The following is a 109,665-nucleotide window of genomic DNA, read 5'->3' on the forward strand; positions in this document are numbered from 1 at the left end:
GCGCGCAGACATCTTCCTGTCTGCAATCTTGCTCGCAGCCGCAATCTCATGGTGGGCTAAATGAGTCCGGACCCTAGTACGCGCGCACCGCGCTCGCCACCCCGCGGTTCAGCCGCCGCCGTGCGCCGACGAAAAACCTTCGCCGCTGGTGCGGATGCGGTTGCGGCCGAGAACATAGATCGCGGTCGTGACGATCAGAAGTGCGAGGCCGAGCAGGATCGAGACCAGGCCGATCGGGATCAGGGCCAGCGTCAGATTGCGCTCGGGGTTGATGAGCCAGTGATGGATCGAGGTCAGCACGAAGGCGAGCCCGAGAAAGCCGACGCCGCCACCGGCAAGCAGCAGCGCCCACATCCGGCGGAGCTGGCTGAGGCGCTCCCGTGCGACGTCGGTTCGGGGTGCGTGATGGCGCGCGACGCGCCGCACCAGGCGGATGGCGAAGGCGATCGAGCTGAAGCCGATCAGCAGGCTCGCGCCGCCCAACCACATCCGCAGCGTCGGATCGAGATCCGGCATGCGCTGGAGTGTGAGCAGGGGGAAGTCGAAGGCCGAATGCAGGGCGAGCGGGCCTGCGAAGATCAGCAGGCGGCTGGAGAGACGGGCCCAGTCGCGATGATGGCGGTTCGCACCCAGCGCCGTGCCGGCGCGCGCGATGGTCAGATACGCGCCGGCGATAATGCCGAGCGCGCCGTGGAACGGCACGGTGAGCACGCTGCGCAAGGCGGCCAGCGAGCGCCACATCTCGGCGTGCTGGACCAGATAGGCGAGGTTCTCGTAGGCGGCGAAGCCCAGGCCGACCGCGGCGCCATAGACCACGGTGTCCATCGGATTGGCGAAGGTCCGCCGCTTGGTCGAGGCGACCAGCACGATGGCGATCACCTTGACCGCTTCCTCCGGCAGCGCGACGCCGAAGATCGAATGCATGGCCAGCGCCGCCCACGGGTTGTCCGGGGCCGCGACCATTTTGGCGAAAGGGGCGCGGGCCAGGCCCAGCAGCGAAATGCTGGCCGCGCCGAGCAGGAACGCGGTCCAGACCTGGGCCGGCGGTCCCGGGCGTTCCTCGGCGGCGATGACAAGCCACAGCATCAGCAGCGCCGGGGCAATGGCGGCCGTTCCGATGACGGTGGGTAACGCTTCAATCAGGTACATCGGCGCCGAAAATAGGTTCCCTTGATCCGCTTATCCACATCGTCCGATGCGACCTTGTGTCATGCGCTTGCTCGCGTCTCTTAACAAGCGTGACAGCCTACGTTCATCAGGACGGTCGCCGAGGGGTAGAATATGGAGTGCAATCAATCGCATGACAGAACCACCTCGTCATCCCTGACAACGGTCGCGCGCCTGTCATCGGATCGCGATTGGTAAGTCAGATCAAGGCAATGTGGAGGTTTCTTCGATTCACGATGAACGTGTCGCCGCGGCAAGTCCACAGCCGGGGTAGCCCCCTCCGGGCGAGGCATGGCTTGGCAAGCCGGCCTAGTCACGCTTCGTCGCGCGAGAGGGTGACGAGATCCGGCGTGTCCGGATCTGCTCCAGCTCCCAAAAGGCGCGTATGAGGCACGTGCCGAGACAGAGCACGATGAGCAACAGCAGGAAGGCCTGGTCGACGGCGGGGATGTGAGTGGGGATGGGAGTCATGGCAATGATAAAGCAACGCCCGTGCCACGCGTTCCCGCCGCGGCCTCTGCTATCTGCAAGGGCCGCCGCTCCCAAGCCCGCTTTGACTGTCTCAATGCGTGGTGAATGGCGGCGGTGCGTCGGGCGCGACGTCGAAGGCGCCGAGATGGAATTCCTCGCCGATGGACGCGTCCGGTTCGGAATGCTGCGCCATCAGCGTGAACGCGGCCTGCGGGTATTGCTTCCAGATGTCGAGATCGCCGGCGGTGATGGTGAGCCAGCCGAAGGTGTACATGTAGCGTCCGGGCTCGGTGACCCGGCCGACCCTGTCCCAGGTAATCTTATCGACCCTGATCTTATCGACTGTAATTTTCTCGACTGCCATTCGGTCCCCCGATCGCGAGTCTGCAGATGATCCACGGCACAAGACGCGGACCTTCAAAAGCTTATCTCGAAATAGGGCTGCGATAGGGCGGCGCGGCCGGAGGATCAGGCCGATTGCAGCATGGGCGAGCGGACGATCAGCCGGACGACGTCATCCCGCGACTGCTTTTCGGCGAATTTGACCGCAAAGCCGTGTTCGAATTTGCGGATCACGCGCCCGACGCAAGCGCCGACCGCAAGCGGAGTTCCCACCGGCGGATCGTATTCGCAGGATATCGCGACACCGGCCGTGGAGACGTCGATGATGAAGCAGGCATGGGTGCTGCCGTCGGCGAGCGTCAGGAAGGTGTGCGCGACCTGCGGCACGAAGCGCGCGTCATTCCGCAGTTCCTGGACGCTGGCGTCCTTCTGCTTCTTCTCGAGCCAGGTCAGCTTTTCCGACATCCAGGCGCGCCGGGCCCGCGTCATGTCGAGCTCCATCAGGAAGCCCGATTTCAGCGTCGCGCTGATGGTGCACTGGAATTCCCCAAAGTCCTGGAAGTAGGAGGTCACGCGCTCGCCGACCTTCCCGACCACGGGAACGTCGACCATCATGCGGAACGGTGAAACGCGGCTGGTGCGGCAGGCGAAGGTACGGAGCTTGCCCTCGCAATCGTACCAACGCGGCAGCGAGTAGCTGCCACTCACGGTGACTTGTACGGCACGCTGTCTGAGGAACTCTGCGACGGACATGGGCGCCAATCGTGTTTCGGAGGTTTTCCGTAATTCCACGGTAGCAATCAAATTCTAAGCAAATGATACCGGCACTCACGAGCAGGGGTAAATTTTTGGTAAATGCGCCGACCGGGACGGGCGGCATAGCGCCGCGATTATCGGGCCCGCGACCTCACGATCGCGTCATCCGAGCAGCACCAGCAGGGCCAGCACGCCAAGGGCCATGACGAGCTTGATCGTCGCGCAGGCCAGGCTGCTGGGTCTCCTCTCAAATCCGAACCACGGCAATGCATGCTGCATCGCGCGCGTTGCGAATGCTTCGACGATGACGAGCAGAAGGGCGATGCCGGCGAGGAAGGACCACGATGCGTCCGGCAGCATCCATGCCGCCAGCCACGCGGGGACGGACGCTTTCAACGACGCCAGCAGCGCGAACCATCCGAACAGGGATACGAAGCCCTTGATGATGTCGGGCCCGACCGTGCCGGGCTCGAGACGGATGCCGATCTTTCCAAGAGCGAGTTCGATGCGCTCGCCATCGCTGAAAAAGAGAAAGGCGCCAAGATAGAGCGGAACGCGCGACTGAAACAGCAGCGCGATGATGCCGAACAAAACGGCGTAGCCGAAAGCGTCAGCGACGACGGTCGTGCCGGCCGCCTGCGACCGCGCCGGTGCAGCAGTGGCCCGAGGCAGCGATCTGGCGCGCACCATGTGTTCCAGCATTCTGGCGCGCCGCTCCGGCGCGTAGGTTGCCGTGCGGTGGATCCATGGCGGCGGCGCCGGCGAGGCAATCCCGGCCTGGTCGTCCGAGGGGGATTTGCGCTGCGTCATGGGCCTGCATCCGGTTCCATCAGGACATTGGTCGGAGGCGAGGGGCAGGCAGGTTCATGCGGAGCGGCAGATTTCGCGGGTTCATCCAAACGCCCGGATGATGGCGCTCCCTAGCGGAATCGAACCGCTCTCTCCACCGTGAAAGGGTGGCGTCCTAACCGATAGACGAAGGGAGCAAACCCAGGGCCCCGCCGCTTTTCGCGGCACGGCCGCTGGCCGCCCGAGTCATGCCCGGCGGCTGCGCGGGCGAACCTATAATGGCCTTTGGCGCCCTGGGCAAGCCGTTCGGGAACGGTCTTTTGGCACCGGTGGATAGCATCCCGGCCCAGGATCAGTCGGGGCGAATTCAACGGTTTCTTAGGTTCCCTGAGCTAGCGCTGGACTGGGAGAATTTGAGCCGATGCCACCGCCCAAGAAGCGCGCAGCCCGCAAGTCGCTGTCGCAGCATGCCTGGATCACGCTCGAGGGCGGATTCGCGGCGCGGCAATGCCTGGTCCAGGACATCTCCGCCACGGGCGCCAAGATCACGCTGGACGAGGATGCGAGCCAGCTTCCGGGCGTGATCCGGATGGCGTTCGCGCGCGATGCGCGGACCGGGCGGAGCTGCCAGGTGGTGTGGCGCCGCGGCAAATCGGCCGGCATCAAGTTCATCTGACCCCGGGCAAAGTGACCCCGATGGCGCAAGGCGCCGGTCCGGGCTAGAACGGCCCGCATGCGTGCGCCGCTCCTCATCCTGATCTCGTTGCTGACCATGTCCGCGGCCGCGGCGGATGCCTTGCGTCTGCCGCCTGCGGAGCGTCCACAGGCCGGCAAGGCCTTGCCGCTCAAGGGTGTCGGCGGGAGCGCGAAAGCGGGCTCCTGCGCCGCCTATGGCCGCGGCTTCCATATGGTCGAGAGCACCGGCACCTGCGTCAAGATCGGCGGCTCGATCAGCGTCGAGACCACGATCAGGCGCTGACGCCCCATGCCACCTGATATCATGCGGCCCGAAATCATCGTCCCGTTCGTGATGTATTGCGCGTTGCTGTGGTGGGTCGGCCGCGGCCTGACCTGGACCGCGCGGCTCGCCACCGCGGCCGTGACGCTCGTGCTGATTTTCTGCGTGCTGCTGTTCGAGCGCGGCTGGCCCTAAACAAAAAAACGCGAAAACAACCTCATGCACAGTAGCCGCCAGCTCCCGGCGGCACGCGACGAAGTGCCGATTCATCGTGCTCTCAACGAGGTTTAAGCCGCGTCACCGCTCACGACATCGGCGGTGCCACAAATTGCGCAAAACCGGGCCGTTTGCCGAGCTCGGCGAGCCAGCGCGTCAGATGCGGCTGGGCGGGCCGGGTGATGCCCTCGACGCCGAGCCAGCGCCGCGCATAGGCGCCGATGGCGATGTCGGCGAGGGTGAACGCATCGCCGTCCATGAACGGACGCGTGGAGAGCAGGCGGTCGGCGATGGCCCAGACCTCGGCGGCAGCATCCGCATCCTTCTGCAGCTGGATCATGTCGCGCTCGGCAAGCGGCGTGCGCACGAGGCCCCAGAACACCGGGCGGTCGACCGGCTGCACCATCGACAGTGCCCAGTCGAGCCAGCGGTCGACGCTGGCGCGCAGCTTCGGCGCCTCGGGATAAATGGGCGTGCCGCGCCCGTGCGCGAGGCAGAGATAGCGCATGATCGAATTGGATTCCCACAGCGTGAAGTCGCCCTCGACCAGCGTCGGGATCCGCGCATTGGGGTTCATCGCGAGGTAGTCGGCCTCGCGGGTCTTGCCGAACGCCATGCCGGCGTCGATGCGCTCGTAAGCCAGGCCGAGCTCGGCGAGGCACCACAGCACTTTCTGCACGTTGACCGAATTGGCGCGGCCCCAGATCGTCAGCTTTTGGTCCGGCAAATCATCCTCCCCAGGCGTTTCTTTCGGCGCGGGTAATAGCGGAATTCACTGCGGCGAGCGACGCGCGATTGCGCCGATCCTCTCATGCAAAAAGCTCCGCCTGAGGCGGAGCTTTCATTGCAAGGCAAAGCCTGGTCAGGCGATCAGCGGCCGAAGAACAGCCACAGCAGAATGATCACCGGAATCGGCACACCCAACATCCACAACAAAATTCCGCGTCCCATCGCGTCCTCCTCCAATTGCATTGTCGGGGAGAGAACGCCGCAGGTACGGGCTGGTTCCCGCAAAAAGGCTCTACCAATGGCCGATGTTGGGCATCGACGACCACGGCTCCTGCGGTGGCTTCGGATCGCCCTTCTGCAAGATCTCGATCGAGTGCAGATCGGGCGAGCGGACGAAGGCCATGTTGCCGTCGCGCGGCGGCCGGTTGATGGTGACGCCCACCTTCATCAGCTTCTCGCAGGTGGCGTAGATGTCGTCGACCTCATAGGCGAGATGCCCGAAGAAGCGGTCCTCGCCATACTTCTCCTCGTCCCAATTCCAGGTGAGCTCGACCAGCGGCGCGCCGCGCGTCTGCGGCTGCTTCTTCAGCGCTTCGAGATCGTCCGACGAGCACAGGAACACCAGCGTGAAACGCCCCTTGTCGTTCTCGATCCGCCGCACCTCCTTCAGTCCCAGCGCATCCTGGTAAAACTTCAGCGCAACATCGAGATTGCGCACGCGCAGCATGGTGTGGAGGTATCGCATGGTTGTTGCTCCCTTGGTGGATGGAGGGTTTTTGGTTTGGGCGGAGGCGATGAATAGCAGCAAATTGCGACAAAGGGCAGGGGGCGAGGGCCGTACTCCATACGGAGCCCGCTGCTGTGGACTTGCTGTCTTGTGAGGCAGCCTGAACCAGGCTCTACCCTGCACCTGAATCATGCGCCGACTTCGGAATCTCGTCTATCAATTTGAATGGGTCTGGAGTCGTATGAGTTGCTGTCCGGGCCCGTGGGTTGCCACTCGGCGGAACGCCTCGGCGTTTCCAGAAGGCGAGGCGAATGAAGCCTACGACAACGACCAATGTCTCAATGCCCTTTAGCCACTCGAGGGGGCCCTCCTGGGTCGCTGGGTCACGGCCCCAAGGACAATAGTTGTCGTCGCCCCGGTCTGTTGGAGAGCCCGGATGTCGAGACCCGGTGATCGGGTGAGTTGGGTTCCTCAATAGCGCCGGAGGCGGGCGGGTGGGGACTCCAATGGCAGCACCAAAAATAAGGGTGCTTAAACAGCGCGCCTTATGGCAAGCCACGTCACCTGTAGGAAGGTGAATGCAGCCGGTACAGCGACGAGTGTTAGACCTGTCGCGTACATGGCATAGATTAAACACCTTAGGCCTCGGTGCCACATGTCCGTATTATCCATTGCACCAGACACATGTTCGCAAGATGCGCGATAGGATCGGCGCGGTCGTAAAGATTGCCGTCTAGATTTATGCTGTTGAGGTCGAAGTAGGGAAGCATCCACTTCGGCATGGTGTCCCACAGCCGCTTCAACCTGTCTCGAACTACCTCTGCCTGCTTGAGGTTGATTTGATGCTTCGCCTCGGTTTCCGCCATGTCGAACGCGCTGACATAATTCTTCACTTCGGGTGGACAGTAGATGCTGTAAAGGATCGTAGCCAGAGCGACAAAGAAGCTGCCGTAGAACAAAAACCAAATGCGCCAGACGTTGGGGAGATAATTGAGCAGCCAACCATCGTATTTAATCGTCAGGTACTGGTGCACGTTTTCATTGAGCAACAGCATGTAGCCGAATGCGGGCATAAGAACGGAAGCCCGTACGATATTGGAACTGCCCAATAGTTTTAGTTGGCGCCATCTCGAATGCTCTTCGAGCTGTTCAAAAAAGTAAATGTGCAGATATTGCCATTGCCGCAATAGCCACATCGGGTACCACTCCTAGCTTCCTCGGAACCTAATCACCCCTGCCGGTCAGCAAACGGCTGGGGGCCATCGGCGGTAACACAATCGTAGCGGCTGGACTCTATGTACCCTTTTTCTTCTCGTGGGCCATCTTCAAATCGTGGGGCGGGATATACCGGACATCAACTTCATCCGAGCGAGATCGAGCGCATGCGGACTCAGGTCGGGCGCCAGCGGAAGGAGATCCTGCAGCTTCAACGAGGCGGTATCGGGACAGCCTCCGCTGAAGCCTTGCTGGGCAGGATGTTGGTCAAGAGGTGAGCAGACGTTCAACCGCGTTCAAGGCAAAGCCTATCGCGAAGAGCGTGCGATGTTGGAGCAGGACGAACAGCACAAGAAGAATGTGAGGGAGAGCTGGAGGTTCTCAGGACCTTCCGCGAGTACATGCAGCGAAGACGCCCCACCACTACGACCCTGGGGTAAAGGTAACAGTGCACTCAATTGGCGCTCTCCGCTAAGCGTAGATAGAAGTGGCAAAGTCATCAGGGAAGCGACGGCGAACGAATTGAATGCACTGTCACCGCAATTCTGGCGAGTGCCCTTCGCGCTGAGTGGCAGTGACACCGATTGCTGCGAACATCAGCTGCACAAGACCGAGATCGGAACCGGGCGGTACTCACGACTGAGATGGCCGAGAAGCTGCAACCCCTGAAAGGAAGCTGGTGGCGGGCGCTCGCACCTACTTTAACCGTTTGACAAACCGATTGACGGCATCGGCTTCTTGATCGATCCACCGGACCATCTCCTGCGCAAAATTCTGAGGTGCTCTCATGAAATCGTGCAGTGGTTTAAACGAAATCACGGCCACGGAACGACCAAACTCCGCATATGTCCATGGGTCTTCGGGCTCATGCTTGAGGGTGCGAATGGCCTGCGTGGCGCGTTTCTCGTCTGTTCCAACACAGATGAACGCGGAGTCTGTCCGTGGGATCCCCGCTTGGGTAGGAATACCTCCAGCTGTGAAGATGGACTGCGGATCAAGCGCGATTCCGTAACCAAAGAAGATAGACTGGTGAACTTGGTGCAGAAGATAAGCCCAGCCCCAGATGAGCATATAGGGAGTGTCGAATAAGAGGCTATACTCGTTTTTGTTCTCGTTTCTTTGGAAACAGCCTTCTCTCGATTTGATGTGCTCGAAAATCGTTCCGAACGTATGATCCATTCGAGACCCGGCGCGCAAATACACGAGCGCGGCAGCGAAATCGTCGCGTCCTGCGTATTCGGTGCTCATATTATTCTCCTCCAAAAATCGTCTGAGTTCGCGAGCTAGCAGTTTGATGTCGTTGCGGCCCTCCGCACCTTGCGCAAGCTCCCAAAGTATAGCGGCAACAGCTGGCCACCTGACGAGATGCGGGGTCGCATCACCGCTAGCCTCGCCGCCTCTCATGAATTCGGGAGGTGGTGGTGTCAGATGGGTCAGTAGACATATCACGGCTAAGCGGCGTGACCGCGCAGCAGACTTTATCCAACGACCGTACAGCGCGAGTTGATCGTCTTGAATCTTGGCTGCAATCTTGTTCTCGATCGCTACAATGGGAGCATCATCGGCCAGGAGGACAAGATCGATGCGGCCGGATGCAATCTGGCGCTGGGTCTCGAGGCTGAGGGAGGTCGCCTCCGTGAGGATGGCGTCGAACGTCGTCCGCAAGGTCTCTGGCAAGAATACTCGAGAGACAAATTGAGATTGGAGTGATAGCGGCAAGCGGTTGAAGAAGTCGGCCAAGCACTCGCTGAGGTAATCTTCGCGAGGAGATCGCAGTTCGCTTTCTCTGTACTTAAAAAGATTGCCATAGAGTGATGACATGGCGAATAAGCTCTCGAAATGGCTATCCTGAATGAATGACATCACTTACAATTATTGATTGCAGAATATAAAGACGCGTCTCTGTGGCTGTCAACCTCGTCAGTATGGTGACCGCGGGTGAATTGAGTCCAGTCCAGGACTGTTACAGCGATCGCTAGCCCGCGGGAGTAGGAGATAGCCGGAAAATCCTGGAGGGCCGGCGCACGAGTACGTGAGGGCGAAACCGGCTGATGAAGCAAGTCAGCCGGCGAATTGCACGCACTTTCACCGCGAATCCAGCGCCGCACACGCGCCATTGGCAACATTGCGGGCCGATCTGCTGCCATCGCCCTATCGCGGTGCGAGGCGCTTTCCGGCGTCCTCGGTCGGCGGCATGAAGAGCGATACTGCGGTGCCTTCGGGGTCACGAAACTGGAACGTCTTGTTGCCCCAAGGCATCGTCTTCAACTCATGCACCAGCGTGACCTTGTCTTTCAGGCGCTGATAATCCGCATCGATGTCTTCGACTTGAAACTCGATCACGGCGGTGCGGTTGGCGCCGGGCTCGGCACTGTTTTCTTTCCAGAGCGCGACGGTCTCGGCTGCGCCGATCGCCAGGTTGGCGCCCGGCGTCACGATCTTGGCGAACACCGGCGCGAGCCATTCGGCGGAAACTCCGGTGATCATTTCGTAGAACGAAACCATGATTTTGATGTCGGTGGCGATCAGGCGAGTGGAAGCGAACTTCATGGCATGTCCTTTGTTGACCGCAGATTTGAGCGGCATCGCGGGGCTCGTCGCACATCGCTGCTGCCACCCTGATGTCAGCAGTCACGATGCCGCGCCGAGCGCCTGAACTAAGGGCATGAATTGCGATGACAATGCTCAAGCGCTAGACGACGAGCCCCTTCACGCGAAGCACCCCCACAGCGCTAACCGGGCCGCAGAACGATGATGTAAACCGCAGAATTGGGCACCTCACTCACGGGTGGACAAGGTTGTCTAGCCGCTCGGCAGATGAACTCCCCGCGGAGATGACGCGACTAACCGCCATGGCCAATATTCTCGGCGAGCTTCTGTTCGCACTGATCCGCTCGATTGTTGCTGGATGGGCGTATGCGTTCTGGGTCAAACTGGCGACATGGCTCGAGCCGAAAATCCAACGGCGTTGGGTGAAAATTGCCGTGGGAGGCCTCCTCGGCCTGGCAGCCTTTTTTATGATTCCGATACTGATGGGGCTGTTGGGCCTTTGAAGACGATGAAATCGGTTCTCATCATCGCACTGGCAATCGGGGCGCTCGTCTCGACGGTGCTGCTCGTCATGGAGCAGCTCACCGACTACTCCATCACTGTGATGGCATGGGAGATGCCGGGCATATCTGCAGCTTACCTTTTCTGGGGAGCGGTCGGCAGTTCCGTTTTCCTGGGCGTCGCCATCACTTGGGCCGTGAATGCCATCGTTTACGGGGCCCCCGCCTTCGTTGTCCTCACAGTCATCAAGCTGGCAATCCGCGATCTACCGAAGTGACAGGATTGAGCTCGGCGGCGGAGCCGTTGCTCAGCGTGTGCAAGAAAATGAGCGGCAGCAGGTCATGCAAGGCGCAGGACGCGCCTGCGTGATCGTCTGAAATTTCGCCTGCCTTTGAGCCGGACGGCCGACATCATGAACCACGACGGTGTTCGAGGCGACGAATGCCCGTAAACGAAGGTCTCTCGTCGTGAAATGGTTTAGACGATACGCAGTTGGCTGCCTGATCGCGGTGCTCCTTTTCGCGGGCCGGGACAGTTATAAACGGCCGGGCGAAGACATGCGCTACGGGGCCATCCTTATGGTAGCCGCCGGTTGGCCTGTTGTTGCCGCGATGGTCGTGGGAAGCACCATCGGTGACATCGTCCATGACGTGAAGCAAGGCAAAGCGGGATGAGTGCCCGGCTGGCAAAGCGGACAGGCCGCGATCCCGGCATTGAAGTTGTGGAATCGACATTGCGGGATCGTGAGCTCAATTGAAGCCGGCTGTGCCCAACGAAATGCAGCGCGCTTAACGTTTGTGAATGCAGCGTTAGCCGAACGCCTGCAATTCTCCAGTATTGGCGGCACTTCAGATCATCGGTGGAGTCAGGCTCTCCCGTCTCGCGGGACGGAGTGCATGCCTCGATAGGCGTCCGCCCGCCAACACGACTAGCCGTATTCATTATGAGATTGAGGACAGGTGATGTTGCTTCTGGAGGAGTTCAACGAACGAACGCTGTCGCACATGAATAGGGCGCTGGAGCGCGTCAGCGAGATGATACCTGAGGGGATGGAAGCCTACACCGCGCGCCGGTATGTCGCCGAACGGATCATCCACTGCGCCAAGCACGAGACACGCGAGATCGACGGCCTCGTCGCGGCCGGCCGGCGTGCGGTCGCTGAGCTGGCTGTGAGGGTCGTCGAAAGCGATTAGCTCCCTGGTCGCGAACCTGCCGCGGAGGACCGCGCTCGCCGGCGATGATTGGTCCAAATTGGCGCTTCGCGAAAAGCGGAGATCGGCGGCCTTCCTGTCGCCCGCCGCCCATCTCTCGTGTTTCGAAATGCTGAAGCCGTCTATTTCTCGAGCCCGGCCTTCTGCCGCATCGTGTCGATCAGCTCTGACGCCTCTGCCTTGGTCAGATCCTCCTTGGGGAGGGGCTTGTGGGCCTGCTCGGCGAGGGTCTTGAGGTAGGATTCCTGGGCGCCGGTCATCGGGTCGTCGCCGGAGACCCAATCTTTCGGATCCTTCTGGGTGTTGCCCGCGGTGTTATCAGCCATCTTGTTGTCAGTCACGGCGATCTCTCCTTTTCAGGTTTAATGCCGGCTGATGCATTTTGTTCCTTATTTGTTCGTAGTTGGCCCATGACGCAGCAAGGGCCGCACTTGCCCGGATTCAGCGTCGGGAGATGATCACGGAACGGCCGGCAGCGATCGGCGTCTGCGCATCAGACTTAGCTTGCGCCCCCAATCGAGGATCGGTGCCTCAATGGCCACGTGCAAGGCGGCGGCGAGACCGATGGAGAGCAGGATGCCGGCGATGATTGTCCCGGCGGTCGACAGAAGCCACAGTCCGTCAAAGCTGGCGATCCATTTCACCACCGGATAATGGACGATATACAGCGCGTACGAAATCTTGCCGAGCCATTGCAGGACTGGTGAGAAGGATCGCCCTTCGATCTCGACAGCGACCACAGCATGGATCAGCAATCCCGCGCCGACGCCATAGGTCAGGACGCGCGCGAATTGCGGGTCGGCCGCGCCGCGCACGAAAATCCAGTACCAGCCGGCCACGAACAGGCCCGCGGAAACGGCCGGGATATGGTGCAAAAAGTGCAATCGTCCGCTTTTCTGGAGATAGGCGATGACAACGCCGGCACCGAATTCCAGCACCAGCGGATGCAAGTAGATCCCGAGCTCCAGGCCGAACACGAGAGCCAGAATGACCAGGCCGAATCCAGCGAACAAGATCTCGAACAGCCGGTCCGGCTTGATCGCCAGGATGACCGCGACGGCGACATAGAAGTGCAGTTCGAAAGCCAGCGACCACGCTGGCGCAAGGTACCAGTTCGGATAGGTCCATGCGAAGATGGTTCCGAGGTCGAGGGCGGGGCGGTCGCCCGGCGCCAACGAGATCCAGGACGAACTGACAAACGCCGCCAGCAACACCAGCCAATAGAGCGGAAAAATTCGGAGGGCTCGCCTGAAAGCGAATTCCAGCGGGTTGTGTTGTGACGCCGCCGTGGTCGCGATGATGAAGCCGGAGATCACGAAGAAGATGTCGACGCCGCTCGCGAGAATCGTCAGCGCGCCCTCGGCAAGCTCCGGTCCGACCCTATCGGGGCGCGCACTGATTGCGTGTCCGCAGACCACCGACAGCGCAGCGACCCCGCGCATCGCCTGTACACCCGCGAAGATCCGCACCAAGCCCCGCCACGTTTATTCCAAGCCATCGCAATCTAGGCGGGAAATTCATTAAGGAATGGTTGCGCGGATGCGATAGAGTGCCCGCAACTGCGCGGGGTGCACTCATCAGTTGCCGAGCGGAAATCTATCACGATTGAACCCGGGCGAAGCCCGCCGCGACCAACCGCCATGCTGCAAAGCCTGCCCGGCATCGGAATTGGCTTCGCGGCCTATGTGCCAAGACACTAAAGAGGAATGTCGTGAAGGCGATCACGCTGCTCGCGGTGGCGGCCATGCTGCTGGTGGAAGTCTTCGGGTCGAAGGCGAGCGTCGGCGGCTCGATGAGCTTCATGCTGATCTTCGTGCTCGTGATGCTGGCTGTCGCGATCTTCGAGGCGTGGTCGAACAAGCGCGGCGCGATGGGATGGATCGTCAATTTGTTCGCTTCGGTGGTTGGCGGGCTGGTTGCGGTTGCCCTGATCGGAATGGCCATGGAGGCGATGCTGCCTTACCTTCATCTCGAAGGTTCGCTCGCGTCCTCGCAACATCCCCTGAAATACGTCCTGGTCGCAGCCATTGCGATCTGCATGGTGCTGGGATCGTGGCTGCCGCTATGGGCCGTCAACCGGCTTCGTCACTGAAGGGCATCCAGCGTCGCGCTCCCTAGCGCTTTGCTTCCTGCTTGCCACGCCTGATATCCTCAGCTTCGTCCACGAGCTTCAAGGTTGTGCCGCCGTAGGTCAGCTTCAGCCCACGGCCGACGGTCCATATCCATCCTTCCCGAGCGTCCCTGGTTGGCTGGGCATTGAACTGGTCGGATATCGATTTGACTGCAGCGTCTTTGGAAGCAGCGTCCTGGGCACCCGGATTGTTCAACTCCGCAATGACGCGCCAGATGGGATGTTTGGGGTCCGGATTCTTGGGGTCGACGTCGTCGGCAAAGATCGTGACCTTCGCGCCGTCGACTGCGCATTCGAGGACGTAGGAATCGCGAAGCTGACGGCAGCGGTAGCGACGTTGCGTGATGAGTTTGTTGGTCTCGTCGAATGTCATGCCGGGCGAAAAGCCGAGGATGTCGGACTTCATCACGAGTGCCAGAGACGAAGGCTTCAGAAAGCCGGGCTGTACCGACACGAGAACGGCAGCAGCAACAACGATCAAGCCGGCGATAACAATGGCAATCTTCATCAGCCCCTCATAAGAAATGTCCGACCATACAACAGCCTGAGCGTTCTAGCAGCCCTTGCGCTGCATGGTTCGAGCCGCCCGCTGTCTTTGTAGGACCGCAGCTTCGGAAGATCGCATGGGCACGTATCGGCTGGTCATGAACGTAGAAAACCGCCCCTGACATGACCAGGGGCGGCTCTCATCAAACGGGGTTTCGAACGCGATCTAGTGACCGGTACCCGGCTTCGTCGTCTTCGGCGGCTTGCCGTCTTCGATCCGGCCTTCGTTGCGCAGGTCTCGACCTTCCTGAGCCTTCTTCTGGCTCTCGGGGGACTTGCCGTGTTCGTTCATCTCTTCTTTGATGAACCCGGCGCCTTCCTTCACTTTGCCTTCAACGCTCATGACGATCTCCCTTGCTGGAGATGGGGCAACTCGCGGCGAGAGCTGACCGTTCCGGTGCGCGCACGATTGTGAGGCGTGCATTCGCGACAGGTTCCAAAGACCCTTGTCATGAAAGACCCTTGTCATGAAATGGCCGCGCCGCCTTGTGGGAAGCGACGCGGCCGGGAGCAGCCGTACAGGAAACCGGCTTACTTCATGTTGCTGCGGGTCCTGGTGCCGCCCTGGTCGCTGCCGGGGCCGGAGCCACCTTGGCCGGAGGCGTCGGGCCTTACCGTTCCGCCCTTGCTCACGCCGTCATGGCTCATGCCGGTCGTGCCGCTGCTCATCGTGCCCTTGTCCGTGTTGGTCATGCCGGGCTTCTGCATGTTGTCGGACTGCGGGGCAGGGCCCGTCTGGTTCTGCGCAAAGGCGGAACCGCACATGAGGCCGAGGGCGGCGGTCGCAATGATGAGCTTCTTCATCTCAAACTCCTGGTTGGTTGCGTGGGCCAACGGGAGCGCAGAAGCCGTGTTCCTAAAACTGGGCGTTCCGGAGTGCAAAAATTCTCGTCTGCGCGCGAACCGCTATCGACTTCGCTTGAAAACGCTCTAAGCCGCAATGCGCTGGTCGGCCGGGCCCGTCAGGTGCTTGAGCACTTCCGCATGCTCCAGGTCGGGAACCGCGATGGCGGTGTGGCTGTAGCTCGCATGGGTTCGTGATTTTGCAATCTGGTCCAGGATCTCGCCGCCCTTGATGACGTGGAGGCCCATGCCCTCTCCGGATGGGAAGATCGCGAGCACCACGTCATAGGCGGTGATGACGGCGCGAAGCGCTTCGGCCTTGTCTTCGGCAATTTCGACGAACACGCGAACATCGGCTGCGAGTTCACGCAGCTCGTTAAAATCCAGCACTTTGAGTTACTCCAACGCAACGATACTGAGAGGAGCTTGGAGGCGTTAGGTTACCGAAGTCTCAACGGCGCATGCCCGGTCACAGGTTTGTCGACCAGGCGCCCCCGCGAGGCGATAGACAAGCGGGCGTCGCCGCCTGCTCGACAAACGCCGGCACGGGAAGTGCATCTGTAGCGGGGAGGGACGAAGCGCGCCTCACACCCCTAAGGGCGTCACACGATGCGCGCGTGACTTATGCGCGCTTTACTTGGCGTATCCCTGGGAGCGGAGCCACGCGATCTTGCGGTCGCCGTTGATCCAGTCGTCGGCATCTGCCTTGCTGGTGAAGCCCTTGATTTCGCGCTGTTCGCTGTCCGGGTAATCCGCCAGGATTTTCCAGTCGTTGTCTGCAATGCGGACGGTTTTGAAGGTCACTTTTGTTTTTGCCATGCCGCATTATGCAGGAGATGGCCGGAAAAGAGAACCTGCCTTGTGACGGTCACCCGCGCGGCCCCCGGTGCAGACCTGGGGGGCCAGCCTGATCGGCATTGCGCGGCCGGGTCCCCGGAAAAGGCGAAAGCCCCGCCTGGGGGAAGCGGGGCTCTCTGATGGGGTGAAGCTTGGGGACTTCAAAGAGTTAGACGCTTCAGGGCGAAAATGGTTCAAGGCGGAAACGGCGCAAGCTGCGGCATCTTTGCCGCGGCGTCCGCCCCTCCCGCCGAACCCCCTGCTTGCGTTTTGGGCGTCGATGGGTTCTAAGCCCCGTCACTTCATGAAAGTTGGCATGAATCAGAAGCGCGTTGCGCGGTTGGACCGCGTCCTGAGCAAAGCCTGCTCGCGCGCACAGAAGGAAATTCAGACATGGCGAAGATGACGAAGACTCAGTTGATTGATGCAATTGCCGAGGGTACGCAGCTGTCGAAGAACGACGTGAAGTCGGTCATCGAGTACATGGCAACCGTCGGCTACAAGGAGCTCAACGAGTCCGGCGAGTTCGTCATTCCCGGCTTCGTGAAGATGTCGGTGGTGAACAAGCCGGCGACCGAAGCCCGCATGGGCGTCAATCCCTTCACCAAGGAGCCGATGCAGTTCGCCGCGAAGCCGGCGAGCAAGTCGGTCAAGGCCTCGCCGCTGAAGGTGGCCAAGGACTCCGTCTAAGAGTTCGCCAAGGGCTCGCGTTTTCGTTGCGGCGGCTTCTTTTCGTGGAGTGCTGCAATGACTCCTTGCTTGTGCTGGACCAATAAGGAACTCTCTTAGGGAACTCTCGGGCGTCGTCAGGCTTTGCTTCCGAAAGGGAGAAATCACATGACTGGTCTCAGCGAAGTAGAGATTCGAAACCGCGCCTATCACCTCTGGAAGGAGGCCGGCGAGCCCGCGGGCACGATGGACACCTTCTGGTACGAGGCCGAAAAGGAGCTTCTCGCCGAGCGGACCAAGCAAAGCGAAGTCCCGCCCGGGATGACCGACAATCTGCCGGTCTGACTTTGCTGGTCTAAGAGGCGGACAGAGGCGAGCGTCGACAGTTCTCAAAGCAGCCACCCGGCGTAACGCCCGGGTGGCTGCTTTGCTGTTCGGGCCATCGCTTGGATGGCGGCCGCCTCAAAGAAAAACCCCGGGCTTAGGGACCGGGGCTCTTCAAGCTGGTCGGCCGCGTCGCGACATGCCGCCAGCACCACTGAATTCGGCTTGACAACGCGAGACGAAAAAATTCGTTCCGGCCGCTACTCCGCCGCCACGGACACGTCGATGATCGCCGGCGTGTCGACCTGGCGCTCGCGCCAGACGACGAGATCGCATTTGGGATTGAGCCACTGATACTCGGAGCCGCGCGCTTTCAGATGCGCAAGCGCTGCATCATGTGCGGCGGTCTGGTCCGGCGCCTCGACCATGATTTCCACGGTCTCCTCGATCTGACGCACCACCTCGACGGCGTAGTATTTTCTGGTCACGGTCCCTCGCTCCGGAATGACTAACGGGGAGGGCGATGGCGCGTTCCCCAAAAGAAAAACCCCGCGCTTTCGCACGGGGCCTTCCTGGCTGGCTGCGATGGGATTTCAGCGCCGCGCCGCCGGCCGCGTTCCCGAACTTAAGGTTGAAAACCCAAAAAGCAACCGCGCCGCCGCGCGGAAGGCTCAAGGCGATGTGGCGAGCGAATTTCGCGGAGGGGGCTGGACTTTTTGTTCTTAGTTTGTTCTAGTGGGCATCTCTTTGGCGGTGACCAATGTCTTTTGGGAGGGTGCCCATGACTGTCGAGAAACAACGCGAAGTGATCAGGCTCTGGAATCAGCTCAGGAAGCTCGAAGGTCCGGCCGCGGAAGAACTCCGCATCCAGATCCTCGAATGCTTTTCGGAGAAGGATCTGTCGGGGAAGGAGACGGTGAAGCGAGCGGCGTGATGAGCGTCGCGCTGCGTCGATGACAACAGGCCATCGCGCCTGCCTTCACCGATCGTTAGGAATCGTTTTGCGCTGATTCCTCGACTCCGATTCGTTCTTTGCGAACGAAATGGAGTCGGATGCAGAACAAGCCGTGGCTTCTGTGTCGATGCGGGACATGCCTGTCCTGACCAAGCCGGCGTGATGTTTCGCACGGTCCCGTTCGCCTGTCCTCGCTACGAGATCAGGCGAGGGAGACGCGACATGGATGCGTGCTGGTTTCTCGAGATGTTTGCCGAGATCGCAAAAGTGTTTTGGTACGACCGGCACCCGCGCTTGCGCAAAGGCAGGCCGTCGGTGCCGCAGGTGCCACCGCGATCGAAATCCGAAGACGCGATGTGAGCGCGCGATCGTCGGCGATGATGCGATCGTTTGCGCACAAACGAAGCGTTAAGACCTGCTTCGCGCCGATTTCTGCGATTCCGATTCGTTCTTCGAGAACGAAAGGCAGGTGAAGCTGGAACAAAGCCGGACGGCGGATCACCAGAAGCTTCGGCTTCGAGCTTGAAGCGGCTCGCCGAGTTCTGGAGACGCTTCGCGAACTCCTAACGGAAGATTGCCGCGAAGCCGATAACCCTATTCGGTTAGGTTAAAAGCCCAATCGCGTTGCGCTTGCCGCTGCTTGGGATAGGTGTGTCTGGATACGTCTGGAAACGACTTTGCCAACAAGCGACTTTGGCCAACAAGCAATTTTGCCAAGAACGAATTCATGACACCTTTTTCAGAACCGAGTTTTTATCAGGGCGACCGCCACACCTACCGGCGCGTCGCCATCGTCGGCACGCTCTTTTGTCTGGCTTTCGTGGTGATCAGCGTCTCGCTGCGGCCACAGCTCGAGGACACGCGTGTCGCGGTCAAGGCCGACAGGCTGATGCGCACGGCGGGCCAGCCACCGCACACGAATTAACGGTCGTCGCCGGAGATCTGATGGTCGGCGCAATTCCCTGGGCACGCGGTGCCATGTGAGGCGAGCGCCACGAAACCGGCGTAACCGGACAGGTTGAGCAGGACTTCGAGCCAAACGGGCATGTCGGCCTCTTTTCTCCTTGAAGGCTACGGCAACGTGCGCGCGAAGCGCATGTTCCCGGACAAGACGGACTGGCCTCAAAGCGGGGTGGTGGGGTCGAGCCGCCGGCCGAGGGCGCCTACGGACTCGCTCGACGGCTGTTCCTTAAGGAACTCGGCAATGGCCCGCGCCAACTCGCCGTCGCTCATCGGCGTCGGCGGCGGACGCAGCGTGCCGACACCGAAACTGCGGACGATCTCGTCGTAATGCTGATCGCCGGATCTGGGAACCAGCCTGCGGATACGAGCCAGCAATTTGGATATCGGCACTTTATCCTCCTAGCCGCTCCCCGCTGGCAGCAATTGGGCTGCGTTGCCAATTTGCTGTCCGTGAAACTGAAAACCCCGCCAGCATTGGTGACGCTGACGGGGTCTTCGTGCTGTTGCCTCAACCAGATGGCGGAGGCGTCCGCACTTAAACAAACAATTCGCGGAACGCGCGCCTGTTCCATGCGGGGCGGATTTAATCCGAGCTCGGTTCCACAGCCTTGCGCGCAACCATCGCAACGCGCCGGCGTTGTCTATGCGAGATACGAAGGAGGAGATTCATGATGAGGAAGACACTGGCAGTTCTGGCTACCGTTGCGGCCGTCGGCGTAACCGCGGTCGCGGCGCCTGCGCCCGCCGAGGCGCGCGGCCGCGGCATCGGTCCGGGCCTCGCATTCGGCCTCGCCGCCGGCGCCATCACCGCGGGCGCCGTCGCCGCGTCCCATCCTTATGGCTACGGCTATGGCCCGGGGTATGGCTACTATGGCGGCCCCGCCTATGCCTACGGCCCCGGTCCGTACGCCTATTACGGTGATGGACCGTACTACCGCCGCCACCATTATTACCGTCACTGGTAACGGCTGACCAAATGAAAAGCCCGGAGCAACGCTCCGGGCTTTTTTCATGCTCGGTGATCAGGTGTCGTTACGGCCAGAGCGAGGGCCGCTCCACCTTGCGCGCGTTGTCGAGCGTCGACACGAAATACTCGTCACGCTCGCGTTTGAATTTTTCCTGGGTGGCACGGAAGGCGGCGACACGGGCGGCGATCTCTTCGCGTTCGCGGATTTTACGTTGTTCGTCCTCGGTCATTTCAAATCCCCTCTGCACGTGAGTATGTGTCCTACTGAACTCAAGCACTGCCGCCGCAATCACGTTGAGTCGCGTCAACACATGCATTGGCGCTTCTGATTGGGGCGTCAATGGGGAGGAGGCATTGCAGGATTGTGATAAGCGAGGGTCGGAAAAAATTGCCGACCACGTCGTGCGCCGCAGTGGATAACCGCGTCAACAATCTTGTCGCTTGCGCATGTTGCAGCTAGCGCAAAAACAAATCAGCAGAACCGATCGGCCAAGCCAATCGGCAAAGCAAAACGGGAGGCCGCGTTGATTGCATCGGATCTTCGCAGCGGCGTCGAGCGTCTCGGCGACATGATCGCCGAAGCCAAACGGATCGTGCCGTTCACCGGCGCCGGCATCTCGACCGAGTGCGGCATCCCCGACTTCCGCTCGCCGGGCGGAATTTGGACGCGCAATCGCCCGATCCCATTCGACGAGTTCGTCGCCAGCCAGGAGGCGCGCGACGAATCCTGGCGCCGGCGCTTCGCGATGGAGGAGGTCTTTGCGGCGGCCAGGCCCGGCCGCGGCCATCGCGCGCTCGCCTCGCTCTACCGTGCGGGCAAGGTTCCCGCGATCATCACCCAGAACATCGACAATCTGCACCAGGCCTCCGGCGTCGCGAGCGACCACGTCATCGAACTTCACGGCAACACCACGTATGCGCGCTGCATCGGATGCGCTCAGGCCTATCCGCTTGATTGGGTGAAGCGCCGCTTCGACGAGGAGGGCGCCGCGCCCAACTGTACCGTGTGCGACGAACCGGTGAAGACCGCCACGATCTCCTTCGGCCAGATGATGCCCGAGGACGAGATGCAGCGCGCGACCGCACTGTCGCAAGCCTGCGACCTCTTCATTGCGATCGGTTCCTCGCTGGTGGTATGGCCGGCCGCGGGCTTTCCGATGATGGCGAAGGAAGCAGGTGCACGTCTGGTGATCGTCAATCGCGAGCCCACCGAGCAGGACGATATCGCCGACCTTGTGATCCGCCACGACATCGGCGAAACGCTCGGGCCCTTTGTCGGTAATTGAGGCAGCAATTTGATTCGCAGCTGTGCAAGCTGTTCATAGGTTCCGCCGAATCTCTTTTTTGTCTATGCGTCGCAACCGGGAGTGTTATCTTTTGAGTCGAAAGATTCGCGTCGCGTCGAGTTGAGAAGATTCTCTAAAGACGCGTGATTCGGCGCCGCCATTCAGGCGGGTTGCATGGCATGTGTGGGGTCCGGGGTTATGGGGTCGTCGGACGGATTTGAGTCCAAGAAGGTCGGAGTTCCCGCGGTGGGCGAACACGGCGGTGGCGGTCGCGACAGCGCACTCAGTCCGTTCACCGGACTTGGTGAGAGCAGCGCCAACCTCGTCGAGGTTCACGGCGTCATCAAATGGTTCGACGCATCAAAGGGCTACGGCTTCATCGTTCCCGACAATGGCTGGCCCGACGTGCTCCTGCACGTTACCGTGCTTAGGCGCGACGGCTTCCAGACCGCCTACGAGGGCGCCCGTATCGTCGTCGAGTGCATCCAGCGCGCCAAGGGCTACCAGGCGTTCCGCGTCGTCTCGATGGACGAGTCGACTGCGATCCATCCGGCGCAGATGCTGCCGCCGCGCACCCATGTCACGGTCACGGCGACCAGCGGGCTGGAACGGGCCCAGGTCAAATGGTTCAACCGGCTCCGCGGTTTCGGCTTCCTGACCTGCGGCGAGGGCACGCCCGACATCTTCGTGCACATGGAGACGCTGCGCCGCTTCGGCATGACCGAGTTGCGGCCCGGCCAGTATGTCCTGGTCCGCTTCGGGCCCGGCTCCAAGGGCATGATGGCGGCCGAGATCCATCCCGAGACGGGATCGCCGGTCTCGTCCCACTAATTCCATTCCCGCGATCGTGAGCAGAGGCGCGCTGGCTGGCCGGCGCGCCTCTGGCTTTTCCGGCGACCGCCACGTAAGGACTGGTCCAGTCCCACGCCTCGAGAGCCATCCATGAATTTCGATCGAAAGGCCGTCTTCGCCGTTGCGAAGGGCTGGCTTGCCGCCATCCTCGTCATCGCCAGCTTTGCCGTTGCGAGCGCGCCCGTCCGCGCCGCCAGCTTCCAGCCTCTCGAGATCGTCACCAGGAACGGCGTGCAGGTGTTCTTGGTGGAAATGGCGACCACCGAGGAGGAGAAGCATACCGGCCTGATGTACCGCAAGGAATTGGCGGACGGCAAAGGCATGCTGTTCGACTTCAATCCCGAGCAGGAGGTGTCGATGTGGATGGAGAACACCTACGTCTCGCTCGACATGATCTTCATCCGTGCCGACGGTCGCATCCTGCGCATCGCCGAGAACACCAAGCCGCTGTCGACCAGGATCATCTCGTCCCAGGGGCCAGCGCGGGCTGTTCTGGAGGTGGTGGCGGGAACGGCGCAGAAATACGGCATCCGCCCCGGCGACCGTGTTGGCCACCCGCTGTTCGGCAGCAAGTAGGCGGAAGGGGCTTATTGCCCCGCCCTGGCGGTCTTTTGGGAAGCTTGCTGGTACCTTTGGAAGGCTTGCTGGCGCTTTGGGAAGCGTGTATCGACGGGGCTCGCCGGACATTCGGGGTATAGCGCAGCCTGGTAGCGCGGCAGTTTTGGGTACTGCAGGTCGTTGGTTCGAATCCAGCTGCCCCGACCATTTCTAGGTTTCCGTAATGAAATCAACCAATTACGACGATGCAACCGATCGAAAATGGTGCAATTCGTAACAGTCGTTTGGGTGCCTAAGTCGGGGCACTTTAGGCGCCTATACCATGCCAAGGACGGCCTGCTTCCTCCAGTTTTGCGATGATCTTGCGATGGCTTTCGGCGCGCCTCTTGGTCATCGATTTGTCGGGATGCATCTTGGCAACTTTGGCGTCCGACGCCTTGGCGCCGTATCGCTTCCGGGCGCATTGCTGCACAACCCAGGCGTCTGTTAGCTCAAGCTCCCGGCCTCGAATCCTGATCAGAAACTTGTCCCCGGCAGGGCTGGTCGTTGCCGCGATCAGAGCGTTGAGGCGCGCCTTGTATTGGCGCGAAGACCGCCCGGGCTGGGGATGCGGGGAGGGCGTGGTTTCCAGTTCCTGAAAGACCTGATCCATCGGAATAGCGCGCTTGGCTTCCCGGTGTTTGCGCACCCGAGCGGCCGTCAGCTTTCGCTCATGGGCCTTCTTTGCGGCAATCCGCTGCTCTAGCTTCCGTCGCGCGTCCCTAGCTATGAGCGCCCGAAACTTGGCAAGGGGCAAAGGAATGTCAGCGGATGCTTCGCCCAGGCGCTCGCCCATGACGTAGTGATTCCCTGCCAGAACCAGTTCATCGTGGCTAGCTTCGCGCGGTGCTTTGGGCTCGGTGGTCTCTTCCGGTGGAGCCCCGGTGACGAGCGGCGGTGGTTCGCCGCCGTCGAGCGCGTCCAGCGCCGCCATCAAGTCGTCAAAGGCGGTATCGGGCGCATCGCCGCCGATCGTGACACAGCGCCCCGGCTGGCAGCCATCGGGGAAAAGGCCGCGCTCCAATTGTTCGTCGGTGAATCCCGCCATTCCGGGCTCGGGATAGTGGCCTGCGCTTTCCTGAGAAAAAGCGCTATACTGGTATTCAGGTTCGGACGTTCTCTTAAGCAACGGCACGTTCGGGCTCCTTCTAAACCCCCAGCGCGTCGCGGTGCTGGGGGTTTTATTTTGGCTCTAGGAGTGAATATAGCGGGCAGGGGAAGGCGCGATCGGTCAGCGCTTCAGAACACCCCCGGGCCGCATTTGCTGCCTAAGAGTGTCCTCAATCGTCTTCTGAATGTGGGCCTGTGCCGCCTTCGCGACCGATGCGCCCATTTCGCGATGATCAGCAGCCGACATGCCGGCGTTGCCCTGAACGTTGACGCTGATCTGGGGCGCGATCACGTGACCGCCCGCGATCCTAGATGCAGCCCCGCCGCCAACCATGCCGCCATCCGCGAACCTGGGCGCACGGTTGATTTGCTCCAACAGCGTCCGGTGTTTGGCCGTTGAGGCCGCGTTGACGACGAATTCGCCCGGGCTGAGCCGGGCCACAACGCGGTCATCCCTGGGGCCGCCTGGACCCGACACTTCGCCGCCGTTCGCGAACATGGGGAAGCTGAGGCCACCGGTCCCGGCGCCAAGGCCGGATGACATGGTGGGGCCGAACATGCCGCCCATTGATCGCATCAGCGGCTGAACGATCAGCATTTTGATCGCGGCCTCTTCGATCGCCCGAACGATGTTCTTTGCCATGCTGGCGAAGCCGTCGCTGACGCTCTTGGTACCGTCCAGGATGTCGGTCAGGCCGGTGGTGAGCGACGATGACATGGTGTTGCCGATCGAGCGCATGGCCTCATTGGTGCGCATGGCCTGCGCTTCAACCGAGTTGAGGGCGGTGGCAACGTCCGGGTAGAGGCCCCTAAGCTGTTCGGCAATCTGAACGTCCTGGGGATCGAGTAGGGCGGTTTGACTGCCCCGCTTGATGGACAAGGCCACGCTGGCCTTTTCCACGGCCTGGGTTGCCTTGCCATAGGCCTCAGTGACTTCCTCAATTCGTTTGCGCTGTTCGTCGGTAACGACGCCTTCGCCCTTGCCAGCCGCCGCATTGGCCTGCATGGCGACTTCCTGTAGCTGGGCCGCGATTTTGTTGCGCTCGCGGGCGGCGGTGCTCAGGTCGATGCTTTGCGCCTCCGCATTCATTGCGGCGGTGCGCTTGTCGATACTGTCGGCAGCCGTGCCGAGCTTGTCCACATTGCTGCCGGTGCTGATTTTGGTCGGCGCCGCACCGGTGCCGCGCGACTTCGGAGCCTCGGGGCCTTCCGGAACGCCGCGTTCTGATGCGTCAATTTCAGCCTGCAACTGGTCGCGCCGACGCTTCAAAGCGTCCTGGGGCTTCTCAGCGCCGATCGCGTCATAGATCGACGAAACGCCGGGAATGTTCGTTACCTGCGGCAACCCGCCCAGGGCGGTGCCATTTTTGATCGCGTCATTGACCGCCGCGAGTTCGTTTCGCTTCCGCGCCGTCTCGGACGTGAGACCGAGCTTGTTTGACCATTCGACGGCTTTGGCGATCAGATCGACCGTTTCTGCCCAATGCCCTTTGATCGTGAGCAGAACCGACGCGAGATCGTCCCAGCTAGGCTTCAACGCGGTCGAGAGGCGCTGATGCGCCAATTCCAATTGGAGGTCCATCTCTTTGGCGCGCTGAACCAGGGCGTTGCTGAAAATGCCATCCGAATTCGCAGCGGCTGCCTTGATGGATGCGAGCATGCTGTCGGCGGAGGTTTTGCCTTGCCGCATGCGATCAATGAGCTGACTGCCGAACATTTTCTCGCCCAGGTCATAGGCGGCGGCTTGCTGGCCGATCGACTGCAACTGAATCATGGCCTTGAGAACAGCCTGAATTCGATCTTCCTGGGTCCGCGAGTCCCGGAACAGGACCAGGCCCTCAAGGCGCTGGCCCGCGCTCTTAGCCAGCGTCTCGTTATAGACCCGCAAAGCCTTCTCAACGTCGGTGATCTTCTCTTCGCCAACGGTCCATTCCGACACGTCAATAGGCGATCTTTCCTTGGTCGCCGTGAAGGCGTGGTCAAGGGCGGCTTCTAGCTCGCCCGCCTCAACCTTGAGCTTCCGGGCTTCCGCCGTGAATGCCTGAAAGAAGGCGGGCGCGACGCCAGCGTTCTGGGACTTGTCGGCGAGATCGACCATATCCTTGAGCTGTTGGCGTGCACCATCGATCGCAGCCGACATGAGCTTGAAAGATCCGACGACGAGCGCAACTTTGCCCGTGACGCCAAGCGCCATGCGGGCCGCACTACCGGCCATAGAGGCACCGATAGCCTCGTTCATGTCGATAAACTGCTTTGCGATCTGGCGCGTCGCAGATTGGGTGAGCGAGCTGGTCTGTTTCAAACCTTCCTTCAACTGCTCAAGGTTGACGCTGACAGGGATTCTCAATTTGCTTCTCCGATGAAGAGCGCCGTCAAGACTTCGTTGGCGAGGATCACGTTCGGGCCAAGCGGCTTGCCGCGCACATGGGCATTCAGAAGACCTTCAACGTCGTGTTCCGGCAGCCCTCCACCCAACAAGCCAAGCTCCACCACGCGCTCAACATCGTCGGCGGTGTATGCTCCGGTTTCAAACCGGGCGAGGGCGGCGGAGGGCGAAAAGCCGTTGATGCCCCGCCAAGAGATCACGCGTTGCACCCAACGGTCGGCCAAGGTGAAGGTGTGGGTCCCTCCGGCCCAGGTGATTTCGCGGGCGCACTTGTCGTCAATCATTGTTCAGAACCTCGTTAATGCCGTCTTCGATCGCCTTTTGCATGTCGTCGCGCATGGCGTTGTAGGTGTTGAAAAAGAAGGGCCGCGCTGCCTGTCGGCTGTTGCCGAATTCGAAGCCCTCCGCGTAGTCATAGGGCTCGCCGCTGCCGTCGCGGACTTCCTTCGTGGTGAGCGCGCCGCCCGCCTGAACGATGAATTCGAGATCATGGGAGCCGGGCACCACAACGCAGGACTCTTCAAGGTGGCCCGTTTCGCCGGGCGCTTCCTCTAGACCCTGCAATGCCTCGCGCTGGGCAGCCGAAAGCCGCTCCGCCTGTTCGCGGACGACTTCCGACAATTGCTCGGTAAGCTTGTCGGGCAGAGAGTCCAGATAGGCTTCAAAATCGTCGGTATCGCTCATTCGAGCACCAGCATGTCCGCAGTAATCGCGGGGTTATCGAGGAAGGAACGGCCTGTCTCGCCCGCAGCCGCGCGCGAAACAGCCATCCAAGTTGCCGCTGCGCCGTCGATCCGATCGGTTGACTTTGATTTTTGAATGATGCGGTTGTCATTCGCATCCTTGTGGATTGCGACGTTGGAGAAGTTCCAACGCAACACGGGATGGCCGCCGTGGCGAAAGTTACCACCGATGATCGCGGCCTCAAGTGTGTTGAGCGCGGGCGATTGCGTAACCCAGCCCTGTCGTATGGTGACGACCGGAAAGCCTTCCTCTAGCAGCGGGGCCATAACCGCTTGGGCATAGGCCACGTCAAAACCAATCTCTTGGACCTGAAAGCGCTCCGCCAGGTTGCGGATGTAATCCGCCACGGCGGCGTTATCGATCACGTTGCCAGGGGTGGGTGTAATGAAGCCTTCCTTGGCCCAGGACGAATAATTCACGCCGTCGAGATCGCCGCGCTTTCGAATGTCATCTTCCGGGCAAAAGAAGTGCGGCAACACCGTGTAAGTCTCGCCATACCGGAAGCAGGCGACGACCGACGAAAGGTCGGTGGTCTTGGACATATCGACGCCAATCCAGCACGGCGCCCCGCGCAACGCCTCATAGTCGATCAGTTCGGCGCCCTTGTCATAGGTCGCCATATCAACAAAGGGCGAGGTCGAGTGGTCTAGCCAGACGTTGAGCTTGTATTGGCGCAAACTGTCGCGCTCGGTGGGGCTATCCTTTGCGCGCGCGACATGGCGCCGGAAGCCGGCAACAGACGGATATCCGTGAGCGCTGCCCGGGTTGACACGCTTCCAAAGCTCTTCGTCGGCATAGTCGCAATCAGGGGCCGCCTCGAAGAGGACCGGGAGCAATGTCGGGTCGGTGATCTCGCCGCGCGCGATCTTACGGGCGCGCTCAATTACCTCGTATGCGATGTTGTCCTGACCGCGACCGGCCGTCGTGGCGACGACAAGCAAGCTGTTGTCGATCTTGTCGAGGCCGTTGGTCAGGACCTTCCAAAGCCCGTCGCCGCGCCAGACGTGAATTTCATCGGCGAGCACGAATGAAGGCGTGCGACCTTCCTTGCTCGGTGCATCTGCCGAGATGACTTCCAGCTCGGTCCCGTCGCGCGGATAGGCAATCTTTTTGGCGCTGTTGAAGGCGTCATAGACCTTCGTCACTGGGACTAGGTGCTTTGCATCGGTCTGAACGATGCCGCGAGCTTCCTTGAACGCGATACCGGCTTGGCTGCGGTCGCTGGCAGCAAAGATCACCTCGCCACCGGAAACCCGTTCGGGGCCGATGGTGTGAAGCAGGGCCAGGGCGGCGGACAGGCTCGTTTTGCGGTTGCCACGCGGGACCAGGATTACAACCGTCGATACGATCCGGTTACCGCTGCCGTCGCGTGGCCCATAGATAGCACGAACAATGCGTTCCTGCCACGGATCGAGCTGGAATTGCTTGCGGGGCAGGCTGGATTTGGGGTGCTTCAGGCGTCGCAGGAACGCGACCGCTCGCTCGCCATAACCGAGCGGGTCGGGGATCGGCGAGTTGTCATAAATCCAATGCGGATAGGTATCCTTAGAGGGCGAGCGGGTTGTCATCGTCGCCTTCGTTGTCGTTTTCGCGGACTGCCGGTCGGGACCGGGATACTGGGGTCAAGCCAAGTTCGGCCGCGAGTTGGCGCGCCGTCACCATGGCCTTGTCCTGCATGCGGAAGAGCTTTGGATCAATGCCAGCGCGCAACAGCTTCTCAAGCTCGCGGATGCGTCCGATCGCGATGCAATAGCTTTCGAGGCTGCCGAGATCGGCAACGGTTAGGATGCGCCGCTTTGCAAGCTCTGGCATGACGCGGCGCCATTCGGCTTTCGCCGCCTTGCCCAACCAGGACGGCGGCTTAGTCGTGGCGTCGAGCGCATTGCTGTCGGCCGACAGCTCTGGTTTACGGCCCCTCATATTTGCCCCCGAATTCGACGGGGGTTGCATCGCGATTGGGTGCAGATACTCTTCAGCCGGGCTGAGGAGAATCGATGGCCAAAAAAACTATTTCTAGTGGCGATTTGGGTTGGATGATTATTGAGGAATTGAGAGCCGGCGGACTTGGCCCGATAGGGCTTTCGGTCGTTTCGGATGGTGACAAAGGTGAATGGCGCGTTGTCATCGCGGGAAGAAACCGCGACCGCATGCGCCCGGGTGATCACCGGCGGCTTGCGGCTATAGTGGAGAAGCTCAAGCGCGTTTATGTGTTGTCTGACTAGCATCAATCGACCCTCGCAAACTCGCCGAAGTGCTTGCGCGCGGCGGTAACGTAGGCTTCCGCTGCCGCTTCCTTGGTGGTGAATGTGCCCAGGTTGAGAGTGCGATCGTTCACGTGGATCGACGCGCGAAAGTTGCCGTTCGGGGTCTCGCGGACGCCTTTGATACCGAGCTTGTTGCGGGCTTTGCGGCCCTGCGCTGTCTGCCGGGGGGAGGCCAAGCGGAGGTTTGCCCAGCGAAGATTCGTCGGGTCCTTGTCTCGATAGCTGACGCTGCGGGGCGGCCATTCGCCGGTCATGCAGAGCCATGCAAGGCGACTGGCGAGGTAAGTGCGGTAGTCAACCTTGACATAGACCAGGCCATCGTGCGGCCTGGTCCAGCCGACAATCTTACTGGCTCGGGCAAACGTACCGGTCGCCGGGTCATAGGTCAGCACTTGGCGAAGGCGATCAGCGGCAAGTTGTCGTTTTCGGTGGGTCACGCCGCAATCCTCTCGACAAACTGGCAACGGGTCGGCAGGTTGCGTCGATCATGAAAGACACGAACTTGCCGGGCCTCAGCCCGCTTTGGCTTATTTCGCTCAGCCTGATTTTGGGCACAGTCATCGTTGTTTTGATGCCGTTCGCCATAAATGGTGGCGAAGCTATCAAGGCATCGGACTGGATTGGATTTGCCGGAAATGTGGTGTCGGGCGCTTTCACTCTTATCGCCGCAGGCGCCGCGTGGTTTGCCGTTCAGCGACAAATTCTTGCGCAGCAGCGCATCGCCGATGGTCAGGTCGCGATTGAACGGTTGATCATTATGCAACAGCGGGTTTCCACTCTTCAGGCCGACGATCGGCTTTTCTGGGACGCCAAAGCCATCGCGATGATGATCCCGCAGATGATTCCAATCTTTTTTCCTAAGGTGACCGCTACGATTGCCGCTTGTGACAATGCGTTCGCTGAGCTCACTAAAATGAGGGAAAGTTTGCTGGCCAAAGCAGAAGAAATCGACATTGGAAGGAGCAATGTTGCCGGCCTGCTGGTCGGCATTAGTGAACGTGCCGCCGCCAAGGTCGCAATTGCAGAACTTAATTCCGCGATGGTCGACGCCCTCAAGGAGGTGCTTGAGGCGAAGTCCGTAGCTCAAAAGGTGGGCGCTGTGACAAGCCCCGCTTGTTCGACCATAGTGGATACTTCGAACGTTCAGCGGCTTTGTGACGCATATATTGCTTCGACCAATACGGAAATTCACCGGATTGGTAAGTTGATCCAAGTAAATGCCGCAGTCATTGGGATCTAGACGGCTCATGGTTTAACCCCCGCCGACCCGCTCGCAACTGACGTCCATCCCGACGCGTCGGCCGATCTCGGTGATGCCGGTGATCTCATATTGCTGCCCCTCATAGAGCAGCCGGTCATTGAGGCTGAGGGTAGCGAAGTAATACATGCGGAACGTCAGCACCGCGTCGGTGGTGTGCCCGCGCGCATCTTCCCGGTCGTCGGTGGCGTTCTTGAGCAGTTGCGCGCGCATCGTGGCGAACGTGGTCCAGGTCTCTACGGGCGTGCCGTAAAGGTCGAGGCCGGTGGTGCGGCGCTGAATCTCGATGAGGCGATCAAGGTTACCCGCACGCATCAGTTCGCCTTCATGATCGCGGCGGCGGTGACCACGCCATGGCTATAGGAGCCGTGTGGGTCGCGCATGAAGTGGGTCTGGGTCACCATCAGGTCGTGACAGGTGAAGTTGTCCAGGACCAGGACGCCACCCACCTGGGCGTCAACACGCAACGCCTCAACGATCGCGCCAACAGCCTGTTTGCACTGAGCGAGGCCGGCTTCCTGAAACCAGACGTGCAAGGTGGCGAGGGTGGTCGAGTCCCAGCGCCGAAAGTTGGTCTGGCCTTCACCGATTTGGACGCACGGCATGCGCTCAGGGCGGCCGTTGGCGTCAATGATCGCTTCGGGATCGACCAGCGCCAGCAGCTCTTCGGACGCGATCAGGCGCGCCCGGATGAGCTTTTGCAGGTCATAGGAGGGGTCAGAGTTGGTCATCAGCCGAAGCAAAACGCGCGGTAAGGGGCCAAAAGATCGATGAATCCAAAGGGCAGTTCCTGGGCGGTGACGCCCACCACGGAAGCTTCCCGGTTGGCATAGAGATGAGCGGTCAGTTGCAGCACGGCTTCGTTCACTGGGGCCGGGGTGCCGTCCGCGTCCACATTCGAGGCGGTATAGAGGCCAACCCAAGCCTTTGCGGCCGCGAGCTTGTCCGTAAGCAGGGCGTCGTCGGCGTCGATCGTTACGTTCAGGTGGGCTTTGGCTTGGTCCAAGGTGATGCCGGGCATGGTCGAAAAACTCCAATTAGGCGCGGTCTTGCGTGACCCGGGGGCACCGGTCGCGGGCGTTTCTTGCGAACTTTCGACCCGCCCCCCGGTCTAGCTCTTCGAACACAAGTGAGCCGACGCGTTTGCGGTAGACGCGCAACGCACCATCGATCGAACAGACGAGCTTGTGAAACTCAGTCTGGAATATAGCGCTGCGAGTAGGTCGAGGCGTGTGCTTGCGTGTCGGTGTGGTCAGCGTCCGCTCAACGGTCCATCCTTGGCTGAGGCGCCAATAGAGGAGCTGAGGTGATTGACCGGTGTGCTTGGCCCACCCACGAATAGTGAGGGTCAAGCCATCGTGGGTTAGCGTGAGGGCTGGCATTGGTTATTCCTGTTGGCTCTACGTCTTGCGGTTGGCGTTCTGAGTGGCTGGTCGTGCTTGGCGGCCTCAGTGACTACCTTTGTCGCGTAGATGCGGACGCGCATGGGCTCTAGGCCGGCGAGGGCACAGACAGCGTTGAAATCCTTGTTCGGCTTGGTGAGCCAATCGCGCGTGGTAAGCTGCTCATTCCGGCGCCAGTTGAGTCTGGTCGAGAGCGGTTCGGTCGCGTCGATCAACGCTTGCTGGATAACAGCGCACCACAATTGCTTTTCGCTCATTGCTGGCGTTCCCGCGATTGCTTGCGGCTTGCGTGGCAAGGCGAGCTGGCGAGGGGCTGCCAGTTGGAGCGGTCCCAGAACAGCTTCATGTTGCCGCGATGGGGAACCTTGTGGTCGACGCAATCGGCAATGCGACCACAGCCGCATGAACAGAAGCGGTTCTGGGGCAGGGCGAGGAATTCCTTGCTCTCGCGGCGCCACTTGGAGTCATAGCCGCGCTGGTGTGCGGTGGGCCGGAGGCGGTCGGCCTCAGCCTTGCGCTTGATCTGACAGGGGCAAAGCTCGCCAGCCCAAACGAGCTTGCCGCAGCTACAGACACGACGGGGTTTGAAGGGCATTAGCGCTTGCCCTTTCCGATCGCGTTGAGTTCCGCGCGAACGTCGGCAGGCATGCCCTTGGTCGCGTCGATTGTCTCGGTGTCATCGCGCTTGCCAAAGATGGCAGCGAGCATTTGAATGCGGCCTTCCTTGGCGTTGATGATCTCTGCCGGTGTGGCGTTCCAGGTCGCTTCCGGCGTCCATCCAAGCCAACCGGTGCCGATCTGGTAAAGCTGGGTAAAATATTCCTCGAATGACAGAGGTTCGCCGGACTGCGGTTCGTCGCTCTTTTCGTTGGCGCCGCACAGCACGGGGATGAATGCGAGAAGCCGGTCGATCACTTCCGGGGCCAACAGTTCCGCAATGGTTGGCTGCCGGTGTCGGTGACCGGCTTGGGTCGCGTCGATCAGGTCATTGATGGCGGTCAGGTTTCCTTCGCGAATTGCCATATAGAGGGCCTGAAAGCCGTCGTACTTCTCATTGAGGCGGAATGCGGCTCGCAAAGACGGGCGCAAGGTCATTGTCACGCCTGGAGACAACGTGAGGACCATTTCGTCGTTTGCGAGCCGCATAGCTGTATTCCCTTCGCTTAGGTCGCGGAGACCTTGAGCTTCACGAAGCGATCGGGATGCGTCACGTCGGCGCCGACGCGCTTGCGCGCGTGGAAGCGAACCTGACCCTTGGTCGCGAGCGTGTAGGGGTCGCGAAGGATCGAAATTCCGACGCGGTCGACGATACGGTAACCCTTGAGGTCGCCGAACATGACCGGGAAGGCATTCGCAGCGATGTCGGGCATATCGACCGCTTCAACGATCGGGCGGCCAAGCAAGGTCGTCGGTGCGCCGTCCGAGATCGGGTCCAGGACCAGATAGCGGCCCATGCCATCCTTCCAGAGGCGGATTGCACCCAGGGTGTTGCGGTTCATGAGCCACACGCCATTCTGGGCGTGCGCGCCCGGAAGCTTGTGGAACATGCTGATCAGAACGTCGGCGGGCGTGGAAGCCGGGAAGTTGGTGGCGTTACCGGTAATGACGGTGGTGATGCCGGTTGCGCTCAGAAGGCCCATGGGCTGGGTCGTGCCATTGCCCTTGACGAAGTGCGTGCCCTCGCCGATGCCGAAAGCCTCACCGAATTCTGAGTGCAGCTCGCCTTCAAGGCCGTAGGCGTTGTCTTCCAGCAGCCAATTCGAAACGTCGGTGTAGGTGGCATACTCATACGGGGTGATGCCGATCTGTTCATAGGACGGCTCGCTCCCGGTGCGGTCTTCGGTTTCGCCAACGATCACAGCGGCCGGGCTGCCGGTGCGGCGCGGATATTTGACCTGACCGGCGCCGATGGTACGGACGTTCGCATACTGGCGGATGGGCGAGAACTGGCGCAAGAGCTTCAGAATCTCATTGCCGAACTCCGGCGGTGCGATAGCGGAGTTGTTGCTGACGATCAGCGACTTCTTTTCGAGGTCGTCCATCTTGTCGGCGCCGCCACGAAGGAACGCCTCGAATGCCTTGAGTTCGATCTTCGGCTCGTTATCGTTCGCGGCCTTGTTGCCGGGACGATTGACCTTGGCCTCGATACGGTCCAGGCGTTCGGTGAGCTTGCTGTTGTCGTTGGCCGCCTTCGTTTCGAGGGCCGCCTTCAACTCCGCCAGTTCCTTGGCGACGGAGGCAATCGGATCATCGGCTTCGCCGGTGTCCTTGAATTCCAGTGCATGCGCAGTCTTCATTGGGTCGTCTAGGCTCCTAAGATTTCAGCGTTGCCGTGAAACGCTTGATGAGATCGGCCACGGCACGCGCCGCGTCGTCGGATTTCGTGCCGGTGACCCGGGCACGGGGATGAGCGGGGTTGCGCACGATCGACGTTTCGAACACGTCGAGCGCAGTAATGAGGCGCCGGGCGCCTTGCTTGATCGCGGTCTTGGTTCGGAAGCCGATGCTGAGGCCACTGGCGAGTTGGCCTCGGATCATGGCGAGCACAGAACGGGCGCGCGGCCGATCCATGTGCAGCTTACCTTTCACCATCAAGCCTTCGTCTGTCTCTTTCACTTCCGTCCAAGTGCCGATTAGGTCGCTGGGGTCGTGATTGAAAAGAATCGGCATGTCGCTGACAGCGATGTTGAACGCGCCTTTTTGGATGAGGTCGCCATAGCTATCGGGGCCAGCATTGAACGGCCAAGCGATGCCGGTGATTTCACCTTCGTCGGTGACGCTCAGCGTCGCTTTGACTTCAAGACGGTCGAGGTTCGCCATTTTCAGTCCTCGCCACCTTCCTCGATGATGAGTTTGATCCACGAGCTGATATCAGCGAGACGACCAGCACCGTTGTATTCGTAGAACTGGGTCCAGGTATCCACGCCATTGGAGAATGATACTGACGTGATCTTTCCATCATCGTTGTATTCAAAGTGCTGCGAATAGTTGTCCGGTAGGATCAGCGTGCCTTGGTCATCTCGCAATCCGACGACTGAAACCGTCGGTAGCGGATTGTCTTCGGTAATAGGTGTGCCCGTGGCGAAGCTCACTTCAGTTGTTCCTTTTCGCTGGGATTGCCGCAAAGGGTCCGCTCAAGGATCTTCGCAGCGAGTTCGTATGTTTCGATGAGGGGGCGACCTTCGACATACGCCACAACCAGTTCATGGGCGCGCTTGGGCGTCATGCCGCCGCCGATCAGGGCAAGGCGGATGGTTTCGTTGATGTCGGCCTGGGCGAAGTTGCGCGCGAACAAGCGGTTTGCGATCGCGCCGATACCGGAGCCGCACTTGACTTGAAGCTCTTCGATCTCGCGCTTCGTGAGCCGGAATGAGTGCTCGCCGTCGCCAAAGAATGCGATGTACGGCGTCATGCTTCGTTGCCCCAATATGCAGGGTTTTCGCCGAACGCCTCTTCGATCGAACCGGCTGAGTTGGCGTAAACGTCGATATCTTCGACCTGCGAGGCGACGGAGATCGTGATGCCGGGCGTCAGCACCTCGCCGTAGATCAGCGGAATGGCGCTGCCCTGCTGTCCGGTTTCGCCCTGTGCAGCGCCGGCAACAGAAACATCGTTGGAGCCGCCCGTTTGTTCGGACGTTTTGGTGAGCAACGTGGAGACACCGGCAAGGGCGAGGCCGACGCCAACCAAGGCGATGTTGCCCCAGGTCATACCGCTGAGAAGGCCAGACGAGGCGAGGGGCGTGGCGAGCGTGCCGCCAGAAGCAAAAATGGCTGCGCCGACAAGAGCAGTGCCCAGAACAAGCTTCGTGGTGCCCTTGGCGCCCTGGGTCATCGCGCCGGCAGCGACTGGGATGAAATGCAGATCGGCAGCGCCAAGCCGCAAGCTGGTCACAAGCTCAAGGTCAAGCTCCATACCGTTATCGAGATCGCCGCGCACCACGCGATAGGAGCTGCCCTCAAGAGCCTTGAGGAATGTGTTGGGGAAAGCACAGTTGAGCGCGCGCACGGCTTCCGCCGCCGTGTCGATCTCGAAACGGAAGCTCTCGCGGAATTCGTCGCCAAGGGCGCCGTGCAGATAAACGGTTCTCATGCGGCCTCCGCTTGATCGTTGCCGTTGAGCTTGCCGCCGGAATGTGCGCTGCTGGTGTTGGGATTTTCGAAGGTTTCGCCACCCTCATACGCCGGGTAGCCAAAGCCGAGTTGGCGTGCTTCGTTCGGGTTCAGGATGCGAGCGGAGACGGTGGCGCTGAGCGCCTGGGCGCGCGCGAGAAGATCGGCGCGAGCGAAGCCATCCACGTTGAATTCGATGCAGTATTGCTTCCGCTCTTTTGGGGTCAGAAGCTTCAACTCAAGCTCTTGCTCGAAAGACTTGAGCCGGGGCAAGAGGGCTTGCGAGAGGAATTCTTGACCGATGGCTTCAATCGATCGCGGCTGAGCGCGATCAACCTGCATCAACATATGCAGCGGGACGCGCCAGAGTCGGGCGATTTCGGCGACTGCATAGGTCCGCATTTCGAGGAACTGAGCATCAACGCTGCTAAACGTCAGGGCTTGCCAGTTGAAATCAGCGGGCAAGATCGCGGTGCCGCCCGACTTGTTGCCACCGTGGGCAGCGTTCCAAGCCGTGGCCACCTTCGCGATTGCCTCAGCCGTAGCATTGCCTTTTGACGTGAGCACGCCGCTGGGACGGGCGCCTTTGCCGAACAGCCTAGCTGCATAACGTTCCAGAACTAGCGCGAGCGCGATGGCTTCCCGGCCTTCGCCAACCAGGCCTTTGCGGGGGTCATAAGCCGGGGTCGGCAGATGGATGAGATCAGCGCCCGCGATCTCGCGACCATCCAGCTTGTAAGTCGGCTCAATGTCGGAGTCGTCCACGGCAACCGGATTGGTCCGGGGATCAAGGCGGATCAGCTCAGCCGGCTTGCCGCCGTCAACGCGGTTGATGAGCGCGAAAGCGCCCCAGGGCTGCAACAGCGCGTCGGCCATAAGCTGGGTGCGAAACAGCGCGGCCGGGCTGAAGGTATTCGGCGCGTCATGCAAAAGGCCGTAGAGCGGGTGTTCGGGGGCCTTCTCTTTGCCGCCGTCCGGAAGCTGTCTGTAAATGTGCAAAGGCAAACTACCGGCCGCCTCGCTGATCGACCGCACAGCGCATGCCACGGGCGCGCAGGTCATTGCGGTGTGAGGGGTGACCGTCACGCCCGAAAGGGTAGGGCTCGCGCCGAATAGGTCGAAATAGAAGCCGCTCGCGTCAGCAAGGCTGGGCGCGACTTTCGTTTCTAGACCGATCAGTTGTTTGAAGCGCGAAGTGAGAGACATAACCAAAAGGGGTTGCGCGTCCGCTTGATTGCGGATGCGTGATGCAGTTCCCCGATTGTTGCTCTGAAGGTCGAGATCACGTTTGCTCGTGCGATCACCGACGCAACTATAGTCTCACGGTTTCAAATTAAGCGCAAGCGGAATTTCGGATTTTCGCATTTGTAAAGTTACAGGCGCGACGAGAGCCTTTTGATAGCGGAGGAGCTTGCATCCCGGGACGAGTCGTCCGTCACCGAGAGCGCTTCCATTCCGGAGAGGGTGAGCCTGACCAGGGCAGTGGCTGTAACGCCGTGCCGTCTATCTAATAGATATACTCTCTTACTTCTCTTCTCTTACTTAGACGACACAGCGTTACAGGATCGCCCCGGTCATGATTTCTTCTGCTTTCAATTACATAGGGCCGAGAATCGCCCCGGTCATGTAACGCTTAGGGTCAAGCTGCCCCGGTCGTGTAACGCTGCAAATCGCCCCGGTCAGTAACGCTGCGTTACAGAGTCGCCCCGGTCACGCGCGGCGCAGCGTTACACAATTCGCACCGGTCAGTTCACTGTCTCAGGATTTTAGCGACCAGGGCGGAAGCGTCGAATTCTCCGGTTCGTCCCAAATGACCTGCACAACAGCCACCGGAACGCCGTCAGTGGGCGCGATTTCGAGAGCGGCCTTCGCGGTCGGATGAATCACGCCACTGAGGTAACGGCGCCCTTCCTTATCGGCGAAGATGTTGGTGTATCCGGTGTAGGTGATGAATTTGGGCATGTTTCCTCCTTTGTAAGCAGCGGCTTATAGCGAAATTATTTTCGCGATCTAAGCCCTTGCCGGGATTCACATCCATGATCAGCTCCGGCTTACATTTTCGTGTTGACCGAAGTCGGGCGCTTGCCGGATGTCGGGAAATCGAGCATCTCGGTTCCGTTGCATCATCAATGGGGCTGACATGACTGAAAGCTTTTTGCCTAACTCTCTCTACGCGATCATTGTCGAGCGCGTGACGAACGTCGCCGGGCAGGGCGACGTTGAGCTGATCAAGATCGCAATGGGGCCGCTGTTGCATGACCGTCCCAGGTTGGCTGAGCGGCTTGCTTATTTGCAGCCGTGCCCGGTCACCGGTCGCATGACTGACAATGAGGTCAAGCACTGCCTTGGCGTGGATGGCGACTATTGGCCGAAGGAAATCTATGGAGCGGCGCTGTTGGCGACGGCGGAGGCGGGCCAATGAGCACCAAAACCGGGAGCGAAACCGTAGAGATCGGTGGCCGAACCTACACGGGTGAGTGGGAGCTAGACGGTAATATGCTGACCGTCACCGTTCCCGGCCTTGGCAGCGAGCATAACCAACTTGGAAACCTGCGGCCGGGGTGGCTGGCTCGCGATCTGATACGAAAGTTGGTGCGCAAGTAGCTCCGCAATGTTGTGCAGAATCAAACCTCGCGCTTAAATTGCGCGAGGTTTTTTTATTGTCAGGATTGCTACAGTGTCTTCAAAGAAAATAGCCCCTTCCGTCGGGTCAGACTCTTTCAATTGCCCCTCCTGCGGAGCGCTTGCTCACCAGGACTGGTTTCGCGTCACGGCTAAAGAGTATGAGAAAGATAATCGGCCGTGGGTTCCGCGCGCCGGCATTGTCGAGGAGATCAAAAACGATAGGACGATCGAAGGTGAGACGCGTTCCAACCTCGTGGCATTTTTCGAAAAGCGGCTGCTGCAACTTCCGTTTTTCGATGACCAAGAAAAAGGAACATGGTCCGGCTTGAATCTTGAGAATGTCTTTGTGAGCCAATGTTATAGCTGCAAAGCTCTCGCTCTCTGGGTATACGACAAGCCCCTGTTTCCGCCTTCCAGCTTTGCTGTCGAACCGAATGAAGACCTTGGTGACGACATCAAATTGGACTTCCGAGAAGCAGCCAAGCTCCTTGATCTGTCGCCTAGAGGGGCGGCCGCGCTCTTACGTTTATGCGTACAGAAACTTTGTATCCAACTTGGCGAGCCCGGAAAGAACATCGATTCAGATATTGCGAGCCTTGTGAGAAAAGGGCTGGAAACGAGTTTGCAGCAGGCGTTGGATATCGTCCGCGTCATAGGGAACGAGGCGGTGCATCCTGGTCAGATTGACCTACGGGACGATCGCGAAACAGCTATGAAGCTGTTTCACCTCATAAACATTATTGCTGATGCGATGATCTCGCGGCCGAAGCAAATTGCGGAGCTGTATGGGACACTGCCAGAGACCAAGCTAGAAGCTATTGCGAAGCGAGACGCCCCTAAATCGGGCAATTGAGGCCCTTCAAAGATCGGGATACCTGATTGCCTCAATCATCGTCACGCGGTCCCGCAGCGGGCCTTCCGGCATAATACCGTATCGACCGGTCGTCGTCGCCTTGGCGTGCCCCAGCAAAACGCCGTGCTGTTCGTCAAGATAGCCAGCGGCCCGGAAGGCGTCCGCGACGCCATGCCGGAAGCTATGAAAATTGTGGCGCTTGTCGGTCTTCACGCCTATCCGCTTGAAGTAGCCAGCGTAGAACCGGGAGGGCGTCCGGGAGAAGAATCCCCGAGTGTCCGGCTTCAATTCGGGGAATAGCTGAGCCTCGCCGCGCGCGACCATGGCCGCGTGGTAGTCGAGGAAGCCCAGCTTGATTAGCTCGCTATGGACGGGCACCACACGCATTGATCCCGCCGTTTTGGTGGACTTCAACCGCGAGCCCTCCCGAGTGATGTGAAAAATCCAGACGCCATGCAACTGGCGAACGTCGGCCGTCATCAACTGCGCCAGCTCACCCAGGCGCGCGCCGGTATATATCGCGATCAGCGGCAACCAATAACGCCAATCTCTGACCGCAACGTCACCGGGCTTGTGTTCCTGGTCGTCGCCAGCGCAGCGCGTGAGCAGCGGCGAGGAGAAGATGGTCCGCAACTGATCGTCCGAATACGGAAACACCTTCTGCTTTTTCTTGTCGATCGCGAGGAACATGCCCCGGATCACGTCTTGCTCAATGAACTCGTTGTTGAGCAGCCATTCGCAAAAGCCGGCGATCGCAGACAAATAGCGGTTGGTGGTGTTCTCGCTGATCCTCGGTTTGCCGATGGTTTTGTTTGCCTCAATGATCTTCCGGAACGTCATCCCCTGAAATTCTTTGATCTTGAGCGCCTTGACCGGCCAAGAGGCGAGGGCGTGCTTCCAGTCGCGGACGGCCTTCCGGGTGATCGCCGACACGTGCGAATTCTCGCCGATGAATTCAAAGAACAGGCCGACGATCACCCGATTTTGCGTCCAGGTGTCGAGGCTGACTGAGGCCTTTTTCTCACTCTCGAATCGGTCATAGAGCTCCCAGAGGCTTTCGCCTGGGGCGGCCTTCTTGCGGCCCGCCGTGGGATCTGCGGGCGCCACGACCGAATCGGTAGGGGTGCCGGACCAGTTTCCTCGGTCGCGCTCCTCTGAGCGTTCCAGGGCCTGTATTTCGGCCCGCTGTAGCTTCTGGCAAAGGTCGCGATAGGCGGGTGAGCCCTTTTCGATGAGCAGCCGCTCCCGCTCAATCACTGCATCGGCCGCCCATTCGATCGCGCCGGTCTCGCCTGTGGCGATGTGCTTGCGGACCTGGGCCAGCTTGATGGCGCGCCGCTTCTGCGCATAGGCGGGCGCATCCTTCATCACCATCAGGTCCACGGCCGCGCCGAGCTGAACGCCGGGATCGTCCGACCAAGGGACAGCCCCAACGTCAATGTCGGCAATCAACTGATTCTTGGCCGCCTCAAGCTGGGCCGATGTCGGGATGGCCGCGCGCTCGCTGCGATCGTATTCCAGAACCGCTTCATAGTGCCGCCAGACGGCCGCCTGTAGGTCACCGGGCGTTGGCTCTTGCCGCTGGGCTAGCTCTTCAAACTGCGTCCTGAACCTCGCCAGGATGGGCAGCGCGGCGATGCGCGCCGCCTTCGGCTCGCGAACCCCGGTGCTCTTCCAAATCTCTTTCTTGCCGACGATCGATTGTAGGTTTTTGGGGACCGCGAGCCGAACGTAATAGACGGCGGAACCGCCCCGCCGTTGGATGTTTGATGCCAGTCCCATCAGCCCCTCGTAATACGGAGTCGTAACAGTTGATGGGGCTACACCTACCTAATAAGCCTTTGTGATTCAATCATTTATTGAATTTGTTGAGTTTTTGGTCGGGGCAGAACCAATCCAGCTGCCCCGACCAGTCCCGAGGTGGACCAGACCCGCGCCTCAGAACAACAGCCAATCGGCGAAGCGACAGGCGATCCAGGCGAGCGCAGCTCCAGCCGAGCATGGCGATCCCGCCCAAGCCGACACGGCGCGTTCCGTGCCGACGCCCGGAGCTGCCAAAGCCATCCTAAACCCTCGGCGCTCATTCCCCGCGCGACGCGACTTCTGCGCGATTTTTCAAGGCATTGGGCGGGTCGGACGGCGCGGAAATCGTAAAACTTTGTCGAACCTTTAGGCGTCGCCCTAGACATATAGGTGTTGGGGGATTTCAGCGCCCAATGCCTAACGGACGCCGCCAAGCGATGATATTCCGCTTGCGCGGCGTTACGCTTTTCCGACCATCAGTTCGTCGCGTACCAGCCGAACGGAAACGGCAGGAACGGCCAGGCCAGCTGATTGTCGTTGGCGGCTTTGCGGGACTCTTGCTCCGGCGTCTTCGCCGGCAGAGCAGGCGGCGTCGATCGCAGCGCTAGGCGCAGACATGCACATTGCAAATTCATCGTGGTGGCCCCCGCCCGTCAATCGTTTTCAAAAATTCGCGTCAGCCTGGAAATCACCGCGCGTCCTCAAAACGACGCGCTCATTCTCAAATCGCACACAGTCTAGGAAAATCGGCGACCGCTTTCAACCGGTCTTACCGCGCGCTCACAGGAAGTAAGGTTGATCGGTTAGGTTAAGGGCGAGCGGTTGTTGCGGCCGCCTTCGTGACTGTTATCAGATCGATCCGGCTTGCGATGGCTGCCTGAAATTCGTGCTCACACGGCATCACAGTTCGTCGCAGTGCTCGTATCCCGTGAGTACTGCATCATGTCTTTCGATCGCAACGTCCGAACCATCGGTCCGCAGGCGAGCTGGACCGAGATCTGGCACCTCTGGACCGTGTTCGTGCCGCGCCGCTCGATCAACGGGCAGCTGGTTTACGGCAAGGTCTGGCGCCGCCACGACGGCCGTGACTGGATCTACAAGAAGTTTACCGAGTACGACAGCGAAGCGGCGGCCTGACGCGGCGTCGCTGGGATCCGGCGCGGTATCGCTGCTGCCCTTCAAGCGGCCTTTGCGGCCGCAGGCTTGGGCGGCGGCGGCTTCAGCGGCTTGTCCTGCTTCTTCGACCAGGAGATGTAATAGGCCACCGTCGTCATGATCGCGATGCCGGCGACGCTGACGAAGATCTGCGCGAACAGCGAGCCCGAGCTCATCGACAGCTCGAAATGACCGACGAAGGACAGGAACACGCCGACGCAGAACACGGCGAGCGACTGCTGGCCGCACACGATGATGGGGTCGAACCCTTTCCATTCCAGGCCCGGCCAGTCCTTCGGCACGAAGCGGATCACCAGGATCACGATCACGACGAAATGGATGAAGCGGTAGGGCGCGAGGTTGGTCTTATCGTTCGGGTTGAACGCCGAGAACAGCCATTCCGGGAACATGCCGCCGAGGGTCGGGAAACGACCAGCCATGGTCATGACCAGCGCGAACAGCATGTAACCGAGACAGAGCCAGAGCGTGACCGGCGCATTGATCAGCGCCATCGAGCGCCGCGCGCCGCCCAGGGCGCACCAGGCGCCGAACACGAACAGCACCTGCCAGGCATACGGGTTGAAGTACCACTGTCCGGCCGGATAGGCGTTCAGGTTCAAACCGAAATGGCGCGCCGTCAGCCACAGCACGATGGACAGTGCCATCGTCAGGTCCGGCTTGCGCAGCATGAACCAGAGCACCGGCGGAAACAGTCCCATCAACACGATATAGAGTGGCAGCACGTCGAGATTGAGTGGCTTAAAGCGCAGGAACAGGCCCTGGCGCAGCGTCTCGGTGGCGTTGTCGACCAGGCCGGCGACGTTGAACTCGTTGATCATCTCGGAATCGCCGAAGCGCAGCGCCAGGTAGCTGATCGAGGCGATGTAGATCACGAACAGGATGATGTGGGCGACGTAGAGCTGCCAGACCCGCTTGGTCAGCCTCGTGGCGCCGACCAGGAAGCCGCGCTCGAGCATCATCCGCGCATAGACGAAGGAGGCGGTGTAGCCGGAGATGAAGACGAACAGATCGGCGGCGTCGGAAAAGCCGTAATTGCGGGTGGTGATCCAGTTCACCACGTTGTCGGGGATATGGTCGAGGAAGATCGCCCAGTTCGCAATGCCGCGAAACAGGTCGAGCCTGAGGTCACGGCCCTTCTCGGGGAGCGTGGCGTTGATGTTCAGGAAGGACATGCGACGGGAGCTTTCGGAGGAGACGGACAGGGAGATGTCAACGAAGCAGAGGCGCCGGGCGAGCCCCCGGCGCGGAAGGCGGGTACGCAATTGTCACGATGCAGCATAATGATTATACCCATCGGCGAGCCATCCCGGGGGCCGGAATCACCGATCAGTTCCCAAAAGGTGTCTCTATACTATGCCCGCGGTTTCCACCAACTGCTACCGTGACGCATCGAAATCGAACGAAAAGACGAACAAGAGGCCCGGACCATCCATGACCGCACGCATTTTCAAGCCCGCCAAGAACGCGATGCAATCCGGCCGGTCCAAGACCAAGGAATGGCAGCTCGACTATGAGCCCGAGCAGCCGCGCGCGGTCGAGCCGCTGATGGGCTGGACCTCGTCCGGCGACATGAAGCAGCAGATCACGCTGCACTTCCACAGCAAGGAAGAGGCGGTCGCCTATTGCGAGCGCAAGGGCATCGCCTACCAGGTCATCGAGCCGAAGGAATCGGTGCGCCGTCCAGTCGCCTATGCGGACAATTTCTCGTTCCGCCGCGGCGAGCCCTGGACGCATTGAGGGCGGACCGCGCGTCGAGCCTCTCGTCGTACCCGGGCTTGCCGTCTTCGCTGAAGCTTCGCCGGCCCAACGCCGAATGCCCGGCGAAAGCCTTGGCGGAGCCGGGTCGTCCCGGGCATCTACGTTTTAGCCTGCGCGTGAAAAGCCGCGGACTGCCGGGACAAGCTCGGTCAACCACGCCGGTTCTTCCCACCGTCCTGCCCTTGGCAGCCATTCCGCCCCGTGCTTCGCTGCCTCGCATGAGACGACCATGACGAGGTGGGCTATGGCCGGGCGTGACCAGCTCGACGGCGTCGATCTGAAAATACTCTCCGAATTGCAGCAGGACGGGCGGGTTCGCAACAACGAGCTGGCGCTGCGCGTCGGGGTGTCCGGGCCTAACTGCGTGAGGCGGCTGAAATCGCTGTTCAGTCGCGGCGTGATCCGGGCGGTGCGCGCCGTCATCGACGAGCGGCTGCTCGGCTACGAGGTGGTGTCGTTCGTCTCGATCCAGCTCGGCAGCCAGGCGCAGCCGGTGCTGGCGGCGTTCGAGAGCTCGATCGCCGCAATCCCGCGCATCCAGCAGTGCTGGCGGATTTCGGGCGACACCGACTATCTTCTCAAATGCGTGGCGCCGAGCGTCGAGAGCATGCGCCAGCAGCTCCTGCATTTCGCAGCGATGCCGAACGTGAAGAACGTCCGCAGCTTCCCGGTGTTGGGCGTGGCGAAGGACGTGCCGCTGCCGTTGCAGGAGATCGTGGCGGCAGGATAGTTCGGCGGGGACGGGGCCAAGGCGTTCGGATAAGACGGATAAAACATAAGTAACTCACCTAACTGTGACATGTGATTTAGGAAGTTCTGCAATGCGCCGAGCCGTGATTGCCGGTTCCTGGCGCCGGCCTACATGCGAGCTGTGAACCTCAGCCTGCGTCGCATGCCGAGGCCTCTTTTGTGGGACCCTGAAGCAGGAAAAGACAACATGACCCCGACCTCGAAGACGTTCGTCGCATCCGCTGCGACGCTGTTTGCATCTGCGTTTCTCATGATGACCGCGCCGGCTGCCCAGGCAGAAGACTACTGCATCACCAATGGCGCCCAGGCCGCACACGGCTGCGGCTATCCGACGATGGAGGCCTGCCGGGCCGCGGCGGGCGGCATCGGCGGCTCGTGCTCGCAGAGCGGCGGCGCGAAGACGTCGACCGACGCGCTTGCCTTCCAGCCGAAGCAGACGCAGTCGCGCACCAAGCTTCGCCCGGGTGGGCAGACCAACTCGAACTGATCGAGACCGGTTTCGAAATGTTGCGGCCTCCGAGTTGGATCTCGGAGGCCGCAACAGCATGACAGCCCGCGCGTCAGCGATACCGTCAGCGGTACCTGCCGCGAAACTCGCGCGGTGAGGCGCCGGCCCAGGTGCGGAAGGCGCGGGAAAAGCTCTTCTCGTTGCGGAAGCCCGCGATCTCCGCGATCCGCTTGATCGGGTTACGACCGCGCATCAGCTCCTGCTTGGCGAGCTCGAATTTTGCCTCTTCCTTGAGATCGCGCAGTGAGGTCGCTTCATCGCGCAGGCGCCGATGCATGGTGCGGGTGGAGAGTGCTAGCTCGCTTGCGACATCCTCGGCTCCGAGGCTGCGTCCGCGTGCATTGCGGAGCACGCGGCGAACGCGCTCGACCAGGAGCCGGTCACGCCGATAGGGTAGCACGGTCAGCCGCAGCGCGCCCTTGAGCATGTTGTCGAGGTCCGCCGCGCTACGGGTGAGCGGCAGCGACAGATAATGCTTGTCGAAGGTGATGGAAGCTCGGTCCGCATCGAAGCGGATGTTTCGGCAAAAGATGGTCGGATAGACCGAGACATGGCCGGGCTCGGGGTACGGAAACTCCGCGGCGCGGAGCGCGATCCTGGAATCCACAGCCCAGCAGGAAAAACCGAGAACGTAGCGGAGCAGGGTGACCAGGCAGAATTCGCGCAAAGGCCCGAGGTCGCGCAGCTCGCGGATGGACACGACCGCCGTTTCCTCGACGACCGCGAGATCGAGCAGCACGTCCTCGGTGAGGAGACGATGGTGCCGGCACCAGCGCTTGAGCGCGACCTCCAGCGTCGGGGCCGTGATCGAGGCGCGGCACAGCATGCCGTAGGTGCCGAAGGGCAGCCGGCGCGAGAACCAGCCGAGCGCCTCGTCATCGAGCTCGCGCATGGCGTGGCCCGCCAGCGCCTCGAACTGGCCGGCCGTGACCCGCCCATCCGGAGAATTGACAAGGTCTGGCGTTACCTGACCCCGGCTCAGCGCCTCGGTCGGATCGCGGCCGTAGCGCTCGTAAGCGGCAACGACACCGCGGACGAAGGCGGCAGGGGTCACGGCGCGGCGCGGGATCGCGGTTGCGACTTGAAAAGGCATCGGACATCCTCTGGGAAAATCCTCGCCAAGTTTGGCGGGAAATGCAACCTTTTCGACCGCAGAAGGGCCCCGATGCCGCTAGGTTCGGTCCCCAAAAGACGGAGGAATCGCCTTGAATATCCCGAGCATCGATTTCGATCTGGGCGAAGACATCAGCATGCTGCGCGACACGCTACGCGCTTTCGTGGAGGCGGAGATCGCCCCGCGTGCCGCCGATATCGAGAAAGCCAATCTGTTCCCGGCGGACCTCTGGAAGCGCTTCGGCGACCTCGGCCTGCTCGGCATGACGGCGCCGGAGCAATATGGCGGCTCCAACATGGGCTATCTCGCCCATATCGTCGCGATGGAGGAGATCTCGCGCGGCTCGGCCGCGGTCGGGCTCTCCTACGGCGCGCACTCCAACCTCTGCGTCAACCAGATCCGCCGCAACGGCAATGATGCGCAGCGCGAGCGCTATCTGCCAAAGCTGATCTCCGGCGAGTTTGTCGGCGCGCTCGCGATGTCCGAGCCCGGCGCCGGCTCAGACGTCGTCTCGATGAAGCTGCGCGCCGACAAGCGCGGCGACCGTTACGTGCTCAACGGCTCGAAGATGTGGATCACCAATGGCGGCGATGCCGACGTGCTGGTGGTCTATGCCAAGACCGATCCGGAAGCGGGCCCGCGCGGCATGACCGCCTTCCTGGTCGAGAAGGGGACGAAGGGCTTCAGCCACGGCCAGCATCTCGACAAGCTCGGCATGCGCGGCTCCAACACCTATCCGCTGTTCTTCGACGAATGCGAGGTGCCGGAGGAGAACGTGCTTGGCAAGGTCGGCGAGGGCGTCAGGGTGCTGATGTCCGGCCTCGACTATGAGCGCACGGTCCTTTCGGGCGGTCCGCTCGGGATCATGGCGGCCTGCATGGACGCGGTGGTGCCCTACATGCACGAGCGCAAGCAGTTCGGGCAGCCGATCGGCGACTTCCAACTCATGCAGGGCAAGCTTGCCGACATGTATGCGACTTGGCAGGCCACGCGCGCCTATGTCTATGCGGTGGGGCGTGCCTGCGACCGCGCCGATCACGCGCGCAGCTTGCGCAAGGACGCCGCCGCTGCGATCCTCTATTCCGCCGAGAAGGCGACGTGGATGGCGGGCGAGGCGATCCAGGCGCTGGGCGGGGTCGGCTACACCTCCGAATTTCCGGTCGGACGCCTGTGGCGCGATGCAAAGCTCTACGAGATCGGCGCTGGCACCTCGGAGGTCCGGCGCATGCTGATCGGTCGCGAATTGATGGCTGAGACGGCTTAAAAACTTCACGCAATTGGAATCAACATGCCGCTCCATTCCAGCATCGATACGTCTTCGTCGGACTTTGCGCGCAATTCCGAGGCCATGCGCACCCTCGTCGCGGATCTGCGCGAAAAGCTGAGCCAGGTCGCCGGCGGCGGCGGTGAGGTCTCGCGCAACCGCCACACCTCACGCGGCAAGATGCTGGCGCGCGAGCGTGTCGACCTCCTGGTCGATCCCGGCACCGCGTTCATGGAGCTGTCGCCGCTCGCGGCCTACGGCCTCTATGGCGGCGACGTGCATTCGGCGAGCGTCGTCACCGGGGTCGGGCGCATCGCTGGCCGCGAATGCGTGATCGTCGCCAATGACGCGACCATCAAGGGCGCCACCTATTATCCCATGACCGTGAAGAAGCATCTGCGCGCGCAGGACGTGGCGCGGCAGAACAATCTTCCCTGCGTCTACATGGTCGATTCCGGCGGCGCCTTCCTGCCGCTGCAGGATGAGATCTTTCCGGACGAGCGTCACTTTGGCCGCATCTTCTACAACCAGGCCCAGATGTCCTCGCAAGGCATCCCGCAGATCGCCATCGTGATGGGCTCCTGCACCGCCGGCGGCGCCTATGTCCCGGCAATGTCGGACGAAAGCATCATCGTGCGCAACCAGGGCACGATCTTCCTCGGCGGGCCGCCGCTGGTGAAGGCCGCGACGGGCGAAGTGGTGACCGCCGAGGAACTCGGCGGCGCCGACGTGCATTCGCGGCAATCGGGTGTGACCGATCATTACGCCCAGAACGACGCGCACGCGATCGGCATCGCCCGCCGCATCGTCGGCACGCTGAAGCCATCGGTGCGACCGAACCTCAACATGCATCCGCCGCGTGATCCCTTGTTCGCGGCGGAGGAGATCTACGGCGTGGTCCCCGTCGACGGACGCAAGCCGTTCGACGTGCGCGACATCATTGCGCGCGTCGTTGATGGTTCCGAGTTCGACGAGTTCAAGAAGCTCTACGGCACGACGCTGGTGTGCGGCTTCGCCCACATCTGGGGTTTTCCGGTCGGCATCATCGCCAACAACGGCATCCTCTTCAGTGAAAGTTCGCTGAAGGGGGCGCATTTCATCGAGCTGTGCTGCCAGCGCGGCATTCCGCTGGTGTTCCTGCAGAACATCACGGGCTTCATGGTCGGCAAGAAATACGAAGCCGGCGGCATCGCGCGCGACGGCGCCAAGCTGGTGACGGCGGTCGCGACCGCGTCGGTGCCGAAGTTCACCGTCGTGATCGGCGGCTCCTACGGCGCCGGCAATTACGGCATGTGCGGCCGCGCCTACTCGCCGCGCTTCCTGTGGATGTGGCCTAACGCCCGCATCTCGGTGATGGGCGGCGAGCAGGCCTCGATGGTGCTGAGCCAGGTCCGGCGCGACAATATCGAGGCCAAGGGCGACAGCTGGTCGAAAGAAGACGAAGATAAATTCCGCAAGCCGATCCGCGCGCAATATGAGAGCCAGGGGCACCCGTATTACGCGACCGCGCGTCTCTGGGATGACGGCGTGATCGACCCGGCCGATACAAGGCTGGTGCTCGGCCTCGGCCTCTCGGCGGCGTCGAATGCGCCGATCGAGCCGACGAAATTCGGCCTGTTCAGGATGTGATGCGATGGACCGCTCAAAGCTCTACCGGCGTTTTCGCACCCTCCTGATCGCCAACCGTGGCGAGATCGCCTGCCGCGTCATCCGCACCGCGCGCACCATGGGCCTGCGCACGGTCGCGGTCTATTCCGAGGCGGACCGTGACGCGATGCATGTCGCGCTCGCCGACGAGGCCGTGTTGCTCGGGCCCGCACGCGCCCGCGACAGCTATCTCAACGTCGAGCGGCTGATCGAGGCCGCGCGCAAGACCGGCGCGGAGGCGATCCATCCTGGCTATGGCTTCCTGTCGGAGAATGCCGAGTTTGCGCAGGCCTGCTTCGATGCGGGCCTGGTCTTCGTTGGCCCGACCGCTGCGATGATGACGGCGATGGGCTCGAAGTCCGGCTCCAAGGCGCTGATGGAAAAGGCCGGCGTGCCGCTGGTGCCCGGCTATCACGGAGAGGCCCAGGACGATGCGACACTGGCGAAGGCCGCCGAGAAGGTCGGTTTCCCCATTCTGGTGAAGGCGTCCGCCGGCGGCGGCGGGCGTGGTATGCGGATCGTTCGCTCGGCCGACGAGCTTGCGCCGGCGATCGTCAGCGCCAAGCGCGAGGCCAAGGCCGCGTTCGGCGACGACCGCATGCTGATCGAAAAATACGTCGACAATCCCCGGCATATCGAGGTGCAGATAATCGGCGACAGCCATGGCAATCTGCTGTCGCTGTTCGAGCGCGAATGCACCTTGCAGCGCCGCCACCAGAAGGTGATCGAGGAGGCGCCGTCGCCGACCCTCAATCCAGCCCAGCGCGAGACGGTCTGCGCCGCTGCGCGAAAAGCAGCGGGCGCGGTGAACTATGTCGGCGCCGGCACCATCGAGTTCGTCTCCGACGGCAAGGACGTGTTCTTCATCGAGATGAACACCCGTCTCCAGGTCGAGCATCCCGTGACCGAGCTGATCACCGGGATCGACCTGGTCGAGTGGCAGTTGCGCGTCGCCTTCGGCGAAGCGCTGCCGCTCAAACAAGATCAGATCAAGCTCAACGGACATGCCGTCGAGGCTCGGGTCTACGCGGAGAACCCGACCAAGAACTTCATGCCGTCCGTCGGAAAGATCTCGACCTGGCGCCTGCCGGCGGAAACCGGGGGGCTGCGCATCGACTCTGGCTATCGGGAGGGCGATACGGTCTCGCCGTACTATGATGCGATGCTAGCGAAGATGATCGCCTGGGCGCCGACGCGGGATGTCGCGATCGAGCGGCTGAACCGCGGGCTTGAGGACTCAGACGTTCGCGGCATCGTGACCAACATCCCGTTCCTCTCCGCACTGATCACGCATCCGAAGGTACGGGCGAATGCGATCGACACCGGCTTCATCGAGCGCGAGCTGGCGGTGCTGACGCAGGCACCCCCGGCGCCAGGCGAGCTCGAGCTCTGCGCCGCGGTAGCTGCTGTGATCAAGGACGAGCGGCAGGCCGCGCAAGGCGAGGCGAGCTCGCCCTGGCAGACCTTTGGCTGGATGCCGGTCGGCCGCCGCCAGCGCAGCTTTGCGTTCCGCGTTGACCACGGGCCGGAGCAGAAGGTTAGGCTGAACTACGGCAGCGGCCCGTCCACACTGGTGATCGGCGAGCGCGAGCTGGCGTTCACGATCGTGGTGAAGGACGGCGGCTTCGATCTGACGCTCGACGGCGTCAAAACGTCGGTCGCGGCCGTGATCGACGGCCATGAGCTGTATTTGCGCACGCGCAACGGGCGATTCGACCTGCATTGGGTTGATCCGTTCGGCGGCGAGATGGAGGAGCAGGCCGGCGCGGACAAGATCGCGGCGCCCTTGCCGGGCACCGTCGTCGCCGTGCTGGCGGAGGAGGGGGCCAAGCTCGAGAAGGGCGCGCCGATCCTGACGCTGGAAGTGATGAAGATGGAGCAGACGCTGCGCGCGCCCTATGCCGGCGTGCTGAAGTCCATCAAATGCAAGGTCGGCGACATCGTCCAGGAGGGCGTCGAGCTCGCCGTGGTCGAGCCTTCCGGAGAATGAGATGAGCGATCAGGTCCGCATCATCGAAATGGGGCCGCGCGACGGCCTGCAGAACGAGAAGACGGCGGTCAGCGTCGAGGCCCGCATCGCCTTCATCGAGGCGCTGGTCGCGGCCGGCCTCAATACAGTCGAGGTCGGCGCCTTCGTCTCGCCCAAGGCGATCCCGCAGATGGCGAGCTCGGACGCCGTGCTGCGCGGTGTCAGCCACCTGACCGGCGCCGAGTTCCACGTCCTGGTGCCGAACGAGAAGGGCTATGACGCCGCGCGCGCGGCCGGCGCCAAGATCGTCTCGGTGTTCGCCGCTGCCTCCGAGGGCTTTTCGCGGGCCAACATCAATTGCACGGTCGCGGAATCCATCGAACGGTTCAAGCCGGTGCTGGCACGCGCCAAGGCCGATGGCATCAAGGTACGCGGCTACATCTCATGCGTGCTCGGTTGTCCGTTCGACGGTGAGATCAAGCCGAAGGCGGTGGCCGATCTCGCCAGCACGCTGTGGGAGCTCGGCTGCTACGAGATCTCGCTCGGCGACACCATTGGCGTCGGCACGCCGGCCAAAGCCAAAGAGATGCTGCGGGCGGTCAGCGCCAACATCCCTCCCGCCAATCTCGCGATGCATTTCCACGACACCTACGGCCAGGCGCTCGCCAATCTCTATGCGGGGATGGAGCAGGGCATCCGCGTCATCGACGCCGCCGCTGGCGGTCTCGGCGGCTGCCCCTACGCGCCGGGCGCGACCGGCAATGTCGCGACCGAGGATGTCGTCTATATGCTAGAGGGCATGGGGCTCAGGACCGGCGTTGATATGGACCGGCTGCTGGCGGCGACGAACGAGATGAGCGGTGTACTGGGCAAGCCGCCGGTGAGCCGCGTGGCGTCCGCGCTGAATGCTAAGAGGAAGCGTGGCGCTTCGTAGGGTGGGCAAAGGCGCGTAGCGCCGTGCCCACCATCTCTCCATGATCTCGTTGGTGAGTGGTGGGCACGCTCCGCTTTGCCCACCCTACGAAACCTTCGCCTAGGCTGCCTTCAGCCCGACATCCGGCAGGCGCGGCCGGCTCTTGAGCGCCTTGGCCATCATCGCCTCGACATCGGCCTTCTCCTGCGGCAGCAGCGCAAGGCGGGGCGGGCGCGTCAGCGCGGTGCCGCGACCCATGATGTGCTCGCACAGCTTGATGCACTGGACGAGGTCCGGGCGCGCATCGAGATGCAAGAGCGGCATGAACCATTCGTAGAGCGGCATCGCCTCGGCTAGGCGTCCTGCCTTGGCCAGGCGAAACAGCGTCTCGCCTTCGCGCGGGAAGGCGTTGGACATGCCGGAGACCCACCCTACGGCGCCCATGGCGATGCTCTCGACGATGACGTCGTCGAGGCCGGCGAACAGCACGAAGCGATCGCCGACCATGTTCCTGGTGTCGATGAAGCGTCTTGTGTCGCCGGAGGAATCCTTGAAGCAGACGACGGTCTCGACGTCGGCGAGCGTGGTCAGGATGTCGGGAGTGACGTCGTTCTTGTAGATGGGCGGATTGTTGTAGAGCATCACCGGCAGATCTGTCGCGGTGGCGACGGCACGGAAATGCGCGGCGGTCTCGTGCGGCTTGGACGAATAGACCAGGGCCGGCATCACCATCACGCCGTCGATGCCGACGCGGGCGGCCTCCTTCGTGGTTTCGACCGCGAAGGCCGTGGTGAATTCGGCGATACCGCACAGCACGGGCACGCGGCCGGCGGCGACCGATTTCGCCGTCTCCATGATCGCGACCTTCTCCTTGCGCTCCAGCGAGGTGTTCTCGCCGACCGAGCCGCAGACGATCAGGCCGGAAACGCCGTCGCGGATCAGCCCGTCCATGACCTTCGCGGTCGCGTCGATGTCGAGCGAGAGATCGTCGTGGAATTGCGTGGTGACGGCCGGGAAGACGCCTTCCCAGGAAACACGGCGGCTCATGGTTTTACTCCGAGTGGATTTTGCCGGCGGGGGGCTGGATCCGCCGGGTGTTTTGAAGGGGATGGCGGGTGAGATCAGAGCGTGGCGCCGACCTTGCGCAGCTCGGCGAGCACAGGTGCCTTGGGAAGCCAGATCTTGTCGAACTCGGCAATGACAGCTTCGGTATCGCCGGCCGGCACTTGGCGGATCGGGATCGGGGCGTTGCGGAAATTCTCGATCAGTGCGGGCTCGTTGGAGGCCAACTCGTCGATCTGCGCATCCAGCGTAGATTTGACGGTCTTGGCGATCAGCTCGCGGTCGGCGGCGGGAAGCGACTGCCAGACCCGGCCCGAGACCACCGCGGCCATCGGCATGAAGACGGCGTTCATCTGCAGGATCACCTTCGACACCTTGTCGAAGCGCTGGTTCCAGGAGAATTCGAGGTCCGCCTCGAGGCCGTCGACCTGACCGTTGGCCATCGCATCGAATACCTGCGGCGTCGGGATCGGCGTTGGCGCGGCGCCGAGCGAGGAATAGAAATCGCGATAGACCGGGGTCGGATTGATCCGCAGCTTCATGCCCTTGATATCGGCGAGCGAATTCAGGTCCTTGGAGGAGAACACGGCGCGCATGCCGGTGATGCCCCAGCCGAGCCCGATCGTTCCGGTCTCCTGCGGCAGCACCTCGAAGAGTTTGACGGCCGCTGGATGCCGCACGAATTTCGCCACCGCGGGCGTCGAGCGGACGATGTAGGGCGCGTTGATCGCTGCGATGTGCGGCACACGCGAGCCGAGCTCCGCGGCCTGGATGAAGCCCATATCGAGGGCGCCGGACTGCAATTGCTGCATCATCGCGGGCTCGTTGCCGAGTTGGCCGGAGTGGAACACGGTCAGGGTCAAGCGGCCGTTGGTAGCTGCCTTGAGATCGTCGCCGAACTTGAGCGCAGCCTTGTTCCAGGAATGGCCGTTGGGCGTAATCAGGCCGAGGCGGAATTCCTTGGCCTGGGCGAGCGCCAGCGAAGGCGCGAACAGCGGCAGGGCGGCACTGGCTGCGAGAAAGCGGCGGCGTGAAAGCGGCATGGTCGGGCTTCCTTTTGGACGGGCCTATTTGACGAGGATCAGCGAGAGCGACGGATAGAGTGAGAGCAGCACCAGCAGGACGCAGGAGATGACGAAGAAGGGCAGCGTCACCATGAACATCTTGCCGGGCTTGGCGCCGGTGACGGCGGCCGCGACGAAGAAGCAGAGCCCGACCGGCGGCGACAACAGGCCGAGCACGAGGTTGATCACCACGACGACGCCAAAGTGCCGGGGATCGATGTGGTAGACGTCGGTCGCGACCGGCAGCAGGATCGGCACCGTCATGATCAGGCCGGGAATGCCGTCGATGACAGTGCCGATTACCAGCAGGATCACATTGCAGATCAGCATGAAGCTGATCGGATCCTTGGCGGCCGTCTGGATCCAGGCGGCGGTTTCCTGCGGCACCTTGCCGAAGATCAGCACCCAGGAGAACACCGCCGCGGCGGCCACCAGGAACAGCACGATCGCCGCATAGATCGCGCTTCGCAGCATCATCTGCGGCAGCTGCGAGAATTCGAATTCCCTGGTCCAGTATTTTCCGACCAGGACCGCGGCGACTGCGCCCACAGCGGCGGATTCCGTCGCGTTGGCGAGGCCGCCCAAGATGGTGCCGACGATGACGATCGGGATAAGCAGCGTCGGCGAGGTCCGCAGGATCGTCATGACGCGCTGGCGCGGCGTCTGATAGTCGGCGCGCGGATAGTTGTAGACGTATCCCATCAGCGCGATGACGACGCAGAACATCACGGTGAGGATGACGCCCGGCACGATGCCGGCGATCAGCATGTCGCTGACCGAGACCTGCGCCAGCACGCTGTAGACCACGAACATCACCGAGGGCGGAATGATCGGACCGAGCATGCCGCCATAAGCGGTCAAGCCTGCCGCGAAGGTCTTGTCGTAGCCCTTCTTCTCCATCTCTGGGACCATGATCTGGGCCATGATCGCAACCTGTGCGGTCGCAGATCCCAGGATCGAGGAGATGAACATGTTGGCGAGGATGTTGACGTAGGCGAGCCCGCCCTTGAGCGAGCCGACGAAGGCCATCGCCATGTCGACGATGCGCCGCGTGATGCCGCCGCCGTTCATGATCTCGCCGATCAGGATGAAGAGCGGGATGGCGATCAAGCCGTAGCTGTCGACGCCGCCGAACAGCTGGAGAGGATAGGACTGGAACAGCACCGGATTGCCGGACGCCGCGATGTAGACGAGGCCCGCAAGGCACAGGCAGAGGCCGATCGGCACGCCGACCAGCATGATGGCGAGGAAGGCTGCCGACGTGATCATCAGTTGACCCCGTCGAGCTCGGAAAGTGCAAAGCCCTTCGGCGCCGTGCGCGGGACCAGCTCGAGATCTTCCAGGAGGTTGGCGAGACCGTGCACGGTCATCGAGACCGCGAAAATCGGCAGCGTCAGATAGAGCACCCAGGTCGGCCAGTTCAGCGTCTGGGTATGCTCCGTGTAGAGGAAATTGAAGGTCTGGGCCGCCAGCTTGCGCCCGTCGAAGCCGGCGCGGGCGAGGCCAATCGGGTCCATCCAGAGCACGCAGGTGACGATCAGGGCGAGGCCGAACACCACGACGAGGCCGGTCGAGATCACCTTCGCGATCTTCTGGGCGCGGGGCGACAGACGTTCCGTCAGCATCGTCACCGCGAAATCGAGCCGCAGCCGCGTCATCGCGGAGGCGCCGACGAATGTCAGCCAGACCACGCAATAGACCGCAGATTCGTCGATCCAGTAGATCGGGAAATGCGAGTAGCGGGTGACGACGTTGACCAGGATCAGGCCGGTGAGCAGGTACATCAGGCCCATCAATGCAATGCGCTCGACGGCGAGCAGGGCGCTGGAAGCGCGGACGACCATGCGTCGAACGCTGAACGCGCGCGTAGCCGGCATCGTCTGCTCGATCATGAAGAGGCCCCATTGCCCGCAAGATTTGTCGTGCGACAGCCGAATGTATAATTTATACATTTTAGCTGTCAAATGGAATTGCGGGCTGCGTCGAAGGCGTGCCCGCACTTTTTGCGGGGACGAGATGACCTCAACATGCAAGACAGGGACCGTTCCGGCCGGCCGAGTCGGAGAGGGACGGAAGATCGGATGAAAGTGCCCCTGAAGCATCGCACCCTGTCGGCTGCGATCGTCGACCAGCTCCGGCAGGCGATCCTGGACGGCAGCTATCCGGCCGGATCGCAGCTGCGGCAGGATGCGCTTGGTGAGACCTATGGCGTCAGCCGCATTCCGGTGCGCGAGGCGCTGTTCCAGCTCGAGGCCGAGGGGCTGGTGCGGATCGTGCCGCAGAAGGGCGCCATCGTCTCCGAGCTGTCGCTGGACGAGATCAACGACGTATTCGACCTGCGCCGCATCCTGGAGCCGCGCCTCCTGGCGCAGTCGGCGCCGCATTTCTCCGCGGACGATTTCGACGCGCTCGATGACATCCACAGGCAATTCGAGAAGGCCATCAAGGCCAAGAATGTCAGCGACTGGGGCCAGCTCAACGCCGACTTCCATCTGGCGCTTTATATGCATGCCCCGCAGCCACGCACCCGCGCGATCGTGCTGTCACTGCTCCAGACCAGCGACCGCTACACGCGCCTTCAGCTCTCCAACACCAAGGCGATGGGGACCGCCGAGAAGGAGCACGCCCATCTGATCGCGCTCTGTCGCGCGCAGAAGGTCGAGGAAGCCTGCCGGTTTTTGGAGCGGCACATCGAAGCCGTGCGTAAGGATCTGTTGCAGGTGGTCGGTGGCAGCACGATCGCGCCGAAGGGGCGGCGGAAGAGCGAGTCGTAATCGACGCGCTGGTAGGGTGGGCAAAGCGAAGCGTGCCCACCACTTTTCGCGGAATCAAGGAGAGATGGTGGGCACGGCGCTGCGCGCCTTTGCCCACCCTACAGCAATTGCGCTTGCCGCTACCTGCTCCCGTCCGGTCCCATCACCAGGTCCGGCAGCCCGGTCGAGATGCCCGGCACAAAGCACAGCAGCAGCACCGCGAGCATCATCAAGAGCACGAAAGGAAGCGTGCCCCAGATCACCTCGCGCAGAGGAATGTCCGGCGCGACGTTGCGGATGACGAAGATGTTGAGGCCGACGGGTGGATGGATCAGCCCCATCTCCATCACGATGGTCATGACGACGCCGAACCAGATGATGTCGAAATTGGCGGCGCGGAGCGGCGGCAGGATGATCGGCGCGGTCATGAGAATGATCGAGACCGGCGGCAGGAAGAAGCCGAGCACGACGACCATGACGAGGATCGCGAACAAGAGCCCCCAGCGCGGAAGGTGCATCGCGACGACGGATTCAGCGGCCGATTGCGAGATGTGGAGATAGCTCATCACGTAGGAGTAGAGCAGCGACATGCCGATGATCATCATCAGCATGGTCGATTCCCGGATCGTCGATTTCAGGATCGGGGCGAGGTCGCTCGGCCGCCATACGCTGTAGATCGCTGCGATCAATGCCAGCGCCAAGAGGCCGCCGAGGCCGGCAGTCTCCGACGGCGTGGCGTAGCCGCCATAGAGCGCGATCATGACGCCGGTGAGCAGCAGCACGAAGGGGATCACGCGCGGCAGCACGCTGAAGCGCTCCGCGAGCGTGTATTCGTCACGGGCGAGGATCGCAGCTTCCGGGCCGCCGTTCTTGTAGATCGCCTCGGCCGCGGCATATTCCTGGCGGAAGCGGATCACGGCGTAGACGCCGAACAGCGAGACCAGCAGCAGGCCGGGTCCGATGCCGGCGAGGAACAGCCGTCCCAGCGATTTTTCGGCGGCGACCGCAAACAGGATCATGGTAATTGACGGCGGCAACAGAATGCCGAGCGTGCCGCCGGCGGCGATGATCCCGGCGGCAAAACCACCGGAATAGCCGCGCTTGCGCATCTCGGGGATGCCGGCCGAGCCGATCGCCGAGCAGGTCGCGGGCGAGGAGCCCGCCATCGCCGCAAACAGCGCGCAGGCGAACACATTGGCGACGCCGAGGCCGCCGGGGACGCGGTGCAGCCAGGCGTGCAGAGCCGAGTAGAGATCCTGGCCCGCCCGCGACTTGCCGATCGCCGCGCCCTTCAGGATGAAGAGCGGGATCGACAGCAACGTGATCGAGGCCATTTCCTCGTAGACGTTCTGCGTCACCGTATCGAGAGAGGCGGCGGGCATGTAGATGCCCATGAACACGACCGCGACCGCGCCGAGCGCGAACGCAATCGGCATGCCCGAAAACATCACGACCAACGTCGCGATCCCGTAGGCGAGGCCGATACCGAAAACGCTCATGAACGCCTGGCTCCAGCGAAAGGCAGCGCAAGCTGCACGAGGATCTGGACGCAGAGCAGGCTCATGCCGAACGCCATCAGCGAATAGGGGATGGCCAGCGGCGGCGACCACATCGAGTTCGAGACTTGGCCGTCGACATAGGCTTCATGCGCCAGCGTCCAGGACTTCCAGGCGAAGAAAGCGCAGAACAGAAGCGTCACGGCGTCGACCAGCCAGAGCCTGATCCGGTTCGCCAGCGGCGAGAGCAGGCCGACGAAGGCCTCGATGCCGATGTGACCGCGGTTCTGCTGCACGTAGGCGGCCGTCATGAAAGTCGCGCCGACCAGCAGGAACACCGCGGCCTCGTCCTGCCAGTAATTGGCAGCCTTGAACAAGGCGCGGCTCAGCACGCTATAGCTCAGGATGGCGCAGGCGGCGATCAGCGCAATCGCGGCGAATACGACGATGATGTTGTTGAGGATGGCGAGACCGCGATCGATCGCCGCCGCAAGGCCGGTGCTTGCGGCAGCGTTTGCCTGGTCGTCACGATCCGGAAGCGGACCGTGGCTCATGCGGCGACGTCGGTCGCGAGCTTGAGCAGGTTGGCCGAGGTCGCGGTCTTGGCGCCGTAGTCCTTCCAGGCGGTGTCGCGGGCGATGTCACGCCACTTGCCGACGGTCGCGGCATCGAGCACCGAGACCTTGGCGCCGGCCTTTTCGTAGACCTTGGCGACCTCGACGTCGTCGTCCTGCGCGCCCTTGCGGCCGAAGGCTTCGAGCTCGGTGCCGACCGCGAGCAGGACGTCCTGCTGGTTTTTCGGCAGCTTGTCGAAGATCGCCTTCGACATCATCAGCGGCTCGAGCATGAACCAGTAGGACGCGCCTGCGCCCGAGGTCAGCGATTTCGCGACCTCTTCGAGGCGGAACGAGATCAGACTGGTCGAGGAGGTGATGCCGGCATCGCAGGCACCGGTCTGCATCGCTGCGTAGATTTCGTTCGAGGGCACCGACAGCACCGAGGCGCCGGCGGTCTGCAGCACCATGTCCATCTCGCGCGAGCCGCCGCGCACCTTGAGACCCTTGGCATCTTCGGGGGCCACGATCGGCTTGGAGCGGCTGGCGACGCCGCCGGCCTGCCACACCCAGCTGAGCAGGATGATGCCCTTGTCGGCGAGGAAGTCGGTCAGCGCCTTGCCGACCGGCTCCTTCTTCCAGCGCATGCCCTGGTCGTAGGTGGTGACGAGGCCCGGCATCAGGCCGATATTGGTTTCCGGCAATTCGCCGCCGGCGTAGGGCATCGGGTAGAGGCTGATGTCGAGCGCGCCCTTGCGCATCGCGGAGAACTGCGCGTTGGTCTTGATCAGCGAGGAGTTCGGATAGATCTCGGCGGCGATGTCGCCGTTGCTGCGCTTGGCGACTTCGGCGGCGAACATGCGGCAGAGCCGGTCGCGGAAGTCGCCCTTGTCGACGGTGCCGCCGGGGAATTGGTGCGAGATCTTCAGCGTGGTCGCGGCATGCGCGGTGCCGGTGCCGAAACGGAGAATGGCGGGTGCGGCGACGGCGGTCGCAATCAGGTGGCGGCGCGTGAGCATGGCGTGATTCCCTTGGACGGTTTCTTGGACGGTTTCTTGGACGGTTCTTTGGGTCTTGTTTCCCGTGATTTTGGGCTGGTCTTCAAGACCGCGCTGAGGCTCATCCTAGCCGGTCTTTCAGACAATGTTCTCTAGTCTGATAGTTCGAGACCGAATGCCGCGGCAAGTGTCGGTCATGCTGCGTTGCACACTCTTGATCTCCTACATCCGCAGAACCAAGGATGGCGGCGGGCCCGCAGAAATTTATCAGCGGGCGCGTAACAACGCCCCGTGGCAATCCGTCGAGATCAGATAGCGGCGTCCGTCGCTGACAAACATCATCTCGAAGGGAAGACCAGTCATGACCATTCGTACCCGCATCGCGCTCGGCGTTTCGGCGGCCGTTCTCTCGCTCGGCCTCGCGCTGTCGCCGGCCGCCTTTGCTCAGGACAAGATGGGCAAGGATGACGGCATGATGAAAAAGGACACGATGTCCAAGGACGGCATGAAGAAGGACACCATGTCCAAGGACGACGGCATGAAAAAGGACACGATGTCGAAGGACGGGATGAAGAAAGACGACGGAATGATGAAGAAGCACTGATCTTCCATCGTCGAGGCAGCGCTTGCGACAGGCAGGCGCGCGCCAAAAATCCGGGGGGCGGTCACGTAGACCGCCCCCCGGAATACTGTTTCAGTCCAAATTCAATTGAACGTGACTTGCGAGCGTTAGACTTGCGAGCGTCAGACGTTGCGAACGTTACTTGCGCTTCGCCTTGCGGGCGGCGTAGCGGGCGTCTCGCTTGGCCTTTTGATCGGCCTCGGCTTCCGCCGCCTTCGCGACGGCTTCTTCGGCTTCGCGGGCGATCCGCGCGGCCTCGAGCGCGGCAGCCTCTTCCTGAAGGCGCTTCTGCTCGGCCTTTTCCGTCTCGCGCGCAGCCTTTGCCTCGGCGCGCTTGGCCGCAAGGGCCTCGCGCTCCGCACGCTTCGCCACAACCGCGGGATCATCCGGCCCCGGCTGCGACTTGAATTTGTTCAAAAGGTTTTTGCGTGCTTCCTGTGCCGCCTTTTGTCGGTCGGAGAAGCCTGGTTCCCTAAATCCACTCATCGGCGAACCTTGTCATCCTCGCTTTCGATCCTACATCACTGCCTGTTGGTACGTCGGCTGGGCATAGCGGGCGCCGCGCGACGCAGATGCGTGTACATCGGCGCGCGCCGTGATGCCACCTATAATCGCAGCCGATCAGGTAGACGAAAATCGCCGCCCCCGACGATCTCTCGTAGCCCCGAAAAACTGCCGAATTGTGATGTCCCTCATAAGGGGGCACCAGGGCGGTGCCTAGCGTCCGCCCGGGTATGAGACGCGGAGCACGGGTATGACGATCTCAAGACTGAGCCTGAAGGCGCTCGCAATCGCCGTCGCGGTGGCAGCCCTGGCCGGCGTCGCGCTGCTCCTCGCTGGCCCGCAGCCGATCGAAAGTGCCGTCCTGGGTGCAGATTGGGAATGCACCCAGACCGCGTTTGTACTTACGACCTGCGCACCGCGGGTCCAGCAGGCGATCCCCGCGGTCGAAACCTCGCGCAAGGAAGCGATCCGGCCGACCCGAGGCTAACCGGGAGAAGAGGCTAACCGGGAGAAGCTTGGGCAGGATGTGACGCCACGCCGCAGAGGTGATAAAGCCCGCTCGCCCCGTGATCCGGTCTGCCATGTCCAAGTCCGAAGCCAATTCCGAGCCTAAGTCCGAAGCTAAGCCCGAACCGGGCGCTAAGCTCAAATCCCCTCCAAAACCTCAATCCGGTGACAACCGCCGCGGCGCCATCGCCGGCTTGATCATCGCGATCGTGATCCTCGGCGTCGGCTGGTGGCTCGCCCGCGATCTCACCTCCGCGAGCAAGATGCAGGACTGCCTGATGTCCGGGCGAAGCAACTGCAATGTGATCGAGCCGGCCCGCTAGAGGCACTCCGGAGCGGCCCGCCCGGACGAAAAAATGTCGTGATCTTAATCATTTGTAACGGGACTTGGGCGACCAAAGCAGGTCAGTCATGTCGGCCGGCATCAGCTCAGCGCGAGCCGAATCGTCTATCGCGCCAGGCATCACGGCCATTGACGGCAATCGAGAGAGTAGGGGGCAAGCACGCATGAGTGCGTCCAGTCGCATCAAGATCATCATTCCCTTGGTTTCGGCCATGGCATTGCTCGCCGTCCCGGCGCAAGCTCAGGACGCTAGGCCGCCGAGAGACGCCGCCCAGCCATCGGCCGGGCCAGGCGCCGGCGCTCCGCCTCAGAATATGCGCAAGGGTCCGCCGCCGCAGCAGGCCGTCCGGCCTGCGCCACAGGCCGGCCAGCCCCACGGTGGCGGTCCTGGTCATGCAGGTGCAGGTCCTGCGCCGCGCAATGCCGGCGGTCCGCCGCCCGGACGCAATTACGCTAGGGGTCCCGCGCCGGCGCGCGATTGGGGCGGACACGCCTATCGCGGCCATCTCGCCTGGGATGGCGGACGCTGGCGCCACGAAGTCCACAACGGCCGCTCCGGCTGGTGGTGGGATGTGGGCGGCGCGCGGTATTATTATCCGCAGCGGATGGAGGGGCCTCCGGCCTACATTTCTGAGGATTATTACGACGACGTTCCGGTAGCCTACGCCCCGCCCGTCGCCTACGAACCGCCGCCGCCTCCACCGCCAGCCGACCCCGGCGCGAGCGCCCTTGGCGGTGCCATCGTCGGCGGCGTGCTGGGCGGCCTGATCTCGGGCAACGCCTCAGGTGCGGCCGCAGGCGCCGTGATCGGCGGTGCCACCGGCGCGATCGCTGGCGCGACGGCTGCTTCGCGCCCCGGCTACTATCTGGCCCAGGGCAACTGCTACTACCGCTATCCGAGCGGCCAGTATGTGCAGGCTGATCCCCGCGCGTGTTACTGAGCACGCCAGGCGAGACCTGAAGCGATGAGGCGGGCCAAGAGCCCGCCTCATTTCGTTTTGGCGCTGGCCGTCAGCCGGCGCGGATAGAACGGGGATCGCCCCCGCGTCAGGACACCAGCCAGCCGAAGAACGCGATCGCGGCCCAGACCAGGCCTGCGATCCAGGCCAGCATCACGATGCCGATGGTCGCAAGATATGCAATGCCGAGTGGGTCGGATCGTTCGCGCCGCGTCGGGACGGCAATTTCGGCTGCGGCTTCTTGCGTCATGACGGGAATATCTCCCAAGCCTTCTCGCTCTCTGGGAGCGCTGAGGACTGTTTAGCGGAGACGCCGGGCGCCGGCTGTGACGCACTTCACAGATCGACGGGCATCAAGCCCACAATGGTTGCCGCTCGTTCGACAGATGCGTGAGTTGGATCGCGTCGCAAATCCACGACGACGGCATTAACCCCGCAATCATACGGACGAAATTGCCACGCGCTTGTCCAGATCGTCCGGCTAGAATTGGCTTCATGTGTACCAAGTACGATCCACAGCATGAAGCCGAGGCGGCGATGAAGCGCGCCGTGGCGGCGGAAGGTCCTGACCGGCAACGTCTCATCGAGCTGGCCCTGGCCTGGCATCAACTCGCCCGCGACCGGCGCGAAGAGCGGACGGACTGAGGCCACGCTCTTACGAGAGAACCGGTATTCACAGAAGAACCCCGTGCTCGGGGGGACAAGCACGGGGTTCTCGAGAGCCGATCGGGGCTGGCAAATCGGCACCACTGAATTTCGAACGCGCCGATCGCAGGTTCGTTCCCCGCCCCCTCGATTCTTTTCGCGCCAGAACGCCGCCATCGACGCCCATCGGCTGCGGCCGTGCTCGTGACGGTCGACGCCTGACGCGAGCCGCCGAAACGCTACGTTAAGACTCGTTCGGACGACGATTTTCCGATCGCGATTCGTTTCGGGGAACGAAGCGAAGCAGGACCGTGAACAAACAAAAGGTCCCCGAAGGGCTGCACTGTGTCAGGCAGCTTCCGACTTCGGCACCGCGTCGGCATTCACCGAGAGCTTGACGACATCGCCTTCGACGGCACCCACATATTTCGTGTCGATGTAATGATGATGGTCCTTGTGACCTTCCGGGCTGTCCTTCCGCGTCAGCTTGATGCGGTTGCCCTCGACGCGGTCGACAGTGCCGACAGGTGCGCCGTCCTTGCCGATGATCTTCATGTGCTCTCTGATCTCGCTCATGCTGTTCTCCCTATGAAGTGTCAACGGCGAGGACCGGTCTTTGTTGCAAGGATGAGCGGACCCTGCTGTTGGAGCCAATGCGTTCGCCGAACGTTGAAAGGCAGTCGCAATTGCCAAGATCCGCATCAAGACGCTCATCAAGATCCGCATGGAGACCTCCGAGGCCTATCTCGAACGAAAGCACAGGGAAATCGGGCTGCTGAACGATTGCCTGAGGAGCCCGCTGCATTTGGCTCGGCCGCAATCAGTCGAGGAGGTCGTGGACTGCAAATTTCAGCTCGCCGCCGCGCTACGCGCGGAACATGCGCTGCAGGACTGGAAGGCGACGGAAACGGCCTGGTCGCACGCGGCGTCTCCCAGCAGCGGTCCGTTCGTGTTCAGCTACGATTATCAGCGCGCGGACCTCAAGGTGTGCGGTCCCTCATTTTATGAACTCGAGCGGGGCTGCAGGAGCGAGGCGATCTATACCGCCTCCGGCATGGCCGCGATCTCCGCACTGCTGCTCGCGTCCGCACGAATCATCGGCAAGGCAGACGTCGTGGTGCTGCCGGGCACCTACGGCGAGACACTGGAGCTGATCGAGGGCCTCGTCACCCATTTACGGCTTGTCACCGCCAGGCTCCCGCTGGGCGAAGCGTTCGCTGCGGCGGCCTCGCCACGGCTTCTCCTGCTGGATTCATGCGCCCCTGCCGGGGCGTTCGAGGCGGTTCTGCGCTGCGACGGTTCGGGGCTCGATCTGCTGATTTTCGACACGACATGTTTCGCCGGCAGATCCGGGCGCATCCGGCGCGTCCTGAGATGGGCGGCGCGATGGGACATTCCCGTCGTGTTGGTGCGAAGTCACAACAAGCTGGATTCGCTCGGCGTGGAATATGGCCGGCTCGGCTCTGCCGTCTTCGTGCATTGGAGCCGGAAGGACCTCAAGGCAGGCCAGCTGCTGTCCGAAAGTCTGGCGGCGGAAACCCGCAATGCCGTCCGGCTTCTCGGCGGCGCGGCGCTGCCGGCGCACTTCCCGCCATTCGTGGGCTCAGCGGCCTATTGGGCCCTGACGAAAAAACGCGTCGCGGCGATCCTGCGTAACGGTCGCCACACGGCGCGATATTTCGCCTCCGAGCTCGCGTCGCTCTCGGCCGAGCTGCATTTCACCCACGGCCTCTATGTCACGCTTCGCGGCAGGCGCGCCCTCGATGAGGCGACCGCGCGGCAAGCCGCCGAAGACATGAGCCGCGACCTCGGCGGCAAAGGCTTCCCCATTCGCCACGCCGGCAGTTTTGGTTTCGATTTCGCGGCGACCGAGTGGTTTCACGACGCGACCACGGATCGGTACAGCGTCCGCGTGGCGGTGCCGGATCTGCCGACCGAGCTGTGGAATGATCTTGCGGCGGCGATTGCCGGGTGGTGGGCGCGACATCAGGGCGACACTGAAGGGTGAGTACGGTGCAAGGCCATGACAGAGCGACCGAAAGCGTTTCCTTACAGGGAATGCACGTGGCATGTGTCAGACGAACAGTCCCAGCAATGGCTTGCGGTGCTTGAAAAGACGGGTGCCGCCAACGTCCGAGCGCGCCTGGCCCAGACCGACGCGGCATCCGCAGGAGCGATCGCGATCGGAATCGCGCCCGTCATGACGATCGGTTTCGCCCAGGAATGGCTGAACTGGAAAGATAATCAAAAATCCGAGGCGGATATCGAGCGGCACGAGCGGCAGATCTGGTGGACTCGGACCGCGGCAATCGCCGCATCGGTCGCCGCCTTGAGCGCACTGTTCGGCTGGATTTGGACGATCTTCATCCGGGGGAATAATGGCCTGTAACAAACATGATTGTTACGTTGCGCATACATCCGCGAGACGAGAGCGGCGACAAACTGCGCTGCTTCAATCGATCGCCAGGCATTCTTCCACGGCAGGCTTCTGGTGGTCGCGACGCGCCCACGCCTGAACGGCGAAGGCGAGTTGGTGCTGACTCGCCGCAGCGTCCGCGATAGTGGCCCGCGCCGTCGCGATGGGCTTTGTGACCACACCGGAGTTCACGACTCCCGCGTCAACTGCCAGGAACGATATTGCCACAATCGCCACCGCCGATGCGATAGCCATTCTCGTCAAGTCGGATAGTGGCATCGAAGTCCTTATCGGGCGCACGTCGCTCGGCGGATAGATAGGGCTCGTTTGCCAAGATCAAAGCCCGGAGCGAGGCGGCCCACGCGTTCGTGAAGGGCGGATTCTGCAGGTGCGCGCCGTAGATCGGGACCACGATCAACGTGCGAGACTGAAAATGGCGATCCCGGCAGGAATCGAACCTGCAACCCTCAGAGTAGAAATCTGATGCTCTATCCAGTTGAGCTACGGGACCGTCTTGAGCCGCCCTGGTTGGGGCCGGCTGTTCATCTACCATGCCATTATGAAAAATATCGTCTTTCGCCAAGCCTGAACCGAACCGTTTTCCGCGAAGCCGCGACAAAGCGGAACGGTGGGGTGTCAGGGTGCCGGGTTGAGCGGCAGCGGACTGGACGATGGATCACATCGCCGGGAACGCTGACCCGCTTCCGGGACACGGCCGCCGGACGACTGGTCGGGTATTGCTGCGCCATCAGGACGGCGTGCGCGGCGGTAGCTTGATCGGTCTCCTCTGGGCGTGCCTTGTCATGGCGAATGCGACGGTTTGCATCTTTGGTTCCATCGCCTTGAGTCCGTCACCTTTCCGCGCATTTCATGCGACAAGCGGCGTTCGTCCGCGATTTCCGGGAGTCCATCCATGATCGGTCTTGTTCGCGCCGTCACACTCTGCGCCACGCTGGCGTTCGGCCTTAGCGTAGCGCAGGCCGCCGACAAAGCCTTCAAGCGGGACGACCTCGCCGATTCCGCGATCAAGCTGGAGGCGCAGATCAAGGGCGAGGCGGGGCCGGTCGCCAAGACCGGCGCGAGCTTGCGCACCGATGCCGATGCTGCCTTCCGGCGCAACGACTATCGCACCGGCCTGTCGGTGCTCGGCCAGATCGCGGCGACCACGCCGGAGGACGCCGGCAACTGGCTGCGGCTGGCAAAGGTCATCTTCCAGATATCGCCGAAGAGTTCGAGCGAGCAGACGTTCCTGCTGGAGCGCGCCTCGACTGCCGCCTACATCGCCTACCAGCGCGCCGGGAATGCGGGCGAGGAGGCCGACGCGCTCGCGGTGCTCGGCAAGTCGCTGTCCGAACGCAAGCTGTGGCGGCCGGCGCTGGATGCGCTGCGGCTGTCCCTCGACATGCGCGAGGTCGCCGACGTCCGCGGCCAATATGAGAAGATGCGCGACGAGCACGGTTTTCGGCTGCTCGACTACACCGTGGACTCGGACTCCGCCAGTCCGCGCGCCTGCTTCCAGTTCTCGGAGGAGCTGGCAAAACGCACCGATTTCGCGCCGTACCTCGCGCTGGCGGGCCAGGACAAGCCGGCTTTGTCGGCCGAGGGCAAGCAGCTCTGCGTCGACGGGCTCAAGCATGGCGAGCGCTACAACATCAATCTGCGCGCCGGCCTGCCGTCCACCGTGAAGGAGGGCCTGCCGAAATCGGCCGAGTTCAACGTCTATGTACGCGACCGCAAGCCCTTCGTGCGCTTCAACAGCCGCGCCTATGTGCTGCCGAGGACCGGCCAGCGCGGCATTCCCGTCGTCAGCGTCAACACGCCAGCCGTCAACATCAACGTTTTCCGGATCGGCGACCGCAATTTGATCAACACGGTGGTCGACAGCGATTTCCAGAAGACGCTGTCGAAATACCAGCTCAGTGATCTCGGCGGCGAGCGCGGCGTGAAAGTCTGGACCGGCGAGCTCGCGACCGCGATGACGCTGAACCAGGACGTCACCACCGCATTCCCGGTCGATCAGGCGCTGGGTGAACTCCAGCCCGGCGTTTATGTGATGACGGCCGCGGCCAAGGGGCCGGGTTCGGACGACGACTACCAGCTCGCCACCCAATGGTTCATCGTCTCCGATCTCGGGGTCACGGCCTATTCCGGCAATGACGGCATCCATGTCTTCGTGAATTCGCTGGCGTCGACCGATCCGGTCGGCAAGGCCGAGGTGAGGCTGGTCGCGCGCAACAACGAGATCCTGGCCACCCGCAAGACCGATGAGAGCGGCCATTTGCTGTTCGAGGCAGGGCTTGCGCGCGGCGAGGGCGGCCTGTCGCCGGCGATGCTCACAGTGACCGGCGAGAAGGCCGACTATGCCTTCCTCAGCCTCAAGTCCTCCGCCTTCGACCTGTCGGACCGTGGCGTTTCGGGCAGGGCCGTGCCTGCGGGCGCCGACGCCTTCGTCTATGCCGAGCGCGGCGTCTACCGCTCCAGCGAGACCGTCTATGTGACCGCGCTGCTGCGCGACGGGCACGGCAATGCCGTCACCGGCGGGCCGATGACGCTGGTGATCGAGCGCCCCGACGGCGTCGAATACCGCCGCGCCGTGCTGGCCGATCAGGGCGCCGGCGGGCGCACCTTGTCCGTGCCGCTCAACTCGGCCGTCCCGACCGGGACCTGGCGGGTGCGCGCCTTCACGGATCCCAAGGGGGCTTCGGTCGGCGAGACCACCTTCATGGTCGAGGACTACGTCCCTGATCGGATCGAATTCGACTTGTCCGCCAAGGACAAGCTGATCAAAGCTAACGCTCCAGTGGAGCTTAAGGCAGATGGTCATTTCCTCTATGGCGCACCGGCCTCGGGGCTGGCGCTCGAAGGCGACATGCTGGTCGCGCCCGCGTCCGAGCGGCCGGGCTTCGCCGGCTACCAGTTCGGCGTGGCCGACGAGGAGACCACCTCGAACGAGCGCACGCCGCTGGAGAACCTGCCGGAAGCTGACGCCAACGGCGTTGCGACCTTCCCGGTCACGCTCGACAAGCAGCCGGCCTCGACGCGGCCGCAGGAGGCGCAGATCTTCGTCCGCATGGTCGAGACCGGCGGCCGCGCCGTCGAACGCAAGATCGTGCTGCCGGTCGCGCCTGCTGCTGCCATGATCGGCATCAAGCCGCTATTCGGCGACAAGAACGTCGCCGAGGGCGACAAGGCCGAGTTCGATGTCGTGTTCGTCTCGCCCGAGGGTGAGAGGCTTCGCCGCGACGGCCTGCGCTACGAGCTCCTGAAGATGGAGTCGCGCTACCAATGGTATCGCCAGAGCAATTACTGGGAGTACGAGCCGGTCAAATCGACCTCGCGCGTCTCCGACGGCGACGTGACCGTTGCCGCGGATAAGCCGTCGCGGATTTCGCTGACCCCAAAGCCCGGCCGCTACCGGTTGGACGTGAAGTCGAACGACGCCGACGGGCCCGTGACCTCGGTGCAGTTCGACGTCGGCTGGTATTCCGACGGCAGCGCCGACACGCCGGACCTCCTGGAGACCTCGATCGACAAGCCGCAATACGCCTCGGGCGACACGATGACCGTGTCGGTGAACGTCCGCAGCGCCGGCAAGCTGACGGTCAACGTGCTCGGCGATCGCCTGCTGACGACGCAGACCATCGACGTCAAGGACGGCACCGCGCAGGTGAAGCTCCCGGTCGGCAAGGACTGGGGCACCGGCGCCTATGTGGTGGCGACGCTGCGCCGGCCGCTCGATGCGGCCGCGCAACGCATGCCGGGCCGTGCCATCGGCCTCAAATGGTTCGGCATCGACAAGCAGACCCGCACGTTGCAAGTGAAGCTGACCCCGCCGGCGCTGATCCGGCCGAATGCGACGTTGAAGATCCCCGTCAAGCTCGACGGGCTCAATCCGGGCGAGGACGCCAAGATCGTCATCGCCGCGGTCGATGTCGGTATCCTCAACCTCACCAATTACAAGCCGCCGGCTCCGGACGACTATTATCTCGGCCAGCGCCGCCTCAGCGCGGAGATCCGCGATCTCTATGGGCAACTCATCGACGGCATGTCGGGCACGCGCGGGCAGATCAAGTCTGGCGGCGACGCCGGTGCCGCCGAGCTCCAGGGCTCGCCGCCCGCGCAAAAGCCGCTCGCGCTCTATTCGGGCATCGTCACCGTTGCCGCCGACGGCACGGCCGAAGTGAGCTTCGACATTCCCGAGTTCGCCGGCACCGCGCGCGTGATGGCGGTGGCGTGGACCGCGACCAAGCTCGGTCGCGCCAACACCGATATCGTGATCCGCGATCCCGTCGTGCTGACCACGACCCTGCCGCGCTTCCTGCTCAACGGCGACCACGGCACGGTCAATCTCGAGATCGACAATGTCGAAGGGCAGGCCGGCGACTACGTCATCAACGTGAAGACGGGCGGGCCAGTGAAGATGACCGGCAATCCCGCGACCACGGTCAAGCTCGCCGCCAAGCAGCGCAACTCCTTCTCGCTCGCTATCGACGCGACGGCGGCGGGGCAGGCGACGCTCGACGTCGACATCAAGGGGCCGAATGGCCTGGCGCTGGCGCGCCATTATGCGCTCGACGTCAAGGCGGCGACGCAAGTCCTGGCGCGGCGCTCGATCCGGACGCTTGCGAAGGGTGAGAGCCTGACGTTGACCTCGGATATGTTCGCCGATCTCGTACCGGGCACCGGCAGCGTCTCGGTCTCGGCCAGCCTGTCGACTGCGCTCGATGCGGCGACGATCCTCAAAGCGCTCGATCGCTATCCCTATGGCTGCTCGGAGCAGATCACCAGCCGGGCGATGCCGTTGCTCTATGTCAACGATCTCGCGGCCGGCGCGCATCTGGCCATGGACACCGAAGTCGACCAGCGGATCCGCGACGCGATTGAGCGGCTTTTGGCCCGTCAGGGCTCCAATGGCTCGTTCGGACTGTGGTCGGCGGGCGGCGACGATGCGTGGCTCGACGCGTACGTGACCGATTTCCTGACCCGCGCCCGCGAAAAGGGCTTTGTGGTCCCGGACGTGCTGTTCAAGACCGCGCTGGATCGTATCCGCAACTCCGTCGTCAACGGCAACGAGCCGGAGAAGGACGGCGGCCGCGATCTCGCTTACGGCCTCTACGTGCTGGCGCGCAACGGTGCAGCGCCGATCGGCGACCTCCGCTATCTCGCCGACACCAAGCTCTCCAACCTCGCAACTCCCATCGCGAAGTCGCAGCTCGCCGCGGCGCTCGCGTTGGTCGGCGACCGCAACCGTGCGGAGCGGGTCTATGGCGCAGCGCTCGACAGTCTCGCGCCAAAACCGGTGCTGGAGTTCGGCCGCACCGACTACGGCTCGCAGCTCCGCGATGCCGCAGCGCTGGTGTCGCTTGCCAGCGAAGGCAACGCGCCGAAGGCGACGCTGACGCAGGCGGTGTCGCGGGTCGAGACCGCGCGCGGGCTAACGCCCTACACCTCCACGCAGGAGAATGCGTGGCTGGTGCTGGCGGCGCGCGCGCTCGCCAAGGAGAACCTGTCGATGGAAGTCGACGGCCAGCCGATCAAGACCGCGCTGTACCGCAGCTACAAGGCTGTGACGCTGGAGGGCAAGCCGCTGAAGATCACCAACACCGGCGATGCACCAGTGCAGGCGGTGATCTCGGTGTCGGGCTCGCCGGTGACGCCGAAGCCCGCGGCGTCGAACGGCTTCAAGATCGAGCGCAGCTTCTTCACGCTCGACGGCAAGCCTGCCGATATCAGCAAGGTCAAGCAGAACGACCGCTTCGCTGTGGTGTTGAAGATCACCGAGGCCAAGCCCGAGTACGGCCACATCATGGTGTCCGACTATCTGCCGGCGGGCCTCGAGATCGACAATCCAAAACTGGTCTCGTCGGGTGACAGCGGCACGCTGGGCTGGATCGAGGATGGCGAAGAGCCTGAGGATACCGAGTTCCGCGACGACCGCTTCACGGCGGCCGTCGACCGCGCCTCGGATTCCAAGGCGGTGTTCACGGTGGCCTATGTCGTGCGTGTGGTCTCGCCCGGCAAATACGTGCTGCCGCAAGCCTATGTCGAGGACATGTACAATCCCTCGCGCTACGGTCGCACCGGGACCGGCACGGTCGAGGTGCGGGCGGCGAAGTGAGTGAAATGAAAGCCGAGCCACATACTCAGTCGTCATGCCCGGGCTTGTCCCGGGCATCCACGGACTTAGGTGCTATTGGCAAGAACGTGGATGGCCGGGACGAGCCCGGCCATGACGGAGCGCGGGGCTGGGGCCGTCGCGTTTTGTCGATAGCCGCCTTCGCGTTTATCCTCGCCATCGTCGGCTTTGTCGCCTGGGTTTACTCCCTCGGTCCGCTGCCTTTCGACGAAGCCCGCCAGGTTTCCACCACCATCGTCGATCGCAACGGCAAGCTGCTGCGCGCCTATGCGATGGCGGACGGGCGCTGGCGACTGCCGGTTGAGACAAAGGCGAATGTCGATCCGACCTATCTGAAACTGCTGCTCGCCTATGAGGACCAGCGCTTTTACGCACATGACGGTATCGACCCGCTGGCACTGGGGCGCGCTGCGTTTCAGCTTGCGACGCGCGGCCACATCGTCTCGGGCGGCTCGACCATCTCGATGCAGCTCGCACGGCTGATGGAGCCGCGGCGGCAGCGCTCGCTTTATGCAAAGCTGCGGCAGATGGTGCGTGCGATCGAGATCGAGCGCAGCTTGAGCAAGGAGCAGATTCTCGACCTCTATCTCGCGCTCGCGCCGTACGGCGGCAATCTCGAGGGCATTCGCGCCGCCTCGATCGCCTATCTCGGCAAGGAGCCGAAGCGGTTGTCGCTGGCTGAAGCCGCGTTGCTGGTCGCGCTGCCGCAATCGCCGGAGACCCGCAGGCTCGATCGCTATCCCGATGCGGCGCGCAAAGCGCGTGACCGCGTGCTCGACCGCATGGTCGAGGAACAACAAATTAGCCTCGACGACGCCAAGCAGGCCAAGGCCGTTCCCGTGCCAAAGCTGCGCAAGCCGATGCCGATCCTGGCGCCGCATGCCTCCGATGCGGCGCTTGTGACGGTCAAGGACACGCCCGTCATCAAGCTGACGCTCGATGCCAACCTGCAGAAGGTGCTGGAGCCGCTGGCGCGCGATCGTGCCATTGCGTTGGGGCCGAACATCTCGGTCGGCATCATCGCCGTCGACAATGAGAGCGGCGACGTGCTCGCGCGCGTCGGCTCGGCGGATTATTTCGACGATCGCCGGGCGGGACAGGTCGACATGACCCGCGCGGTCCGCTCGCCGGGCTCGACGCTGAAGCCTTTCATCTACGGGCTCGCTTTCGAGGACGGCTTCGTTCATCCCGACAGTCTGATCGATGATCGGCCCGTGCGCTTCGGCTCCTACGCGCCGGAAAATTTCGACATGACGTTCCAGGGCACCGTGCCGGTGAAGAAGGCGCTGCAGCTGTCGCTGAACGTGCCTGCGATCGTCCTGCTCGACCGCGTCGGCGCGAGCCGGCTCGCCTCGCGGCTGCGTCAGGCCGGCGGCAATCTGGTGCTGCCCAAGGACGAGGCGCCGGGACTTGCCATGGGCCTTGGCGGCGTCGGCGTGACGCTACAGGATCTCGCCCAGCTCTATGCGGGCTTCGCCCGGCTCGGCACCACCAGGCCACTGCGCGAGATCATGAGCGAAAGGGACGACCGCGAGCCGCTGCGGCTGCTCGATCAGGTCGCGGCCTGGCAAGTGGGCAATGTGCTGCTCGGCACCCCGCCGCCGGAGAACGCGGCTCACAACCGGATCGCCTTCAAGACCGGCACCTCTTACGGCTACCGCGACGCCTGGTCGATGGGCTTCGACGGGCGCATGACCATCGGCGTCTGGGTCGGCCGGCCCGATGGTGCGCCGGTTCCAGGCCTGATCGGTCGGGTTGCCGCCGCGCCGATCCTGTTCGACGCCTTCGCCCGCACCGGCAAGACGCTCCTGCCGTTGCCGAAGCCACCGAAGGGGACCCTGGTCGCCAGCAACGCCAAGCTGCCGTTTCCCTTGAGGCGGTTCCGCCCGGTCGGGGATCTGGTGCGGACGGGGGGCGAGCAGGCCCTGCACATCCAGTTTCCGTTGAACGGCTCGCGGATCGACGTCGATCGCTCAGGTGGCGAGGCGGGCGCAGCCATGCCGGTCAAGGTCGCCGGCGGTGTCCTGCCCATGACTGTCATGGTTAACGGAACGGCACTGGGCGAGATCGACGGACGGCGCCAGCGGCTGATCGATCCGCCCGGTCCCGGCTTTGCGCGGCTGACCGTCATCGACGCCACGGGCGCCGCGGACACAGTTGTCATTCGAATTCAATGACCCTGCCTCAAGCGGTTGTGGCGATGGCGGTTTCAGCGTAAGCGGAACCGATGGCCGAGACCTACCCAACACCCCGTTTTGGAGCTCCGCGCGAGCCGAAATCCCCGGTGAATCCGGGCAGCCGGCTCGTGTCCATGTTCGATATCGCCACGGCCAGCCACGTCCGCGCGGTGAGCTTTCTGCTGCTGTGCGCGCTGCTGCTATTCCTGCCGGGCTTCTTCACGATTCCGCCGGTTGACCGCGACGAGGCGCGCTTTGCGCAGGCCACCAAGCAGATGGTCGAGAGCGGCGATTATGTCGACATCCGCTTCCAGGAGGACGTCCGCTACAAGAAGCCGGTCGGGATCTACTGGCTGCAAGCGGCCGCGGTCGAGACCGCATCGGCGCTCGGTCTGCCGCGGGCCGAACTGCGCATCTGGGTCTACCGGCTGCCGTCACTGATCGGCGCGATCGGTGCCGTGCTCATGACCTATTGGGCGGCGCTCGGCTTCGTCACGCGGCGCGCCGCGGTGCTTGCGGCACTTCTGATGTGTGCTTCCGTGCTGCTCGGGGTCGAGGCGCGGCTTGCGAAGACCGACGCGATGCTGCTGTTCTGCGTGGTCGCCGCGATGGGCGCGATGGGGCGGGCCTATCTGTCCTGGCAGCGCGCCGAGGACGAGACGCATCCGCCCTGGAGTTGGCCCGCGATCTTCTGGACGGCGCTCGCTGTCGGCATCCTGATCAAGGGCCCGCTGATCCTGATGTTCGCAGGCCTGACCATCGTTGCGCTCGCGATCCAGGACCGCGATGCCTCCTGGCTGTGGAAGCTGCGCCCGCTCTGGGGCCTGATGTGGATGCTGGTGCTGGTGCTGCCCTGGTTCGTCGCGATCTTCTGGCGCGCGGGCGATGCCTTCTTCGCCGATTCCGTCGGCGGCGACATGTTGAGCAAGTTGGGCGCGCAGGAATCCCACGGCGCGCCGCCCGGACTGTATCTGGTGCTGTTCTGGATCACGTTCTGGCCCGGCGCGCCGCTCGCGGCGATGGCCGCGCCCGCGGTCTGGCGCGCGCGGCGCGAGCCCGGCGCGCAGTTTCTGCTGGCCTGGCTGGTCCCGTCCTGGATCGTGTTCGAGGTGGTGCTGACCAAGCTGCCGCATTACGTGCTGCCGCTGTATCCCGCGATCGCGATCCTCACCGCGGGCGCGCTGGAGCGGCGCGTGCTGTCCTGGTCCTGGCTGATGCGCGGCTCCGCCTGGTGGTTCGCGATCCCCGTGGGCGGCTCGATCATCGCCGTCGTCGGCGCGGTGATGCTGACGCGGCAACCGGCCTTCGTGGCCTGGCCGTTCATCGCGGCCTCGCTGATCTTCGGCCTGTTCGCCTGGTGGCTTCACGACAACAACCACGCCGAGCGCTCGCTGCTCAACGCGCTGGTCGCAGCCCTGATGCTGGCGGTTGTGGTCTACGGCATCGTGCTGCCGTCGCTGACGCCGGTGTTTCCCAGCATCGAGATCGCACGCGCGCTGCGCAACGTCACCTGCGTCGGCCCGAAGGCGGCCGCGGCCGGCTATCACGAGCCGAGCCTCGTCTTCCTGACCGGTACGCAAACGGTGCTCACCGACGGTTCGGGCGCGGCGGATTTCCTGCGGCAGGGGAGCTGTCGGTTCGCGCTGATCGAGCAGCGTTCGGAGCGCGGCTTCGTGCAGCGCGCCGAGGCGATCGGGCTGCGCTACAAGGTTGGCACACGCATCGACGGCTATAATTTCTCCCAAGGGCGTGCGATCTCGATCTCGATCTTCCGCTCGGAAGGCACCGAGTAGGATGTCGGCGCCAACCGACATCGCGCCGCGCGCGAGCTATCCCACGCAATTGCTCACCCTGTCGGGGCGCGCTTTGGCGCAGCTCGTGCGTACGCCCTCGCATTCGCGCCGCGCCGAGGCCGCGCGAAAGCTGGCGCGGCATTCGCTGTGGCTTAGTGCGGCGGGCGCAGCCCTGGTCATCGCGCTGATGGTCGTGTTCGACCTGACCGAGATCCAGCTGATGCCGGCGCGTGGCACGCCCGGTCTGTGGCCGATCCGCATCCTCACCGATTTCGGCAAGGATGAGTATGTGCTCTCGGTGCTCGGGGGCGGGCTGGTGGTGCTAGCGCTGGTTGCGGCGCGATTGCGCGGCACGAGCCGCGCGTTGCTGCTCGGCCTCGGCACGCGGTTGCAGTTCGTGTTTCTGTCTGTTGCCGTGCCGATATTCGTCGCCGAGATCCTGAAATATCTCATCGGTCGAGGACGTCCGTTCGTCGGCGGCAAGGCCAATCCCTTCAACTTCATCCCGTTCGAGGGAACGGGGGCCTATGCGAGCCTGCCGTCGGGGCATGCGGTGACGGCGTTCGCGCTGGCGTTCGCTGTCTCGGCGCTATGGCCGCGCCTGCGCGTATTCATGTTCACTTACGCGATCGTGATCCTGCTGACGCGACTGGTGCTGCTCGCGCACCATCCGAGCGACGTGGTGGCCGGCGCCCTGGTCGGCATGGTCGGCGCCATGGCGGTGCGCTACTGGTTCGCGGCCCGCAGGCTCGGCTTTGCCATCCGTGCCGACGGCACCATTGTGCCTCTTGCAGGGGCGGTCTCGGGCCGCCTCAAAAGGGTTGCCCACGGGGCATCCGCCCCATAAAAGCGGCTGCCTGCCGGGCCCGCCGGTTCCCGAGCCAAGCCAATTCCAACCACGAGCTTCGATTTGTCGTCCCAGCCTTCGGTTTTCCAGCCCTCGGTTTCCATCGTCGTTCCCGTGCGCAACGAAGCCGACAACATTGTGCCGCTGATCGAGGAGATCGGCGCGGCGCTCGACGGCCGCTGGGCCTATGAGATCATCTACGTCAATGACGGTTCGACCGACGCGACCGGCGAACGGCTCGGCGCGGTCATGAAGCAGCGGGACAATCTGCGCCAACTGCGCCATGCCAAATCAGGCGGCCAATCCGCGGCCGTGCGCAGCGGCGTGCGTGCGGCACGCGGCGCGATCGTGGCGACGCTCGACGGCGACGGCCAGAACAATCCGGCCTTCCTGCCGGACCTGATCGCGGCGGTCGAGAACGGAAGCAAGGTCGGACTCGCTGCCGGACAACGCGTCGGCCGCAAGGATACCGGCTTCAAGAAATTCCAGTCGCGCGTCGCCAACGGCGTCCGCAACGCGATCCTGAAGGACGGTACGCGCGACACCGGCTGCGGCCTGAAGGCGTTCCGGCGCGAGGTGTTCCTGATGATGCCCTATTTCGACGGGCTGCATCGCTTTTTGCCGGCGCTGGTGCGCCGCGAGGGCTACGAGATCGCCTATGTCGACGTGATCGACCGCCCGCGACATTCCGGCGTGTCAAACTACGGTTTCTTCGACCGGCTGTGGATCGGCATCATGGATCTCGTGGGCGTGTGGTGGCTGATCCGCCGCAAGAAGCCGACGCCGGATGTGACTGAGGTGAAGGCATGATCATCCAATACGGTCAGGCGCTGAGCAACTATTTCTACGACGTCTTCGTGGCCAAGTTCGACTTCTGGCTCGCGTTCGGCCTCGTCGCGCAGCTGTTCTTTACCGCGCGCTTCCTGGTGCAGTGGATCGCGAGCGAGCGTGCCGGCAACAGCGTGGTGCCGATGGCGTTCTGGTTCTGCTCCATGGGCGGCGGGCTGATGACGCTGGTCTATGGCGTCGTCAAGCGCGAACCCGTGATCATCCTCGGCCAGGCGCTGGCGACCGTCATCTATATTCGCAACATCATGCTGATCGTGAAGAACCGCGGCCGGGCGTCAAAGACGCTGGAGCGCTGATCCACGCTAGCGCGGCAACGCTGACGCCGCGCCTGTTACGGGCAGGGCGGCGGTCTCCGCCCCGTGCCTGCGATGGGGCTCGCCGGCCGCGTCGAGCACGGGATAGGCGACCGAGCAGATATGCGAGTGGATGCGGCGCAGGTCCCGCAGCACGTCGAGATGCAGCGACGTGGTTTCGATGGTCTCGGGGCGGCCCTCGCGCAGGCGGTCCAGGTGGCGCTCGACGGCGGCAAGCTCGGTGTTGCGCAGCGCCGTCTTCTCCACCAGCAGCTTGCGTGCCTCGTTGGCGTCGCCCGACATGAAGACGCCGAAGGCGATGCGCAGCGAATCCATCGTGCGCTTGTGGAAGGCGGCGAGCTCCTCGGCGCCCTCGGGCGAGAACTGGAAGCGGCGCTTGATCTTCTTGGTCGCGAGCTCGCTCAGGCTCTTGTCGATGATGTCGCCGATATGTTCCAGATTGATGGCGAAGGAGATGATCTCCATGGCGCGCCGGCCCTCGCTCTCGTCGAGGCTGCCCCGCATGAGTTTCGTCACGTAGAGCTTTATGGCTTCGTCGAGGCCGTCGACGATGTTGTCCATCTTCGAGACCTGATCGACCAACGCGCGGTCGCCGCTCATCATCGCGGCCATCACCTTGCGCAGCATGACTTCCACGAGATCGCCCATGCGCAGGGTTTCGCGGCCGGCATCGGCCAGCGCCAGCGATGGCGATTCCAGCGCGGTCTCGTCGAGATAGCGCGGCCGGGCCGGATCGGCGTCCTGAACACGATCGGGCAGGAGCCGGGTCAACAGGCGCGACATGGTATCGAGCAGGCCGATGAAGATGAGGGCCGTGCCGACGTTGAAGGCGATATGAAACGCCGCCGTCATCCTGGCAAGATCGGGCTGCCAGGCGTGCATGTGCTCGGCGATCGGGCCCAGAAAGGGTAGGACCAGGGCGATCCCGATCACGCGGTTGACGAGATTGCCCACCGGCAGGCGATAGCTGGCGGGATCGTCACGCTTGGCGCCTTCGAATACGGGATTGATGGCGCTCCCGAGATTGGCGCCAAGCACCAGTGCGAGCGCCGCGTAAGGCGAGATGAACTGCGAATAGGCGAGTGACATGATCAGCAGCACGCTGGCGACGCTCGAATGCACCGCCCAGGTGACGAGCGCTGCGATCACGATGCACAGAACGGGATCCCCCGTGATGGAGGACATCACGACGCGGACGCCCGGCGCGTTCTCGGCCGGCGCCAGCGTGTCCAGCAGGATGTGCAGCGACAGCAGCATCAGTCCGAGACCGATCAAGACACGGCCGACATCCTTGATCCGTGAGCGTGGACCCACGCGGAAGGCGACCAGTCCGAGCACGAACAGGACCGGCGCGACGGCGGCGATGTTGAACGACAGCACCTGCACGATCAACGTCGTGCCGACATTGGCGCCGAGCATGATGGCGAGCGCGGTGACCAGGCTGAGCAGGCCCTCGGCTGCGAACGAGCTCGTGAGCAGCGCGGTCGCGGTGCTGCTCTGGAGCAGCGCCGTCAGCCCGAGACCGGCGGCAAACGCGTTGAAGCGATTGCCAAGCGCCTTGCCGAGCAGCCGTCGCAGGTCCGGGCCAAAGGCGCGCAGAATCCCGCTGTGGACCATGTGCAGGCCCCACAGCAACAGCGCCACGCCGCCCATCAGATCGAGCAGTACCAACGTTCCCATGCTCCGAGTCCGGATTGGAGTCGATTGGTGAGGCTAGCGCCAAATGCTTGAGGTTCAAACCATTTGTTGGCGCGTCGGCGTTAACGTTTGCAGCGGCCACGCGTTCCTGCGGCGCGCGTTGGCGCGTCCGCAGGCGCGATGCCTTGTGAGCAGGCTCACATTGCTGCCTTGAGGGCAGCGAAGCCGCGATCGAGGTCGGCCTTGAGGTCGTCGACGCTTTCGAGGCCGATATGCAGACGCAGCGTCGGGCCGCCCGGCGACCACTTGGTCGCGGTGCGATAGGCGTCGCAATCGAAGGGAATCACCAGGCTCTCGAAGCCGCCCCAGGAAAAGCCCATGCCGAACAGTTTGAGCGTATCGAGCATGGTGTCGACCGCTTTCTGCGGCGCCGGCTTCAGGACGATGCTGAACAGGCCCGACGCGCCCGTGAAGTCGCGCTTCCAGATCGCATGGCCGGGATCAGTCTCGAGCGCCGGATGCAGCACGCGCGCGACCTCGGGACGGCTCGCAAGCCAGCGCGCCATGTCGAGCCCGGAGCGATGATGCTGCGCCAGCCGTACCGACAGCGTACGCAGGCCGCGCAGTGCCAGGAAGACGTCATCGGGACCGGCGCAAACGCCGAGCAGGCGGATGCCTTCGGCGATCTGCGGCCAGGCCTTGGCATTGGCCGAGATGGTGCCGAACATGATGTCGGAATGGCCGCCGATATATTTGGTGGCGGCCTGCATGCTGATGTCGACGCCCTGTTCGAGCGAGCGGTGATAGAGCGGCGTCGCCCAGGTGTTGTCGTCGATGACGAGCGCGCCGCGCGCATGCGCGACCTCGGCGATGGCGCGGATGTCCGGCATCTCGAACGACTGCGAGCCGGGCGCCTCGACCAGAACGGCGCTTGTGTTGGGCCTGAACAGCTTGTCGATGCCGGCGCCGATCATCGGATCGAAGTAGGTGGTCTCGACGCCGTAGCGGGTGAGCATGCCGTTGCAGAAATTGCGTGAGGGGCGATAGACGTTGTCGCAGACCAGGATGTGGTCGCCGGCCTTCAGCACCGAGAGCAGGGTGGTCGAGATCGCCGACAGCCCCGACGGCACGATGCCGACGCCGGCGCATTGCGGCCCCTCCAGCGCCATCAGGGTCTCCTGGAACGCACGGGTCGTCGGCGTGCCGTGCCGGCCGTACTGGAACTCGCCGCGATGGGCGTGCAGGTCCTCGGCGGTCGGATAGAGCACGGTCGAGCCGTGGAAGACGGGCGGGTTGACGAACCCCTTCTGCGCCTTGGTGTCGCGGCCGGAGGTGACCAGTCGGGTCTCGGCGTGCTGTTCGGAGGGGTGTGAGGAATCCATGCGTCTGCTTTCAAAAAGCGCGTTTCCACCAGGCGCGCTACGCCCGCGGGCAGGCCGAAAGGCCGCTGTTGTTAATAACAGAACACAGAAGAGTCCCGTCAACCCCTTGACCCGGCACGCCAGTCGTTCTGTTATCGCAGGTGCTATTCAGTCGCCGCATGTTGAGGGGCTGCCGCGACCTTCGATCCATCGCCTGACCGGACCAAGCGCCACAGCCGTAACGGCGGGCGCCATCGGCGGGGATTAAGGTAGGGCCTCCCGGGATCGGCGGGTGATCGGCAAGGTTTTCCAGCATGACTCTTGCAGGGCTGCTCTTGATACGGCTAGCCCTGGCAGAGACGATCGCAAAGACAACGTTCCTGACCTTGAGACGACTTTGAAAGGCCCAAAGCCCATGAAACGCGTAACCCTGGCTCTCACTCTCGCTCTCGCCGCCGGCCTGACTGCCCAAGCCGCCGATGCGCAAACGCTCAAGACCGTCAAGGACCGGGGCATGCTGTCCTGCGGCGTCAGTCAGGGCCTGCCCGGCTTCTCCTCGCCGGACGACAAGGGCAACTGGACCGGGCTTGACGTCGACGTCTGCCGCGCGATCGCCGGGGCGATCTTCAACGATCCGACCAAGGTCAAGTACGTGCCGCTCTCCGCCAAGGACCGCTTCACGGCGCTGCAATCCGGCGAAGTCGACGTGCTGTCGCGCAACACCACCTGGACCATCTCGCGCGACACCTCGCTCGGCGCCAACTTCACCGGCGTGACCTATTATGACGGGCAGGGCTTCATGGTGAAGAAGTCGCTCAAGGTGAACTCGGCGCTCGAGCTCAACAGCGCCTCGGTCTGCGTCCAGACCGGCACCACCACCGAGCAGAATCTCGCCGACTACTTCAAGGCCAACAACATGAAGTACGAGGTGATAGCGTTCGGCACCAACGACGAAACGGTCAAGGCCTACGAGGCCGGGCGCTGCGACGTCTTCACCACCGACCAGTCGGGGCTGTACGCCAACCGCCTGAAGCTTGCCAATCCCGGCGATCACATGGTGCTGCCGGAAATCATCTCGAAGGAGCCGCTCGGACCAATGGTGCGCCACGGCGACGACCAATGGTTCGACATCGTGAAATGGACGCTGTTTGCCATGATCACCACTGAGGAGCTCGGCGTGACCGCGAAGAACGTCGACGAGAAGACGAAACAGGAAAATCCGGAGTTGAAGCGCGTCCTCGGTACCGACGGCAATTTCGGTGAACAGCTCGGCCTGAGCAAGGACTGGGTAGTGCGCATCGTGAAGGCCGTCGGCAATTACGGCGAGGTGTTCGACCGCAACGTCGGCGCAGGCTCGCCGCTCGGTATCAATCGGGGTCTCAACAATCTCTGGAACAAGGGCGGTCTCCAGTACGCGCCGCCGATCCGCTGACCCCGCCCGATCCGCGCTCGCGGCGATGAGCATCGAGGCTCGCAAACCCCCGCCCCAGATCGCGCTGAAGATCAGGCGCGTGCTGGGAGGCAAGACAGGCTGGAACGGCATCGCCGTCCAGTTTGCCTTTGCTGCGGTCCTGGGCTGGATTGCCTATGAAATCGTCTCCAACGCCCGCGCGAACCTCGAGAACCAGCACATTGCCGCCGGCTTCGGCTTCCTCGCGAACAACGCCGGTTTCGACGTCAATCAGACGCTGATCTCGTATACCGGCTCGGACACGTTCCTGCGCGTGTTCCTGGTCGGGCTCCTCAACACGCTCGTGGTCTCGGTGGTGGGCATCGTGTTCGCCACCGTGATCGGCTTCATCGTCGCGCTGTGCCGGCTGTCGCCCAACTGGCTGCTCGCGCGCATTGGCGAAATCTATGTCGAGATCATCCGCAACCTGCCGGTGCTGTTTCAGATTCTGTTCTGGTACCTGGCGGTGCTCGCGGCCTTGCCCAATCCACGACAGAGCATTTCGCTGCTCGGCATTGCCTTCGTCAGCAATCGCGGTCTCGTCATTCCCCGCCCGATCGGCGAGAGCGGCTTCGAGGCCTTTCTTGCGGTGCTAACGCTCGGCATCGTGGCTTCGCTGGCGCTGCGCATCCATGCGCGCCGGGCGCTGTTCCAGCGAGGTCAGGTGATCCGGATCTGGCCCTATGTGCTGGGCCTGCTGTTCGGACTGCCGCTTGTCACCATGCTGGTAGCGGGTCTGCCCTTCAGCTTCGAGCTGCCGCAGCTCAAGGGCTTCAATTTCGCAGGCGGCTCGCGGATCATCCCGGAGTTCGTGGCGCTCACGTTGGCCTTGTCGACCTATACGGCTGCCTTCATCGCCGAGATCGTGCGCGCGGGCATCCTCTCCGTCCACAGCGGACAGATGGAGGCGGGATCGTCGCTGGGCCTGAGCCGCGGCACCACGCTCCGCCTGGTCGTCGTGCCGCAGGCAATGCGCGTTATCGTTCCGCCGCTGACCAACCAGTACCTCAATCTCACCAAGAATTCGTCGCTGGCCGTCGCGATCGGTTATCCCGACCTCGTGTCCGTGTTCGCCGGCACGTCGCTGAGCCAGACCGGGCAGGCCATCGAGATCATCGCCATGACGATGGGTGTCTATCTCCTGATCTCGCTGATCACCAGCGCCATCATGAGCGTCTACGGTTGGCGCGTCAGCCGGAGTCTCGGCGCATGAGCGATATCACTTCGTCCAGCTTCGTTCGCCAGGACCTTCTCGACGAGCGTCCCGCGCCGGTGAAGACCACGGGCTTCGTCGGCTTGGTGCGGACGCGCCTGTTCAACTCGCCGACCAACATCCTGCTCACGATCGTCGGCGCCTTGCTGCTCTGGTTCACCGTCATTCCCTCCGTCAAATTCCTGATGGTCGATGCAGTCTGGACCGGCAAGGATCGCACGGCCTGTCTCGCCGAGAACGCCGGATTTGCGGTCGGCGCCTGCTGGCCCTACATCCAGGCCAAGCTGCCGCAGCTGATCTATGGCTTCTACCCCGAGGCCGAACGCTGGCGGGTCAATCTCACGCTCGTCCTGTCAGTCGTTCTGTTGGTGCCGTTGCTCATTCCGCGGCTGCCGTCGAAAGGTTTGAACGCAGGCCTGTTCTTCTTTGCGTTTCCGGTGGTCGCATTCTTTCTGCTGCATGGCGGCGGCATCAAGGGATTTGGCCTGAGCTGGACCGCTGACCTGCTGCAATTGTTCGACGACAGCATTCTCGGCGCCGGGCAGGCTCTGCTCGGTCTCGGCAAGACGTCGTCTGCCGCACCGCTGTTGTGGGTCGTCGGCAATGTCATCGTGCTCGTGGGTAACCTGATCTACTGGCTGACCTTTCCGCTGACCTGGCTGCGAGATCAGCTGCAGGGGACGGGCCAGTCGGTCTGGGCCGATTTCGCCATCACCGCCGCGATCGTCTCCCTGATCGCCTTCGTTCTCGGCGGCGGCGTTCGCACCGGCGGGCGGGCCCTGACATCCAGCATCGTCACCTTCGCCGCCATCGCACTCGTGATCAAGCTGATGGGGCTCGATCACGGCGGATTGCCGATCGTGCAGACGAACCTGTGGGGTGGACTTCTGGTGACGCTGGTGGTCTCCGTCACCGGCATCGTCACCTCGTTGCCGATCGGCATTGCGCTGGCGCTTGGCCGCCGCTCGACCATTCCGCTGATCCGGATCTTCTCGATCGCCTTCATCGAGTTCTGGCGCGGCGTGCCGCTGATCACCGTGCTGTTCTTTGCCACCTACATGCTGCCGCTGTTTCTCCCGGGCAATTTCACGGTCGATGGTCTCGTGCGTGCGCTGATCGGAATCTCTCTGTTCACGGGCGCCTATCAGGCCGAGAACGTCCGCGGCGGGCTGGCCGCGATCCCGCGCGGGCAGGGCGAGGCGGCCGCGGCATTGGGGCTGTCCTGGTGGAAGACGACCTCGCTGATCGTGCTGCCGCAGGCGCTGCGCCACGTCATTCCGAACCTCGTCAACAGCTTCATCTCGCTGTTCAAGGACACGTCGCTGGTCTCGATCGTGGCGCTGTTCGATCTCTTGGGCTCGCTGCGAGCGTCATTCTCGGATCCCAAATGGTCGTCGCCGTCGACCGCGTTCACCGGGTTCGCCTTCGCCGGAATCATCTACTTCATCTTCTGCTTTGGAATGTCGCGCTACTCGCTCTTCGTCGAACACCGCCTCAACGCTCACCGCCGCAACTGATCGAGGTCACCATGTCCGACCCCATCGTCAAGATATCCGGCCTGAACAAATGGTACGGCGAGTTTCACGTGCTGCGCGACATCGACCTTGCGGTCGAAAAGGGCGAGCGCATCGTGATCTGCGGCCCCTCCGGCTCGGGCAAGTCGACGCTGATCCGCTGTATCAACGCGCTCGAGGAGTTTCAGGAAGGTGAGATCGTCGTTGATGGCATCGAGCTCGGGCCGAACTTGAAGCACGTCGACGCGGTGCGGCGCGAAGTCGGCATGGTGTTCCAGAGCTTCAACCTGTTTCCGCACCTCTCCGTGCTGGACAATTGCACGCTGGCGCCGATCTGGGTGCGCAACATTCCCAAGAAGGACGCCGAGGCGGCGGCGATGAAGTTTCTGGAGCGGGTCAAGATCCCGCACCAGGCCAACAAGTTTCCGGGACAGATGTCTGGCGGTCAGCAGCAGCGCGTCGCGATCGCCCGCGCGCTGACGATGAACCCGAAGGTGATGCTGTTCGACGAGCCGACCTCGGCGCTCGACCCCGAAATGGTCAAGGAGGTGCTGGACACCATGGTCGACCTCGCCGAGGAGGGCATGACCATGCTGGTGGTCACCCACGAGATGGGCTTTGCCCGCGAGGTCGCCAACCGCGTGGTATTCATGGACGCGGGCCAGATCATCGAAGCCAACACGCCCAAAGAGTTCTTCGCGGCCCCGCAGCACGCTCGCACCAAACTGTTCCTGAGCCAGATCCTGCGCTGAGCACCAGCAATCCGGTGGCGCCGCGGGTCTAACCGGCCCGCCAGCTTGGCACCATGCGAATCGGCCAGCCTCTTTTCGGGCTATCCTCCGGAGAGAGACTTTGCAGAGCAGCGCCGGCGCGCGCGCATTCCAGAACGCGCGATTGCAAAAGAAATTGAAGAAGCAGGCCGACGCGCTCATGTCCGCCGCGGTTCAGGCGCTCGGGCAGGGCCGATACGCGGAGGTCGAGACACTCTGCCGCCGGATTTTGACGGAGGTTCCGGATCATTTCGACGCCGCGCACCTGCTCGGCCTGCGCGCGTATGATGGCGGGCGACTCGAGGAGGCGCAACAATTGCTCGAGCGCGCGACGGCGCTCGATCCGCGTTCGCCCGATGCCCATGGTAATCTCGGGGCAGTGTATTTCACCCTCCAGAAATTTCAGGACGCTCGCGCATGCCAGGAGAAGGCGATTGCGCTGAAGCCGAATTCTCCGATCGCCTTGACCAATCTCGGCAATACGCTGCTGCACATGGGCCTCGCCGAGCAGGCTATCGAGCTGCACGATCGCGCTATCAGGCTGAAGCCGGACTATGCCGATGCATTTTGCAATCGGGGCATGGCGGAGCTGATCGAAGGCCAGTTCCAGCGCGCCAAGGGCAGTTTCGATCGCGCCCTCGCTTTTCAGCCGCGCCACGCGGAAGCGATCGCGGGCAAAGGCATGGTATGCATCGAGCTCCGGCACTACGAAGAGGCGGCCGCAGCCATCGCGGCAGGGCTCGCGATCAAGCCGGATTCACCGAAGATTCTGGCGCAGCGCGGACGGCTCAATCTCGATCTGTCGCGGCTGGAGCAGGCGCTCGCGGATTTCGATGCGGCACTGGTGCTTTCACCAAGGCTCGAAGTCGCCCTGCAGGGAAAGGCGCAAGTCAACATTCTCAAGGGCAACACGGCCGGGGCGATTGCGGCGGTCAAGACGTTGCTCGAGGGAAATCCGCGGTCGGACATCGGAATTGCGCTTCTGGCTTCCTGCTATGCCAGTCAGGGAGACATTGCGACGGCGCTCGAACATCTCGATGCGGGGCTGGCAATCGCGCCTGATTATGCGGACTTGATCGGGCGCAAGATATTCTTTCTAGACTATCTCCCGGAGGCCGATTTTGCGGTCCAGCAGGCTGCACGAAAGCAGTGGTGGGACGCGATCGGCGCCAAATTGCCGCAAAGGGCGTTGGCGCCCAGCAAGCTTGATCCGGACAGGCGGATCTTGATCGGGTATGTCGCGTCCGAATTCAGGAACCACTCGGCGGCGTTCGCTCTGTTGCCGGTGCTGCGCCATCATGATCACGCCGGGTTTGAGATCGTCTGCTATTCGTGCTCGCCGGTACAGGATGAGATAACGGACGAATTCAAGTCGATGGCGGATGTCTGGGTCGACGCCTGGCAGATGTCGGATGACGAGTTGGCCGATCATATCCAGGCCGACAAGGTCGATATCCTGATTGACGTGTCCGGGCACACAACCGGCAACAGGCTCCATGTCTTCGCTCGCAAGCCGGCCCCGATCCAGGTCTCGGGGTTCGGTCACGCCACGGGCACGGGCCTTCAGACCATGGACTACGTGCTCGCGGATCCCGTCTTCATTCCGCAATCGGCGCGCCATCTGCTGGCTGAAAAGGTCTACGATCTGCCGTGCCTGATCACGATGGATCCCATCCTGGACGTGGCGCCTTCGGAGCCTCCCATGCTTCGCAACGGCTATGTGACCTTCGGCGTATTCAACCGCATCTACAAGATCTCGGACGAAGCCATCCGAGTCTGGTCTAAAGTGATGCGCGAGGTGACGGGTTCGAAGATCATCATCAAGCATACGCTGCTCGACGATCCCATGCTGCGCGACAATTTGGTCGCGCGGTTCGTGGCACAGGGCATTGCCGAGGAGAACGTCACCTGCCTGGGCTCGTCGCCGCGCCACGAGCACCTGCGGGCGTTTGCGAACGTCGACATATCGCTCGACACGTTCCCGCAAAACGGCGGCATCAGCACCTGGGAATCCCTCTATGCGGGCGTTCCCGTCGTGGCCAAGCTCGGCATTGGAGCCTCCTCGCGCGCCGGCGGGTCGATCGTGGCTGCTGTCGGTCTCAACGATTGGGTCGCCGAGGACGACGAGACCTATGCCGCGACCGCCTGCAAATATGCGGCGCAGCCGGCGCATCTGGCGAAGTTGCGCAGCGAGTTGCCAGCTCGGATCGCAGCCTCCCCCGCCGGCAATGTCGAAATCTACACGGCCAATGTCGAAGCGGGCTACCGTCAGTTCTGGCGCGACCATTGTGCCGCGGCTGCCGAAGGCAGCGACGTTGCGTAAGGGGCCAGCAATCCCGGGCCGCTGAGCCCCGGGAAATCCCGGGATACCACGGCACCAGCTGACCAGACGGCCGGGCTCGCGAATCAGTTAGACTCTGCCGCGGGCCATCTTCCGGAGAGACACCTTGCAGAGCAGCGGCGGCGCGCGCGCGTTCCAGAACGCGCGATTGCAGAAGAAATTGATCAAGCAGGCGGACGCCGTCCTCTCCGCCGCGGCTACCGCCTATGGCCAGGGCCGATATGCCGAGACCGAGGCACTCTGCCGGGATATCCTGAAAGCGCTGCCGGATCATGTCGACGCGATGCATCTGCTCGGCATGTGCGCGCATGACGGCCGGCGGCTGGAGGAGGCGCAACAGCTGCTCGAGCGCGTGATTGCACTCGATCCGCGCTTGCACGATGCGCACAACAATCTTGCCACCGTGCATTTCGACCTCGGCAACTACGAGGCGGCGCGGCGGTGCCAGGAGAGGGCCATCGCGCTAAAGCCGAATTTTGCGGTCGCGCTGACCAACCTCGGCAACACGCTGATGCATCTGGGGCAGTACGAACAGGCGCTCGAGCTGCATGAGCGCGCCATCAAGATCAAGCCGGATTATGCCGATGCATTCTGCAATCGCGGCATGGTCGAAATTGTGCTTGGACAGACCATGCGCGCCAAGGAAAGCTTCGACCGCGCCCTGCTGTTTCAGCCCCGTCACGCCGAGGCCATCGTCGGCAGCGGCATGGTCAGCATCGAGCTGCGGCACCACGACGAGGCGGCGGCCAAGCTTGCCATGGCGCTCGCGATCAAGCCCGGCTCGCCGAGGATCCTGGCCCAACGCGGGCGGCTCAGTTACGAGTTGCAGCGCCTGGAGCCCGCGCTTGCGGATTTCGAGGCGGCGCTTGCGATCTCGCCCAAGCTCGAGCTGGCGCTTCGCGGCAAGGCCCAGACCTGCCTCGTCATGGGAAAAACCGCGCAGGCGATGGCAGCCGCAGCGGCCCTGATCGAGCAAAATCCGCGCTCCGAGATGGGGCTGGCGCTGATGGGATTCTCGTACTCGAACCAGGGGGACATGGACGCAGCGATCGAGTATCTCGATCGCGCGCTGGCGCTCCGGCCGGACTATGGGGATGCGATCAGAGGAAAGATCTTCCTGGAGGACTACCGCGCCGAGGCCGATTTCGTTGTCCAGCAGGCAGTGCGAAAATCCTGGTGGGACCAGATCGGCTCCAAGCAGCCGCGAAGGGAGCTGCCGAAGCGGCCGCTGGATCCGGAAAAGCGGATCGTGGTCGGCTATGTCGCTGCCGAATTCCGGCAGCACTCCGCGGGGCTCACGCTACTGCCGGTGCTGCGCCATCATGATCACACCAAATTCGAAATCATCTGCTACTACTCCTGGCCGGGCGCGGACGAGTACACCGCGATGTTCAAATCATTGGCGGACGTCTGGGTCGATGCCTGGCAACTTTCGGACGACGAACTCGCCGACCGTATCCAGGCCGACAATGTCGACATCCTGATCGATGTTTCGGGGCACACGACCGGAAACAGGCTGCTGACTTTCGCTCGGAAGCCGGCCCCGATCCAAGCCACTGGCTTCGGACACGCGACAGGCACGGGCATGCCGACCATGGACTACGTGCTCGCGGATCCCATTTTCATTCCGCCGTCGGTTCGGCATTTGTTTGCCGAGAAAATCCACGATCTGCCGTGCCTGATCACGATTGAACCCGTCTCGGATCTGCAGCCTTCGGAGCTGCCGATGCTCCGCAACGGCTACGTCACGTTCGGTGTGTTCAACCGCATCTACAAAATATCTGATGATGCGATCCGTGTTTGGTCGCGCATCATGCGGGAGCTGCCGGGATCGAAGATCGTCCTCAAGCATGGTCTGCTCGATGATCCCCTGCTGCGCGATAGCCTGGTCGCGCGCTTCCTGGCGCAGGGCGTTACCGAGGAGAACATCACCTGCCTCGGCACCACCTCGCGCGACGACCATCTGGCGGCTTTCGCCCAGGTCGATATGTCCCTCGACACGTTCCCGCAAAATGGCGGCATCAGCACCTGGGAATCTCTCTACAAGGGCGTTCCCGTCGTGGCCAAGCTCGGCATCGGGGCCTCCTCGCGTGCCGGCGCCTCTATCGTGACTGCCGTCGGCCTCGGCGACTGGGTGGCCGAAGATGACGATGGCTATGTCGAGATCGCTCGCAGGTTTGCGTCACAGCCCGATTATCTGGCGAAATTGCGCGCGGATTTGCCGGCCCGGATCGCGGCTTCGCCCGCCGGCAATGTCGAGACCTACACGCGGGAGCTCGAAGCCGGTTACCGCCAGTTCTGGCGCGACTATTGTGCCGCTGCTGCGGATAACGACGGCGTTGCGTAAGCGAGGGTCGCGTCGAGCACCGGCATCTTCCGGAGATTGCCGGGCCGCCTAAACCGGCCGGCCCTGGCCGCGAATCAGCTAGAATCCTCCCGGGCATCCTCCGGAGAGAATCCTTGCAGAGCAGCGGCGCCGGCGCGCGCGCGTTCCAGAACGCGCGGTTACAGAAAAAATTGAAGAAGCAGGCGGACGCGATCATTTCGACCGCGAATGCGGCCTATGGCCAGGGCCGGTATGCGGAGACCGAGACACTCTGCCGCCAGATCCTGAATGAACTTCCGGAGCATTTCGGCGCCTTGCATCTGCTTGGCTTGGGCGCGTTCGCGAGCCGACACTTCGAGGCCGCGAAACAGGCCCTCAAATATGCCGTGACGGTCGACCCACGCTCGGCACAGGCTTTTTCCGATTTGGGAGCCACGCATTTCGCACTTGGGGAATATGAGGACGCGCGTACATCCCTGGAGCGGGCCATCGCGTTGAAGCCGAGCTTCCCCATGGCCTTGGCTAACCTCGGCAATACCTTGTTGCATCTAAACCGCGTCGAGCAAGCTATCGAACTGTACGATCGCGCGATCGGGCTGAAGCCCGATCATGCCGATGCGCTCTGCAATCGTGGCCTGGCAGAGCTCGCGCTGCGGCAGCTTGATCGCGCCAAACAGAGCTTCGAGCGCGCACTGTTGTTTCAGCCGCGAAACGTCGAGGCGCTCGTCGGCAAAGGTTTGGTCAATATCGAGCTCAAGAACTTCGACGAGGCTAAAGGCGCGCTGGAGGCGGCGCTCGCGATCAGGCCAGGCTCGGCAAAGATCCTGGCCAACCGTGGACGGCTCAATCTTGAGACGTCGAGATTGGAACAGGCGGCGGCGGATTTTGACGCGGCCCTTGCGCTTGCGCCCAAGCTCGAGGTGGCCTTGCAGGGGAAGGCACAAGTCGCGCTCGCCATGGGAAACACGGCGCAAGCGATTATGGCCTGCACCATGTTGCTGGAGGAATATCCACGCTCCGCGATCGCGATGGCGCTGTTGAGCGCTTGTTTTGCCAACCAGGGAGAGATCGCATCGGCGATCGAGCTACTCGATGCGGCGCTGGCCATTGTACCGGATGCCTCCTTGATCGGGCGGAAGATATTCTTCCTCGACTATCTATCCGACGCCGATTTCGCGGTTCAGCAGGCCGCACGAAAGCAGTGGTGGGACGCGATCGGCGCGAAGTTGCCGCGAAGGACTCTTGCCCCCCGGCAGCTCGATCCCGACAGGCGGATCGTGGTTGGCTATGTTGCTGCCGAGTTTTGGCATCACTCGGCAGCGTTCGCTCTGTTACCGGTGCTGCGCCATCATGATCACGCCAGGTTCGAGATCGTCTGCTATTCGTGCTCGCCGGTAAGAGATGAGATGACCGCCGCATTCCGGTCCTCGGCGGATGTCTGGGTCGACGCCTGGCAGATGTCGGATGACGAGTTGGCCGATCGTATCCAGGCCGACAAGGTCGATATCCTGATCGACGTGTCCGGGCACACGACCGGCAACAGGCTCCATGTCTTCGCTCGCAAGCCGGCCCCGATCCAGGTCTCCGGGTTCGGTCACGCCACGGGCACGGGCCTTCAGACCATGGACTACGTGCTCGCGGATCCCGTCTTCATTCCGCAATCGGCGCGCCATCTGCTGGCTGAAAAGGTTTACGACCTGCCGTGCCTGATCACGATCGATCCCATTTTGGATCTACCTGCATCGGAGCCGCCCATGCTCCGCAACGGCCATGTCACCTTCGGCGTGTTCAACCGCATCTACAAGATCTCGGACGAGGCCATCCGGGTGTGGTCGAAAGTGATGCGCGAAGTGACGGGTTCGAAGATCATCATCAAGCATACCCTGCTCGACGATCCCATGCTGCGCGACAATTTGGTCGCGCGGTTCGTGGCACAGGGCGTTGCCGAGGAGAATGTCACCTGCCTGGGCTCGTCGCCGCGTCACGAGCACCTGCTGGCCTTTGCGAACGTCGACATATCGCTCGACACGTTCCCGCAAAACGGCGGCGTCAGCACCTGGGAATCGCTCTATGCGGGCGTCCCGGTCGTGGCCAAGCTCGGCAACGGCGCCTCATCGCGCGCCGGCGGTTCGATCGTGGCTGCGGTCGGCCTCGACGACTGGGTCGCCGCGGACGACGAGGGCTATGCCGCGATCGCCTGCAAATTTGCGTCACAGCCTGATTACCTGGCGAAGTTGCGTGCGGAGTTGCCCGCCCGGATTGCAGCGTCCGCCGCCGGCAATGTCGAAACCTACACGGCCAGCCTCGAAGCGGGTTACCGAAAGTTCTGGCGCGACTATTGTGCTGCGGCCTCGGAAGGCGGCGAGGGCGCCTGACCATGCCGGGTGGGGCGAAGCCTCGAATTGCGCCGGCCACCTTAGTCCTCCGGAAACCATGCGGCGCTGCGCGACCGTGCCGGTTCATGGCTCCGAAAGCAATCTCTGGGCATGTGGCGCCAAAAAGGGTGCGCCAATGCTCGGTTTCGTCTTCGGCCTGAACGCCCGGCTCGGGCGACTGCATTTCTTCCTCGCCACGGTCGCGCTTGCGATCGTGATGACGGCGATCTGCTTTGCAATCGCAATGGCCGTGCTGAACAACACCTCGCCCGGCGCGATCCGACCCGAAGACCTCACCAAGAGCTGGGCGATGATCGCCGCGATCGTGTTCTTCGGAGTTGCGACCTTCACGCTGCAATCCATGCGCATCCGCGACATCGGCTGGGATCCGGTCTGCGTGGTGCCTGCCTGGTTCGCGCTCATGATCGTCGACTATGTCGTCGCGGGCCGGTTTCCGGCCTGGGCGATCGGGCAGGAGCACCAGGCAACGGCGGTCGGCGCGCTCGTCAACCTCGCGCTGATGCTCGCGCTTATGTTCTGGCCGAGCGGCGACAGCGAGGGCTCCTACGGCGCTCCCCTCCCGCCGCGCACACGCGCGAACAAGCCTTCGCTGTCGAACGAGCGCCTCGCGCGGGTGTCGCAGGGATCGTCGCGGCCGACTTGGGGCTAGACGAACGGCAGCTTGATGTTGCTGCGCTTCTCCAGCCATTCCGGCACCGGAAGGCTCTTGGCGCGCATGAAGTCCGCATTGAACAGCTTCGACTGGTAACGGCTGCCGGAATCGCAAAGCACGGTGACGATCGTCTTGCCGGGCCCGAGCTGTTTCGCGAGACGCATCGCGCCGGCAACGTTGATGCCGGTCGAGCCGCCGAGGCACAGGCCTTCGTGCTGGAGCAGTTCGTAGATCACCGTGACTGCTTCCGCATCGGGAATGAGATAGGCGTCATCGACCTTTGCGCTCTCGACGATTGCGGTCGCCCGGTTGAGGCCGATGCCCTCGGTGATCGAGCCGCCCGGCGTCGCCTTGGCATCGCCCGTTCTGAAATATTCATACATGCCGGCGCCGTGCGGGTCGGCGCAGGCGATCCTGACGTCCTTGCTCTTCTCTTTCAGGAAGCGGCTGGTGCCCGCGAGCGTGCCGCCGCTGCCGACGGAGCAGACGAAACCGTCGATCTTGCCGCCGGTCTGCTCCCAGATCTCAGGACCTGTGGACTCGTAATGCGCCTTCGCATTGTCGAGGTTGTTCCACTGGTCGGCGAACAGCACGCCGTTCGGCTCCGTCTTGCGCAGCTCGTCAGCAAGACGGCGGCCGACATGCTGGTAGTTGTTCGGATTGGAATAGGGCAGGGCCGGCGATTCCAGCAGCTCGGCGCCGCACAGCTTCAGAAAATCCTTCTTCTCCTGGCTCTGCGTCTCCGGGATCACGATCAGCGTGCGGTAACCGCGCGCGCTGGCCACGACCGCAAGGCCGATGCCGGTATTGCCGGCGGTCGATTCCACGACGAGACCGCCGGGCTTGAGCTCGCCGCGCTTCTCGGCCTCCAGAATCATCCATTTGCCGGCGCGATCCTTCACCGACTGGCCGGGATTCATGAACTCGGCCTTGCCCAGGATGGTGCAGCCGGTCAGTTCGGAAGCGCGCTTGAGCTTGATCAGCGGGGTGTTGCCGATGGCTTCGACAACGTCGTTGTTGATGGTCATGTCTGGGCAAATCACTGGCAAAGGGGTTGATCAGGTTGGCCAGAACCTAGTGCTTGGGAGGCGAAAGGGGAAGGCTTTTGCGCTGCGGCGAAACCGGCGGAAGTGCCCGTCGAAGCAGTGAAATTCTTGCGAGGAGCGATGGCCGATGATGCTGGGCTACGCGGCGCGACAACGGTAGGAAGATCGGGTCGGCCTCTGCCGAAACATGGAAGATTACGGCTGTCGTCAGCGCACTCGCGACACGCCTGGATACCCTGCAGACATATCGGCACGACGAATGCCTATTGATTTTCGACGCTAAACGACCTCGTGGACCGGCTCGGCCCGGCTTCGCGACCAGCTCTGAAGCCGGATTGCGAGCGGTACGGACGAATTCAAGCCACTCGCGTTGGTGTGGCGGCAATATCACATGAAATGTTGGTAAGCTTGAATGCGCTTCGGAACGGCTTCGAGATTCAAGAACGCACTGCAGGACAGTGACTTTTTGCAATTTTTTCGCCGTGGGATCGTCGCACTTTGGCGGCCATCTCGCAACTGCGGGACTGTCCCGCTGTTCCGCACCCGGCTAGTATGGCCGTTAGGTTCCGCAGAAAGCATCACCTTGTGAACGAGTTGTCCAAAGCCCCCCGACTGTGCCGCCGCGAATCGGTTACTCCGGCAGCGCGGTGGCGGCTCGATCTGCCCGGCGGGGGGTGTGTGTGACACAGAATGTTCCTGCGATCGCTGTGCGGCGGTCTCCAGGCGCCACGTCCCGGACGCGACGTGCGGCGCGCTGGCTTGCGGTCGCTTGCCTCGCCGCCGGTTCGGGCGCGTGCGTGCTGACACAGGATCTTCCTGATCCCGCACTCGACGTTCCCACGCAGTACAAATACGCGGGCAAGGCGGATGCGCCGCCGTCGCTGGATTGGTGGCGCAGCTTCCGCTCGGCGGAGCTGACACAGCTGATGGAGGAGGCGCAGACCGTCAATCTCGACATCGCCGCCGCCGTGTCGCGTATCGTCCAGGCCGACGCCCAGGCGCGGCAGGCAGGTGCGGCGCTGCTGCCGAGCCTCTCCGGCACGGGGCAGGAGGCCTATTCGCGCACCTCGGGCTCCTCCGCCTCGGGGCTCACCAATGGCGGCCGTGAGGTCGTCAACTACCAGGCTTCGCTGAGCGCGAGCTACCAGCTCGATTTCTGGGGCCAGAACCGAGACGCCCTGCAAACAGCCGAAGAAACGGCCAATGCCAACCGCTTCGATCGCGACGTCGTTGGGCTGACGACGCTTGCCGGCGTCGCCAACGCCTATTTCCAGGTGCTGGCCTCGCAGGATCGCATCCGGACCTCACAGCGGAACATCGCGAGCGCACAGCGCATCCTCGATGCCGTCAGGGAACGGCGCAAGGCCGGCACCGGCACCGACCTCGACGTCGCCCAGCAGGAGAGCGTGCTCGCAAACCAGAAAGCACTGGTGCCGCCGCTGCGCCAGACGCTCGACCAGAACGTCAATGCGCTTGCAGTCCTGGTGTCGCGGCCGCCGGAGAGCGTGCGCGTGCTCGGCGGCTCGCTGAACCGGATCGCTATACCCCGCGTGACGCCCGGCCTGCCGTCGGAGCTCCTGACGCAGCGGCCCGACATTCGCCGGCAGGAGGCCCAGCTCGCCTCCGCCACCGCGAATATCGGCAATGCCCGCGCGCAATTCTTCCCGACCATCCAGCTCACCGGCAATGGCGGCTATCAGAGCTCGGCCCTGGTCTCGCTGTTCCAGCCGCATGCGGCCTTCTTCCAGCTCGTCGGCAGCGCGACGCAGCCGATCTTCGACGGTGGCAAGATCCTCGGCAATTTCGAATTTGCCAAGGCGCGGCAGGACGAATTGCTGCAGACCTACCGCAAGACCATCATCCAGTCGTTTGCCGACGTCGACAATGCGCTGTTCTCGATCAAGCAGACCACGATCAAGCTGCAATTGCAGCGTGATGTCCTGACCGCCTCGCGCCGCGCCTTCGATCTCTCCGAGCAGCAATTGCGCGCCGGCACCGCCGACATCGTCACCGTGCTCAACACCCAACTGACCCTGTTCCAGGCGGAAGACGCGCTGTCACAGGCGCAACTTGCCCGCCTTCTTGCTATCGTCAGCCTGTATCAGGCGCTCGGCGGCGGCTGGGAGCCGAGGATGGAGAAACCGGTCAATGCTCTTTAAGCCGGATACCAAGCAAGGCGCGAAGGAGGGGAAGGCGAAGACGTCGCGCGGGCGCGGCTTCGTCATGACCCTGATCACGCTGGCGATCCTCAGTGGGCTCGGCTACTACGGCTGGACCACCTGGCATCAGCAGCCGCAGCAGGCGAACGGCCGCAATCAGCGGCCCGACCTGCCGGTGCCGGTGCTGGCGGCGACGCCCCGCACCCAGGACGTTCCCGTCTATCTCGACGGCGTCGGCGCGATCCGCGCACTCAACACCGTGACCGTCCGCTCGCAGGTCGACGGCAAGCTGATCGCGGTCAATTTCACCGAAGGACAGGACATCAAGAAGGGTGACGTGGTCGGTGAGATCGACCCGGCGCTCTATCAGGCGACGTACGATCAGGCCGTCGCCAAGAAGGCGCAGGACCAGGCCCAGCTCGCCAACCAGCGTATCGACCTCACGCGCTACGAGCAGCTCGCCGCATCCAATGCCGGATCCAAGCAGCAGGCCGACACCCAGCGTGCGCTGGTCGCGCAGACGGAGGCGCTGGTCAAGGCCGATCAGGCCGCGATCGACAATGCGGCGGCGACGCTGAGCTACACCAAGATCGTGGCGCCGATCTCGGGCCGCGCCGGCCTGCGCCAGGTCGATCAGGGCAACATCATCCATGCTTCCGACACCACCGGTCTCGTGGTGATCACGCAATTGCAGCCGATCGCGGTGTGGTTCAGCCTGCCGCAGCAGCAGATCATGCGGGTCAACGCCGCGGCGGCGAAGGGCGCGCTCGCGGTCGACGTGTTCGGCAATGACGGCCTCACCGTAATCGACACCGGCAAGCTCACCGGCATCGACAACCAGGTGGACCAGACCACGGGAACGCTCAGGCTCAAGGCCGAATTCCCCAACGCCAATTACCAGCTCTGGCCCGGCCAGTTCGTCAATGTCCGCCTCAAGGTCGAGACCTTGACGCAGGCGCTGGTGGTGCCGACCTCGGCCGTGCAGCGCGGACCGATCGGCACGTTCAGCTATGTCATCGGCGAGGACAACGTGGTTGCGGCCAAGCCGGTGACGGTGACGCAGCAGAACGAGCATGACGCCGTGATCGCCAGCGGCCTCTCGGCGACGGACAAGGTCGTGACGACGGGCTTTGCCAATCTGTCCGATGGCTCCAAGGTGGTCATCGGCCGCGACGACCAGACGCCGTCGGCCGATCTCGCGCCGCGCAAGCGCTCGCGCGGGCCGGATGGTCAGAAGAAGGATGGCGCCAAAGACGGCCAGAAGGACGGGCAAGATAAGGACGGCGAGTTCCGCGCCAAGCGCAAGAGCAGCGAAGGCGACCAGAAGGGCCAGACCGGACCGGCACCAGGGCCTCCGTCAAGTCCTGGAGCATCGGGAAGTGGAGCTAAGCAGCCATGATCCCGACAACAGCCGCCTGAGCGGCAGGCGCATCCCATGGGCGTCTCCGAACCCTTCATCCGCCGTCCCATCGCGACCTCGTTGCTCGGCATCGCGCTTCTGATCGGCGGGCTGCTCGGCTATTTCGCGCTGCCGGTGTCCGCGCTGCCGCAGGTCGATTTCCCGACCGTGCAGGTGACGACGCAATTGCCCGGCGCGAGTCCCGACGTGATCGCCTCGCTGATCACCGCGCCGCTGGAGCGGCAACTCGGCCAGATCCCGTCGCTGTCGGCGATGAACTCGACGAGCTCGTTCGGCGTCAGCCAGATCTCGCTCCAGTTCGATCTCAACCGCGATATCGACGGCGCCACCCAGGACGTCCAGGCCGCGATCAACGCGGCGGCCGGCGTGCTGCCCAAGACGCTGCCTTATCCGCCGACCTACGCCAAGGTGAACCCGGCCGATGCGCCGGTGATGACGTTGGCGCTGCGCTCCGACACGATCTCGTTGCGGGCGATGAGCGACATCGCCGACACCCTTCTGGCGCAGCGGCTGAGCCAGATTTCCGGCGTCGGGCGCGTCTCTGTGCTCGGCGGACTGAAGCCAGCCGTCCGCATCCAGGCGGATCTCGCGCGGCTCGCCGCCTATGGCATCGGCATGGAAGACCTGCGCACCGCGATCGCCAATGCCAACGTCTCCGGGCCGAAAGGCTCGCTCGACGGCGCGCAGCAATCCTACATCATCGCCGCCAACGACCAGATCGCCGCTGCCGACGCCTACAAGCCCGTCATCATCGCCTACCGCAACGGCTCGCCGGTCACGATCGCCGACGTCGCCCAGATCGTCGATGGCCTCGAGAACGACCGCACCGGTGGCTGGTACCAGGGCTCGCCCGCCGTCATCATCGACATCCAGCGTCAGCCCGGCGCCAATGTGATCGACGTTGTCAGCCAGATCCGCGCGGAAATCCCCAAGGTCCAGCGCGCTATTCCGGCCGGCGTGAACCTCACCATCGTCTCCGACCGCACGGTCACCATCCGTGCCTCGGTCCGTGACGTGCAGTTCACGCTGATCCTGAGCGTCGTGCTCGTGACGCTAGTGGTGCTGCTGTTCCTGCGTTCGCTGCGGGCCACGCTGATCGCCGGCGTGGCGCTGCCGCTCTCGCTGATCACGAGCTTCGGCATCATGTATTTCGCCGGCTTCAGCCTCGACAATCTGTCGCTGATGGCGCTCACCATCGGCACCGGCTTCGTCGTCGACGACGCCATCGTGATGATCGAGAACATCGTCCGCCACATGGAGAATGGCGACAGCGCGATGGAGGCTTCGCTGAAGGGCGCCAGCGAGATCGGCTTCACCGTGATCTCGCTGACGGTGTCACTGATCGCGGTGTTCATCCCGCTGCTGTTCATGTCGGGCCTTGTCGGTCGCATGTTCCGCGAATTCGCGCTGACGCTGACGATCGCGGTCGTGACTTCGGCCGTCGTCTCGCTGACGCTGACACCGATGATGTGCTCGCGGCTGCTCAAGCATGCCCATGAAGAGCTGGCAGTGCCGGGGCTTGCCGCGGTCAGCCGCTTCATCGACCGCACCGTCGGGTTCTATCACCGCACGCTGCTCTGGGTGCTGGAGCGCCAGCGCGCGACACTGGTCGTGACCTTCGCCACGCTGATTGCGACCCTGGCGCTCTACGTCGTGGCGCCAAAGGGCTTCCTGCCGCTGCAGGACACCGCCTCGATCACGGCGGTGACGGAAGCCGGTCCGGACGTGTCGTTCGCGGAGATGCAGAAGCGGCAGGCCGACGCGGCCGACGCCATCAAGGCCGACCCCGATGTAACAGGCGTGGTCTCGGTGATCGGTGCAGGCTCGGTCAATCCGACCACCAATGTCGGCCGTCTTGTCATGACGCTGAAACCTCGCGGCGAGCGGCGCGACGATGTCAGCGTCGTCATCACCCGGCTGAAGGAGCGGGTGGCCGCCATCCCCGGCATGACCGTCTACTTCCAGCCGGTGCAGGACGTGCAGATCTCGACCCAGTCGAGCCGCTCGCAATACCAGTACACGCTGACCGGCACCGACGCCGCCCTGGTGTCGGAATGGGCGCGCAAGCTGGTTGCCGAGATGCGGCGCGATCCGCTGTTCCGCGACGTTTCCTCGGAGGCGCAGGAAGGCGGTCTGCGGGCGCAGCTCACGGTCGACCGCACCCGCGCCGGCCAGCTCGGCGTCAGCCTCCAGGGCATCACCGACACGCTCAACGACGCCTTCGCGCAGCGGCAGATCTCGACGATCTACGGCCAGGCCAACCAGTACCGCGTCGTGCTGGAAGCGCTGCCGATGTACCAGCGCGATCCCTCGATCCTGTCGAAGCTCTATCTGCCGGGCGGGGCGAGCGCGACTGCCGGCGCGCCCAACGCACAGGTGCCGCTCTCCGCCGTGGCGACGCTGACCCGCACCACCGCGCCGCTCGCGATTTCGCACCAGGCGCAATTCCCGTCGATCTCGCTCAGCTTCAATCTCGCCCCGGGCGCGGCGCTCGGCGACGCCGTCGAGGCCGTGAAGACCATCGAGACCCGGATCGAGATGCCCAACAGCATCGTCGGCGTCTATGCCGGCGACGCGGCCGAATTCGCCAAGGCGCTTGCGGGGCAGCCTTGGCTGCTGCTGGCCGCGGTGATCACGATCTATATCGTACTCGGGGTGCTCTACGAGAGTTACATCCATCCGATCACGATCCTCTCGACGCTGCCTTCGGCCGGCGTCGGCGCGATCCTGGCGCTGATGCTATGTGGCCAGGACCTCTCGGTGATCGGGCTGATCGGCATCATCCTGTTGATGGGCATCGTCAAGAAGAACGCGATCATGATGATCGACTTCGCGCTCGAGGCCGAGCGCGGGCAGGGGATGCCGGCGCATGAGGCGATCGTGCAGGCCTGCCTCTTGCGCTTCCGCCCGATCATGATGACGACGCTGGCCGCGCTGTTCGGCGCGCTGCCGCTGGCGATCGAGAGCGGTACCGGCGCCGAGCTGCGCTTTCCGCTCGGCATCTCCATCATCGGCGGCCTGCTGCTCAGTCAATTGCTCACGCTCTACACCACCCCGGTGATCTACCTCGCACTCGACCGCATCAACCGCCGCCTCGAGCAGGCGCTGCCGCCGGCGGAATCCGGCGGGCCGCCCGTCGCGGGCGCGACCGAGGGGATGCAGTGATGGCATCGATCTCGGAGCCCTTCATCCGCCGGCCGGTCGCGACCACGCTGCTGTCGATCGGGTTGTTCCTGCTGGGTATCGTGGCCTACGAGTTCCTCCCGGTCGCCTCGGTTCCGAATGTCGATTTCCCCGCCATCTTCGTTTCCGCCAGCCGTCCCGGCGCCGACCCGTCCGTGATGGCCGCGACGGTCGCCTCGCCATTGGAGCGTCGGCTCGGCGAGATCGCGGGCATCAACCAGATCACCTCGACCTCGTCGCTCGGCACGACCAACATCCAGCTCCAGTTCGACATCGGCCGCAACATCGACAAGGCCGCACGCGACGTGCAGGCGGCGATCAACGCGTCGCTGGTCGACCTGCCCAGCGATTTGCCGACGCTACCGCGCTTCCGCAAGGCCAACACTGCCGGCGCTCCCGTGTTCGTTCTGGCGCTGACCTCGAAGACGCTGTCCGCAAGCGCGATCTACGACGTCGCCGATACGGTTTTGGCGCAGCGCATCTCGCAGGTGCCGGGCGTCGGCGACGTCACGGTGTCCGGTGCCGATCAGCCGGCGGTGCGGGTGCAGCTCAACCCCGTCGCGCTGTCGAACGCCGGCATCGCCACCGACGACGTGCGGACTGCGATCATCAACGCCAACCCGCTCGGTCCGGTCGGCATCTTCAACGGCGAGCGCCAGAGTGAAACGCTGTCGCTCAACAGGCAGATGCGGACCGCGAAAGAGTTCCGCGACATCGTCATCAAGAGCTCGAACGGCAATTTCGTCCGGCTGGCCGACGTCGCCGACATCGAGGACTCCGTCCGCAACGCCCGTTCCATCGCCTGGTTCAACAAGCAGCCGGCGGTGCTGATCCAGATCACCAAGCAGGGCGATGCCAATGTCATCGACACCGTCGACCGGGTGAAGGCGTTGATCCCCGCACTGAAGCAGTGGATTCCGGCCGGCGTCGATATCTCCACCCTGGTCGACCGCACCAGCACGATCCGCGCCAGCGTGCTCGACATGCAGTGGACCTTGTTCGCGACCGCCATTCTCGTGATGGTCGTCGTGTTCGTATTCCTGCGACGGCTCACGCCGACGATCGCGGCTGGAATCTCCGTGCCGCTGGCGCTGGCCGGGACCTGCGCCGGCATGTGGGTCGCGGGCTTCTCGATCGACAATCTGTCGCTGATGGCGCTGGCGATCTCCGTCGGCTTCGTGGTCGACGACGCCATCGTCATGATCGAGAACATGTACCGCAATCTCGAGCACGGCATGCGGCCGCTCCAGGCGGCATTGGACGGCGCCCGGCAGATCGGCTTCACCGTGGTGTCGATCAGCCTGTCGCTGATCGCGGCCTTTACGCCGCTGATCTTCATGGACGGCATCGTCGGCCGGTTGCTGCGCGAATTCTCGCTGACGCTGACCTTCGCCATCCTGGTCTCGACGCTGGTGTCGCTCACGGTGACGCCGATGATCTGCGCGCACTACATCCGGCAGACTACGTCCGGCACGGCGACCCTGTTCGACCGGATCATCGAGGGCTCGTTGTCGCGCATCGTCGCCTTCTACACCCGCACCTTGCGCACCGCGCTGGAATATCCGCTACTGACCCTGCTGTTGTTCTTCGCCACCATTGCGTTGACGGTGACGCTCTACATCAAGATTCCCAAGGGCTATTTCCCGACCGACGATTCCGGTTTCGTCATCGGCGCGACGCGCGCCTCGGCCGACATCTCGTTCCAGTCCATGCTAAGCCTGCAGCAGCGGCTCGCCGATATCGTGATGCAGGATTCGGCCGTGGCGGGCATCGGCTCCACCGTCGGCAGCGGCGGCGGGCCGGGCGGTGCGACCTCCAATCGCGGCACCATGTTCATCAGCCTGAAGCCGCCGGAGGAGCGCGACCACGTCTCGACCCAGGTGGTGATCGACCGTCTCAGGCGGGCGTTGTACCCGGTGCCCGGCATCCGCCTGTTCATGTTCGCTGCCCAGGATGTGCGCGCCGGCGGACGGCAGAGCGATTCCGACTACCAGTACACGCTAACCAGCACCGACCTCGGCCTGTTGCAGAAGTGGGCGCCGATCGTGGCCAAGCGCATGGAGAGCGTCGAGGGCATCACCGACGTCTCCAGCGACCGCGATCCCGGCGGGCTTCAATTGACCTTGTCGATCGACCGCCAGAAGGCCTCGGCGCTCGGCGTCCGCGTCCAGGATATCGACAACGCGCTCAACAACGCGTTCTCGCAGCGGCAGATCTCGATCATCTACACCCAGCGCAACCAGTACATGACCGTGCTGGAGATCGACCCCAAATTCCAGGTCGACCCGTCCAACCTCGAACGCATCTATGTCGCCGGCGCGGGCGACGCGCAGGTGCCGCTGTCGGCCGTGGTGCATGCGACGCGCGGGCTGGCCGCGCTCGCGGTCTATCATTCGCAGTCGTTCCCCTCGACCACCGTGTCGTTCAACCTGTTGCCGGACGTGCAGATCCAGGCTGCAACGCAGAACATCCAGCGCGCGGTCGAGGAGCTGCACATGCCGGAGGGCATTCGCGGCAGTTTTGACGGCAATGCCGGGGACTTCGCCAAGACCAGCGGCCGCCAGCCGCTCCTGATCCTCGGCGCGCTGGTGGCGATGTATATCGTGCTCGGCGTGCTCTATGAGAGCCTCGCCCATCCGCTGACGATTATCTCGACGCTGCCCTCGGCGGGCCTCGGCGCGCTGCTGGCCTTGCAGCTCACCAACACGCCACTGACGGTGATTGCCTTCGTCGGCATCATCCTGTTGATCGGCATCGTCAAGAAGAACGGCATCATGATGGTGGATTTCGCACTCGATGCCGAGCGCCAGCGCGGCTTGTCGTCTGCGGAGGCGATCTTCGAGGCCTGCCAGGCGCGCTTCCGGCCGATCCTGATGACGACGATGGCGGCGCTGTTCGCCGGCATTCCGCTGGTGGTCGCGACCGGGCCCGGCACGGAACTGCGCCGTCCACTCGGCATCACCATCATCGGCGGGCTGTTCGTCTCGCAGATCCTGACGCTCTACACCACGCCCGTGATCTACCTGCTGATCGACCGTCTGCGCCGACGGCGCGAGCCGCGCCCGCTGGCTGCGCCGGCGGAATAGGCGGGTTGTTGAACCGCCCTGCAGAGCGTATAGCGGCGACCATGTCGAACCCCACCGCCGCCGCGCCGGCCGATCCGATCCCCGAATGCCCGCACTGCCAGAAGCCGGTGCCGCTGTGCATCTGCGACAGCGTCACGCCGCTTAAAAACCGCCTTGGACTCCTGATCCTTCAGCATCCGCAGGAACAGGACAGGGCGCTCGGCACCGCCCGGCTGCTTGCGAAGCATTTCGCCGGTGCCACGCTGCGGGTCGGCTTGTCCTGGCCGAGCCTGTCCAAGGCGCTGGGGCAGCCGATCGAGAACGCCTCGCACTGGGCTGTGCTCTATCTCGGCTCGGCGCACGCCGCCGACCTCGAGGCCGAGGGCGAAATCCTGGCCCTCAACCGCAAGGGCGAGGTCGCGGACAACCAGCGCGCGCGCCTCGGCAAGCTCGAAGGTGTGGTGCTGCTCGACGGCACCTGGAGCCAAGCCAAGGCCCTGTGGTGGCGCAACCCCTGGATGCTGAAATGCCAGCGCGTCATCCTCAACCCGGCCGCGCCATCGCGCTACGGGCGCCTGCGCAAGGAGCCTCGGAAGGACGGACTGTCGACCATCGAGGCCGCAGCGACGATCCTCTCCACTCTGGAGAAGCGCCCGGACATCGCTGAGACGCTGAATGCCTGTTTCGAACGGATGTTAACCCGCTACCGTGAGGTTCAGACCGAGATGCCCGAATTGGCGCCAAAGCCGCCGGTCAAGGACCGCCGGCGCGGTGTCCGGCGGGGCAAGCGAGCCTGAGTCCGGTCCGGATCATCCGTACGGCCGATTGTCCCGCGAGAGGCGGGCGGATAGAGACCATCGGCCAACAGGCCGCGATCTGCTATCCTGTCGCACCATCGGAACGCCGGAAACGGAAGGGGCCGTCGCATTCAGCTTGCAGCCAAGGAGATCCTTGCCCAGGCGGCGCGGTTCGATCGTTGGGGCACGCTTGCCCTGATGGACATTTCGCTGCGCTACCGGCGCACCGTGATCGGCCCGCTCTGGATCACGCTGACGCTCGCTGCGACCATTGCCAGCGTCGGCACGGTCTATGCGGCACTGTTCAGGCAGGACATCGCGAGCTTTCTGCCGACCTTCGCCGTCGGCCTGATCGTCTGGACGCTGATCGCGACGACGCTCCAGGAAGGTTCCAACATCTTCGTGGCTTCAGGCCATTTGATCAAGGCCGTGCCGGCGCCGCTGACCGTGCATGTGCTCCAGATGATCGCGCGCAACGTCCTCATCTTTGCGCATCATCTGGTGATCGTCGTCCTGCTCTATCTCGTGATGCCGTGGCCGCTGCATGCGAGCATGTTGCTCGCGGTGCCGGGCATTGCGATCCTGCTCGTCGTGCTGCTCGGCGGCTCGGTTGCGCTCGGCATGCTCTGCGCGCGGTTTCGTGACATCGGCTCGGCGATCGTCAGCGGCCTGCAATTCGTATTCTTCCTGACTCCGATCATCTGGACCGAGGACACCGTGCGCGGCACCGCGTTTTATTGGCTGATCCGCGCGAATCCGATCGCGACGCTGCTCGATCTGGTGCGCAGGCCGCTATTGTCGCAGCCGACCGATACGGCGCAATGGCTGCTCGGGATCATCTATGCGACCGTCGTCGCCGTCATCAGCCTCGGCTGCTACGCAAAATACCGCCATCGCGTGGCCTATTGGCTGTGAGGTGCGAGATATGACCCCTGCAGCTCATATCGCGCTTCGCAACGTCTCGGTGAGGTTTCCGGTGCTGTCGTTCCGCGACCGCTCGCTGCGCAGCCGGTTCGTCAGCGCCGTGACGTTGCGGCGGAACACAGCGGTCCCGCACATCGTCTCCGCGTTGAACGACGTCAGCCTCGATATCCGTGCCGGCGACCGCGTCGCCATCATCGGCGCCAATGGCGCCGGCAAGACCACGATGCTGCGGGTACTCGCCGGCATCTACCATCCGACGTCGGGCAGCGTGGACGTGCTCGGCCGCTGCCTGCCGCTGTTCGATCTCTCGGCCGGTTTCGACGAGGAGGCAACCGGCTATGAGAACATCATGCGGCGTGGCCTCGTGATCGGCGCACGGCGCTCCGAGATCGACGCCAAGCGCGCGGAGATCGCCGCATTCACCGAGCTTGGCGACCGGCTCGACCTGCCGCTGCGCACCTATTCCAGCGGCATGATGCTGCGCCTGATCTTTGCGGTCGCAACCGCCGTCGAGGGCGAGATCGTGCTGCTCGACGAATGGATCGGCGTCGGCGACCAGCAGTTCCGCAAGAAGGCGCGGCAGCGGCTCGACGAGATCGTCGTGCGCGCCGGCATTCTGGTGCTCGCCTCGCACGACGTCGCGCTGATCAAGAGCAGCTGCAACCGCGCGATCCTGCTGGAGGAGGGGCGGATCGTGGCGGCCGGCGCAACCGATGAGATTCTCGGCCAATATCTCGGCGGCGCGAAGGCGTAGCTGCCCGGTCGGGGTTGCCTAAACCCGTGATCCCCTATATTGCTCCGCCCTCGTTGGGGCCACGTGGCGGAGTGGTTACGCGCCGGTCTGCAAAACCGTTTACTCGGGTTCGAGTCCCGACGTGGCCTCCATCACAACCTCCTGATATCTCAGCAATATTCGATCGCATCGCGGCTGCCATCAGCCTGCGGCGGCAATGCGTGGTGGCCGCGCACACCGGGTTTGCCCGGGGCCCGGCGGAAACCCGCCATTCAGCCTGCTGGCATAGTCTTCGCATCTGCGAAGTGATGCATCCCACCGATCGAGCGCTGGAGAGCACGTGAGCGAAATCGTCCGATTTGTCCCGAAATCCGAGCTGGAGCGGGCTCGCCTCATTCGCGAGGCCCGCGCGATCTATGACAGCATCTTTCCGCCGGCCGCACCCGACCAGGCGCCGCAGGACGGCGGAGAGCGCGTCAAGACCTGATCGCCGGCATGCCGAATCTCGCGGCGTAGGGCCCATAGCAAAACGCCCGCAGGGCGCGGGCGCATCGGCTCACGGTGAAATTGGCCTTAGCAGGCCGCGTACCAGCCGTCCGGAAACGGCAGCAGGGGCCAGGCGCCGTCGTTGTCATTGGCGGCCTTCGGTTTCGCGGAGGCGTTGGGCTTCGCGTAATAGGTCCACGAGCGCGGCACGAAATCCTCCCCCGGCACGAACGCCAGATCGTCATGGACCATGGCGTCCTGGACGGCATCCAGCAGCAAGTTGAATTCGGCTTCGCTCATCACACCCTCCGGACCGCGGATGGCGCAATGTCGCAAAGCCGATTTGTTTCCCGGTTGAGCCGATCGTTCGCATTTTAATGATCGGCCAATCGGGTCCCGATTGGTTAGCGATTGATGAAATCCCGTTGGGAAACTTAGGTTCCTGCCGGGTGCCTCCAGTGTGAAGGAGGTCACATCTTTGGCTGTTTATTTCTCCTACCCCTTCGCCCACCGGCCAAAACAGGCCGGCGGGCAAGGCAGACGGGAGACTGGTCATGAAGGCGAGGTTCTTGCGGTTTGCGGGTGTGAAAAGCCGGGCGCGTCGCGCCTCGACGGTCGGGCTGTTCCTGACGCTGTTTGCCTCCGCCGCCCATGCGCAGCAGGGAACGCCCGAGCAGCGCCGGGCCTGTACCCCCGACGTCTACCGGCTCTGCGCCGGCGAAATCCCCAACGTTCGCGCCATCACAGCATGCCTGCGCCGTAACAGGTCAAGCTTGAGCGAGGCTTGCCGCAGCGTGTTCGATCAGGCCGGCGGCTGACATGCCGGGCCTGTGGGTTTGTGCGCAGCAAGTGGCTCGCGGGGGCTCGCGAATCCGGCATAGTCGGCCTGTGGATAGGCTGTGGGTATGCTGCGGACAGGCTGTGGAAGGCAGTGATGTGCTTCGGACGCCGCCCGCAGATGCGTCCTTCGATTGTCATATCTCTGTCAAATGACCTCACCGAATGATTCGATGATCGCGCAGATCGCGGCGTAGCGCGGGATCATATGGTTCTTCCGAATTCGGAATTGCGCGCTGCGGCGTCCGCATTCACGAACAGTTTTTGTGCAGCCGCCTGCCCAAATGGCGGGCTCCTTCCATCCAATTTTTTGTACGCCCGCGGACAAGCTTTCCGGTCCGCTCTCCTCCTAGGCTCGCTTCCGCGATCTGGAACATGGCCATTGCCATGACAATTCGAAGGAGCTGGAGATGGAGAGACCGGTATTGCCCCAGGCGCGGGGGAACGCGCGTGCATCGCTGTCTTGGCGCAAGGCCGCGCTCGGCGCTGCGGTCACTTTCGGCGCGCTGGCAGCTGCGCCCCTGAGCGCGCAGGCTGCGGCGCCTGCGGCCTGCGCTGCGCTCCAGGACAAATATCCGGACTGGAAGGGCAAGACCCTCGTCAACGCCATCAACCCGCACACGCCGGGCTATGAGACCATCGATCCGAAGGATCCGAGCAAATATATCGGCTTCGACATCGATCTCGGCGAAGCCATCGGCGAATGCCTCGGCTTCAAGCTGACCTACAAGCCGGTGACGTTCGCGGCGCTCCTGACCACGCTGGCCGCGGGACAAGCCGACATCGTGATTTCCGATATCTACGCCACCAAGGAGCGCGCCAAGGCCGCCGACTTCATCACCTATTCGAAAGTGTTCGACGGCGTGCTGGTGGCCAAGGGCAATCCGAAGGGCATCAACGGCATCAACATGTCGATGTGCGGCGCCGCTGCCGCTGAAAACACGGGCTATGTCGAGGTGCCCCTGATCCAGGCGCTGATGCCCGAGTGCAAGAAGGCAGGCAAGGCCGAGCCCACCGTCCAGCTCTACGACAATAACGCCAACTGCATCCAGGCGA

At 63.1% G+C, this 109,665-nt stretch carries 119 protein-coding genes and 4 tRNA genes (1 of these 123 only partly in view); 64 read left to right on the forward strand and 59 right to left on the reverse strand.

Annotated features, from left to right (window positions below; translation table 11 throughout):
* Positions 1-108: 108 nt before the first annotated feature.
* The 5 genes from AC0L20_RS29275 to AC0L20_RS29295 form a co-directional block, all read right to left on the reverse strand.
* On the reverse strand, positions 109-1,149 hold the full coding sequence (locus AC0L20_RS29275; protein ID WP_027569915.1) for a PrsW family glutamic-type intramembrane protease: 1,041 nt from the start codon (positions 1,147-1,149) through the stop codon (positions 109-111).
* Between the two features lie 580 nt (positions 1,150-1,729).
* The gene (locus AC0L20_RS29280) at positions 1,730-1,987 is read right to left on the reverse strand and encodes a hypothetical protein (RefSeq protein WP_473294193.1); all 258 of its coding nucleotides are present in this window, start codon (positions 1,985-1,987) and stop codon (positions 1,730-1,732) included.
* Between the two features lie 119 nt (positions 1,988-2,106).
* Positions 2,107-2,733, reverse strand: a complete 627-nt coding sequence (locus tag AC0L20_RS29285) for a PilZ domain-containing protein (protein WP_473294103.1) — start codon at positions 2,731-2,733, stop codon at positions 2,107-2,109.
* 165 nt (positions 2,734-2,898) lie between these two features.
* Positions 2,899-3,546: a hypothetical protein gene (locus AC0L20_RS29290; RefSeq protein ID WP_473294104.1), complete on the reverse strand. Its 648-nt coding sequence runs from the start codon at positions 3,544-3,546 to the stop codon at positions 2,899-2,901.
* Positions 3,547-3,647: 101 nt separating this feature from the next.
* A tRNA-Glu gene (locus AC0L20_RS29295) sits at positions 3,648-3,722 on the reverse strand.
* 224 nt (positions 3,723-3,946) lie between these two features.
* Between AC0L20_RS29295 and AC0L20_RS29300 the strand changes: the two genes are divergently transcribed.
* The 3 genes from AC0L20_RS29300 to AC0L20_RS29310 are packed head-to-tail and all read left to right on the forward strand — an operon-like array spanning position 3,947 to position 4,678.
* On the forward strand, positions 3,947-4,201 hold the full coding sequence (locus AC0L20_RS29300; RefSeq protein WP_007610106.1) for a PilZ domain-containing protein: 255 nt from the start codon (positions 3,947-3,949) through the stop codon (positions 4,199-4,201).
* A gap of 57 nt (positions 4,202-4,258) precedes the next feature.
* Positions 4,259-4,504 (forward strand): hypothetical protein, encoded by a 246-nt coding sequence (locus AC0L20_RS29305; protein WP_473294105.1) that lies wholly within the window; start codon positions 4,259-4,261, stop codon positions 4,502-4,504.
* Positions 4,505-4,510: 6 nt separating this feature from the next.
* Complete coding sequence (locus AC0L20_RS29310) at positions 4,511-4,678, forward strand: hypothetical protein (protein WP_473294106.1); 168 nt, start codon at positions 4,511-4,513, stop codon at positions 4,676-4,678.
* A gap of 109 nt (positions 4,679-4,787) precedes the next feature.
* Here the strand turns inward: AC0L20_RS29310 and AC0L20_RS29315 are convergent, their stop codons facing one another.
* The 5 genes from AC0L20_RS29315 to AC0L20_RS29335 form a co-directional block, all read right to left on the reverse strand.
* Positions 4,788-5,426 carry a glutathione S-transferase family protein gene (locus tag AC0L20_RS29315; RefSeq protein ID WP_473294107.1) on the reverse strand — a complete coding sequence of 213 codons (639 nt, stop codon included), beginning with the start codon at positions 5,424-5,426 and terminating at the stop codon, positions 4,788-4,790.
* Positions 5,427-5,720: 294 nt separating this feature from the next.
* On the reverse strand, positions 5,721-6,173 hold the full coding sequence (locus tag AC0L20_RS29320; protein WP_473294108.1) for a VOC family protein: 453 nt from the start codon (positions 6,171-6,173) through the stop codon (positions 5,721-5,723).
* 620 nt (positions 6,174-6,793) lie between these two features.
* Positions 6,794-7,351, reverse strand: a complete 558-nt coding sequence (locus AC0L20_RS29325; RefSeq protein WP_473294109.1) for a hypothetical protein — start codon at positions 7,349-7,351, stop codon at positions 6,794-6,796.
* A 715-nt stretch (positions 7,352-8,066) separates the two neighbouring features.
* Positions 8,067-9,191 carry a PD-(D/E)XK nuclease family protein gene (locus AC0L20_RS29330; protein ID WP_473294110.1) on the reverse strand — a complete coding sequence of 375 codons (1,125 nt, stop codon included), beginning with the start codon at positions 9,189-9,191 and terminating at the stop codon, positions 8,067-8,069.
* A 330-nt stretch (positions 9,192-9,521) separates the two neighbouring features.
* On the reverse strand, positions 9,522-9,920 hold the full coding sequence (locus tag AC0L20_RS29335; protein WP_473294111.1) for a VOC family protein: 399 nt from the start codon (positions 9,918-9,920) through the stop codon (positions 9,522-9,524).
* Between the two features lie 302 nt (positions 9,921-10,222).
* On the opposite strand from AC0L20_RS29335, the gene AC0L20_RS29340 reads away from it, so the two are divergent.
* The 4 genes from AC0L20_RS29340 to AC0L20_RS29355 all read left to right on the forward strand — a co-directional run bounded on the left by AC0L20_RS29340 (position 10,223) and on the right by AC0L20_RS29355 (position 11,614).
* Positions 10,223-10,423, forward strand: a complete 201-nt coding sequence (locus AC0L20_RS29340; protein WP_473294112.1) for a hypothetical protein — start codon at positions 10,223-10,225, stop codon at positions 10,421-10,423.
* A 5-nt stretch (positions 10,424-10,428) separates the two neighbouring features.
* Positions 10,429-10,698, forward strand: coding sequence for a hypothetical protein (locus tag AC0L20_RS29345; RefSeq protein ID WP_473294113.1), 270 nt, complete (start codon positions 10,429-10,431; stop codon positions 10,696-10,698).
* A 148-nt stretch (positions 10,699-10,846) separates the two neighbouring features.
* Positions 10,847-11,095: a hypothetical protein gene (locus AC0L20_RS29350; RefSeq protein WP_473294114.1), complete on the forward strand. Its 249-nt coding sequence runs from the start codon at positions 10,847-10,849 to the stop codon at positions 11,093-11,095.
* 288 nt (positions 11,096-11,383) lie between these two features.
* Positions 11,384-11,614, forward strand: a complete 231-nt coding sequence (locus AC0L20_RS29355; protein ID WP_473294115.1) for a hypothetical protein — start codon at positions 11,384-11,386, stop codon at positions 11,612-11,614.
* Between the two features lie 140 nt (positions 11,615-11,754).
* Here AC0L20_RS29355 and AC0L20_RS29360 read toward each other — a convergent pair whose 3' ends face one another.
* Both AC0L20_RS29360 and AC0L20_RS29365 read right to left on the reverse strand, forming a co-directional pair.
* Positions 11,755-11,958, reverse strand: coding sequence for a DUF3072 domain-containing protein (locus AC0L20_RS29360; protein ID WP_027517785.1), 204 nt, complete (start codon positions 11,956-11,958; stop codon positions 11,755-11,757).
* Between the two features lie 132 nt (positions 11,959-12,090).
* Complete coding sequence (locus tag AC0L20_RS29365) at positions 12,091-13,101, reverse strand: acyltransferase family protein (RefSeq protein WP_473294116.1); 1,011 nt, start codon at positions 13,099-13,101, stop codon at positions 12,091-12,093.
* A 242-nt stretch (positions 13,102-13,343) separates the two neighbouring features.
* On the opposite strand from AC0L20_RS29365, the gene AC0L20_RS29370 reads away from it, so the two are divergent.
* Complete coding sequence (locus tag AC0L20_RS29370; protein ID WP_473294117.1) at positions 13,344-13,724, forward strand: hypothetical protein; 381 nt, start codon at positions 13,344-13,346, stop codon at positions 13,722-13,724.
* A gap of 22 nt (positions 13,725-13,746) precedes the next feature.
* Here the strand turns inward: AC0L20_RS29370 and AC0L20_RS29375 are convergent, their stop codons facing one another.
* From AC0L20_RS29375 to AC0L20_RS29395, 5 genes are all read right to left on the reverse strand, one after another.
* Complete coding sequence (locus AC0L20_RS29375) at positions 13,747-14,271, reverse strand: hypothetical protein (protein ID WP_473294118.1); 525 nt, start codon at positions 14,269-14,271, stop codon at positions 13,747-13,749.
* Between the two features lie 204 nt (positions 14,272-14,475).
* A complete protein-coding gene (locus AC0L20_RS29380) occupies positions 14,476-14,652 on the reverse strand; it encodes a hypothetical protein (RefSeq protein WP_007610124.1) in 177 nt (58 codons plus the stop codon).
* Between the two features lie 188 nt (positions 14,653-14,840).
* Positions 14,841-15,113: a hypothetical protein gene (locus tag AC0L20_RS29385; protein ID WP_473294119.1), complete on the reverse strand. Its 273-nt coding sequence runs from the start codon at positions 15,111-15,113 to the stop codon at positions 14,841-14,843.
* Between the two features lie 126 nt (positions 15,114-15,239).
* Entirely contained in the window at positions 15,240-15,542 is a 303-nt protein-coding gene (locus tag AC0L20_RS29390; RefSeq protein WP_007610128.1) for a hypothetical protein, read from the reverse strand.
* 243 nt (positions 15,543-15,785) lie between these two features.
* On the reverse strand, positions 15,786-15,971 hold the full coding sequence (locus tag AC0L20_RS29395) for a hypothetical protein (RefSeq protein ID WP_007591378.1): 186 nt from the start codon (positions 15,969-15,971) through the stop codon (positions 15,786-15,788).
* Between the two features lie 411 nt (positions 15,972-16,382).
* Between AC0L20_RS29395 and AC0L20_RS29400 the strand changes: the two genes are divergently transcribed.
* Both AC0L20_RS29400 and AC0L20_RS29405 read left to right on the forward strand, forming a co-directional pair.
* Complete coding sequence (locus AC0L20_RS29400) at positions 16,383-16,679, forward strand: HU family DNA-binding protein (RefSeq protein WP_007591377.1); 297 nt, start codon at positions 16,383-16,385, stop codon at positions 16,677-16,679.
* A gap of 147 nt (positions 16,680-16,826) precedes the next feature.
* Positions 16,827-17,003: a DUF2934 domain-containing protein gene (locus tag AC0L20_RS29405; protein WP_084462276.1), complete on the forward strand. Its 177-nt coding sequence runs from the start codon at positions 16,827-16,829 to the stop codon at positions 17,001-17,003.
* 239 nt (positions 17,004-17,242) lie between these two features.
* On the opposite strand, the gene AC0L20_RS29410 is transcribed toward AC0L20_RS29405, so the two are convergent.
* Positions 17,243-17,470 (reverse strand): hypothetical protein, encoded by a 228-nt coding sequence (locus AC0L20_RS29410; RefSeq protein WP_473294120.1) that lies wholly within the window; start codon positions 17,468-17,470, stop codon positions 17,243-17,245.
* A gap of 293 nt (positions 17,471-17,763) precedes the next feature.
* Here AC0L20_RS29410 and AC0L20_RS29415 point away from each other — a divergent pair, with 293 nt between their 5' ends.
* From AC0L20_RS29415 to AC0L20_RS29425, 3 genes are all read left to right on the forward strand, one after another.
* Positions 17,764-17,916: a hypothetical protein gene (locus AC0L20_RS29415; RefSeq protein WP_197031199.1), complete on the forward strand. Its 153-nt coding sequence runs from the start codon at positions 17,764-17,766 to the stop codon at positions 17,914-17,916.
* A gap of 243 nt (positions 17,917-18,159) precedes the next feature.
* Positions 18,160-18,297: a hypothetical protein gene (locus AC0L20_RS29420; RefSeq protein ID WP_354237395.1), complete on the forward strand. Its 138-nt coding sequence runs from the start codon at positions 18,160-18,162 to the stop codon at positions 18,295-18,297.
* Between the two features lie 367 nt (positions 18,298-18,664).
* Entirely contained in the window at positions 18,665-18,862 is a 198-nt protein-coding gene (locus AC0L20_RS29425) for a hypothetical protein (protein ID WP_085353591.1), read from the forward strand.
* Here the strand turns inward: AC0L20_RS29425 and AC0L20_RS29430 are convergent.
* A complete protein-coding gene (locus tag AC0L20_RS29430; protein ID WP_106943514.1) occupies positions 18,859-18,984 on the reverse strand; it encodes a hypothetical protein in 126 nt (41 codons plus the stop codon). The two genes, AC0L20_RS29425 and AC0L20_RS29430, sit on opposite strands and share 4 nt — an antisense overlap.
* Positions 18,985-19,059: 75 nt before the next feature.
* Positions 19,060-19,290, reverse strand: a complete 231-nt coding sequence (locus tag AC0L20_RS29435; RefSeq protein WP_007610151.1) for a hypothetical protein — start codon at positions 19,288-19,290, stop codon at positions 19,060-19,062.
* Positions 19,291-19,571: 281 nt separating this feature from the next.
* Here AC0L20_RS29435 and AC0L20_RS29440 point away from each other — a divergent pair, with 281 nt between their 5' ends.
* On the forward strand, positions 19,572-19,865 hold the full coding sequence (locus tag AC0L20_RS29440; protein WP_247398192.1) for a hypothetical protein: 294 nt from the start codon (positions 19,572-19,574) through the stop codon (positions 19,863-19,865).
* Positions 19,866-19,932: 67 nt separating this feature from the next.
* Here the strand turns inward: AC0L20_RS29440 and AC0L20_RS29445 are convergent, their stop codons facing one another.
* The gene (locus AC0L20_RS29445; protein WP_007610153.1) at positions 19,933-20,097 is read right to left on the reverse strand and encodes a hypothetical protein; all 165 of its coding nucleotides are present in this window, start codon (positions 20,095-20,097) and stop codon (positions 19,933-19,935) included.
* A gap of 294 nt (positions 20,098-20,391) precedes the next feature.
* On the opposite strand from AC0L20_RS29445, the gene AC0L20_RS29450 reads away from it, so the two are divergent.
* From AC0L20_RS29450 to AC0L20_RS29465, 4 genes are all read left to right on the forward strand, one after another.
* Entirely contained in the window at positions 20,392-21,153 is a 762-nt protein-coding gene (locus AC0L20_RS29450; protein WP_473294121.1) for an SIR2 family NAD-dependent protein deacylase, read from the forward strand.
* 198 nt (positions 21,154-21,351) lie between these two features.
* A complete protein-coding gene (locus AC0L20_RS29455; RefSeq protein WP_018457757.1) occupies positions 21,352-21,984 on the forward strand; it encodes a cold-shock protein in 633 nt (210 codons plus the stop codon).
* A 111-nt stretch (positions 21,985-22,095) separates the two neighbouring features.
* Complete coding sequence (locus tag AC0L20_RS29460; protein WP_473294122.1) at positions 22,096-22,581, forward strand: DUF192 domain-containing protein; 486 nt, start codon at positions 22,096-22,098, stop codon at positions 22,579-22,581.
* A 112-nt stretch (positions 22,582-22,693) separates the two neighbouring features.
* Positions 22,694-22,770: transfer RNA gene (locus AC0L20_RS29465), tRNA-Pro, on the forward strand.
* A 100-nt stretch (positions 22,771-22,870) separates the two neighbouring features.
* Here AC0L20_RS29465 and AC0L20_RS29470 read toward each other — a convergent pair.
* The 6 genes from AC0L20_RS29470 to AC0L20_RS29495 all read right to left on the reverse strand — a co-directional run bounded on the left by AC0L20_RS29470 (position 22,871) and on the right by AC0L20_RS29495 (position 28,792).
* Entirely contained in the window at positions 22,871-23,737 is an 867-nt protein-coding gene (locus tag AC0L20_RS29470) for a hypothetical protein (protein ID WP_473294123.1), read from the reverse strand.
* A gap of 96 nt (positions 23,738-23,833) precedes the next feature.
* Positions 23,834-26,059, reverse strand: a complete 2,226-nt coding sequence (locus AC0L20_RS29475; RefSeq protein ID WP_473294124.1) for a phage tail tape measure protein — start codon at positions 26,057-26,059, stop codon at positions 23,834-23,836.
* On the reverse strand, positions 26,056-26,382 hold the full coding sequence (locus AC0L20_RS29480; RefSeq protein WP_473294125.1) for a GTA-gp10 family protein: 327 nt from the start codon (positions 26,380-26,382) through the stop codon (positions 26,056-26,058). Before AC0L20_RS29480 ends, AC0L20_RS29475 begins: the two co-directional genes overlap by 4 nt.
* Complete coding sequence (locus AC0L20_RS29485; RefSeq protein ID WP_473294126.1) at positions 26,375-26,782, reverse strand: HK97-gp10 family putative phage morphogenesis protein; 408 nt, start codon at positions 26,780-26,782, stop codon at positions 26,375-26,377. Before AC0L20_RS29485 ends, AC0L20_RS29480 begins: the two co-directional genes overlap by 8 nt.
* Complete coding sequence (locus AC0L20_RS29490) at positions 26,779-28,410, reverse strand: terminase large subunit (protein ID WP_473294127.1); 1,632 nt, start codon at positions 28,408-28,410, stop codon at positions 26,779-26,781. The genes AC0L20_RS29485 and AC0L20_RS29490 overlap by 4 nt, the downstream gene beginning before the upstream one ends.
* The gene (locus AC0L20_RS29495) at positions 28,388-28,792 is read right to left on the reverse strand and encodes a phage terminase small subunit P27 family (RefSeq protein ID WP_473294128.1); all 405 of its coding nucleotides are present in this window, start codon (positions 28,790-28,792) and stop codon (positions 28,388-28,390) included. Before AC0L20_RS29495 ends, AC0L20_RS29490 begins: the two co-directional genes overlap by 23 nt.
* Before the next feature lie 44 nt (positions 28,793-28,836).
* Here AC0L20_RS29495 and AC0L20_RS29500 point away from each other — a divergent pair, with 44 nt between their 5' ends.
* Positions 28,837-29,064: a hypothetical protein gene (locus AC0L20_RS29500; RefSeq protein WP_473294129.1), complete on the forward strand. Its 228-nt coding sequence runs from the start codon at positions 28,837-28,839 to the stop codon at positions 29,062-29,064.
* Positions 29,065-29,066: 2 nt separating this feature from the next.
* Here the strand turns inward: AC0L20_RS29500 and AC0L20_RS29505 are convergent, their stop codons facing one another.
* Positions 29,067-29,543, reverse strand: coding sequence for an HNH endonuclease (locus AC0L20_RS29505; RefSeq protein WP_473294130.1), 477 nt, complete (start codon positions 29,541-29,543; stop codon positions 29,067-29,069).
* A 50-nt stretch (positions 29,544-29,593) separates the two neighbouring features.
* Between AC0L20_RS29505 and AC0L20_RS29510 the strand changes: the two genes are divergently transcribed.
* Entirely contained in the window at positions 29,594-30,346 is a 753-nt protein-coding gene (locus AC0L20_RS29510; RefSeq protein ID WP_473294131.1) for a hypothetical protein, read from the forward strand.
* Positions 30,347-30,358: 12 nt separating this feature from the next.
* Here the strand turns inward: AC0L20_RS29510 and AC0L20_RS29515 are convergent, their stop codons facing one another.
* The 12 genes from AC0L20_RS29515 to AC0L20_RS29570 form a co-directional block, all read right to left on the reverse strand.
* Complete coding sequence (locus tag AC0L20_RS29515; protein ID WP_473294132.1) at positions 30,359-30,679, reverse strand: phage head closure protein; 321 nt, start codon at positions 30,677-30,679, stop codon at positions 30,359-30,361.
* A complete protein-coding gene (locus tag AC0L20_RS29520; protein ID WP_473294133.1) occupies positions 30,679-31,095 on the reverse strand; it encodes a DUF3168 domain-containing protein in 417 nt (138 codons plus the stop codon). Before AC0L20_RS29520 ends, AC0L20_RS29515 begins: the two co-directional genes overlap by 1 nt.
* Positions 31,095-31,385 carry a head-tail connector protein gene (locus AC0L20_RS29525; RefSeq protein WP_473294134.1) on the reverse strand — a complete coding sequence of 97 codons (291 nt, stop codon included), beginning with the start codon at positions 31,383-31,385 and terminating at the stop codon, positions 31,095-31,097. The genes AC0L20_RS29520 and AC0L20_RS29525 overlap by 1 nt, the downstream gene beginning before the upstream one ends.
* Positions 31,386-32,020: 635 nt before the next feature.
* The gene (locus AC0L20_RS29530) at positions 32,021-32,362 is read right to left on the reverse strand and encodes an HNH endonuclease (protein ID WP_473294135.1); all 342 of its coding nucleotides are present in this window, start codon (positions 32,360-32,362) and stop codon (positions 32,021-32,023) included.
* Positions 32,362-32,913: a hypothetical protein gene (locus AC0L20_RS29535; RefSeq protein ID WP_473294136.1), complete on the reverse strand. Its 552-nt coding sequence runs from the start codon at positions 32,911-32,913 to the stop codon at positions 32,362-32,364. Before AC0L20_RS29535 ends, AC0L20_RS29530 begins: the two co-directional genes overlap by 1 nt.
* 17 nt (positions 32,914-32,930) lie before the next feature.
* Positions 32,931-34,064, reverse strand: a complete 1,134-nt coding sequence (locus AC0L20_RS29540; protein ID WP_473294137.1) for a phage major capsid protein — start codon at positions 34,062-34,064, stop codon at positions 32,931-32,933.
* A 16-nt stretch (positions 34,065-34,080) separates the two neighbouring features.
* The gene (locus tag AC0L20_RS29545) at positions 34,081-34,587 is read right to left on the reverse strand and encodes an HK97 family phage prohead protease (RefSeq protein ID WP_473294138.1); all 507 of its coding nucleotides are present in this window, start codon (positions 34,585-34,587) and stop codon (positions 34,081-34,083) included.
* A gap of 2 nt (positions 34,588-34,589) precedes the next feature.
* Positions 34,590-34,859: a hypothetical protein gene (locus tag AC0L20_RS29550; protein WP_473294139.1), complete on the reverse strand. Its 270-nt coding sequence runs from the start codon at positions 34,857-34,859 to the stop codon at positions 34,590-34,592.
* Positions 34,856-35,179, reverse strand: coding sequence for a gene transfer agent family protein (locus AC0L20_RS29555; RefSeq protein ID WP_473294140.1), 324 nt, complete (start codon positions 35,177-35,179; stop codon positions 34,856-34,858). Before AC0L20_RS29555 ends, AC0L20_RS29550 begins: the two co-directional genes overlap by 4 nt.
* On the reverse strand, positions 35,176-35,775 hold the full coding sequence (locus AC0L20_RS29560; protein WP_473294141.1) for a hypothetical protein: 600 nt from the start codon (positions 35,773-35,775) through the stop codon (positions 35,176-35,178). Before AC0L20_RS29560 ends, AC0L20_RS29555 begins: the two co-directional genes overlap by 4 nt.
* A gap of 80 nt (positions 35,776-35,855) precedes the next feature.
* Positions 35,856-37,085 carry a phage portal protein gene (locus AC0L20_RS29565; protein ID WP_473294142.1) on the reverse strand — a complete coding sequence of 410 codons (1,230 nt, stop codon included), beginning with the start codon at positions 37,083-37,085 and terminating at the stop codon, positions 35,856-35,858.
* 552 nt (positions 37,086-37,637) lie between these two features.
* Positions 37,638-37,841 (reverse strand): hypothetical protein, encoded by a 204-nt coding sequence (locus tag AC0L20_RS29570; protein ID WP_473294143.1) that lies wholly within the window; start codon positions 37,839-37,841, stop codon positions 37,638-37,640.
* Between the two features lie 178 nt (positions 37,842-38,019).
* On the opposite strand from AC0L20_RS29570, the gene AC0L20_RS29575 reads away from it, so the two are divergent.
* The 3 genes from AC0L20_RS29575 (at position 38,020) to AC0L20_RS29585 (ending at position 39,357) form a co-directional block, all read left to right on the forward strand.
* Complete coding sequence (locus AC0L20_RS29575; RefSeq protein ID WP_473294144.1) at positions 38,020-38,301, forward strand: hypothetical protein; 282 nt, start codon at positions 38,020-38,022, stop codon at positions 38,299-38,301.
* Positions 38,298-38,483 carry a hypothetical protein gene (locus AC0L20_RS29580; RefSeq protein WP_473294145.1) on the forward strand — a complete coding sequence of 62 codons (186 nt, stop codon included), beginning with the start codon at positions 38,298-38,300 and terminating at the stop codon, positions 38,481-38,483. Before AC0L20_RS29575 ends, AC0L20_RS29580 begins: the two co-directional genes overlap by 4 nt.
* Before the next feature lie 73 nt (positions 38,484-38,556).
* Positions 38,557-39,357: a DUF4145 domain-containing protein gene (locus tag AC0L20_RS29585; RefSeq protein ID WP_473294146.1), complete on the forward strand. Its 801-nt coding sequence runs from the start codon at positions 38,557-38,559 to the stop codon at positions 39,355-39,357.
* Between the two features lie 6 nt (positions 39,358-39,363).
* On the opposite strand, the gene AC0L20_RS29590 is transcribed toward AC0L20_RS29585, so the two are convergent.
* Positions 39,364-41,139 carry a DUF6538 domain-containing protein gene (locus AC0L20_RS29590; RefSeq protein WP_473294147.1) on the reverse strand — a complete coding sequence of 592 codons (1,776 nt, stop codon included), beginning with the start codon at positions 41,137-41,139 and terminating at the stop codon, positions 39,364-39,366.
* Between the two features lie 963 nt (positions 41,140-42,102).
* On the opposite strand from AC0L20_RS29590, the gene AC0L20_RS29595 reads away from it, so the two are divergent.
* Complete coding sequence (locus tag AC0L20_RS29595) at positions 42,103-42,297, forward strand: hypothetical protein (RefSeq protein WP_007591350.1); 195 nt, start codon at positions 42,103-42,105, stop codon at positions 42,295-42,297.
* 41 nt (positions 42,298-42,338) lie between these two features.
* Here AC0L20_RS29595 and AC0L20_RS29600 read toward each other — a convergent pair whose 3' ends face one another.
* A complete protein-coding gene (locus AC0L20_RS29600) occupies positions 42,339-43,508 on the reverse strand; it encodes an OpgC domain-containing protein (RefSeq protein WP_473294149.1) in 1,170 nt (389 codons plus the stop codon).
* 259 nt (positions 43,509-43,767) lie between these two features.
* Here AC0L20_RS29600 and AC0L20_RS29605 point away from each other — a divergent pair, with 259 nt between their 5' ends.
* The 3 genes from AC0L20_RS29605 (at position 43,768) to AC0L20_RS29615 (ending at position 45,331) form a co-directional block, all read left to right on the forward strand.
* On the forward strand, positions 43,768-44,073 hold the full coding sequence (locus tag AC0L20_RS29605; RefSeq protein ID WP_007591346.1) for an ETC complex I subunit: 306 nt from the start codon (positions 43,768-43,770) through the stop codon (positions 44,071-44,073).
* 265 nt (positions 44,074-44,338) lie between these two features.
* Positions 44,339-44,824 carry an Lrp/AsnC family transcriptional regulator gene (locus tag AC0L20_RS29610; RefSeq protein ID WP_456769635.1) on the forward strand — a complete coding sequence of 162 codons (486 nt, stop codon included), beginning with the start codon at positions 44,339-44,341 and terminating at the stop codon, positions 44,822-44,824.
* Positions 44,825-45,031: 207 nt separating this feature from the next.
* Positions 45,032-45,331, forward strand: a complete 300-nt coding sequence (locus AC0L20_RS29615) for a DUF3551 domain-containing protein (protein WP_027569935.1) — start codon at positions 45,032-45,034, stop codon at positions 45,329-45,331.
* An 85-nt stretch (positions 45,332-45,416) separates the two neighbouring features.
* On the opposite strand, the gene AC0L20_RS29620 is transcribed toward AC0L20_RS29615, so the two are convergent.
* Positions 45,417-46,445 (reverse strand): AraC family transcriptional regulator, encoded by a 1,029-nt coding sequence (locus AC0L20_RS29620; protein WP_473294151.1) that lies wholly within the window; start codon positions 46,443-46,445, stop codon positions 45,417-45,419.
* A gap of 157 nt (positions 46,446-46,602) precedes the next feature.
* Between AC0L20_RS29620 and AC0L20_RS29625 the strand changes: the two genes are divergently transcribed.
* The 4 genes from AC0L20_RS29625 to AC0L20_RS29640 are packed head-to-tail and all read left to right on the forward strand — an operon-like array spanning position 46,603 to position 52,280.
* Complete coding sequence (locus AC0L20_RS29625; RefSeq protein WP_473294194.1) at positions 46,603-47,730, forward strand: isovaleryl-CoA dehydrogenase; 1,128 nt, start codon at positions 46,603-46,605, stop codon at positions 47,728-47,730.
* 24 nt (positions 47,731-47,754) lie between these two features.
* Positions 47,755-49,359, forward strand: a complete 1,605-nt coding sequence (locus AC0L20_RS29630; protein WP_473294152.1) for a carboxyl transferase domain-containing protein — start codon at positions 47,755-47,757, stop codon at positions 49,357-49,359.
* A gap of 4 nt (positions 49,360-49,363) precedes the next feature.
* The gene (locus AC0L20_RS29635; RefSeq protein ID WP_473294153.1) at positions 49,364-51,367 is read left to right on the forward strand and encodes an acetyl/propionyl/methylcrotonyl-CoA carboxylase subunit alpha; all 2,004 of its coding nucleotides are present in this window, start codon (positions 49,364-49,366) and stop codon (positions 51,365-51,367) included.
* Between the two features lies 1 nt (position 51,368).
* Complete coding sequence (locus AC0L20_RS29640) at positions 51,369-52,280, forward strand: hydroxymethylglutaryl-CoA lyase (RefSeq protein ID WP_473294154.1); 912 nt, start codon at positions 51,369-51,371, stop codon at positions 52,278-52,280.
* Positions 52,281-52,379: 99 nt separating this feature from the next.
* Here the strand turns inward: AC0L20_RS29640 and AC0L20_RS29645 are convergent, their stop codons facing one another.
* From AC0L20_RS29645 to AC0L20_RS29660, 4 genes are all read right to left on the reverse strand, one after another.
* Positions 52,380-53,306: a dihydrodipicolinate synthase family protein gene (locus AC0L20_RS29645; RefSeq protein ID WP_473294155.1), complete on the reverse strand. Its 927-nt coding sequence runs from the start codon at positions 53,304-53,306 to the stop codon at positions 52,380-52,382.
* A gap of 74 nt (positions 53,307-53,380) precedes the next feature.
* Positions 53,381-54,364: a TRAP transporter substrate-binding protein gene (locus tag AC0L20_RS29650; protein ID WP_473294156.1), complete on the reverse strand. Its 984-nt coding sequence runs from the start codon at positions 54,362-54,364 to the stop codon at positions 53,381-53,383.
* Between the two features lie 24 nt (positions 54,365-54,388).
* Positions 54,389-55,654, reverse strand: a complete 1,266-nt coding sequence (locus tag AC0L20_RS29655; protein WP_473294157.1) for a TRAP transporter large permease — start codon at positions 55,652-55,654, stop codon at positions 54,389-54,391.
* Positions 55,654-56,262, reverse strand: a complete 609-nt coding sequence (locus tag AC0L20_RS29660; RefSeq protein WP_473294195.1) for a TRAP transporter small permease — start codon at positions 56,260-56,262, stop codon at positions 55,654-55,656. Before AC0L20_RS29660 ends, AC0L20_RS29655 begins: the two co-directional genes overlap by 1 nt.
* A gap of 204 nt (positions 56,263-56,466) precedes the next feature.
* Here AC0L20_RS29660 and AC0L20_RS29665 point away from each other — a divergent pair, with 204 nt between their 5' ends.
* Positions 56,467-57,159: a GntR family transcriptional regulator gene (locus AC0L20_RS29665; protein ID WP_473294158.1), complete on the forward strand. Its 693-nt coding sequence runs from the start codon at positions 56,467-56,469 to the stop codon at positions 57,157-57,159.
* Positions 57,160-57,278: 119 nt separating this feature from the next.
* Here the strand turns inward: AC0L20_RS29665 and AC0L20_RS29670 are convergent, their stop codons facing one another.
* Genes AC0L20_RS29670 through AC0L20_RS29680 form a run of 3 tightly spaced genes read right to left on the reverse strand, consistent with a single transcriptional unit; the run spans position 57,279 to position 60,207 of the window.
* Positions 57,279-58,637 carry a TRAP transporter large permease gene (locus AC0L20_RS29670; protein ID WP_027517811.1) on the reverse strand — a complete coding sequence of 453 codons (1,359 nt, stop codon included), beginning with the start codon at positions 58,635-58,637 and terminating at the stop codon, positions 57,279-57,281.
* Entirely contained in the window at positions 58,634-59,188 is a 555-nt protein-coding gene (locus AC0L20_RS29675; protein ID WP_473294159.1) for a TRAP transporter small permease, read from the reverse strand. The genes AC0L20_RS29670 and AC0L20_RS29675 overlap by 4 nt, the downstream gene beginning before the upstream one ends.
* A complete protein-coding gene (locus AC0L20_RS29680) occupies positions 59,185-60,207 on the reverse strand; it encodes a TRAP transporter substrate-binding protein (RefSeq protein WP_247286133.1) in 1,023 nt (340 codons plus the stop codon). Before AC0L20_RS29680 ends, AC0L20_RS29675 begins: the two co-directional genes overlap by 4 nt.
* A gap of 340 nt (positions 60,208-60,547) precedes the next feature.
* On the opposite strand from AC0L20_RS29680, the gene AC0L20_RS29685 reads away from it, so the two are divergent.
* The gene (locus AC0L20_RS29685; RefSeq protein ID WP_007591301.1) at positions 60,548-60,790 is read left to right on the forward strand and encodes a pentapeptide MXKDX repeat protein; all 243 of its coding nucleotides are present in this window, start codon (positions 60,548-60,550) and stop codon (positions 60,788-60,790) included.
* A 156-nt stretch (positions 60,791-60,946) separates the two neighbouring features.
* Here AC0L20_RS29685 and AC0L20_RS29690 read toward each other — a convergent pair whose 3' ends face one another.
* On the reverse strand, positions 60,947-61,294 hold the full coding sequence (locus AC0L20_RS29690) for a DUF6481 family protein (protein ID WP_007591299.1): 348 nt from the start codon (positions 61,292-61,294) through the stop codon (positions 60,947-60,949).
* A 268-nt stretch (positions 61,295-61,562) separates the two neighbouring features.
* Between AC0L20_RS29690 and AC0L20_RS29695 the strand changes: the two genes are divergently transcribed.
* The 3 genes from AC0L20_RS29695 to AC0L20_RS29705 all read left to right on the forward strand — a co-directional run bounded on the left by AC0L20_RS29695 (position 61,563) and on the right by AC0L20_RS29705 (position 63,103).
* Positions 61,563-61,799, forward strand: a complete 237-nt coding sequence (locus AC0L20_RS29695) for a hypothetical protein (RefSeq protein ID WP_473294160.1) — start codon at positions 61,563-61,565, stop codon at positions 61,797-61,799.
* Positions 61,800-61,893: 94 nt separating this feature from the next.
* Positions 61,894-62,142, forward strand: a complete 249-nt coding sequence (locus AC0L20_RS29700; RefSeq protein ID WP_473294161.1) for a membrane protein — start codon at positions 61,894-61,896, stop codon at positions 62,140-62,142.
* Positions 62,143-62,326: 184 nt separating this feature from the next.
* Positions 62,327-63,103, forward strand: a complete 777-nt coding sequence (locus tag AC0L20_RS29705) for a hypothetical protein (protein WP_473294162.1) — start codon at positions 62,327-62,329, stop codon at positions 63,101-63,103.
* Positions 63,104-63,209: 106 nt separating this feature from the next.
* On the opposite strand, the gene AC0L20_RS29710 is transcribed toward AC0L20_RS29705, so the two are convergent.
* Positions 63,210-63,371, reverse strand: a complete 162-nt coding sequence (locus AC0L20_RS29710; protein ID WP_199198412.1) for a hypothetical protein — start codon at positions 63,369-63,371, stop codon at positions 63,210-63,212.
* A gap of 245 nt (positions 63,372-63,616) precedes the next feature.
* Here AC0L20_RS29710 and AC0L20_RS29715 point away from each other — a divergent pair, with 245 nt between their 5' ends.
* A complete protein-coding gene (locus tag AC0L20_RS29715) occupies positions 63,617-63,766 on the forward strand; it encodes a hypothetical protein (RefSeq protein WP_197031201.1) in 150 nt (49 codons plus the stop codon).
* A gap of 348 nt (positions 63,767-64,114) precedes the next feature.
* On the opposite strand, the gene AC0L20_RS29720 is transcribed toward AC0L20_RS29715, so the two are convergent.
* Complete coding sequence (locus AC0L20_RS29720; protein WP_063994351.1) at positions 64,115-64,342, reverse strand: DUF2171 domain-containing protein; 228 nt, start codon at positions 64,340-64,342, stop codon at positions 64,115-64,117.
* A gap of 148 nt (positions 64,343-64,490) precedes the next feature.
* On the opposite strand from AC0L20_RS29720, the gene AC0L20_RS29725 reads away from it, so the two are divergent.
* Together AC0L20_RS29725 and AC0L20_RS29730 are read left to right on the forward strand one after the other, a co-directional pair.
* Positions 64,491-65,774 carry a hypothetical protein gene (locus AC0L20_RS29725; RefSeq protein WP_473294163.1) on the forward strand — a complete coding sequence of 428 codons (1,284 nt, stop codon included), beginning with the start codon at positions 64,491-64,493 and terminating at the stop codon, positions 65,772-65,774.
* Between the two features lie 63 nt (positions 65,775-65,837).
* On the forward strand, positions 65,838-66,155 hold the full coding sequence (locus AC0L20_RS29730; RefSeq protein ID WP_473294164.1) for a hypothetical protein: 318 nt from the start codon (positions 65,838-65,840) through the stop codon (positions 66,153-66,155).
* Positions 66,156-66,218: 63 nt separating this feature from the next.
* Here AC0L20_RS29730 and AC0L20_RS29735 read toward each other — a convergent pair whose 3' ends face one another.
* Both AC0L20_RS29735 and AC0L20_RS29740 read right to left on the reverse strand, forming a co-directional pair.
* Positions 66,219-66,461: a hypothetical protein gene (locus AC0L20_RS29735; protein ID WP_473294165.1), complete on the reverse strand. Its 243-nt coding sequence runs from the start codon at positions 66,459-66,461 to the stop codon at positions 66,219-66,221.
* Positions 66,462-66,616: 155 nt separating this feature from the next.
* Positions 66,617-66,693: transfer RNA gene (locus tag AC0L20_RS29740), tRNA-Arg, on the reverse strand.
* 402 nt (positions 66,694-67,095) lie between these two features.
* On the opposite strand from AC0L20_RS29740, the gene AC0L20_RS29745 reads away from it, so the two are divergent.
* The 6 genes from AC0L20_RS29745 to AC0L20_RS29770 all read left to right on the forward strand — a co-directional run bounded on the left by AC0L20_RS29745 (position 67,096) and on the right by AC0L20_RS29770 (position 78,280).
* Entirely contained in the window at positions 67,096-72,300 is a 5,205-nt protein-coding gene (locus AC0L20_RS29745) for an alpha-2-macroglobulin family protein (protein WP_473294166.1), read from the forward strand.
* An 86-nt stretch (positions 72,301-72,386) separates the two neighbouring features.
* Positions 72,387-74,495: a penicillin-binding protein 1C gene (gene pbpC / locus AC0L20_RS29750; RefSeq protein ID WP_473294167.1), complete on the forward strand. Its 2,109-nt coding sequence runs from the start codon at positions 72,387-72,389 to the stop codon at positions 74,493-74,495.
* Between the two features lie 50 nt (positions 74,496-74,545).
* Positions 74,546-76,288: an ArnT family glycosyltransferase gene (locus AC0L20_RS29755; protein ID WP_473294168.1), complete on the forward strand. Its 1,743-nt coding sequence runs from the start codon at positions 74,546-74,548 to the stop codon at positions 76,286-76,288.
* Position 76,289: 1 nt separating this feature from the next.
* The gene (locus tag AC0L20_RS29760) at positions 76,290-77,135 is read left to right on the forward strand and encodes a phosphatase PAP2 family protein (protein WP_473294169.1); all 846 of its coding nucleotides are present in this window, start codon (positions 76,290-76,292) and stop codon (positions 77,133-77,135) included.
* 63 nt (positions 77,136-77,198) lie between these two features.
* On the forward strand, positions 77,199-77,945 hold the full coding sequence (locus AC0L20_RS29765; RefSeq protein WP_473294170.1) for a glycosyltransferase family 2 protein: 747 nt from the start codon (positions 77,199-77,201) through the stop codon (positions 77,943-77,945).
* Complete coding sequence (locus AC0L20_RS29770; RefSeq protein WP_027517911.1) at positions 77,942-78,280, forward strand: lipid-A-disaccharide synthase N-terminal domain-containing protein; 339 nt, start codon at positions 77,942-77,944, stop codon at positions 78,278-78,280. Before AC0L20_RS29765 ends, AC0L20_RS29770 begins: the two co-directional genes overlap by 4 nt.
* Positions 78,281-78,286: 6 nt before the next feature.
* Here AC0L20_RS29770 and AC0L20_RS29775 read toward each other — a convergent pair whose 3' ends face one another.
* Both AC0L20_RS29775 and metC read right to left on the reverse strand, forming a co-directional pair.
* Positions 78,287-79,978, reverse strand: coding sequence for a Na/Pi cotransporter family protein (locus AC0L20_RS29775; RefSeq protein ID WP_473294171.1), 1,692 nt, complete (start codon positions 79,976-79,978; stop codon positions 78,287-78,289).
* A 155-nt stretch (positions 79,979-80,133) separates the two neighbouring features.
* Positions 80,134-81,318, reverse strand: coding sequence for a cystathionine beta-lyase (gene metC, locus AC0L20_RS29780; protein WP_473294172.1), 1,185 nt, complete (start codon positions 81,316-81,318; stop codon positions 80,134-80,136).
* A 394-nt stretch (positions 81,319-81,712) separates the two neighbouring features.
* On the opposite strand from metC, the gene AC0L20_RS29785 reads away from it, so the two are divergent.
* From AC0L20_RS29785 to AC0L20_RS29820, 8 genes are all read left to right on the forward strand, one after another.
* Positions 81,713-82,729 (forward strand): amino acid ABC transporter substrate-binding protein, encoded by a 1,017-nt coding sequence (locus AC0L20_RS29785; RefSeq protein ID WP_473294173.1) that lies wholly within the window; start codon positions 81,713-81,715, stop codon positions 82,727-82,729.
* A 25-nt stretch (positions 82,730-82,754) separates the two neighbouring features.
* Positions 82,755-83,960, forward strand: coding sequence for an amino acid ABC transporter permease (locus tag AC0L20_RS29790; protein ID WP_473294174.1), 1,206 nt, complete (start codon positions 82,755-82,757; stop codon positions 83,958-83,960).
* On the forward strand, positions 83,957-85,477 hold the full coding sequence (locus tag AC0L20_RS29795) for an amino acid ABC transporter permease (RefSeq protein ID WP_473294175.1): 1,521 nt from the start codon (positions 83,957-83,959) through the stop codon (positions 85,475-85,477). The genes AC0L20_RS29790 and AC0L20_RS29795 overlap by 4 nt, the downstream gene beginning before the upstream one ends.
* A gap of 11 nt (positions 85,478-85,488) precedes the next feature.
* On the forward strand, positions 85,489-86,226 hold the full coding sequence (locus AC0L20_RS29800; protein WP_247286117.1) for an amino acid ABC transporter ATP-binding protein: 738 nt from the start codon (positions 85,489-85,491) through the stop codon (positions 86,224-86,226).
* A gap of 100 nt (positions 86,227-86,326) precedes the next feature.
* Positions 86,327-88,567 (forward strand): O-linked N-acetylglucosamine transferase, SPINDLY family protein, encoded by a 2,241-nt coding sequence (locus AC0L20_RS29805; RefSeq protein ID WP_473294176.1) that lies wholly within the window; start codon positions 86,327-86,329, stop codon positions 88,565-88,567.
* Between the two features lie 124 nt (positions 88,568-88,691).
* On the forward strand, positions 88,692-90,932 hold the full coding sequence (locus AC0L20_RS29810) for an O-linked N-acetylglucosamine transferase, SPINDLY family protein (RefSeq protein ID WP_473294178.1): 2,241 nt from the start codon (positions 88,692-88,694) through the stop codon (positions 90,930-90,932).
* Positions 90,933-91,045: 113 nt separating this feature from the next.
* Positions 91,046-93,286, forward strand: coding sequence for a tetratricopeptide repeat protein (locus AC0L20_RS29815; RefSeq protein WP_473294179.1), 2,241 nt, complete (start codon positions 91,046-91,048; stop codon positions 93,284-93,286).
* Between the two features lie 136 nt (positions 93,287-93,422).
* Positions 93,423-93,956, forward strand: a complete 534-nt coding sequence (locus AC0L20_RS29820; protein ID WP_456764404.1) for a DUF805 domain-containing protein — start codon at positions 93,423-93,425, stop codon at positions 93,954-93,956.
* Here AC0L20_RS29820 and AC0L20_RS29825 read toward each other — a convergent pair.
* The gene (locus AC0L20_RS29825; RefSeq protein ID WP_027566889.1) at positions 93,953-94,987 is read right to left on the reverse strand and encodes a cysteine synthase A; all 1,035 of its coding nucleotides are present in this window, start codon (positions 94,985-94,987) and stop codon (positions 93,953-93,955) included. The genes AC0L20_RS29820 and AC0L20_RS29825 overlap by 4 nt on opposite strands.
* 692 nt (positions 94,988-95,679) lie before the next feature.
* Between AC0L20_RS29825 and AC0L20_RS29830 the strand changes: the two genes are divergently transcribed.
* From AC0L20_RS29830 to AC0L20_RS29870, 9 genes are all read left to right on the forward strand, one after another.
* Positions 95,680-97,164 carry an efflux transporter outer membrane subunit gene (locus AC0L20_RS29830; protein WP_456764403.1) on the forward strand — a complete coding sequence of 495 codons (1,485 nt, stop codon included), beginning with the start codon at positions 95,680-95,682 and terminating at the stop codon, positions 97,162-97,164.
* On the forward strand, positions 97,154-98,563 hold the full coding sequence (locus tag AC0L20_RS29835; protein WP_473294180.1) for an efflux RND transporter periplasmic adaptor subunit: 1,410 nt from the start codon (positions 97,154-97,156) through the stop codon (positions 98,561-98,563). The genes AC0L20_RS29830 and AC0L20_RS29835 overlap by 11 nt, the downstream gene beginning before the upstream one ends.
* Positions 98,564-98,599: 36 nt before the next feature.
* The gene (locus AC0L20_RS29840; RefSeq protein WP_473294181.1) at positions 98,600-101,749 is read left to right on the forward strand and encodes an efflux RND transporter permease subunit; all 3,150 of its coding nucleotides are present in this window, start codon (positions 98,600-98,602) and stop codon (positions 101,747-101,749) included.
* A complete protein-coding gene (locus tag AC0L20_RS29845) occupies positions 101,749-104,853 on the forward strand; it encodes an efflux RND transporter permease subunit (RefSeq protein WP_473294182.1) in 3,105 nt (1,034 codons plus the stop codon). The genes AC0L20_RS29840 and AC0L20_RS29845 overlap by 1 nt, the downstream gene beginning before the upstream one ends.
* 41 nt (positions 104,854-104,894) lie before the next feature.
* Positions 104,895-105,629, forward strand: a complete 735-nt coding sequence (locus tag AC0L20_RS29850; RefSeq protein WP_473294183.1) for a tRNA-uridine aminocarboxypropyltransferase — start codon at positions 104,895-104,897, stop codon at positions 105,627-105,629.
* A 198-nt stretch (positions 105,630-105,827) separates the two neighbouring features.
* Positions 105,828-106,544 (forward strand): ABC transporter permease, encoded by a 717-nt coding sequence (locus tag AC0L20_RS29855; RefSeq protein WP_473294185.1) that lies wholly within the window; start codon positions 105,828-105,830, stop codon positions 106,542-106,544.
* Between the two features lie 10 nt (positions 106,545-106,554).
* A complete protein-coding gene (locus AC0L20_RS29860; protein WP_473294186.1) occupies positions 106,555-107,307 on the forward strand; it encodes an ABC transporter ATP-binding protein in 753 nt (250 codons plus the stop codon).
* Positions 107,308-107,364: 57 nt separating this feature from the next.
* A tRNA-Cys gene (locus tag AC0L20_RS29865) sits at positions 107,365-107,438 on the forward strand.
* 188 nt (positions 107,439-107,626) lie between these two features.
* Positions 107,627-107,773, forward strand: a complete 147-nt coding sequence (locus tag AC0L20_RS29870) for a hypothetical protein (protein ID WP_007610232.1) — start codon at positions 107,627-107,629, stop codon at positions 107,771-107,773.
* 86 nt (positions 107,774-107,859) lie between these two features.
* Here AC0L20_RS29870 and AC0L20_RS29875 read toward each other — a convergent pair whose 3' ends face one another.
* A complete protein-coding gene (locus tag AC0L20_RS29875) occupies positions 107,860-108,072 on the reverse strand; it encodes a hypothetical protein (protein WP_473294187.1) in 213 nt (70 codons plus the stop codon).
* 254 nt (positions 108,073-108,326) lie between these two features.
* Here AC0L20_RS29875 and AC0L20_RS29880 point away from each other — a divergent pair, with 254 nt between their 5' ends.
* Positions 108,327-108,590 (forward strand): hypothetical protein, encoded by a 264-nt coding sequence (locus tag AC0L20_RS29880; RefSeq protein ID WP_461323084.1) that lies wholly within the window; start codon positions 108,327-108,329, stop codon positions 108,588-108,590.
* Between the two features lie 429 nt (positions 108,591-109,019).
* A protein-coding gene (locus tag AC0L20_RS29885) for an ABC transporter substrate-binding protein (RefSeq protein ID WP_007610235.1) crosses the window boundary here: on the forward strand, positions 109,020-109,665 show its 5' portion. The gene runs 272 nt beyond the window's last position; only the first 646 of its 918 coding nucleotides appear in the window; the start codon lies at positions 109,020-109,022; its stop codon lies beyond the right edge, outside the window.

This window comes from Bradyrhizobium sp. Kon58, assembly GCF_055807455.1.

Coding starts and splice junctions, on each gene's coding strand:
- AC0L20_RS29535 (WP_473294136.1), bottom strand. CDS start 32,913: ATGCGGCTCGCAAACGACGAAATGGTCCTCACGTTGTCTCCAGGCGTG.
- AC0L20_RS29480 (WP_473294125.1), bottom strand. CDS start 26,382: ATGATTGACGACAAGTGCGCCCGCGAAATCACCTGGGCCGGAGGGACC.
- AC0L20_RS29800 (WP_247286117.1), top strand. CDS start 85,489: ATGTCCGACCCCATCGTCAAGATATCCGGCCTGAACAAATGGTACGGC.
- AC0L20_RS29405 (WP_084462276.1), top strand. CDS start 16,827: ATGACTGGTCTCAGCGAAGTAGAGATTCGAAACCGCGCCTATCACCTC.
- AC0L20_RS29665 (WP_473294158.1), top strand. CDS start 56,467: ATGAAAGTGCCCCTGAAGCATCGCACCCTGTCGGCTGCGATCGTCGAC.
- AC0L20_RS29300 (WP_007610106.1), top strand. CDS start 3,947: ATGCCACCGCCCAAGAAGCGCGCAGCCCGCAAGTCGCTGTCGCAGCAT.
- AC0L20_RS29620 (WP_473294151.1), bottom strand. CDS start 46,445: ATGCCTTTTCAAGTCGCAACCGCGATCCCGCGCCGCGCCGTGACCCCT.
- AC0L20_RS29820 (WP_456764404.1), top strand. CDS start 93,423: ATGCTCGGTTTCGTCTTCGGCCTGAACGCCCGGCTCGGGCGACTGCAT.
- AC0L20_RS29430 (WP_106943514.1), bottom strand. CDS start 18,984: ATGCCCGTTTGGCTCGAAGTCCTGCTCAACCTGTCCGGTTACGCCGGT.
- AC0L20_RS29445 (WP_007610153.1), bottom strand. CDS start 20,097: ATGACCGAGGACGAACAACGTAAAATCCGCGAACGCGAAGAGATCGCC.
- AC0L20_RS29420 (WP_354237395.1), top strand. CDS start 18,160: ATGGATGCGTGCTGGTTTCTCGAGATGTTTGCCGAGATCGCAAAAGTG.
- AC0L20_RS29655 (WP_473294157.1), bottom strand. CDS start 55,654: ATGATCACGTCGGCAGCCTTCCTCGCCATCATGCTGGTCGGCGTGCCG.
- AC0L20_RS29860 (WP_473294186.1), top strand. CDS start 106,555: ATGACCCCTGCAGCTCATATCGCGCTTCGCAACGTCTCGGTGAGGTTT.
- AC0L20_RS29675 (WP_473294159.1), bottom strand. CDS start 59,188: ATGAGCCACGGTCCGCTTCCGGATCGTGACGACCAGGCAAACGCTGCC.
- AC0L20_RS29710 (WP_199198412.1), bottom strand. CDS start 63,371: ATGACGCAAGAAGCCGCAGCCGAAATTGCCGTCCCGACGCGGCGCGAA.
- AC0L20_RS29650 (WP_473294156.1), bottom strand. CDS start 54,364: ATGCCGCTTTCACGCCGCCGCTTTCTCGCAGCCAGTGCCGCCCTGCCG.
- AC0L20_RS29610 (WP_456769635.1), top strand. CDS start 44,339: ATGGCCGGGCGTGACCAGCTCGACGGCGTCGATCTGAAAATACTCTCC.
- AC0L20_RS29660 (WP_473294195.1), bottom strand. CDS start 56,262: ATGCCGGCTACGCGCGCGTTCAGCGTTCGACGCATGGTCGTCCGCGCT.
- AC0L20_RS29680 (WP_247286133.1), bottom strand. CDS start 60,207: ATGCTCACGCGCCGCCACCTGATTGCGACCGCCGTCGCCGCACCCGCC.
- AC0L20_RS29320 (WP_473294108.1), bottom strand. CDS start 6,173: ATGCGATACCTCCACACCATGCTGCGCGTGCGCAATCTCGATGTTGCG.
- AC0L20_RS29745 (WP_473294166.1), top strand. CDS start 67,096: ATGATCGGTCTTGTTCGCGCCGTCACACTCTGCGCCACGCTGGCGTTC.
- AC0L20_RS29855 (WP_473294185.1), top strand. CDS start 105,828: ATGGACATTTCGCTGCGCTACCGGCGCACCGTGATCGGCCCGCTCTGG.
- AC0L20_RS29690 (WP_007591299.1), bottom strand. CDS start 61,294: ATGAGTGGATTTAGGGAACCAGGCTTCTCCGACCGACAAAAGGCGGCA.
- AC0L20_RS29700 (WP_473294161.1), top strand. CDS start 61,894: ATGTCCAAGTCCGAAGCCAATTCCGAGCCTAAGTCCGAAGCTAAGCCC.
- AC0L20_RS29540 (WP_473294137.1), bottom strand. CDS start 34,064: ATGAAGACTGCGCATGCACTGGAATTCAAGGACACCGGCGAAGCCGAT.
- AC0L20_RS29340 (WP_473294112.1), top strand. CDS start 10,223: ATGGCCAATATTCTCGGCGAGCTTCTGTTCGCACTGATCCGCTCGATT.
- AC0L20_RS29770 (WP_027517911.1), top strand. CDS start 77,942: ATGATCATCCAATACGGTCAGGCGCTGAGCAACTATTTCTACGACGTC.
- AC0L20_RS29590 (WP_473294147.1), bottom strand. CDS start 41,139: ATGGGACTGGCATCAAACATCCAACGGCGGGGCGGTTCCGCCGTCTAT.
- AC0L20_RS29775 (WP_473294171.1), bottom strand. CDS start 79,978: ATGGGAACGTTGGTACTGCTCGATCTGATGGGCGGCGTGGCGCTGTTG.
- AC0L20_RS29425 (WP_085353591.1), top strand. CDS start 18,665: ATGACACCTTTTTCAGAACCGAGTTTTTATCAGGGCGACCGCCACACC.
- AC0L20_RS29510 (WP_473294131.1), top strand. CDS start 29,594: ATGAAAGACACGAACTTGCCGGGCCTCAGCCCGCTTTGGCTTATTTCG.
- AC0L20_RS29440 (WP_247398192.1), top strand. CDS start 19,572: ATGAGGAAGACACTGGCAGTTCTGGCTACCGTTGCGGCCGTCGGCGTA.
- AC0L20_RS29880 (WP_461323084.1), top strand. CDS start 108,327: ATGAAGGCGAGGTTCTTGCGGTTTGCGGGTGTGAAAAGCCGGGCGCGT.
- AC0L20_RS29395 (WP_007591378.1), bottom strand. CDS start 15,971: ATGGCAAAAACAAAAGTGACCTTCAAAACCGTCCGCATTGCAGACAAC.
- AC0L20_RS29840 (WP_473294181.1), top strand. CDS start 98,600: ATGGGCGTCTCCGAACCCTTCATCCGCCGTCCCATCGCGACCTCGTTG.
- AC0L20_RS29345 (WP_473294113.1), top strand. CDS start 10,429: ATGAAATCGGTTCTCATCATCGCACTGGCAATCGGGGCGCTCGTCTCG.
- AC0L20_RS29310 (WP_473294106.1), top strand. CDS start 4,511: ATGCCACCTGATATCATGCGGCCCGAAATCATCGTCCCGTTCGTGATG.
- AC0L20_RS29485 (WP_473294126.1), bottom strand. CDS start 26,782: ATGAGCGATACCGACGATTTTGAAGCCTATCTGGACTCTCTGCCCGAC.
- AC0L20_RS29640 (WP_473294154.1), top strand. CDS start 51,369: ATGAGCGATCAGGTCCGCATCATCGAAATGGGGCCGCGCGACGGCCTG.
- AC0L20_RS29275 (WP_027569915.1), bottom strand. CDS start 1,149: ATGTACCTGATTGAAGCGTTACCCACCGTCATCGGAACGGCCGCCATT.
- AC0L20_RS29580 (WP_473294145.1), top strand. CDS start 38,298: ATGAGCACCAAAACCGGGAGCGAAACCGTAGAGATCGGTGGCCGAACC.
- AC0L20_RS29760 (WP_473294169.1), top strand. CDS start 76,290: ATGTCGGCGCCAACCGACATCGCGCCGCGCGCGAGCTATCCCACGCAA.
- AC0L20_RS29335 (WP_473294111.1), bottom strand. CDS start 9,920: ATGAAGTTCGCTTCCACTCGCCTGATCGCCACCGACATCAAAATCATG.
- AC0L20_RS29330 (WP_473294110.1), bottom strand. CDS start 9,191: ATGTCATCACTCTATGGCAATCTTTTTAAGTACAGAGAAAGCGAACTG.
- AC0L20_RS29490 (WP_473294127.1), bottom strand. CDS start 28,410: ATGACAACCCGCTCGCCCTCTAAGGATACCTATCCGCATTGGATTTAT.
- AC0L20_RS29850 (WP_473294183.1), top strand. CDS start 104,895: ATGTCGAACCCCACCGCCGCCGCGCCGGCCGATCCGATCCCCGAATGC.
- AC0L20_RS29545 (WP_473294138.1), bottom strand. CDS start 34,587: ATGGCGAACCTCGACCGTCTTGAAGTCAAAGCGACGCTGAGCGTCACC.
- AC0L20_RS29705 (WP_473294162.1), top strand. CDS start 62,327: ATGAGTGCGTCCAGTCGCATCAAGATCATCATTCCCTTGGTTTCGGCC.
- AC0L20_RS29525 (WP_473294134.1), bottom strand. CDS start 31,385: ATGCCCGGCATCACCTTGGACCAAGCCAAAGCCCACCTGAACGTAACG.
- AC0L20_RS29735 (WP_473294165.1), bottom strand. CDS start 66,461: ATGCCACTATCCGACTTGACGAGAATGGCTATCGCATCGGCGGTGGCG.
- AC0L20_RS29285 (WP_473294103.1), bottom strand. CDS start 2,733: ATGTCCGTCGCAGAGTTCCTCAGACAGCGTGCCGTACAAGTCACCGTG.
- AC0L20_RS29625 (WP_473294194.1), top strand. CDS start 46,603: ATGCTGCGCGACACGCTACGCGCTTTCGTGGAGGCGGAGATCGCCCCG.
- AC0L20_RS29755 (WP_473294168.1), top strand. CDS start 74,546: ATGGCCGAGACCTACCCAACACCCCGTTTTGGAGCTCCGCGCGAGCCG.
- AC0L20_RS29500 (WP_473294129.1), top strand. CDS start 28,837: ATGGCCAAAAAAACTATTTCTAGTGGCGATTTGGGTTGGATGATTATT.
- AC0L20_RS29520 (WP_473294133.1), bottom strand. CDS start 31,095: ATGACCAACTCTGACCCCTCCTATGACCTGCAAAAGCTCATCCGGGCG.
- AC0L20_RS29825 (WP_027566889.1), bottom strand. CDS start 94,987: ATGACCATCAACAACGACGTTGTCGAAGCCATCGGCAACACCCCGCTG.
- AC0L20_RS29290 (WP_473294104.1), bottom strand. CDS start 3,546: ATGACGCAGCGCAAATCCCCCTCGGACGACCAGGCCGGGATTGCCTCG.
- metC (WP_473294172.1), bottom strand. CDS start 81,318: ATGGATTCCTCACACCCCTCCGAACAGCACGCCGAGACCCGACTGGTC.
- AC0L20_RS29455 (WP_018457757.1), top strand. CDS start 21,352: ATGGGGTCGTCGGACGGATTTGAGTCCAAGAAGGTCGGAGTTCCCGCG.
- AC0L20_RS29575 (WP_473294144.1), top strand. CDS start 38,020: ATGACTGAAAGCTTTTTGCCTAACTCTCTCTACGCGATCATTGTCGAG.
- AC0L20_RS29415 (WP_197031199.1), top strand. CDS start 17,764: ATGACTGTCGAGAAACAACGCGAAGTGATCAGGCTCTGGAATCAGCTC.
- AC0L20_RS29460 (WP_473294122.1), top strand. CDS start 22,096: ATGAATTTCGATCGAAAGGCCGTCTTCGCCGTTGCGAAGGGCTGGCTT.
- AC0L20_RS29845 (WP_473294182.1), top strand. CDS start 101,749: ATGGCATCGATCTCGGAGCCCTTCATCCGCCGGCCGGTCGCGACCACG.
- AC0L20_RS29555 (WP_473294140.1), bottom strand. CDS start 35,179: ATGACGCCGTACATCGCATTCTTTGGCGACGGCGAGCACTCATTCCGG.
- AC0L20_RS29305 (WP_473294105.1), top strand. CDS start 4,259: ATGCGTGCGCCGCTCCTCATCCTGATCTCGTTGCTGACCATGTCCGCG.
- AC0L20_RS29495 (WP_473294128.1), bottom strand. CDS start 28,792: ATGCAACCCCCGTCGAATTCGGGGGCAAATATGAGGGGCCGTAAACCA.
- AC0L20_RS29375 (WP_473294118.1), bottom strand. CDS start 14,271: ATGAAGATTGCCATTGTTATCGCCGGCTTGATCGTTGTTGCTGCTGCC.
- AC0L20_RS29635 (WP_473294153.1), top strand. CDS start 49,364: ATGGACCGCTCAAAGCTCTACCGGCGTTTTCGCACCCTCCTGATCGCC.
- AC0L20_RS29785 (WP_473294173.1), top strand. CDS start 81,713: ATGAAACGCGTAACCCTGGCTCTCACTCTCGCTCTCGCCGCCGGCCTG.
- AC0L20_RS29380 (WP_007610124.1), bottom strand. CDS start 14,652: ATGAGCGTTGAAGGCAAAGTGAAGGAAGGCGCCGGGTTCATCAAAGAA.
- AC0L20_RS29615 (WP_027569935.1), top strand. CDS start 45,032: ATGACCCCGACCTCGAAGACGTTCGTCGCATCCGCTGCGACGCTGTTT.
- AC0L20_RS29670 (WP_027517811.1), bottom strand. CDS start 58,637: ATGAGCGTTTTCGGTATCGGCCTCGCCTACGGGATCGCGACGTTGGTC.
- AC0L20_RS29790 (WP_473294174.1), top strand. CDS start 82,755: ATGAGCATCGAGGCTCGCAAACCCCCGCCCCAGATCGCGCTGAAGATC.
- AC0L20_RS29695 (WP_473294160.1), top strand. CDS start 61,563: ATGACGATCTCAAGACTGAGCCTGAAGGCGCTCGCAATCGCCGTCGCG.
- AC0L20_RS29720 (WP_063994351.1), bottom strand. CDS start 64,342: ATGAGCGAGATCAGAGAGCACATGAAGATCATCGGCAAGGACGGCGCA.
- AC0L20_RS29530 (WP_473294135.1), bottom strand. CDS start 32,362: ATGCCCTTCAAACCCCGTCGTGTCTGTAGCTGCGGCAAGCTCGTTTGG.
- AC0L20_RS29835 (WP_473294180.1), top strand. CDS start 97,154: ATGCTCTTTAAGCCGGATACCAAGCAAGGCGCGAAGGAGGGGAAGGCG.
- AC0L20_RS29725 (WP_473294163.1), top strand. CDS start 64,491: ATGGAGACCTCCGAGGCCTATCTCGAACGAAAGCACAGGGAAATCGGG.
- AC0L20_RS29565 (WP_473294142.1), bottom strand. CDS start 37,085: ATGTCTCTCACTTCGCGCTTCAAACAACTGATCGGTCTAGAAACGAAA.
- AC0L20_RS29795 (WP_473294175.1), top strand. CDS start 83,957: ATGAGCGATATCACTTCGTCCAGCTTCGTTCGCCAGGACCTTCTCGAC.
- AC0L20_RS29600 (WP_473294149.1), bottom strand. CDS start 43,508: ATGTCCTTCCTGAACATCAACGCCACGCTCCCCGAGAAGGGCCGTGAC.
- AC0L20_RS29645 (WP_473294155.1), bottom strand. CDS start 53,306: ATGAGCCGCCGTGTTTCCTGGGAAGGCGTCTTCCCGGCCGTCACCACG.
- AC0L20_RS29595 (WP_007591350.1), top strand. CDS start 42,103: ATGTCTTTCGATCGCAACGTCCGAACCATCGGTCCGCAGGCGAGCTGG.
- AC0L20_RS29355 (WP_473294115.1), top strand. CDS start 11,384: ATGTTGCTTCTGGAGGAGTTCAACGAACGAACGCTGTCGCACATGAAT.
- AC0L20_RS29325 (WP_473294109.1), bottom strand. CDS start 7,351: ATGTGGCTATTGCGGCAATGGCAATATCTGCACATTTACTTTTTTGAA.
- AC0L20_RS29515 (WP_473294132.1), bottom strand. CDS start 30,679: ATGCGTGCGGGTAACCTTGATCGCCTCATCGAGATTCAGCGCCGCACC.
- AC0L20_RS29685 (WP_007591301.1), top strand. CDS start 60,548: ATGACCATTCGTACCCGCATCGCGCTCGGCGTTTCGGCGGCCGTTCTC.
- AC0L20_RS29570 (WP_473294143.1), bottom strand. CDS start 37,841: ATGCCCAAATTCATCACCTACACCGGATACACCAACATCTTCGCCGAT.
- AC0L20_RS29715 (WP_197031201.1), top strand. CDS start 63,617: ATGTGTACCAAGTACGATCCACAGCATGAAGCCGAGGCGGCGATGAAG.
- AC0L20_RS29875 (WP_473294187.1), bottom strand. CDS start 108,072: ATGAGCGAAGCCGAATTCAACTTGCTGCTGGATGCCGTCCAGGACGCC.
- AC0L20_RS29385 (WP_473294119.1), bottom strand. CDS start 15,113: ATGAAGAAGCTCATCATTGCGACCGCCGCCCTCGGCCTCATGTGCGGT.
- AC0L20_RS29605 (WP_007591346.1), top strand. CDS start 43,768: ATGACCGCACGCATTTTCAAGCCCGCCAAGAACGCGATGCAATCCGGC.
- AC0L20_RS29400 (WP_007591377.1), top strand. CDS start 16,383: ATGGCGAAGATGACGAAGACTCAGTTGATTGATGCAATTGCCGAGGGT.
- AC0L20_RS29360 (WP_027517785.1), bottom strand. CDS start 11,958: ATGGCTGATAACACCGCGGGCAACACCCAGAAGGATCCGAAAGATTGG.
- AC0L20_RS29630 (WP_473294152.1), top strand. CDS start 47,755: ATGCCGCTCCATTCCAGCATCGATACGTCTTCGTCGGACTTTGCGCGC.